The 111,539-nt window shown below is 61.1% G+C and carries 104 protein-coding genes and 1 riboswitch (2 of these 105 only partly in view); of the genes, 48 read left to right on the forward strand and 56 right to left on the reverse strand.

All coding sequences use genetic code 11. From position 1 onward, the window contains the following. Together AB4P94_RS08265 and AB4P94_RS08270 are read right to left on the reverse strand one after the other, a co-directional pair. On the reverse strand, positions 1 to 528 hold the 5' end (the start) of the coding sequence (locus tag AB4P94_RS08265; RefSeq protein WP_395610146.1) for a M16 family metallopeptidase. It extends 963 nt beyond the left edge of the window; only the first 528 of its 1,491 coding nucleotides appear in the window; the start codon lies at positions 526 to 528; its stop codon lies off the left edge, out of view. Next, complete coding sequence (locus AB4P94_RS08270) at positions 521 to 1,876, reverse strand: M16 family metallopeptidase (RefSeq protein ID WP_395610147.1); 1,356 nt, start codon at positions 1,874 to 1,876, stop codon at positions 521 to 523. Before AB4P94_RS08270 ends, AB4P94_RS08265 begins: the two co-directional genes overlap by 8 nt. Positions 1,877 to 2,214: 338 nt before the next feature. Between AB4P94_RS08270 and ftsY the strand changes: the two genes are divergently transcribed. The 4 genes from ftsY to rpoH all read left to right on the forward strand — a co-directional run bounded on the left by ftsY (position 2,215) and on the right by rpoH (position 6,289). Further along, positions 2,215 to 3,615 (forward strand): signal recognition particle-docking protein FtsY, encoded by a 1,401-nt coding sequence (gene ftsY / locus AB4P94_RS08275; RefSeq protein WP_395610148.1) that lies wholly within the window; start codon positions 2,215 to 2,217, stop codon positions 3,613 to 3,615. Beyond that, positions 3,612 to 4,283, forward strand: a complete 672-nt coding sequence (gene ftsE, locus AB4P94_RS08280) for a cell division ATP-binding protein FtsE (RefSeq protein ID WP_003213784.1) — start codon at positions 3,612 to 3,614, stop codon at positions 4,281 to 4,283. The genes ftsY and ftsE overlap by 4 nt, the downstream gene beginning before the upstream one ends. After that, entirely contained in the window at positions 4,280 to 5,305 is a 1,026-nt protein-coding gene (gene ftsX, locus AB4P94_RS08285) for a permease-like cell division protein FtsX (RefSeq protein WP_395610149.1), read from the forward strand. Before ftsE ends, ftsX begins: the two co-directional genes overlap by 4 nt. Before the next feature lie 129 nt (positions 5,306 to 5,434). Continuing rightward, positions 5,435 to 6,289 (forward strand): RNA polymerase sigma factor RpoH, encoded by an 855-nt coding sequence (rpoH, locus tag AB4P94_RS08290; RefSeq protein WP_016972967.1) that lies wholly within the window; start codon positions 5,435 to 5,437, stop codon positions 6,287 to 6,289. Positions 6,290 to 6,424: 135 nt separating this feature from the next. Here the strand turns inward: rpoH and mtgA are convergent, their stop codons facing one another. Next, the gene (mtgA, locus tag AB4P94_RS08295; protein ID WP_395610150.1) at positions 6,425 to 7,147 is read right to left on the reverse strand and encodes a monofunctional biosynthetic peptidoglycan transglycosylase; all 723 of its coding nucleotides are present in this window, start codon (positions 7,145 to 7,147) and stop codon (positions 6,425 to 6,427) included. Between the two features lie 74 nt (positions 7,148 to 7,221). Here mtgA and AB4P94_RS08300 point away from each other — a divergent pair, with 74 nt between their 5' ends. The 4 genes from AB4P94_RS08300 to trmB all read left to right on the forward strand — a co-directional run bounded on the left by AB4P94_RS08300 (position 7,222) and on the right by trmB (position 9,453). Next, entirely contained in the window at positions 7,222 to 7,599 is a 378-nt protein-coding gene (locus AB4P94_RS08300) for a DUF423 domain-containing protein (RefSeq protein WP_395610151.1), read from the forward strand. A 71-nt stretch (positions 7,600 to 7,670) separates the two neighbouring features. Continuing rightward, a complete protein-coding gene (gene thiS, locus AB4P94_RS08305) occupies positions 7,671 to 7,871 on the forward strand; it encodes a sulfur carrier protein ThiS (protein ID WP_031320180.1) in 201 nt (66 codons plus the stop codon). Between the two features lie 52 nt (positions 7,872 to 7,923). Continuing rightward, a complete protein-coding gene (locus tag AB4P94_RS08310) occupies positions 7,924 to 8,718 on the forward strand; it encodes a thiazole synthase (RefSeq protein WP_395610152.1) in 795 nt (264 codons plus the stop codon). A gap of 9 nt (positions 8,719 to 8,727) precedes the next feature. Beyond that, positions 8,728 to 9,453 (forward strand): tRNA (guanosine(46)-N7)-methyltransferase TrmB, encoded by a 726-nt coding sequence (gene trmB, locus AB4P94_RS08315; RefSeq protein ID WP_395610153.1) that lies wholly within the window; start codon positions 8,728 to 8,730, stop codon positions 9,451 to 9,453. Between the two features lie 143 nt (positions 9,454 to 9,596). On the opposite strand, the gene AB4P94_RS08320 is transcribed toward trmB, so the two are convergent. The 9 genes from AB4P94_RS08320 to AB4P94_RS08360 form a co-directional block, all read right to left on the reverse strand. Then, positions 9,597 to 9,920, reverse strand: a complete 324-nt coding sequence (locus AB4P94_RS08320; RefSeq protein WP_395610154.1) for a DUF3392 domain-containing protein — start codon at positions 9,918 to 9,920, stop codon at positions 9,597 to 9,599. Positions 9,921 to 9,938: 18 nt separating this feature from the next. Continuing rightward, entirely contained in the window at positions 9,939 to 11,141 is a 1,203-nt protein-coding gene (gene hemW / locus AB4P94_RS08325; protein WP_395610155.1) for a radical SAM family heme chaperone HemW, read from the reverse strand. Further along, a complete protein-coding gene (rdgB, locus tag AB4P94_RS08330) occupies positions 11,138 to 11,734 on the reverse strand; it encodes an RdgB/HAM1 family non-canonical purine NTP pyrophosphatase (RefSeq protein ID WP_395610156.1) in 597 nt (198 codons plus the stop codon). Before rdgB ends, hemW begins: the two co-directional genes overlap by 4 nt. Beyond that, the gene (locus tag AB4P94_RS08335; RefSeq protein ID WP_395610157.1) at positions 11,731 to 12,165 is read right to left on the reverse strand and encodes a DUF4426 domain-containing protein; all 435 of its coding nucleotides are present in this window, start codon (positions 12,163 to 12,165) and stop codon (positions 11,731 to 11,733) included. The genes rdgB and AB4P94_RS08335 overlap by 4 nt, the downstream gene beginning before the upstream one ends. Positions 12,166 to 12,186: 21 nt before the next feature. Then, positions 12,187 to 12,807, reverse strand: a complete 621-nt coding sequence (metW, locus tag AB4P94_RS08340; RefSeq protein ID WP_016972957.1) for a methionine biosynthesis protein MetW — start codon at positions 12,805 to 12,807, stop codon at positions 12,187 to 12,189. A gap of 7 nt (positions 12,808 to 12,814) precedes the next feature. Next, on the reverse strand, positions 12,815 to 13,954 hold the full coding sequence (locus AB4P94_RS08345) for a homoserine O-acetyltransferase (RefSeq protein ID WP_395610158.1): 1,140 nt from the start codon (positions 13,952 to 13,954) through the stop codon (positions 12,815 to 12,817). 206 nt (positions 13,955 to 14,160) lie between these two features. Beyond that, on the reverse strand, positions 14,161 to 14,748 hold the full coding sequence (locus AB4P94_RS08350) for a YggT family protein (protein WP_078739571.1): 588 nt from the start codon (positions 14,746 to 14,748) through the stop codon (positions 14,161 to 14,163). 24 nt (positions 14,749 to 14,772) lie between these two features. Continuing rightward, entirely contained in the window at positions 14,773 to 15,591 is an 819-nt protein-coding gene (proC, locus tag AB4P94_RS08355) for a pyrroline-5-carboxylate reductase (RefSeq protein ID WP_395610159.1), read from the reverse strand. A 33-nt stretch (positions 15,592 to 15,624) separates the two neighbouring features. After that, positions 15,625 to 16,311, reverse strand: a complete 687-nt coding sequence (locus AB4P94_RS08360) for a YggS family pyridoxal phosphate-dependent enzyme (protein WP_395610160.1) — start codon at positions 16,309 to 16,311, stop codon at positions 15,625 to 15,627. Between the two features lie 57 nt (positions 16,312 to 16,368). On the opposite strand from AB4P94_RS08360, the gene AB4P94_RS08365 reads away from it, so the two are divergent. Then, a complete protein-coding gene (locus AB4P94_RS08365; protein ID WP_395610161.1) occupies positions 16,369 to 17,403 on the forward strand; it encodes a type IV pilus twitching motility protein PilT in 1,035 nt (344 codons plus the stop codon). A gap of 146 nt (positions 17,404 to 17,549) precedes the next feature. Here AB4P94_RS08365 and AB4P94_RS08370 read toward each other — a convergent pair whose 3' ends face one another. Further along, complete coding sequence (locus tag AB4P94_RS08370) at positions 17,550 to 18,188, reverse strand: C40 family peptidase (RefSeq protein WP_016972951.1); 639 nt, start codon at positions 18,186 to 18,188, stop codon at positions 17,550 to 17,552. A 249-nt stretch (positions 18,189 to 18,437) separates the two neighbouring features. Here AB4P94_RS08370 and AB4P94_RS08375 point away from each other — a divergent pair, with 249 nt between their 5' ends. Further along, positions 18,438 to 18,866 carry an NINE protein gene (locus tag AB4P94_RS08375; RefSeq protein WP_395610162.1) on the forward strand — a complete coding sequence of 143 codons (429 nt, stop codon included), beginning with the start codon at positions 18,438 to 18,440 and terminating at the stop codon, positions 18,864 to 18,866. Positions 18,867 to 19,001: 135 nt separating this feature from the next. On the opposite strand, the gene AB4P94_RS08380 is transcribed toward AB4P94_RS08375, so the two are convergent. From AB4P94_RS08380 to gshB, 7 genes are all read right to left on the reverse strand, one after another. Continuing rightward, entirely contained in the window at positions 19,002 to 20,273 is a 1,272-nt protein-coding gene (locus AB4P94_RS08380; protein WP_395610163.1) for a dihydroorotase, read from the reverse strand. After that, on the reverse strand, positions 20,270 to 21,274 hold the full coding sequence (locus tag AB4P94_RS08385; RefSeq protein ID WP_395610164.1) for an aspartate carbamoyltransferase catalytic subunit: 1,005 nt from the start codon (positions 21,272 to 21,274) through the stop codon (positions 20,270 to 20,272). The genes AB4P94_RS08380 and AB4P94_RS08385 overlap by 4 nt, the downstream gene beginning before the upstream one ends. Positions 21,275 to 21,298: 24 nt before the next feature. Continuing rightward, entirely contained in the window at positions 21,299 to 21,805 is a 507-nt protein-coding gene (gene pyrR, locus AB4P94_RS08390) for a bifunctional pyr operon transcriptional regulator/uracil phosphoribosyltransferase PyrR (RefSeq protein WP_395610165.1), read from the reverse strand. A 73-nt stretch (positions 21,806 to 21,878) separates the two neighbouring features. Then, entirely contained in the window at positions 21,879 to 22,316 is a 438-nt protein-coding gene (ruvX, locus tag AB4P94_RS08395; protein WP_003195067.1) for a Holliday junction resolvase RuvX, read from the reverse strand. Continuing rightward, positions 22,316 to 22,885 (reverse strand): YqgE/AlgH family protein, encoded by a 570-nt coding sequence (locus AB4P94_RS08400; protein WP_395611311.1) that lies wholly within the window; start codon positions 22,883 to 22,885, stop codon positions 22,316 to 22,318. Before AB4P94_RS08400 ends, ruvX begins: the two co-directional genes overlap by 1 nt. A gap of 175 nt (positions 22,886 to 23,060) precedes the next feature. Next, positions 23,061 to 23,966: a TonB family protein gene (locus tag AB4P94_RS08405; protein WP_395610166.1), complete on the reverse strand. Its 906-nt coding sequence runs from the start codon at positions 23,964 to 23,966 to the stop codon at positions 23,061 to 23,063. A gap of 77 nt (positions 23,967 to 24,043) precedes the next feature. Then, on the reverse strand, positions 24,044 to 24,997 hold the full coding sequence (gene gshB, locus AB4P94_RS08410) for a glutathione synthase (protein ID WP_395610167.1): 954 nt from the start codon (positions 24,995 to 24,997) through the stop codon (positions 24,044 to 24,046). A 239-nt stretch (positions 24,998 to 25,236) separates the two neighbouring features. Here gshB and pilG point away from each other — a divergent pair, with 239 nt between their 5' ends. The 16 genes from pilG to madM all read left to right on the forward strand — a co-directional run bounded on the left by pilG (position 25,237) and on the right by madM (position 43,231). Next, entirely contained in the window at positions 25,237 to 25,644 is a 408-nt protein-coding gene (gene pilG / locus AB4P94_RS08415; RefSeq protein ID WP_395610168.1) for a twitching motility response regulator PilG, read from the forward strand. A gap of 46 nt (positions 25,645 to 25,690) precedes the next feature. Continuing rightward, on the forward strand, positions 25,691 to 26,056 hold the full coding sequence (pilH, locus tag AB4P94_RS08420; protein WP_014720320.1) for a twitching motility response regulator PilH: 366 nt from the start codon (positions 25,691 to 25,693) through the stop codon (positions 26,054 to 26,056). Between the two features lie 12 nt (positions 26,057 to 26,068). Then, a complete protein-coding gene (locus AB4P94_RS08425) occupies positions 26,069 to 26,593 on the forward strand; it encodes a chemotaxis protein CheW (protein WP_395610169.1) in 525 nt (174 codons plus the stop codon). Beyond that, complete coding sequence (locus tag AB4P94_RS08430) at positions 26,590 to 28,641, forward strand: methyl-accepting chemotaxis protein (protein ID WP_395610170.1); 2,052 nt, start codon at positions 26,590 to 26,592, stop codon at positions 28,639 to 28,641. The genes AB4P94_RS08425 and AB4P94_RS08430 overlap by 4 nt, the downstream gene beginning before the upstream one ends. 168 nt (positions 28,642 to 28,809) lie before the next feature. Beyond that, complete coding sequence (locus AB4P94_RS08435; protein ID WP_395610171.1) at positions 28,810 to 34,629, forward strand: Hpt domain-containing protein; 5,820 nt, start codon at positions 28,810 to 28,812, stop codon at positions 34,627 to 34,629. After that, positions 34,622 to 35,077, forward strand: a complete 456-nt coding sequence (locus AB4P94_RS08440) for a chemotaxis protein CheW (RefSeq protein ID WP_395610172.1) — start codon at positions 34,622 to 34,624, stop codon at positions 35,075 to 35,077. Before AB4P94_RS08435 ends, AB4P94_RS08440 begins: the two co-directional genes overlap by 8 nt. Before the next feature lie 481 nt (positions 35,078 to 35,558). Then, positions 35,559 to 35,819, forward strand: a complete 261-nt coding sequence (locus tag AB4P94_RS08445; RefSeq protein ID WP_395610173.1) for a DUF6124 family protein — start codon at positions 35,559 to 35,561, stop codon at positions 35,817 to 35,819. A gap of 282 nt (positions 35,820 to 36,101) precedes the next feature. Then, complete coding sequence (gene mdcA, locus AB4P94_RS08450) at positions 36,102 to 37,772, forward strand: malonate decarboxylase subunit alpha (RefSeq protein ID WP_395610174.1); 1,671 nt, start codon at positions 36,102 to 36,104, stop codon at positions 37,770 to 37,772. Then, complete coding sequence (locus AB4P94_RS08455; RefSeq protein WP_395610175.1) at positions 37,773 to 38,606, forward strand: triphosphoribosyl-dephospho-CoA synthase; 834 nt, start codon at positions 37,773 to 37,775, stop codon at positions 38,604 to 38,606. Continuing rightward, entirely contained in the window at positions 38,606 to 38,905 is a 300-nt protein-coding gene (locus AB4P94_RS08460; RefSeq protein WP_016972934.1) for a malonate decarboxylase subunit delta, read from the forward strand. The genes AB4P94_RS08455 and AB4P94_RS08460 overlap by 1 nt, the downstream gene beginning before the upstream one ends. Beyond that, positions 38,898 to 39,740, forward strand: a complete 843-nt coding sequence (locus AB4P94_RS08465) for a biotin-independent malonate decarboxylase subunit beta (RefSeq protein ID WP_395610176.1) — start codon at positions 38,898 to 38,900, stop codon at positions 39,738 to 39,740. The genes AB4P94_RS08460 and AB4P94_RS08465 overlap by 8 nt, the downstream gene beginning before the upstream one ends. Next, on the forward strand, positions 39,737 to 40,507 hold the full coding sequence (mdcE, locus tag AB4P94_RS08470; protein WP_395610177.1) for a biotin-independent malonate decarboxylase subunit gamma: 771 nt from the start codon (positions 39,737 to 39,739) through the stop codon (positions 40,505 to 40,507). Before AB4P94_RS08465 ends, mdcE begins: the two co-directional genes overlap by 4 nt. Next, entirely contained in the window at positions 40,501 to 41,097 is a 597-nt protein-coding gene (locus AB4P94_RS08475; protein ID WP_395610178.1) for a malonate decarboxylase holo-ACP synthase, read from the forward strand. The genes mdcE and AB4P94_RS08475 overlap by 7 nt, the downstream gene beginning before the upstream one ends. Continuing rightward, positions 41,094 to 41,993: a malonate decarboxylase subunit epsilon gene (gene mdcH, locus AB4P94_RS08480; protein ID WP_395610179.1), complete on the forward strand. Its 900-nt coding sequence runs from the start codon at positions 41,094 to 41,096 to the stop codon at positions 41,991 to 41,993. Before AB4P94_RS08475 ends, mdcH begins: the two co-directional genes overlap by 4 nt. Positions 41,994 to 42,060: 67 nt before the next feature. Then, the gene (gene madL / locus AB4P94_RS08485; protein ID WP_159960602.1) at positions 42,061 to 42,465 is read left to right on the forward strand and encodes a malonate transporter subunit MadL; all 405 of its coding nucleotides are present in this window, start codon (positions 42,061 to 42,063) and stop codon (positions 42,463 to 42,465) included. Between the two features lies 1 nt (position 42,466). Further along, positions 42,467 to 43,231, forward strand: coding sequence for a malonate transporter subunit MadM (gene madM, locus AB4P94_RS08490; RefSeq protein ID WP_177005680.1), 765 nt, complete (start codon positions 42,467 to 42,469; stop codon positions 43,229 to 43,231). Positions 43,232 to 43,329: 98 nt separating this feature from the next. Here madM and AB4P94_RS08495 read toward each other — a convergent pair whose 3' ends face one another. From AB4P94_RS08495 to AB4P94_RS08505, 3 genes are read right to left on the reverse strand one after another with little or no spacing between them, the layout of a single operon-like run. Beyond that, positions 43,330 to 44,244, reverse strand: coding sequence for a LysR substrate-binding domain-containing protein (locus AB4P94_RS08495; protein WP_159958016.1), 915 nt, complete (start codon positions 44,242 to 44,244; stop codon positions 43,330 to 43,332). Positions 44,245 to 44,281: 37 nt separating this feature from the next. After that, positions 44,282 to 44,824: a chromate transporter gene (locus AB4P94_RS08500; RefSeq protein WP_016972926.1), complete on the reverse strand. Its 543-nt coding sequence runs from the start codon at positions 44,822 to 44,824 to the stop codon at positions 44,282 to 44,284. After that, a complete protein-coding gene (locus AB4P94_RS08505) occupies positions 44,824 to 45,390 on the reverse strand; it encodes a chromate transporter (RefSeq protein ID WP_395610180.1) in 567 nt (188 codons plus the stop codon). Before AB4P94_RS08505 ends, AB4P94_RS08500 begins: the two co-directional genes overlap by 1 nt. 175 nt (positions 45,391 to 45,565) lie before the next feature. Here AB4P94_RS08505 and AB4P94_RS08510 point away from each other — a divergent pair, with 175 nt between their 5' ends. After that, positions 45,566 to 46,183 carry a hemolysin III family protein gene (locus tag AB4P94_RS08510; protein WP_395610181.1) on the forward strand — a complete coding sequence of 206 codons (618 nt, stop codon included), beginning with the start codon at positions 45,566 to 45,568 and terminating at the stop codon, positions 46,181 to 46,183. A 138-nt stretch (positions 46,184 to 46,321) separates the two neighbouring features. On the opposite strand, the gene AB4P94_RS08515 is transcribed toward AB4P94_RS08510, so the two are convergent. Next, positions 46,322 to 47,041: a 16S rRNA (uracil(1498)-N(3))-methyltransferase gene (locus AB4P94_RS08515; protein ID WP_395610182.1), complete on the reverse strand. Its 720-nt coding sequence runs from the start codon at positions 47,039 to 47,041 to the stop codon at positions 46,322 to 46,324. Between the two features lie 59 nt (positions 47,042 to 47,100). Beyond that, positions 47,101 to 48,507, reverse strand: a complete 1,407-nt coding sequence (locus AB4P94_RS08520; RefSeq protein ID WP_395610183.1) for an adenosylmethionine--8-amino-7-oxononanoate transaminase — start codon at positions 48,505 to 48,507, stop codon at positions 47,101 to 47,103. Positions 48,508 to 48,790: 283 nt separating this feature from the next. Here AB4P94_RS08520 and AB4P94_RS08525 point away from each other — a divergent pair, with 283 nt between their 5' ends. After that, on the forward strand, positions 48,791 to 49,342 hold the full coding sequence (locus AB4P94_RS08525) for a cytochrome b (RefSeq protein WP_395610184.1): 552 nt from the start codon (positions 48,791 to 48,793) through the stop codon (positions 49,340 to 49,342). 32 nt (positions 49,343 to 49,374) lie between these two features. Continuing rightward, on the forward strand, positions 49,375 to 49,953 hold the full coding sequence (locus tag AB4P94_RS08530; protein WP_395610185.1) for a YceI family protein: 579 nt from the start codon (positions 49,375 to 49,377) through the stop codon (positions 49,951 to 49,953). A gap of 56 nt (positions 49,954 to 50,009) precedes the next feature. Here AB4P94_RS08530 and AB4P94_RS08535 read toward each other — a convergent pair whose 3' ends face one another. Continuing rightward, positions 50,010 to 50,906, reverse strand: coding sequence for a LysR substrate-binding domain-containing protein (locus AB4P94_RS08535; RefSeq protein ID WP_395610186.1), 897 nt, complete (start codon positions 50,904 to 50,906; stop codon positions 50,010 to 50,012). A 128-nt stretch (positions 50,907 to 51,034) separates the two neighbouring features. On the opposite strand from AB4P94_RS08535, the gene AB4P94_RS08540 reads away from it, so the two are divergent. Continuing rightward, a complete protein-coding gene (locus tag AB4P94_RS08540; RefSeq protein ID WP_395610187.1) occupies positions 51,035 to 51,409 on the forward strand; it encodes a nuclear transport factor 2 family protein in 375 nt (124 codons plus the stop codon). Positions 51,410 to 51,471: 62 nt separating this feature from the next. Here AB4P94_RS08540 and AB4P94_RS08545 read toward each other — a convergent pair whose 3' ends face one another. The 4 genes from AB4P94_RS08545 to ahcY form a co-directional block, all read right to left on the reverse strand. Beyond that, positions 51,472 to 53,370, reverse strand: a complete 1,899-nt coding sequence (locus tag AB4P94_RS08545; protein ID WP_395610188.1) for a DEAD/DEAH box helicase — start codon at positions 53,368 to 53,370, stop codon at positions 51,472 to 51,474. A gap of 221 nt (positions 53,371 to 53,591) precedes the next feature. Further along, on the reverse strand, positions 53,592 to 54,383 hold the full coding sequence (locus tag AB4P94_RS08550) for a substrate-binding periplasmic protein (RefSeq protein ID WP_395610189.1): 792 nt from the start codon (positions 54,381 to 54,383) through the stop codon (positions 53,592 to 53,594). Between the two features lie 120 nt (positions 54,384 to 54,503). Further along, complete coding sequence (gene metF, locus AB4P94_RS08555; RefSeq protein ID WP_395610190.1) at positions 54,504 to 55,349, reverse strand: methylenetetrahydrofolate reductase [NAD(P)H]; 846 nt, start codon at positions 55,347 to 55,349, stop codon at positions 54,504 to 54,506. A 186-nt stretch (positions 55,350 to 55,535) separates the two neighbouring features. Further along, positions 55,536 to 56,945 (reverse strand): adenosylhomocysteinase, encoded by a 1,410-nt coding sequence (gene ahcY / locus AB4P94_RS08560; RefSeq protein WP_395610191.1) that lies wholly within the window; start codon positions 56,943 to 56,945, stop codon positions 55,536 to 55,538. A gap of 21 nt (positions 56,946 to 56,966) precedes the next feature. After that, a riboswitch (S-adenosyl-L-homocysteine riboswitch) is annotated at positions 56,967 to 57,072 on the reverse strand. Between the two features lie 197 nt (positions 57,073 to 57,269). On the opposite strand from ahcY, the gene AB4P94_RS08565 reads away from it, so the two are divergent. The 3 genes from AB4P94_RS08565 to AB4P94_RS08575 all read left to right on the forward strand — a co-directional run bounded on the left by AB4P94_RS08565 (position 57,270) and on the right by AB4P94_RS08575 (position 63,360). Continuing rightward, positions 57,270 to 57,674, forward strand: coding sequence for a hotdog domain-containing protein (locus tag AB4P94_RS08565; protein WP_348061527.1), 405 nt, complete (start codon positions 57,270 to 57,272; stop codon positions 57,672 to 57,674). A gap of 75 nt (positions 57,675 to 57,749) precedes the next feature. Next, entirely contained in the window at positions 57,750 to 58,634 is an 885-nt protein-coding gene (locus AB4P94_RS08570; RefSeq protein WP_395610192.1) for a formate/nitrite transporter family protein, read from the forward strand. A gap of 103 nt (positions 58,635 to 58,737) precedes the next feature. After that, positions 58,738 to 63,360 (forward strand): dermonecrotic toxin domain-containing protein, encoded by a 4,623-nt coding sequence (locus AB4P94_RS08575; protein ID WP_395610193.1) that lies wholly within the window; start codon positions 58,738 to 58,740, stop codon positions 63,358 to 63,360. Here the strand turns inward: AB4P94_RS08575 and AB4P94_RS08580 are convergent. After that, positions 63,354 to 64,619 (reverse strand): cation:proton antiporter, encoded by a 1,266-nt coding sequence (locus tag AB4P94_RS08580; RefSeq protein WP_395610194.1) that lies wholly within the window; start codon positions 64,617 to 64,619, stop codon positions 63,354 to 63,356. The two genes, AB4P94_RS08575 and AB4P94_RS08580, sit on opposite strands and share 7 nt — an antisense overlap. Before the next feature lie 194 nt (positions 64,620 to 64,813). On the opposite strand from AB4P94_RS08580, the gene AB4P94_RS08585 reads away from it, so the two are divergent. Beyond that, positions 64,814 to 65,200, forward strand: a complete 387-nt coding sequence (locus AB4P94_RS08585; RefSeq protein WP_395610195.1) for an MAPEG family protein — start codon at positions 64,814 to 64,816, stop codon at positions 65,198 to 65,200. Between the two features lie 140 nt (positions 65,201 to 65,340). Here the strand turns inward: AB4P94_RS08585 and AB4P94_RS08590 are convergent, their stop codons facing one another. Further along, positions 65,341 to 66,525 (reverse strand): murein transglycosylase A, encoded by a 1,185-nt coding sequence (locus AB4P94_RS08590; RefSeq protein ID WP_395610196.1) that lies wholly within the window; start codon positions 66,523 to 66,525, stop codon positions 65,341 to 65,343. 129 nt (positions 66,526 to 66,654) lie between these two features. Between AB4P94_RS08590 and AB4P94_RS08595 the strand changes: the two genes are divergently transcribed. Beyond that, positions 66,655 to 67,104: a c-type cytochrome gene (locus tag AB4P94_RS08595; protein WP_395610197.1), complete on the forward strand. Its 450-nt coding sequence runs from the start codon at positions 66,655 to 66,657 to the stop codon at positions 67,102 to 67,104. A gap of 6 nt (positions 67,105 to 67,110) precedes the next feature. Here AB4P94_RS08595 and AB4P94_RS08600 read toward each other — a convergent pair whose 3' ends face one another. From AB4P94_RS08600 to AB4P94_RS08615, 4 genes are all read right to left on the reverse strand, one after another. After that, on the reverse strand, positions 67,111 to 67,506 hold the full coding sequence (locus tag AB4P94_RS08600) for a DUF1090 domain-containing protein (RefSeq protein WP_395610198.1): 396 nt from the start codon (positions 67,504 to 67,506) through the stop codon (positions 67,111 to 67,113). 50 nt (positions 67,507 to 67,556) lie between these two features. Next, positions 67,557 to 69,242 (reverse strand): NAD-dependent DNA ligase LigB, encoded by a 1,686-nt coding sequence (ligB, locus tag AB4P94_RS08605; protein WP_395610199.1) that lies wholly within the window; start codon positions 69,240 to 69,242, stop codon positions 67,557 to 67,559. A gap of 155 nt (positions 69,243 to 69,397) precedes the next feature. Further along, positions 69,398 to 70,588 carry a methionine adenosyltransferase gene (gene metK, locus AB4P94_RS08610; RefSeq protein ID WP_395610200.1) on the reverse strand — a complete coding sequence of 397 codons (1,191 nt, stop codon included), beginning with the start codon at positions 70,586 to 70,588 and terminating at the stop codon, positions 69,398 to 69,400. A 19-nt stretch (positions 70,589 to 70,607) separates the two neighbouring features. Further along, positions 70,608 to 71,603 (reverse strand): metalloregulator ArsR/SmtB family transcription factor, encoded by a 996-nt coding sequence (locus AB4P94_RS08615; RefSeq protein WP_078739519.1) that lies wholly within the window; start codon positions 71,601 to 71,603, stop codon positions 70,608 to 70,610. 259 nt (positions 71,604 to 71,862) lie between these two features. On the opposite strand from AB4P94_RS08615, the gene tkt reads away from it, so the two are divergent. The 6 genes from tkt (at position 71,863) to fba (ending at position 78,247) form a co-directional block, all read left to right on the forward strand. Beyond that, complete coding sequence (gene tkt, locus AB4P94_RS08620; RefSeq protein WP_395610201.1) at positions 71,863 to 73,860, forward strand: transketolase; 1,998 nt, start codon at positions 71,863 to 71,865, stop codon at positions 73,858 to 73,860. Positions 73,861 to 73,998: 138 nt separating this feature from the next. Then, positions 73,999 to 75,054, forward strand: a complete 1,056-nt coding sequence (gene epd, locus AB4P94_RS08625; protein ID WP_395610202.1) for an erythrose-4-phosphate dehydrogenase — start codon at positions 73,999 to 74,001, stop codon at positions 75,052 to 75,054. 17 nt (positions 75,055 to 75,071) lie between these two features. Further along, positions 75,072 to 76,235, forward strand: a complete 1,164-nt coding sequence (locus AB4P94_RS08630; RefSeq protein WP_395610203.1) for a phosphoglycerate kinase — start codon at positions 75,072 to 75,074, stop codon at positions 76,233 to 76,235. Positions 76,236 to 76,264: 29 nt separating this feature from the next. Further along, on the forward strand, positions 76,265 to 76,492 hold the full coding sequence (locus AB4P94_RS08635) for a hypothetical protein (RefSeq protein ID WP_017254732.1): 228 nt from the start codon (positions 76,265 to 76,267) through the stop codon (positions 76,490 to 76,492). A 61-nt stretch (positions 76,493 to 76,553) separates the two neighbouring features. Beyond that, on the forward strand, positions 76,554 to 76,889 hold the full coding sequence (locus AB4P94_RS08640; protein WP_395610204.1) for an MliC family protein: 336 nt from the start codon (positions 76,554 to 76,556) through the stop codon (positions 76,887 to 76,889). Between the two features lie 293 nt (positions 76,890 to 77,182). Beyond that, on the forward strand, positions 77,183 to 78,247 hold the full coding sequence (gene fba / locus AB4P94_RS08645; protein WP_003177554.1) for a class II fructose-bisphosphate aldolase: 1,065 nt from the start codon (positions 77,183 to 77,185) through the stop codon (positions 78,245 to 78,247). Between the two features lie 193 nt (positions 78,248 to 78,440). Here the strand turns inward: fba and AB4P94_RS08650 are convergent, their stop codons facing one another. Further along, on the reverse strand, positions 78,441 to 79,106 hold the full coding sequence (locus tag AB4P94_RS08650) for a polysaccharide lyase family 7 protein (RefSeq protein WP_395610205.1): 666 nt from the start codon (positions 79,104 to 79,106) through the stop codon (positions 78,441 to 78,443). 309 nt (positions 79,107 to 79,415) lie between these two features. On the opposite strand from AB4P94_RS08650, the gene AB4P94_RS08655 reads away from it, so the two are divergent. The 3 genes from AB4P94_RS08655 to AB4P94_RS08665 are packed head-to-tail and all read left to right on the forward strand — an operon-like array spanning position 79,416 to position 82,380. Continuing rightward, positions 79,416 to 81,521 carry a putative bifunctional diguanylate cyclase/phosphodiesterase gene (locus tag AB4P94_RS08655; RefSeq protein ID WP_395610206.1) on the forward strand — a complete coding sequence of 702 codons (2,106 nt, stop codon included), beginning with the start codon at positions 79,416 to 79,418 and terminating at the stop codon, positions 81,519 to 81,521. Between the two features lie 42 nt (positions 81,522 to 81,563). Further along, positions 81,564 to 82,064, forward strand: a complete 501-nt coding sequence (locus AB4P94_RS08660) for a M48 family metallopeptidase (RefSeq protein WP_395610207.1) — start codon at positions 81,564 to 81,566, stop codon at positions 82,062 to 82,064. A gap of 19 nt (positions 82,065 to 82,083) precedes the next feature. Further along, a complete protein-coding gene (locus AB4P94_RS08665; RefSeq protein WP_395610208.1) occupies positions 82,084 to 82,380 on the forward strand; it encodes a helix-turn-helix domain-containing protein in 297 nt (98 codons plus the stop codon). A gap of 105 nt (positions 82,381 to 82,485) precedes the next feature. On the opposite strand, the gene AB4P94_RS08670 is transcribed toward AB4P94_RS08665, so the two are convergent. Beyond that, on the reverse strand, positions 82,486 to 82,938 hold the full coding sequence (locus tag AB4P94_RS08670; protein ID WP_395610209.1) for a GNAT family N-acetyltransferase: 453 nt from the start codon (positions 82,936 to 82,938) through the stop codon (positions 82,486 to 82,488). A gap of 200 nt (positions 82,939 to 83,138) precedes the next feature. Between AB4P94_RS08670 and AB4P94_RS08675 the strand changes: the two genes are divergently transcribed. Then, on the forward strand, positions 83,139 to 83,876 hold the full coding sequence (locus tag AB4P94_RS08675; RefSeq protein WP_395610210.1) for a substrate-binding periplasmic protein: 738 nt from the start codon (positions 83,139 to 83,141) through the stop codon (positions 83,874 to 83,876). Between the two features lie 95 nt (positions 83,877 to 83,971). On the opposite strand, the gene yccS is transcribed toward AB4P94_RS08675, so the two are convergent. The 10 genes from yccS to betI all read right to left on the reverse strand — a co-directional run bounded on the left by yccS (position 83,972) and on the right by betI (position 98,887). Further along, entirely contained in the window at positions 83,972 to 86,155 is a 2,184-nt protein-coding gene (yccS, locus tag AB4P94_RS08680; RefSeq protein ID WP_395610211.1) for a YccS family putative transporter, read from the reverse strand. A 206-nt stretch (positions 86,156 to 86,361) separates the two neighbouring features. After that, positions 86,362 to 87,540 (reverse strand): NAD(P)/FAD-dependent oxidoreductase, encoded by a 1,179-nt coding sequence (locus AB4P94_RS08685; protein WP_395610212.1) that lies wholly within the window; start codon positions 87,538 to 87,540, stop codon positions 86,362 to 86,364. 188 nt (positions 87,541 to 87,728) lie between these two features. Continuing rightward, positions 87,729 to 89,066: an ATP-dependent RNA helicase DbpA gene (gene dbpA, locus AB4P94_RS08690; RefSeq protein WP_256681411.1), complete on the reverse strand. Its 1,338-nt coding sequence runs from the start codon at positions 89,064 to 89,066 to the stop codon at positions 87,729 to 87,731. Between the two features lie 130 nt (positions 89,067 to 89,196). Then, entirely contained in the window at positions 89,197 to 90,624 is a 1,428-nt protein-coding gene (mdtD, locus tag AB4P94_RS08695; RefSeq protein ID WP_395610213.1) for a multidrug transporter subunit MdtD, read from the reverse strand. Positions 90,625 to 90,661: 37 nt separating this feature from the next. After that, positions 90,662 to 91,552 carry an alpha/beta fold hydrolase gene (locus AB4P94_RS08700; protein WP_395610214.1) on the reverse strand — a complete coding sequence of 297 codons (891 nt, stop codon included), beginning with the start codon at positions 91,550 to 91,552 and terminating at the stop codon, positions 90,662 to 90,664. A 300-nt stretch (positions 91,553 to 91,852) separates the two neighbouring features. Beyond that, positions 91,853 to 93,169 carry a TldD/PmbA family protein gene (locus AB4P94_RS08705; protein ID WP_395610215.1) on the reverse strand — a complete coding sequence of 439 codons (1,317 nt, stop codon included), beginning with the start codon at positions 93,167 to 93,169 and terminating at the stop codon, positions 91,853 to 91,855. Beyond that, a complete protein-coding gene (locus AB4P94_RS08710; protein WP_395610216.1) occupies positions 93,169 to 94,611 on the reverse strand; it encodes a TldD/PmbA family protein in 1,443 nt (480 codons plus the stop codon). The genes AB4P94_RS08705 and AB4P94_RS08710 overlap by 1 nt, the downstream gene beginning before the upstream one ends. Positions 94,612 to 94,820: 209 nt before the next feature. Then, positions 94,821 to 96,515, reverse strand: a complete 1,695-nt coding sequence (betA, locus tag AB4P94_RS08715) for a choline dehydrogenase (RefSeq protein ID WP_395610217.1) — start codon at positions 96,513 to 96,515, stop codon at positions 94,821 to 94,823. Positions 96,516 to 96,709: 194 nt separating this feature from the next. After that, positions 96,710 to 98,182 (reverse strand): betaine-aldehyde dehydrogenase, encoded by a 1,473-nt coding sequence (betB, locus tag AB4P94_RS08720; RefSeq protein ID WP_395610218.1) that lies wholly within the window; start codon positions 98,180 to 98,182, stop codon positions 96,710 to 96,712. 111 nt (positions 98,183 to 98,293) lie between these two features. Then, the gene (gene betI / locus AB4P94_RS08725) at positions 98,294 to 98,887 is read right to left on the reverse strand and encodes a transcriptional regulator BetI (RefSeq protein ID WP_016972880.1); all 594 of its coding nucleotides are present in this window, start codon (positions 98,885 to 98,887) and stop codon (positions 98,294 to 98,296) included. A gap of 391 nt (positions 98,888 to 99,278) precedes the next feature. On the opposite strand from betI, the gene AB4P94_RS08730 reads away from it, so the two are divergent. Further along, positions 99,279 to 101,213: a BCCT family transporter gene (locus tag AB4P94_RS08730; protein WP_395611312.1), complete on the forward strand. Its 1,935-nt coding sequence runs from the start codon at positions 99,279 to 99,281 to the stop codon at positions 101,211 to 101,213. Positions 101,214 to 101,370: 157 nt separating this feature from the next. Here AB4P94_RS08730 and choV read toward each other — a convergent pair whose 3' ends face one another. The 3 genes from choV to AB4P94_RS08745 all read right to left on the reverse strand — a co-directional run bounded on the left by choV (position 101,371) and on the right by AB4P94_RS08745 (position 104,405). Continuing rightward, positions 101,371 to 102,549, reverse strand: a complete 1,179-nt coding sequence (gene choV, locus AB4P94_RS08735) for a choline ABC transporter ATP-binding protein (RefSeq protein WP_106575606.1) — start codon at positions 102,547 to 102,549, stop codon at positions 101,371 to 101,373. Continuing rightward, positions 102,546 to 103,391: a choline ABC transporter permease subunit gene (choW, locus tag AB4P94_RS08740; protein WP_017139374.1), complete on the reverse strand. Its 846-nt coding sequence runs from the start codon at positions 103,389 to 103,391 to the stop codon at positions 102,546 to 102,548. Before choW ends, choV begins: the two co-directional genes overlap by 4 nt. Before the next feature lie 66 nt (positions 103,392 to 103,457). Next, positions 103,458 to 104,405, reverse strand: coding sequence for a choline ABC transporter substrate-binding protein (locus AB4P94_RS08745; RefSeq protein ID WP_395610219.1), 948 nt, complete (start codon positions 104,403 to 104,405; stop codon positions 103,458 to 103,460). A 414-nt stretch (positions 104,406 to 104,819) separates the two neighbouring features. Between AB4P94_RS08745 and AB4P94_RS08750 the strand changes: the two genes are divergently transcribed. Both AB4P94_RS08750 and AB4P94_RS08755 read left to right on the forward strand, forming a co-directional pair. Then, on the forward strand, positions 104,820 to 106,196 hold the full coding sequence (locus AB4P94_RS08750) for an L-serine ammonia-lyase (protein ID WP_395610220.1): 1,377 nt from the start codon (positions 104,820 to 104,822) through the stop codon (positions 106,194 to 106,196). Positions 106,197 to 106,712: 516 nt separating this feature from the next. Beyond that, positions 106,713 to 107,816 (forward strand): GlxA family transcriptional regulator, encoded by a 1,104-nt coding sequence (locus AB4P94_RS08755; protein ID WP_005792167.1) that lies wholly within the window; start codon positions 106,713 to 106,715, stop codon positions 107,814 to 107,816. Positions 107,817 to 107,922: 106 nt separating this feature from the next. Here AB4P94_RS08755 and AB4P94_RS08760 read toward each other — a convergent pair whose 3' ends face one another. From AB4P94_RS08760 to AB4P94_RS08780, 5 genes are all read right to left on the reverse strand, one after another. Continuing rightward, positions 107,923 to 108,186 carry a hypothetical protein gene (locus tag AB4P94_RS08760; RefSeq protein ID WP_078739492.1) on the reverse strand — a complete coding sequence of 88 codons (264 nt, stop codon included), beginning with the start codon at positions 108,184 to 108,186 and terminating at the stop codon, positions 107,923 to 107,925. 378 nt (positions 108,187 to 108,564) lie between these two features. Further along, the gene (locus tag AB4P94_RS08765; protein ID WP_395610221.1) at positions 108,565 to 109,725 is read right to left on the reverse strand and encodes a gamma-butyrobetaine dioxygenase; all 1,161 of its coding nucleotides are present in this window, start codon (positions 109,723 to 109,725) and stop codon (positions 108,565 to 108,567) included. A 9-nt stretch (positions 109,726 to 109,734) separates the two neighbouring features. Further along, positions 109,735 to 110,214, reverse strand: coding sequence for a thioesterase family protein (locus AB4P94_RS08770; RefSeq protein ID WP_395610222.1), 480 nt, complete (start codon positions 110,212 to 110,214; stop codon positions 109,735 to 109,737). Positions 110,215 to 110,340: 126 nt separating this feature from the next. Then, positions 110,341 to 111,306, reverse strand: a complete 966-nt coding sequence (locus tag AB4P94_RS08775; protein WP_395610223.1) for an L-carnitine dehydrogenase — start codon at positions 111,304 to 111,306, stop codon at positions 110,341 to 110,343. A gap of 170 nt (positions 111,307 to 111,476) precedes the next feature. After that, a protein-coding gene (locus tag AB4P94_RS08780) for a 3-keto-5-aminohexanoate cleavage protein (protein WP_395610224.1) crosses the window boundary here: on the reverse strand, positions 111,477 to 111,539 show its 3' portion. The gene runs 825 nt beyond the window's last position; 63 of the gene's 888 nt are visible here — the last part of the coding sequence; the start codon falls outside the window, past its right edge; it ends in the stop codon at positions 111,477 to 111,479.

Consider the following 111,539-nt stretch of genomic DNA (forward strand, 5'->3'; position numbering starts at 1 on the left):
GAAAGTCGGCTTGCCGATCACCTCGTCGAACAATGCCAGGGCGGCTTCGCGCTTGTCGCTGTCGCTCAGGCTGCGCAGGGATACCAGCGCCATGTCGCGGAAAGCGCCATTGCCAAAGTCTGCGCCCAGGCCTTCAAAACCGCTGGCGATCTGGCTGACGTCTTTGCCTGGCACGCCTTCGTTGAGCATGGCGTTGGTCAGCAGCGCCACGCCCGGCGTGTTGCCGTCCTGGCTGCTGCCGGCGGCGAACAGGATGCGCATGTCGAACATCGGCAGTTCGTGGGCTTCGACAAACAACACCTTGGCACCTTCGGCGGTGGTCCAGGTTTGCACGTCGAGCTTGCGGTTGGTCGGCGCTTTGCCGTCCAGCTCTGCCAGCGATTGCAGCTTGTTGGCCGATTGGGCTTTTTCCAGCGCCGGGCTGGCCACGGAATCACTCGGGCGCAGGAAATACACCGCGCTGGCGGCAATCAGGGTGACGACGATCAGGCCGGGGAAGATCAGGCGGCTGCTTTTGCGATCACTCATGAGCGGTCTCCTCAGGCAAAACATGGGCGACGCTCAGACGTTCGCGGGTGAAATAGGTACGGGCGGCTTTCTGGATATCTTCCGGGGTCACGCTTTGCAGGTCGGCCAGCTCGGTGTCCATCAGCTTCCAGGACAGGCCGACGGTTTCCAGCGAGCCGATGGCCGTGGCCTGGCTGGTGATGGAGTCACGCTGGTAGACGAGGCCGGCAATCACCTGGGCGCGGATGCGTTCCAGCTCTTCAGTGGTTGGCGGTTTGGCTTTCAATTCGTCCAGCAGGCGCCACAGGCCGGCTTCGGCTTGGGCAACGGTCTTTTTCTTTTGCTGGTTCGGCGTGGCGCTCAGGGTGAACAGGCTGTCGCCACGGGTGTAGGCGTCATAGCTGGTGGAAGCGGCGGACACCAGCTCCTCACCACGCTCCAGCTGCTCGGAGATGCGCGCGCTGTAGCCGCCGTCCAACAGGGCCGAGATCAGGCGCAGAGCCTGTACCGAGCGCTTGTCTTCGGCGGTGGCCAGGCCGGGTACGTTAAAGCCGAGGATCACGCTCGGCAGCTGGGTTTGCACATGCAGGGTCAGCAAACGCTCGCCGGGTTCGGCCAGCTCCAGCGGAATCTTGGCCGGTGGTACGTCACGTTTCGGGATCGGGCCGAAGTAACGCTGGGCGAGGTTTTTCACCTCGTCAGGGGTCACGTCGCCGACAACTACCAGCGTGGCGTTGTTCGGCACATACCAGGATTGGTACCAGTGGCGCAGCTCCTCTACCTTCATGCGTTCAAGGTCGGCCATCCAACCGATAGTCGGCGTGTGGTAGCCGCTGGCCGGGTAGGCCATGGCCTTGAAGCGCTCAAAGGCCTTGGACATCGGGTTGTCGTCGGTGCGCAGGCGGCGCTCTTCCTTGATGACCTCGATTTCCCGGCTGAACTCGTCGGCCGGCAGGCGCAGGCTGGCCATGCGGTCGGCTTCCAGCTCGAAGGCAACGCCCAGGCGGTCGCGGGCCAGTACCTGGTAATAGGCGGTGTAGTCGTCACTGGTGAACGCGTTTTCCTCGGCGCCCAGATCGCGCAGGATCAGCGAGGCCTCGCCGGGGCCGACTTTGGCGCTGCCCTTGAACATCATGTGTTCAAGCGCGTGGGACAAACCGGTCTGGCCCGGGGTTTCGTAGCTCGAACCGACCTTGTACCAGACCTGGGAAACCACCACTGGCGCGCGATGGTCTTCGCGCACGACCACTTTGAGGCCGTTATCGAGGGTGAATTCATGGGTGGGTTGTGGGTCGGCAGCCAAAGCTGAAAGGGGCAGACAAACTGTGCTGAGCAGCAGGCCTGCGGCACGGCGGGCTAGAGCATTCATTCGTTTTTTAACCTGTTGGGCTGCCCGCTTGGTCTTAGCGTCGGCGGGCGAGAGGGTGCTAGGATACTGATCCGATTTGGACACGGCCACTGCGGCGGTCATCTTGTACCGGATCCAATCGTAGGAATGTAGGATTTGGCGCAGGGTTTCCCCGACGATGTTCCACTTTTCGACGAATTTATCGCTTCAGTCCTATATTGAAACGATTCGTTAAGGCCTTTATTTACGCCTTACCAAATGTTGCGCATGAACAAGCGAGCCTTAAAGCAGTCTGTTCTGCATCGAATTTATTTACCGAGGCGCCCTGGCGCATCGCTACTTTGAGATAGCCGTCCTCCATGTTTGGTTCCAACGACGACAAGAAGAACCCAGCCGCGGCTGGCGAGAAAAAAGGCCTGTTCGGATGGCTGCGCAAAAAGCCGCAGGAAGCCGTCGTCGAACAGCCGCAGGTTCAACCTGAACCCATTCCTGAACCTTTAGTGGAAGCCGCACCGGTTGTTGAAACCCCGGCGCCTATCGTGTTGCCGATGGCTGAGCCGGTGTTGCAGCCGGTGGCTGAGGTTGAGCCTGAGCACAAACCGTGGCTGGAGCTGCCGGTGGCCGAGGAGCCGGTAGCACTCGTTGAAGATGTTCAGGCCGAGCACGTAGTGCCGCCGATTCCGGCAGTGGTTGAGCCGGTTGCCGTGGTCGTTGAAGCTGCGCGGAGTGTTGAAACCCCTGCGCCGGTTGAGCCATCGCCTGCTCCCGCTGTGGTTGCAGTGCCCGCCGTGGCCGAGCCGGAGCCCGTTGCCGTTGCCGTCGAAACCAGCAAAACCGGATTTTTCGCCCGCCTCAAGCAAGGCCTGAGCAAAACCAGCGCCAGCATTGGCGAGGGCATGGCCAGCCTGTTTCTCGGCAAGAAAGTCATCGATGACGAGCTGCTGGAAGATATTGAAACCCGCCTGCTGACGGCTGACGTGGGCGTTGAAGCCACGGCCGTGATCATCCAGAGCCTGACCCAGAAGGTCGCGCGCAAGCAACTGACCGACGCCGATGCTCTGTACAAATCCTTGCAGGCCGAACTGGCCGCGATGCTCAAGCCTGTGGAAGCCCCGCTGGTGATCACGCCGAACAAGCCGTTCGTGATTCTGGTGGTGGGCGTCAACGGCGCCGGCAAGACCACCACCATCGGCAAGTTGGCCAAGAAGCTGCAGTCGGAAGGCAAGAAAGTCATGCTCGCCGCCGGCGATACCTTCCGTGCCGCCGCTGTCGAACAGCTGCAAGTCTGGGGCGAGCGCAACAAGATCCCGGTCATCGCGCAGCACACGGGCGCGGATTCGGCTTCGGTGATCTTCGACGCTGTGCAGGCCGCCAAGGCTCGTAACATCGATGTGTTGATCGCCGACACTGCCGGCCGCCTGCACACCAAAGACAATTTGATGGAAGAGCTGAAGAAGGTGCGCCGCGTGATCGGCAAGCTTGACGCAGACGCCCCCCATGAGGTGTTGCTGGTGCTCGACGCCGGTACCGGGCAGAACGCTATCAGCCAGGCCAAACAATTCAACCAGACGGTGCAACTGACTGGCCTGGCATTGACTAAGCTCGACGGCACGGCCAAAGGCGGCGTGATTTTCGCCCTGGCCAAACAGTTCGGGTTGCCGATTCGTTATATCGGCGTCGGTGAAGGCATTGACGACCTGCGCACCTTTGAGGCCGAACCCTTTGTACAGGCACTTTTCGCCGAGCGGGAGCGTTCATGATTCGATTCGAGCAGGTCGGTAAACGCTACGCCAACGGGCATGTGGGCTTGCACGAGCTGAGTTTTCGCGTGCGCCGCGGCGAATTCCTGTTTGTGACCGGTCACTCGGGCGCGGGCAAAAGTACGCTGCTGCGTCTGCTGCTGGCCATGGAGCGTCCGACCACCGGCAAGCTGCTGCTGGCGGGCCAGGACCTGGCCACCATCAGCAACGCGCAGATTCCATTCCTGCGCCGCCAGATCGGCGTGGTGTTCCAGAATCACCAGTTACTGTTTGATCGCACGGTGTTCAACAATATTGCCTTGCCGCTGCAAATCCTTGGTCTGTCCAAGGCCGAAATCGTCAAGCGCGTGGATTCGGCCCTGGAGCGTGTGGCGCTGTCGGACAAGACCGACCTGTACCCCGGCGACCTGTCCACCGGCCAGCAGCAACGCGTCGGCATTGCCCGCGCCATCGTTCACCGCCCGGCTTTGTTGCTGGCGGACGAACCTACCGGTAACCTCGACCCGCGCCTGGCGGCCGAAATCATGGGCGTGTTCGAAGACATCAATCGCCTGGGCACCAGTGTGTTGATCGCCAGCCACGACCTGGCGCTGATCGCGCGCATGCGCCACCGCATGCTGACGCTGCAGCGCGGCCGCCTGATCGGTGACGGGGAGGCCGGTGTATGAGTGCCACCCGCAGCCCTAAAGTGTCCGAGCGCGTGGCGCCGAAAGCCGCCGACCCGCAACCGCAGAAAAAGAAAAAACACGACGATGACGATGGCCCGGATTTCGGCACGCTGCTGCGCGCCTGGATCGAAAGCCATCGCGCCAGTTTGCTCGACAGCCTGCGCCGCCTGGGCAAGCAGCCGATCGGCAGCTTTTTTACCTGCCTGGTGATGGCGGTTGCCTTGAGCCTGCCGATGGGTTTGTCATTGCTGCTGAATAATGTGGAGCGCCTCGGCGGTTCCTGGCAGCGTGCGGCGCAGATCTCCCTGTATTTGAACATCGACGCCAGTGCCAAAGACGGCGAGTCCTTGCGTGATGACATCAAGAACCTGCCGGGCGTGGCGGATGCCGAGTACATCAGCCGCGACCAGGCTCTTGAAGAGTTCCAGCAACAATCCGGCCTGGGCGAAGCCCTTAAAGAGCTGCCGCAGAACCCGCTGCCGGGCGTGGTGCTGGTGACGCCGAATGAGGTCGACAAGCCTGCGCTTGAGGCCCTGCGACAAAAACTCGCAGAAATGCCCAAGGTGCAACAGGCACAACTTGATCTAGTCTGGGTAGAGCGCCTGGCGGCGATCCTCAAGCTGGGTGACCGCTTCGTGTTCGGCCTGACGGTGTTGTTGGTGTCTGCATTACTTTTGGTGATAGGTAATACCATTCGTCTTCATATTGAAAACCGTCGCACCGAGATAGAAGTGATTAAACTGGTCGGCGGCACGGACAGCTATGTGCGTCGTCCTTTTCTGTACATGGGCGCGCTTTATGGCTTTGGTGCCGGGATTTTGTCCTGGGGCGTGCTGGCATTTGGCCTGAACTGGCTGAACGACGCGGTAGTCGGGCTTGCCGGACTCTATGGCAGCGATTTTGCCCTGGCCGGGGTGCCGGTCGCCGACGGTCTTAGCCTCTTGCTTGGCGCTGTATTGTTGGGGTATATCGGTGCTTGGATTGCGGTTGCTCGTCACTTACGTGAGTTGGCACCGAAGTAGTTAATGTCAGATTAATGTGGTTTCGTTTGTATTGACCGTATCAGTGGTTTAGGGAACTTGTCCTACGGTTCCCGGTCAATTTTCGCAGTGCTGAACTGCACGAGTTATGTGAGTCGGAGGTTTTTTCGTATGACCACTTCTTTGCAACCTGCTTATGCTCTGGTCCCGGGTGCGAACCTGGAGGCCTATGTGCACACGGTCAACAGCATTCCCTTGCTGACGCCCGAGCAGGAGCGTGAACTGGCCGAGAGTCTCTACTATGAGCAGGATTTGGGGGCGGCTCGGCAGATGGTGCTCGCCCACCTGCGTTTTGTTGTACATATCGCCCGTAGCTATAGCGGCTACGGTCTGGCCCAAGCTGACCTGATCCAGGAAGGCAACGTCGGTTTGATGAAGGCTGTAAAGCGCTTCAACCCTGAGATGGGTGTGCGTTTGGTGTCGTTTGCCGTGCACTGGATCAAGGCGGAAATCCACGAGTTCATCCTGCGCAACTGGCGCATCGTGAAAGTGGCAACCACCAAGGCCCAGCGCAAGCTGTTCTTCAACCTGCGCAGCCAGAAGAAACGCCTGGCGTGGCTGAACAACGAGGAAGTCCACCGCGTGGCCGAAAGCCTCGGTGTAGAGCCCCGTGAAGTGCGCGAGATGGAAAGCCGCCTGACCGGCCATGACATGGCCTTCGACCCGGCCGCCGAAGCGGACGACGACAGCGCCTTCCAATCGCCGGCCAACTACCTGGAAGACCACCGGTACGACCCGGCGCGTCAACTGGAAGACGCCGATTGGAGCGACAACTCCAATCACAACCTGCACGAAGCGCTGGAAGTGCTGGACGACCGCAGCCGTGACATTCTTTACCAGCGCTGGCTGGCAGAAGACAAAGCCACGCTGCACGACCTGGCGCAGAAGTACAACGTGTCGGCCGAGCGGATTCGTCAGCTTGAGAAAAGCGCGATGAACAAGCTGAAGTTGTCGATCGCTGCCTGATACGCGGTTCCGAAAACAACGCGATCGAATGTGGGAGCGGGCTTGCTCGCGAAAGCGGAGTGTCAGTCACCGATATGTTGACTGAACCACCGCATTCGCGAGCAAGCCCGCTCCCACAGTTGTTTTTGTGCTGTGTCAGTCGGACCAGGGCGCTTTTCGGGAATTGTTCAGCTCTACCAGGTAACCATCCCCACCCAACTGACTCATCTGCTGCCGAATCCACGCCGCCCGTCTGGCCACATACGCCGTCGGATGGCTGGCACTCCACACCCGCGGGTTCGGCAAAACAGCCGCCAGATAACTCGCCTGCTGCCGCGAAAGCCCCTTGGCACTCACCCCAAAGTGATGCCGCGCCGCCGCCTCTGCGCCAAACACGCCTTCATCCCATTCCACGCTGTTGAGGTAGACCTCAAGAATGCGCTGCTTGGGCCACAACACTTCGATCAGCCCGGTAAACCACGCTTCCAGCCCTTTGCGCAAATAGCTGCGGCCGGTCCACAGAAACAGGTTTTTCGACACTTGCTGGCTCAAGGTGCTGGCGCCGCGAATCGAGCCGCCGCGCTCGTTGTGCAGGATTGCCGCCTGGATCGCGCCGAAATCAAAGCCCCAATGCTGCGGAAAACGCTGGTCTTCACCGGCCATCACCGCCACCTTGAGGTCATCGGAGATCTCGTCCCACGCCACCCACGTGCGCTGCAGGTCAATCGGTTCGCCGTCGACCCACGACTCGATCTTGCGCTCGACCATCAACGCAGTGAACGGCGGCGGCACGACGCGAAACAGCAGCACCAGCAACACACTGCCGATGGCAAACCATTTCACGACTTTGAGAAAACGCTTGAAGAGGAGACGCAGCATAGAGATGGCTTGGCCGAACCCGTTGAGCGGGCCATTATACAGACCCTGCCCCTTGCGTCTGACTGGAGTTCCTCATGCTGCGTAGCTTTCTGATGCTGGCCGCCTTTTTTGGCTTTACCGGCGTCGCGCTCGGTGCCTTCGCCGCCCATGGCCTGAAAAACCGCCTGAGCGCCGAGTACCTGGCAATCTTCCATACCGGCGTCACCTACCAATTGATACACGCCCTGGCGTTATTCGGCGTAGCACTGTTGGCTGCACATATTCCTGGCCGATTGGTCAACTGGGCGGGTATCTCGTTTACCGTCGGTATCCTGCTGTTCTCCGGCAGCCTGTATGTGTTGACGCTGACAGGTTTCAGCAAGCTGGGCATCATCACGCCCTTTGGCGGTTTGGCCTTTCTGCTGGGCTGGTTCTTCCTCGGTTTGGCGGCGTGGCGTTTGCAGGCCATCTGACCGAGGGGCTTGGGCCTGCTGCGGCAATCGGGCTAGAATGCGGGCCCCTAAAAACGATGGCGGCCCGCGGCATGCGCATTCTGTTGAACGGCGAATCCTTTGAACTGCCCGACGGTGAAACCGTTGCGGCCCTGCTGACCCGCCTCGACCTGACCGGGCGTCGCGTCGCAGTGGAACTCAACCTGGATATCGTCCCGCGTAGCCAACACGCCGAGACCGCGCTCACCGAAGGTGATCAGGTTGAAGTGGTCCACGCCATCGGCGGCGGCTAGTCGCACAGCTTTCTGAATTCTGCAGAACCTCACTCCATTTCGAGGATTTCCCATGAGCATCGTTCGTAGCGACAAGCCCTTCGTCCTGGCCGGTCGTACCTTCCAGTCCCGTCTGCTGGTCGGCACCGGCAAGTACCGCGATATGGAAGAAACCCGCCAGGCCATCGAGGCCTCGGGCGCCGAGATCGTCACCTTCGCCGTGCGCCGCACCAACCTGGGCCAGATCGAAGGCGAGCCGAACCTGCTCGAAGTGCTGTCGCCGGATCGCTACACCTTCCTGCCGAACACCGCCGGTTGCTACGACGCCATCGAAGCCGTGCGCACCTGCCGCCTGGCCCGTGAGCTGCTCGACGGCCACAATCTGGTGAAGCTGGAAGTGCTGGCCGACCAGAAAACCCTGTTTCCCAACGTGATCGAAACCCTTAAGGCCGCCGAAACGCTGGTCAAGGAAGGTTTTGACGTGATGGTCTACACCAGCGATGACCCGATCATCGCGCGCCAACTGGCGGAAATCGGCTGTATCGCCGTGATGCCGCTGGCCGGTCTGATCGGTTCCGGTCTGGGCATCTGCAATCCGTACAACCTGCAGATCATCCTCGAAGAAGCGAAAATCCCGGTGCTGGTGGATGCGGGCGTGGGCACAGCCTCCGACGCGACCATCGCCATGGAACTGGGCTGCGATGCGGTGCTGATGAACTCGGCCATCGCCCACGCCCAGCAACCGATCATGATGGCCGAAGCCATGAACCACGCCATCGTCGCAGGCCGCCTGGCCTACCTCGCCGGGCGCATGCCGAAAAAACTCTACGCCAGCGCCTCCTCGCCGCTGGATGGTCTGATCAAGTAAGAGCCATTGATGACTGAATCAAACGAAACGCCGAACACCGTGGAAGAAGGTGACGAGTCCAAGCACCGCCGCATCAAGAGTTTTGTGATGCGCGCCGGTCGTATGACCGAAGGCCAGCAAAAGGGCCTGGAGCAAGGTACACCGCTGTTCGTGTTGCCATTGGCCGACGCGCCGGTGGACTACGACCAGGTGTTCTGCCGTTCGGCCCCGCGTTCCCTGGAAATCGGTTTCGGCATGGGCCATTCCCTGCTGGAAATGGCTGCAGCCTCGCCGGAACAGGATTTCATCGGCGTTGAAGTGCACCGCCCGGGTGTCGGCGCGCTGCTCAACGGCGTGCTGACTCAAGGCCTGACCAACCTGCGCGTCTACGACTGCGACGCGATTGAAGTGCTCAACCGCTGCATCGCCGACAACAGCCTCGACCGCCTGATGTTGTTCTTCCCGGACCCATGGCACAAATCCCGTCACCACAAGCGTCGCATCGTCCAGGCCTCCTTCGCGGAACTGGTACGCAGCAAGCTGAAAGTGGGCGGTATCCTGCACATGGCCACCGACTGGGAACCGTATGCGGAGTACATGCTGGAAGTGATGGACGTAGCGCCTGGCTACCGCAACCTGGCCGAAGACGGCAAATGCGTGCCACGCCCGGCCGAGCGCCCGATCACCAAGTTCGAACGCCGCGGCGAGCGACTCGGGCATGGGGTTTGGGATTTGAAGTTCGAGAAGGTCGATTGACAAGCCACTGGCTTGAAATGCGATCAAAAATGTGGGAGCGGGCTTGCTCGCGAATGCGATGGTTCAGTCGACATCTTCGGTGACTGACACTACGCCTTCGCGAGCAAGCCCGCTCCCACATTTGTTATGCAGTGTGCTCAGGATTATCGGCGATCCGCGACTACGCCAATCAACACCAGCACCACCACCAACACCGGCGCCAGGCTGTAGTTATTGAACTGGCTCAGCCCTCGCACAATCCACGGCGTGGCGTAGATCAACGCTGCACCGCTGCCGATCATGCACACCAGCGCCATCAACGGTACGCGCAATGCGCCAGCGATGCTGCCCAAGCGGCCTTCGACCCAGCCTTTGATATCGGCGCCAAACAGCACCAGCAAACAGCCGACAAGGGCCAGGGAGATTTCCGACAGGTTGCTACGGCTCCAGCGGGACACGGTGGCGAGCAGGTCGAGTACCAAATCCATGTGATTTCCTTAGAGCGATCAGCTCAAAAACTTCTGCAACAGGTCATTGAGAAAGAGTTGCCCACGGTCGGTGGCCGCCAGGCGTGACGGTTCGACCTGCATTAAGCCACTTTGTTCTGCCTCACGGCGGCCTTCGTCGAGGCTGGCCAGGTCGAGGCCGGTGCGCTCGGCGTACAGCCTGGATTCAACGCCTTCGGTGAGCCGCAAAGCGTTCATCAGGAACTCGAATGGCAGCTCTTCATTAGTCAGCTCTTTCGCACCGGCCTGGAAGCTTTTGGCTGGGTTGAGGTAGTCCTTGGGTGCGCGAGTCTTCCAGGTGCGCACGATGCGCCCGTCCGGGTGGCTGAGCTTGCCGTGGGCACCGGCGCCAATGCCGATAAAGTCGCCAAAGCTCCAGTAATTCAGGTTATGCCGCGCCGGGCGGCCCGGTTGGGCATAGGCCGATACTTCATATTGCGCGTAACCGTGTTCGGCCAGCAGCGCCTGGCCGGCTTCCTGAATGTCCCACAGCGTGTCGTCTTCCGGCAGCGCGGGCGGCTGGTTCCAGAATACGGTGTTGGGTTCCAGCGTCAGCTGATACCAGGACAGGTGCGTAGGCTTGAGTGCGATGGCCTGGCGCAAGTCGCTCAGGGCATCGTCCAGCGACTGATCGGGCAAGCCGTGCATCAGGTCAAGGTTGAAGTTATCGAACCCGGCCTGGCGTGCCATGCCGGCGGCGCGCACGGCTTCATCACCATTATGGATGCGGCCCAGCGCCTCAAGCTTTTGCTGCTGGAAGCTCTGAATGCCGATGGACAGGCGATTGATCCCCAGCTTGCGGTACGCCACGAACTTCTCTTGCTCGAACGTCCCGGGGTTGGCTTCCAGGGTGATTTCGATGTCGTCGGCAAACGGGATACGAGCTTGCACGCCCTTGAGCAGGCGCCCCAGCGCGGCGGCGCTGAACAGGCTGGGCGTGCCGCCACCGAAGAAAATCGAGCTCAGTTCACGGCCGTAAACCGCGTGCAGGTCTTGATCAAGGTCGGCCAGCAATGCGTCCACATACTCTTCTTCCGGCAGCACTTTGCTGGCGGTGTGGGAATTGAAGTCGCAATAAGGGCATTTGCGCACGCACCACGGAATGTGGATGTACAGCGCCAGGGGCGGTAGCACCGGCAAGGCCGCCCGAGGTGTTTGCGCGCCGCCGTGGATCAGCGGCTGCGCAGAAGTGTTCTGGGTCATTTCAGGCCCAGACGCTGGCGCAACAGAGCCATGGCACGGGCGCGATGGCTGATCTGGTTTTTGTCGACCGGGCTCAGCTCGGCGCTGGAGACAGTACGCTCCGGCACCCAAAACAGCGGGTCATAGCCAAAGCCGTGCTCGCCGCTGGCCGCGTGAAGAATGCGCCCGTGCCACAGGCCTTCGCAGAGAATCGGCAGAGGGTCGTCGGCATGGCGAACCAGCGCCAGCACACAGACGAACTGCGCGCCGCGCTCGGCATCCGGCACGTCCTTGAGGGCGTCCAGCAGCTTGGCGTTGTTGGCCGCGTCGCCTTTGCCGTCTGCATAACGCGCCGAGTAGATGCCTGGTGCACCGCCGAGGAAATCCACCGCCAGGCCCGAATCATCCGCCAGCGCCGGCAGGCCGGAGATGCGCGCCGCATTGCGCGCCTTGAGGATGGCGTTCTCGACGAACGACAGGCCGGTTTCTTCCGGCTCCACCTGGCTGAACTCGCCAATCGAGCGCAGTTGAACAGATTCGCCGAGCATGGCCTGCAGTTCTTTGAGTTTGCCGGCGTTGTGGCTGGCCAGTACGAGTTGAGTAAGGTTCATCATTCGGCCGGGAAAAGTTCTTGGACAAAACTGAAACCGTGGGCCTTGCCGCCGGTTTCAACGTTGATGGTGAAGGTCTTGAATTCCTGCTGCGGCACGGAGTAGGGCGCGAGGTAGTTGGTCACGCCTTTTTCGGTGATCTGCTTGAAGGTCAGCACTTCGCTTTTGCCGAGCGAGTCCTTGATGGTGCCGGTCACTTGCGCCACCACGGGCGTCACGCCCTTGAAGACGGAAACGTTGATCAGGCCTTTGTTCTTGCTGCGCACCACGCCTGCGGCCTGGGCGGTTTCCGGCTGCAGGAAGCTGGAAGTGAACGTGTTGTAGCGCACGGTGATGTCGCCAAATTCTTTCGTGCGGTTAGGGTCGATAACGTCGGCGGCCATGGCGTTGGTGCCAAGCAGTGCGGTCAATAAAAAAACAGCCAAACGACTCATGAGCGTCCCTCTTGAAAATGATTAGACGGCAATCTTGTGGTCGGTCAGGCCAGGGCTGCTGACCCGGTAAATCCCGATTTCGCCCAACAGGTTGGGCCATAGCTTACTCGCCCAGCCGTGGCGGTGCTGTTGATCGACGGCAAGGCGGTTGATGACTTTGGCTTCACGCTCGCCGCACAGGGCTTCGAAGTCTTCGAAGGTGCAGAAGTGAATATTGGGCGTGTTGTACCAGGTGTACGGCAGGAAATCCGACACCGGCATGCGGCCCTTGGTGGCCAGGTACCAGCGGCAGCGCCAATGGCCGAAGTTGGGGAAGGTGATGATGCACTGGCGGCCCACGCGCAGCATTTCGTCGAGGATACGGTCCGGGTAGTGCACGGCTTGCAGGGCCTGGGTCATGACTACGATGTCGAAGCTGTTGCTGGCAAAGTTGCCCAGGCCCTTGTCCAGGTCCTGCTCGATCACGTTGATGCCCTTGGCCACGCACTGGGCGATATTGTCCGGGTCGTTTTCCAGGCCGTAGCCGGTGACTTGCTTGTTGTCGCGCAGCCAGCTCAGCAGTTCGCCATCACCGCAGCCAAGGTCGAGCACGCGGCTGCCGGCGGGGATCCAGTCTTGGATGATTTCCAGGTCGGCTCTCATGGCTTTCTCACAATACGATTCGGTTCATGTAATTGCCGAACGCCTGCAAGTAACGCGGGATCGGAATCAGGAAAGCGTCGTGGCCTTGCGGCGCGTCGATCTCCAGGTAGCAGACGTCTTTGCGCGCGGCCATCAACGCGTCCACCAGCTCGCGCGAGCGCGCCGGCGAAAAACGCCAGTCAGTGGTGAACGACATCACGCAGAACTTGGCCGTGGCGTGCTCGAAGGTTTTCGCCAGGTCATCGTCGTGGTTGGCGGCCGGGTCGAAATAGTCCAGCGCCTTGGTCATCAGCAGGTAGGTGTTGGCGTCGAAACGCCCGGAGAACTCCTCGCCCTGATAACGCAGATAGCTTTCCACCTGGAACTCGACGCTGTGGAAGTCGTAGTTGAGCTTTTCGCTCTTGAGTCCACGGCCGAATTTCTCGCCCATGGAATCATCGGACAGGTAGGTGATGTGCCCGACCATCCGCGCCAGCATCAGGCCGCGCTTGGGAATCACGCCGGCTTCCTGGAACGAACCACCGTGGAATTCGGGGTCGGTGAGGATGGCCTGGCGCGCCACTTCGTTGAAGGCGATGTTCTGTGCCGACAGTTTTGGCGCCGAGGCGATGGCCAGGCAATGGCGCACGCGATCCGGATAAGTGATGGTCCATTGCAGCGCCTGCATGCCGCCCAGGCTGCCGCCGATCACTGCCGCCCACTTATGAATGCCCAGCATGTCAGCGAGGTGCGCCTGGCTGTGCACCCAGTCTTCCACGGTCAGTACCGGGAAGTCGGCGCCGAAGGGCTTGCCGGTTTCCGGGTTGATACTGCTCGGGCCGGTAGAACCGTTGCAGCCGCCAAGGTTGTTCAGGCTGACCACAAAGAACTTGTCGGTGTCGATGGGCTTGCCGGGGCCGATACAGCTGTCCCACCAGCCGGGCTTGCGGTCGTCGACGGAGTGGAAACCGGCGGCATGGTGATGGCCGGACAAGGCATGGCAGATCAGCACGGCATTGCTCGCCGTGGCGTTCAGTTGGCCGTAGGTTTCATAGATCAGGTCGTAGGCTGGCAGCGAACGACCGCAGGCCAGGGCCAGCGGTTCGCTGAAGTGCGCCATTTGGGGCACGACCAGTCCAACAGAATCGGGGGGAAAGGCAGCTGGCATCGACCCTGCTCTCGTTTAAATGAGGCGTAAGTCTAAAGAGCGGGGGGCGTAGCGGCAAGCAAAGGCGCAGATACAAAATGTGGCAGTTGGCCTGTGTGGGAGCTGGCTTGCCTGCGATACAGACACCTCGGTGTGTCAGTCACACCGCAGCGATGCAATCGCAGGCAAGCCAGCTCCCACACAAGCCAAGTCCCACTGGGGCCGTGTCAGATCAGGCCGAACAGCTCTTTAGGCATGTAGGCAAAGTACGCCAGCCGCGGAATCACCCAGCTTTGCAGCAACTGGATCGCGATAAACGCGAAGATCGGCGAGATATCCAGGCCGCCCAGGTTTGGGATCAGCCGACGGAAGGGGGCGAGTACCGGCTCGGTGATTTGCGCCACCAGTTCGGCGCCCGGGCTACGGCTGCCCGGAGCGACCCACGAGAGGATCACGCTGATGATCATCGACCAGAAGATGATCTTCAAAAACAGCGAGAAAATACCGATCAGGCCCCATGGCAACAGCAACACCGTGTTGGCCTGGTAGCCGTTGAGCAGCAGGATCACCGCAAACAGCAGGATTTGCAGCAGCAGCGCCAGCACCAGGGACGACATGTCGAGCCCGAACATGCTCGGGATCACCCGGCGCAGGGGTTTGAGCAACGGTTGAGTAGCCTTGACCACGAACTGGCACAGCGGGTTGTAGAAGTTCGCCCGCACCAATTGCAGGATAAAGCGCATCAGCACGATCAGCAGGTACAGGCTGCCGAGGGTCTGGATGATGAAAATGGCAGCGTCATTGATTCCGAGCATGTTTGTTTCCTTGTAGGGGGGCGACTATTTGCCCAGCTGTTCGGCCATTTCAGCCGAACGATGCGCCGCGGCACCCAGTGCTTTTTCCACCAGGGCTTCAAAGCCCCCGGCCTGGAACGATTCGATGGCTGCTTGTGTGGTGCCGCCAGGGGAGGTCACACGGCGGCGCAGTTCAGAGGCGTCCACATCGCTGGTCACGGCCATTTTTGCGGCGCCCAGCGCGGTTTGTTCGGCCAGTTGCTTGGCGATTGCCTGCGGCAGGCCCAGTTTCACGCCGGCGGCGGTCATGGCTTCGATCAGCAGGAAGAAGTACGCAGGGCCACTGCCGGAGACGGCGGTGACCGCATCCAGTTGCTGTTCCTGTTCCAGCCACAGGGCGATGCCCACGGCGGACAGCAACTCCTGGGCCTGGTCACGCTGTTCAGTGGTGACTTCAGATGTTGCATACAAGCCACTCACACCTTGGCGCAGCAGCGACGGGGTGTTGGGCATGCAGCGCACGATGGGTTGGGCGCCGAGCCAGTGGGTCATGCTGGCGCAGGTGATACCGGCGGCGATCGACACCACCAGTTGGTGCGGTTGCAGGCTCGGGCGCAGGCTTTCGCACACGGCCTTCATGGCTTGCGGCTTGACCGCCAGCACGATCACGTCCACGCCCTGAATGGCTTCGGCGTTGTCGGCAAAGGTTTCGATACCGTGCTCGGCGCTGACGCGGGTGCGGGTGTCGGCGCCCGGGTCGCTGGCGCGGATTTGCGCGGCTTCCAGGCCTTTGGCCCGCAGGCCGCCGATCAAGCTGGCGGCCATGTTACCGGCGCCGATAAAGGCAATACGCGTGTCGCTCATGACAGGTCCTTACTCAGATGGAAGTCAGCCATTTCACGGCTGGCCGTAGTCGCGGGCGCCAAACAGCGCGGTACCGATCCGCACCCAGGTGGCGCCTTGGGCGATGGCCGACTCAAGGTCGTGGCTCATGCCCATGGAAAGTGTGTCCAGCGGCAGGTTTAAACGGGCTTGCAGCTCGCGAACGGTGGCGAAGGCTGCGTCTTGCGCAGCGCGATCTTCGGTCGGCTCGGGAATGGCCATCAAGCCACGCAGCTTCAAGCGCGGCAGGGCGCTGATCGCGTCTGCCAGGGCCGGCAAGTCGGCGGGCGTACAGCCGGACTTGCTGGCTTCACCACTGACGTTGACCTGGATGCAGATATTCAGCGGCGGCAGGTCGGCCGGGCGTTGCTCGGAGAGGCGTTGTGCAATTTTCAGGCGTTCCACGGAATGCACCCAAGCGAAGTTCTCGGCGATAGCGCGCGTCTTGTTCGATTGAATGGGGCCGATGAAGTGCCAACTCAAGGGCAGGTCAGTTAATTCGGCCTGTTTGCCCAAGGCTTCCTGCAGGTAATTCTCGCCAAAATCGCGCATCCCGGCGGCATAGGCTTCGCGCACGGCCTGGGCGGGTTTGGTCTTGCTCACGGCCAGCAGGTGGATGCTGCTTTCGTCGCGCTGCACGGCGTGGGCTGCGGCGCGGATCCGCTGGCTAACCAGGCCAATGTTGTCTGCTATCGTCGACATTCAAGTTGCACCCGTGGATATGGAGTCCGCGGCATTCTACTGGAAATGGAAAGCCCTATGGATATCACTGAATTGCTGACGACAGGCGTGCGCCGTGGCGCGTCCGACCTGCATTTGTCGGCTGGCCTGGTACCGATGCTGAGAGTCGATGGCGAGGTCTGGCCACTGGACGGCCCGATACTTTCACCTACGCAAGTTGCGGATTTATTGAGCCCATTGCTCAATCTGCACCAGCAAAAGGATTTCGAAACATCTCTTGAAACGGATTTTGCCTTCGAGCTGCCCGGAGTGGGGCGGTTTCGCGCCAATGTGTTTCAGCAGGATCGTGGCATGGGAGCGGTGTTTCGCACCATACCGGCGCAAGTGCAGAGCCTGGAAAGCCTCGGGCTGGGCGAGGTTTTCCAACGGATCGCCCAGTTGCCGCGCGGGCTGGTATTGGTCACCGGGCCTACCGGCTCCGGCAAGTCCACGACGCTGGCGGCGATGATCGATTTTCTCAATCGGCATCGGCGTTATCACATCCTCACACTGGAAGACCCCATCGAGTTTATCCACAGGCCCAAAACGGCGCTGATCAACCAGCGCCAGGTGCATCGGGATACCCACAGTTTTTCAGCGGCTCTGCGTTCGGCCTTGCGTGAAGATCCGGATGTAATCCTGGTGGGTGAGTTGCGCGACCTGGAAACCATCCGCCTGGCGCTGACGGCGGCTGAGACCGGGCACCTGGTATTTGGCACCCTGCACACCTCGTCGGCCGCAAAGACTGTAGACAGGCTGGTGGACGTCTTCCCGGCCGGGGAAAAAGCCATGGTGCGCTCGATGCTGTCGGAGTCGCTAGAGGCGGTGGTGTCTCAGGTATTGGTGAAGAAGATTGGCGGCGGGCGCGTGGCGGCCCATGAAATCATGCTGAGCACGCCGGCGATTCGGAATTTGATCCGCGAGGACAAGGGCGCGCAGATGGTCTCGGCGATCCAGACCGGTGGGGCGTTGGGGATGAAGACGCTGGATATGAGTTTGAAGGCGCTGGTGGGCGAGGGGCTGATCAGCCGGGAAGATGCGCGGGATAAGGCGAGGGTGCCCGCAGATATCTGAAGGCTGATGAAATCAGTGTGGGAGCTGGCTTGCCTGCGATAGCGGACTGCCAGGCAACACCTTTGTCGGTTGGCACAGCGTCATCGCAGGCAAGCCAGCTCCCACATTTGATTGCATTTCAAAGGGGGAGCCAGCCGCCTTTAGGATCAGCGCTGAACAACCCGCAGGTTGTTGTTCTGCTCTTTCGGCAGAACCCGCTTGGCAATCACGTAGTTCTTGTCCCAAAACGGCTTTTTCAGCGTGTCGATGCTGACGGCCTTGCCACGACGCGGTGCGTGGATGAAACGGTCGTTGCCCAGGTAGATGGCAACGTGGTTGACCTGGCGGCTCTTCAATTTGAAGAACAACAGGTCGCCCGGTTTCAGGTCTTTGCGGTCTACCTTCAGGCCGTGGCCGGCGGCCATGGCGTTGGAGGTACGCGGCAAATCCACGGCTTTTACGTCGTTAAACGCATATTTCACCAAACCGCTGCAGTCGAACCCTTTACTTGGGCTGCTGCCGCCCCAACGATAAGGGGTACCGAGGACGTTAACGGCGCGGCTGAGGACGTTGCTGCTTTGCTTGGTGTTGACGGCCAGTTGGGTGTGAAGTGCTTTACCGTGGGCCTTGCTCACTTGAGTCGGGCGGTTGACGGTCAGCTTTACCGACTTGGCAGTGCTGGGTGTGCTGTGAACTTTAGGGGTGAAACCGTTAACGTTAGGAAGACGTTGCTCACGATTGGTGGCGTGGGCGGCCAGTGGCATTAATAGGCAGATGGTTAGCCATGTCTTGAAAAATGGTCGCATTAGGCGTGGCTCTTTTAGGTTTGCGCGCAACTTTATAACAGCTTTTTATGGCGTTTTCAGGCCGTTTGTCGACTGAACCCTGGGGTCAAATTCAGGAAAAACGCGACTAATTGCCGCAATTGTCCTACAGAAGTCAGGTGGCATAAGGCTTTGCGGGAAGGAAGATACCATTGGCCGTACGTCGGGCGCCCGTAAAAAAGTCACAAAGAAAATGAAAAAATTTATCTATCGAGGCAAAAGAGGTCCTTCATGAACACCTATCGACAGGATTATTCCGGGCAAGACACCCACAGCAAGGTAATCGGTTACCTGCTCTGGATTTTCGGTTTTACCGGGGCGCATCGCTTCTATTACGGCAAACCCGTGACCGGGACGATCTGGTTTTTCACCTTCGGTCTGTTCGGTATTGGCTGGCTGATCGACTTGTTCCTGATCCCGGCCATGGACCGTGAAGCGGACCTGCGGTTTACCGCTGGCCCCATTGAATACAACGTGGCCTGGATCCTGTTGGCGTTTCTCGGGGTATTTGGCGTGCACCGCATGTACCAGGGCAAATGGATCACCGGGCTGATCTATCTGCTGACCGGCGGCTTGTTCCTGGTGGGGGTGCTGTATGACTTCTGGACGTTGAATACGCAGATTTCGATCCGCAATGCCGAGCGCAATGGCGGACGCTAAGTCTCTCAAACCTTATAGAGAACCCAATGTGGGAGCGGGCTTGCTCGCGAAGGCGTAGGGTCAGTCACTGAAGATGTCGACTGATCCACCGCCTTCGCGAGCAAGCCCGCTCCCACATTTTTTACCGTGCCCGCTTTAGGCCTGGTAGCTGATCCGTCCATCTACCAATGTGTAGCGCACCGTCGCCGGCAGGCTATGCCCGATGAACGGGCAGTTTTCACCCTTCGACAGCCACTGCTCCCCGGCAACCGTTGAACTGCCCAAGTCAAACAGCACCAGATCCGCCGCCGAACCCACCGCCAACTTGCCCGCAGGCAGGCGCAGCGCCTGGGCCGGGCCCGCGCTCAGGCGCGTCAGCAGCGTCGGCAAGTCCAGCAAGCCGTCCTCCACCAGCGTCATCGCCAACGGCAGCAACAGCTCGACGCTGCTGATGCCCGGTTCTGTCGCACCAAACGGCGCCAGCTTCGCATCGCGCTCATGAGGCTGGTGATGGCTGGAAATTGCCGACACCACGCCGGACTTCACCGCCGCGCGCAAACCGTCACGGTCGGCGCGGGTGCGCAGTGGCGGTTGCACGTGGTAGAGGCTGGAGAAATCGATCAGCGCCTCATCCGTCAAAATCAGCTGGTACAGCGCCACATCCGCCGTCACCGGCAGGCCGCGAGCCTGGGCCTGGGCGATCAGGGCCACGCCGCGTGCGCTGGTCAGTTGGCTGAAGTGTGCCCTTACGCCGCTTTGCTCGACCAGCAACAGGTCGCGGGCCAACGCCACGGTTTCAGCGGTTTCCGGAATGCCCGGCAAACCCAGGAAACTGGCGACGGCACCTTCATGGGCCAGGCCGCCTTCGGCCAGGTCACGGTCCTGGGAGTGGAAAATCACCGTCAAATCGAAGGTGGCCGCGTATTCCAGGGCGCGCAACAGGGTGCGGGTACTGCGGAAGCTCTCCAGGCCATTGCCGAAAGCCACGCAACCGGCGTCGCGCAAGGCGATCAGTTCGGCGAGTTGCTCGCCTTCCAAGCCTTTGCTCAGCGCGCCGATAGGAAACACTTTGCAATTGCCGGCTTCACGGGCGCGGTCGAGGATCAGCTCGGTCACGGCCGAGGTGTCGAGGATCGGCTTGGTGTGCGGCGGGCAGCACAGGCTGGTCACGCCACCGGCGGCGGCGGCGCGGGTTTCACTGGTGATAGTGCCTTTGCGGCTGTAACCCGGTTCGCGCAGGGCGACGTTCAGGTCGACGAGGCCAGGCGCAGCCACCAGACCCTTGGCGTCGATGGTCTCGCTGGCGCTGAAACCCGCGGGCGCAGCGCCGATGGCAATGATCTTGCCGGCTTCCAGGTGCAGATCGGTAACTTGATCCAGGCCGCTGGCCGGATCGATGACTCGGGCGCCGAGAATGCTGAGCTTCACTGGGCGTTCTCCTGCTCGAATTGACGTTGCGCGGTTTGCCCGCTCATGGCCATGGACATCACCGCCATGCGGATCGCGATGCCGTAGGTCACCTGATTCAGAATCACCGACTGCGGCCCGTCGGCCACTGCCGACTCAATTTCAACGCCGCGGTTGATCGGGCCCGGGTGCATCACGATGGCGTCCGGTTTGGCGCCGGCCAGGCGTGCGGTGGTCAGGCCGAACAAGCGGTAGAACTCACCCTCGCTCGGCAGCAGGCCACCGGCCATGCGCTCGCGTTGCAGGCGCAACATGATCACCACGTCCACATCCTTGAGGCCTTCGGCCATGTCGGTGTAAACCTTGACGCCGTATTGCTCGATGCCGATCGGCAGCAGGGTTTTGGGTGCGATCACACGGATGTCCGGGCAACCCAGGGCTTTAAGGGCCAACATGTTCGAACGGGCGACCCGTGAGTGCAGGATATCGCCGACGATGGCCACCGAAAGGTTTTCAAAGCTGCCCTTGTGCCGACGGATGGTGAGCATGTCGAGCATGCCCTGGGTCGGGTGGGCGTGGCGGCCATCGCCGCCGTTGATGATCGCTACCTGCGGGCACACGTGCTCGGCGATGAAATGCGCGGCGCCGGAGTCGCCGTGGCGTACCACGAACATGTCGGCGGCCATGGCTTCCAGATTGCGCAGGGTGTCGAGCAGGGTTTCGCCCTTGCTCGCGGATGAAGTGGACACGTTCAGCGTGATCACGTCAGCCGACAACCGCTGGGCGGCCAGTTCAAAGGTGGTGCGGGTGCGGGTCGAGTTCTCGAAGAACACATTGCAGATGGTCTTGCCGCGCAGCAGCGGGACCTTCTTCACCGCGCGGCCACCGACTTCGAGGAACGAGTCGGCGGTGTCGAGGATTTCAGTGAGCAGTTCGCGGGGCAAACCGTCGAGGGACAAGAAGTGTTGCAACTGGCCCTGAGCATTGAGCTGCAGCGGGCGCTTGGCATCTAGAGGCGTCATCGCGGGGACTCTGTACAAGGCGGTTTAAAGGGCAAGGTCTTGCAGTTCGAGTTCGAGCGGCGTAGGACCGGACAATTTTACCCGCTGATGGGCTTCCAGCGACAGTGTGGCGCCAACCACGTCCGGGCTGATCGGCAATTCACCGGCGTCCAGATCCAGCAGGCACACCAGGGTCACGCTGGCGGGGCGGCCGTAGTCGAACAGTTCGTTCAGGGCGGCGCGGATGGTACGGCCGCTCATCAGTACGTCGTCGATCAGCACCAGGTGCTGGCCTTCGATCTCGAACGGCAGGGCCGACGGGCGCACTTGCGGGTGCAGGCCGTTCTGGCTGAAGTCGTCACGGTAGAAGGACACATCCAGCGTGCCCAGCGGCGAGTCGCTCCCCAGTTCGTCCAACAGGGCCTGGGCCACCCACACGCCGCCGGTGCGAATGCCGATGAAGCGCGGCTCGCTGATGGCACGTTGTTGCAGATGGGCCGTGAGGCTTGTGGCCATCTGGCTGATCAGTTCGGCGGGGTTCGGCAGGCTCATGCAGGCTCCTTCAGGACCTTGGCGCAGGCAAGGTCCGGGCTCAAACGTAAAAAGACGCGGCAAGCCGCGTCAGTCAGGATTCAAATAAAGCCGTGTTTTCATCCAGCCAACCCTGCAACAGCAGAGCGGCGGCGATGGCGTCCACGGGGTTGTCGCGGTAGCTGCCTTTCTGCCCGCCACGGTCACGGCGCTCACCCTTGGCTTCAAAGGTGGTCAGGCGTTCATCGTGGGTATAGAAGGGCAGGTTGTAGCGGCCATTGAGGCGGCGGGCGAATTTCTCGGCGCGCAGGCACATGTCGCTGGGCGTGCCGTCCATGTTCAACGGCAGGCCGACGACGACGGCGTCAGGCTTCCACTCTTTAATCAGGGCTTCGACCTGGTTCCAGTCCGGCACGCCGTTCTGGGCTTTCAAGGTGCACAGCTCGCGGGCCTGGCCGGTGATGACCTGGCCGACGGCGACGCCGATCTGTTTGGTGCCGTAGTCAAAACCCAGGATCAAGCGCAAGGCCATCAGGCGTGCCCCGCCTGGCTGGTCAGCAGGCTGAGGTTGACGCGCAGCTTGGCGGCGGCCGCTTCCAGGCGCAGTTCACTGGGGGTGTTGAACAGGATGGCCGCGTCGAACGGGCAGGTCAGCCAGGCGTTACTCGCCAGTTCAGCTTCCAGTTGCCCGGCTTCCCAGCCGGCATAGCCGAGGGTGATCACGCTTTGCTCGGGCCCCACGCCGTCGGCAATCGCGAACAGCACGTCCTGCGAGGTGGACAGCGATACGCCTTCAAGGTCGACCGTGGCCTGAAATTTCGGCCCGGTGGGGTGCAGCACAAAACCGCGATCGGTCTGCACCGGCCCGCCGATGTAGATCGGCACGCTTTGGCAACGGGCGGGCGGATCGATCTCCGGTCGCAACTGCTCAAGGATATCCGCCAGGTTCAGCTCCTGCGGGCGGTTGACCACCAATCCCATTGCACCATTGGCCGTGTGCTCGACGATATAGGTCAAGGTTTGCGCAAAGTTCGGGTCGGCCATATGGGGCATGGCGATCAGGAATTGGTGCTTGAGGTAGGTCGGGCTGACATTTTTCATGTCCACTAGTGTGGCGGTGGAGGGGCGAACTGACAAGCCTGATCATCTGTAGGCAGCCGTCTGTGGCGAGGGAGCTTGCTCCCGCTGGACTGCGCAGCAGGCCCAGTTTTTGGGGCCGCTACGCGCCCCAACGGGAGCAAGCTCCCTCGCCACAGGTAAAGCAGCTCTTGAGGCCTCAGTTGCTGGACAGCCGATCCCCCCGGGCAAACTTCCAGGTGCGGATGATTTCCAGGCGATCGATGTCGTTCAGGTCGCCGGTGAAGGGTGCGAAAGGCGCAGCCAGGCGTACGATGCGCTGGGCGGCCTGGTCCAGCAACGGCTGGCCGGATGACTCGAGCACCTGCACTTCATAGAGCGAACCGTCGCGGTTGATCGACACCAAAAGGCGCAAATTGCCGTAAATCTGCTGGCGCCGCGCCTCGTCCGGGTAGTTGAGGTTGCCGATGCGCTCAACCTTCTTGCGCCACTCGTCCTTATACCAGGCGCCTTTGTCACGCATGGTCGAGGCCGCGTTCAGGCGGTAGATGCGCGGGCGCTTGGCGTACAGCTGTTGTTCGTTGGCCAGTTCGGCTTCAAGGCTGGAAATCTGGTCGGACAGCTGCGAGCTGTCGAAGGTCGGCGCCGGCTTGACGGGCTCGGGCGTCGGCTCGGTCTTGGTTTTCTCGCGCTGGGTCGGGGCTTTTTGTGGTTTGGGCGCGACGGTTGTCACCGCAGCCTTGGGCGCGGCCTGCTTCACTTCGGGCTTGGGCGCCGGTGGCGGCGTGACTTTATTGACCTTGTTGTCCTGGAAGGGCGCCACTTCGGTGGTCTTGGGCACCGCCTTTTTGTCCAGCGTGCCGCTGCCCTGCTGATTGTCCTGGGCGAGAAAGTCAGCTTTTTCGGGCTTTTTTTCGCTCTTGAACGTGGCGAGGGTGATTTCCAGGGTTTTGGTGATCTGCTTGGGTTCGGCAAAGGTGAAACCCAGGCCGAGGATCAAGGCAAGGTGGATCAACGCGGCGAGAAACAGGGTAAATCCGAGCCGATCAGCCGGGCGCACGCCGCTGTGGGAGAGTTCGGGGGGCAGTTCGGACGGGAGTGTCATGACAAAAAAACCAACATCGCGCGTTTCACAGGTGGCGCATGATAACGCAATGTTGGTGCGTGTCCGGCTGTTCTATGTCACTTGGCTTGTAGCTTGCGCTCAATGGCCGCCATCAGCATTTCGCCGATGTTCGTGCCAAATGCGTTGTCGATCTCGCGGATACAGGTCGGGCTGGTGACGTTGATTTCAGTGAGGTTCTCACCGATTACGTCCAATCCTACAAATAGCAGGCCTTTTTCCCGCAGGGTCGGGCCGACCTGGGCTGCGATCCAGCGATCCTTGTCTGTCAGCGGGCGGGCTTCACCCCGGCCACCGGCCGCCAGGTTACCGCGCGTCTCGCCCGCTGCCGGAATGCGTGCCAGGCAGTAATCCACCGGCTCGCCGTCGATCATCAAAATGCGCTTGTCGCCGTCCTTGATCGCCGGAATGTACGCCTGGCCCATGATCTGCTGGGTGCCCAGCGCCGTCAGGGTTTCCAGGATCACCGAGAGGTTCGGGTCGCCGGCGCGGTGACGGAAGATCGAGGTGCCGCCCATGCCGTCCAGCGGCTTGAGGATCACGTCGCCGTGTTTGGCGGCGAATTCACGCAGCACGTCGGCGCGGCGGCTGACTACGGTCGGTGGCGTGCACTGCGGGAACAGGGTGGCGAACAGCTTTTCATTGCAGTCGCGCAGGCTCTGCGGCTTGTTGACGATCAGCACGCCAGCGCGTTCGGCCTGCTCCAGCAGGTAGGTGGAATAGACGAACTCCATGTCGAACGGCGGATCCTTGCGCATCAGGATCACATCGAGGTCGGCCAGCGGGCTGTCGATCTCATCTGCAAGTTCGAACCACTTTTCAGGGTTGGCGAACACCTGCAGCGGGCGCATGCGGGCACGGGCCTCGCCGTCGCCCTGGTAAAGGTCGCGCTGCTCCATATAGAACAGGGTCCAGCCGCGAGCCTGAGCGGCCAGGAGCATGGCCAGCGAGCTGTCCTTTTTATAGGAAATGCTGGCGATAGGGTCCATGACAATGCCGACGCGAACGCTCATGGGGGATTTCCTCTAGCAAATAAGGGCGCATAAAAGTGGCGTCAGAGTGGCGCTGCGGCTGTTGCGGGTCAAGGAAAAACCACCGGGCCGGTTGCTCGATAGATTGCGCCCGGAGACTGTGCTAAAAAGACTGCCACAGCGCAGCAGCCCTTGAATTCCAAGGCTTGCGGCGTTCATCCTGTGAGACATCAGGCAGTACACACCGAAAACCGATTCGCTGTGGCGATGGTAGAGCAGATATGGAACAGCATTCCAACGCCTTGAGAGTGATGGTGATCGACGACTCGAAAACGATCCGTCGCACCGCCGAGACACTGTTGAAGAACATGGGGTGCGACGTCATCACCGCCATCGACGGTTTCGATGCGCTGGCCCGGATTGTTGATCATCACCCGCACATTATCTTTGTCGACATTATGATGCCGCGCCTGGATGGCTATCAGACCTGCGCGCTGGTGAAGAACAACCCGGCGTTCAAATCGATCCCGGTGATCATGCTGTCCTCCAAGGATGGCCTGTTCGACAAGGCCAAGGGGCGTATCGTGGGTGTCGATCAGTTTTTGACCAAGCCTTTCAGCAAGGAAGAACTGCTGGGCGCGATCAAGGCCTACGTGCCTGCCTTCGCCGCAGTAGAACAAGCACACTGACGCTGCCTCACAAGGGCTGGCGCCGACCAATGTAGTGGGGAAAACCATGGCACGTGTTCTGATCGTCGACGATTCGCCGACCGAAATGTACAAACTGACCGGCATGCTGGAAAAGCACGGCCATCAGGTTCTGAAAGCCGAAAACGGCGCGGACGGCGTGGCCCTGGCCCGTCAGGAAAAACCCGACGCCGTGCTGATGGACATCGTGATGCCCGGCCTCAACGGCTTCCAGGCCACCCGCCAGTTGTCCAAGGAGCCGGAAACCAACGGTATCCCGATCATCATCATCACCACCAAAGACCAGGAAACCGACAAGATCTGGGGCGCGCGCCAGGGCGCCAAGGATTACCTGACCAAGCCGGTGGACGAAGAAACCCTGATCGCCACCCTGAACAAGGTGCTGGCCGGCTGACGGCACGCCATCATGACCGAGTCGCAAACCGCCTTCGAGCTGCTGCTGGACATCGACCGCCGCTGCCGCCTGCTGGCCGCCGACCTGCCGTCCCAGGAAACCCGCCTGCAACGCTGGAGCGGCATTGGCTTCCGCCTGGGGCCGCATCTGTATGTGGCGCCCATGGGCGAAGTTGCCGAGGTGTTGCACGAGCCGCGTTGCACGTTGATGCCGGGCGTCAAACCCTGGGTCAAAGGCGTGGCCAACCTGCGTGGGCGCTTGCTGCCGGTGATGGATCTGGGTGGTTTTCTTGGCCTGGAACTGTCCCGCGCGCGCAAACAGCGACGGGTGCTGGTGGTGGAGTTCGATGACCTGTTTGTCGGGCTGTTGGTGGACGAGGTGGTGGGTATGCAGCATTTCGCACAAGACGCACTGTTGACGACCGCCGCCCCCGGCACGCCGTTTATTCAGGGGCGCTTCGACGGCGACCCGCTGTGGCAGGTCTTCAGCCCCTTCGCTCTGGCCCAGGCCCCAGGCTTCATGGACGTTGCCGCATGACCACCGTCACCCCGACCAAACCCCAGGCCGCGTCGCGCAGCCGTTCGCAGATCATCGTGCTGTTTATCGCGTTGATCGTGTTCATCATGCTGCTGTTCGCCAACTTCGCCTACCTCAACACCCAGTCCACCTACGACAAGCAGTACATCGGCCATGCCGGTGAATTGCGCGTGCTGTCCCAGCGCATCGCCAAAAACGCCACTGAAGCTGCCGCCGGCAAGGCTGCCGCGTTCAAGCTGCTGGGCGATGCGCGCAACGACTTCGCCCAGCGTTGGGGTTACCTGAAAAAAGGCGACGTCGAAACGGGCCTGCCCGCTGCGCCCAATGCAGTGCGCGCCGAAATGCGCGCGGTGCAGACCGACTGGGAGGCGCTGCTGAAAAACACTGACGCGATTCTCGCCAGCGAACAGACCGTGCTGTCGTTGCACCAAGTGGCCGCAACCCTCGCCGAAACCGTGCCGCAACTGCAGGTGGAGTCGGAGAAGGTCGTCGACATCCTGCTGCAACGCGGCGCCCCGGCCAGCCAGGTGGCACTGGCCCAGCGCCAATCACTGCTGGCCGAGCGGATCCTCGGCGCGGTGAACACTGTGTTGGCCGGCGACGAAACCGCCGTGCAGGCCGCCGACGCCTTTGGTCGCGACGCCAACCGCTTCGGCCAGGTGCTTAACGGCATGCTCCAGGGCAACCCCGGCCTGCGCATCAGCCAAGTCGAAGACCACGACGCGCGCGCGCGGCTGGCGGAAATTGCCGAGCTGTTCGAGTTTGTCTCAGGCTCCGTGGATGAAATTCTCGAAACCTCGCCGCAGCTGTTTCAAGTACGTGCCTCGGCGAGCAACATTTTCAACCTGTCGCAAACCCTGCTCGATGAAGCCTCGCACCTCGCCACCGGCTTTGAAAACCTCGCCAGCGGTCGCAGTTTCGACACCATCGGCGGCTACGTGCTGGGCCTGCTGGCGTTGACCTCAATCATCCTGATCGGCCTGGTGATGGTGCGCGAGACCAACCGCCAACTGCATGAAACCGCCGAGAAGAATGAGCGCAACCAGAACGCGATCATGCGCCTGCTCGATGAAATCGAAGACCTGGCCGACGGCGACCTCACGGTGACGGCTTCGGTGACCGAAGACTTCACCGGCACCATCGCCGATTCCATCAATTATTCCGTGGATCAGCTGCGCGACCTGGTGGCCACCATCAACCTCACCGCCGGGCAAGTCGCCGGTGCGGTACAGGACACCCAGGCCACCGCCATGCACCTGGCCCAGGCTTCGGAGCATCAGGCCCAGCAGATTGCCGAGGCGTCCACCGCGATCAACCAGATGGCCCAGTCCATCGATCAAGTGTCGGCTAACGCGGCGGAATCCTCGGCGGTAGCGGAGCGCTCGGTGGAAATCGCCAACAAGGGCAACGAGGTGGTGCACAACACCATCCACGGCATGGACAACATTCGCGAGCAGATCCAGGACACCGCCAAGCGCATCAAACGCCTGGGCGAGTCATCCCAGGAAATTGGCGATATCGTCAGCCTGATCGACGACATTGCCGACCAGACCAACATCCTCGCCCTCAACGCCGCGATCCAGGCCAGCATGGCCGGGGATGCCGGGCGCGGTTTTGCCGTGGTGGCGGACGAAGTGCAGCGGCTGGCCGAGCGCTCATCGGCGGCCACGCGGCAGATTGAAACCCTGGTGCGGGCGATCCAGACCGACACCAATGAAGCCGTGATTTCCATGGAGCAGACCACCACCGAAGTGGTGCGCGGCGCGCGGCTGGCTCAGGATGCGGGGGTGGCGCTGGAAGAAATTGAAGGCGTCTCGAAAACCCTGGCGGCGTTGATTCAAAGCATTTCGAATGCGGCGCAGCAGCAAACGTCATCGGCGGGGCAGATTTCCTTGACCATGAACGTGATTCAGCAGATCACCACGCAGACGTCTTCTGGCTCGACGGCGACTGCCGAGAGCATCGGCAACCTGGCGAAAATGGCCAGTCAGTTGCGCAGGTCGGTGTCGGGTTTCACCTTGCCGCCGCCCAAGCAAGTCGATGATTGAAATGCAATGCAACTGTGGGAGCTGGCTTGCCTGCGATAGCGATCTCCCAGCTGGCACATGTATAGCTGACCCACCGCTATCGCAGGCAAGCCAGCTCCCACATTAGATCTCCATTCAGTTCGAGATCCATGCAACACCAGCAACCCACGAATTTTAAGCGGAGCAGTTATGGTTGATCGGCACGACTACGTGGCCCTCGAATGGGTCAAGGGCGACATTGCCGAAACCCTGAAACAGGCCCGTTCGGCGCTCGACGCCTATGTCGAAACAAGTGACGGCGACGCCATCAGCGAGTGCCTGGCCGGTGTGCACCAAGTACATGGCGCGCTGTTGATGGTCGAATTCTACGGTGCGGCCCTGCTCGCCGAAGAAATCGAAGAACTGGCGCTGGCCCTGCAAGCCGGGCGCGTCAGCCAGCGCGACGAAGGCATTCGCCTGCTGCAACAAGCCCTCAGCCAACTGCCGTTGTACCTCGACCGCGTACACAGCGCTCGCCGCGACCTGCCGCTGGTGGTGTTGCCGCTGCTCAACGACCTGCGCAGCGCACGCGGTGAAAGCCTGTTGTCCGAGACCAGCCTGTTCAGCCCGCAACTGCTGTCGATTGAGCCGTTGCCCGATGAGGTGCTGGCGCAACGCGGGTCTCCTGGCCTGCACGAACAATTGCGCCAGTGGCACCAGTTGCTGCAACAAGCCTTGGCCGGTTTACTGCGCGAAGACCATGGCCCGAGCAACCTGGAAGACATGGCGCGGGTGTTCGCGCGCCTCGAGGCGCTGTGCCAGGGCGCGCCGTTGCTGCCGTTGTGGCAGGTCACCTCGGCGCTGGTCGAAGGCATGCTCACCGGCGTAATCGCCAACAGCCCGGCGTTGCGCAGCCTGCTCAAGGCCAGCGACAAGCAGCTCAAGCGCTTGCTCGCCCAAGGCATTGGCGGCATCAACCAGCCTGCGCCGGATGAATTGCTCAAAAGCTTGCTGTTCTACGTCGCCAAAGTCACCCGGCCGACGCCGCGCATGCAAAGTTTGAAAGAACGTTACGGCCTGGATGAAGCCTTGCCCGACAGTGCCGTGGTCGACGCCGAACGCGCGCGCCTGGCCGGGCCGGACCGTAACGCCATGGGCTCGGTACTCGGTGCCTTGTGCGAAGAACTGGTGCGGGTCAAAGAGCGCCTCGACCTGTTCGTGCGCAGCGACCGTCAGCACACTCACGACCTCGACGCCTTGCTCGCGCCGCTGCGGCAGATCGCCGATACCTTGGCGGTGCTGGGTTTTGGCCAACCGCGCAAAGTGATCATCGATCAACTTGCCGTGGTGTTGAGCCTGGTGCAGGGGCAGCGCGAACCCAACGATGCGGTGTTGATGGACGTCGCCGGTGCCTTGCTTTACGTCGAGGCCACGCTGGCCGGAATGGTCGGTACCGTCGAGCCGGAGAGCCGCGAAGAAAGCCGCCTGCCTACCACTGACCTGACCCAGATTCACCAACTGGTGATCCGCGAATCCTGCCAATGCCTGCGGCAAGCCAAGGAACTGGTCATCGATTGCGTTGAAGCCGATTGGGACCGCCAGCGCCTGGAATCCCTGCCGGAACTGCTCAGCCAGGTACGCGGCGCCCTGGCGATGATTCCGCTGCCACGGGCGGCGAGCCTGATGCGCGGTTGCACCGATTACGTCGATGAACAGCTGATGGCCAGCGAAGTTGCGCCATCGCAGGTGCAACTGGGCCACTTTGCCGATGTGATCAGCAGCCTGGAATATTATCTGGAGCGCATGCTTCAAGACCCCGACGCTGCGGGTGAAAAAGTCCTGGAACTCGCCACTCAGGGTCTCGCCGCGCTGGGGTATCTGCCGGCCGAGAAACCTTGGCGCCAGGCGTTGGTGGCACCGGAGGGCGTATTGTCCACCGATCTGGCCCCCAATCAGTCGCAGTTCGACGCATTGGCCAGCCCCACCTCGCGCCTCAACCCACCGGCGTTGGTCCGTCCCGGCAGCCTGCTGCCGCCACCGACCGGTGAAGAACCCATCGACGACGAACTGCGCGAAGTCTTCCTCGAAGAAACCGATGAAGTCCTCGACGTGCTGCATCGCAACCTGCCCAACAGCGCTGACAAGACCGCCCAGGGCGAAATGCGCCGCGCCTTTCACACCCTCAAAGGCAGTGGCCGCATGGTGCGTGCGCTGGTGCTGGCCGAACTGGCCTGGGCCGTGGAAAACCTGCTGAACCGTGTGTTGGAGCGCAGTGTGGCCCTCGGCGCCGAAGTGCAGCAGGTGCTGGACGAAGCCGTGGCCTTGCTGCCGGAATTGATTGCCGACTTCGCCATCGACGACCAGCGCCAGCGCGATGAAGTCGACGCCCTGGCCGCCCGCGCCCACGCCTTGGCCAGCGGCACTTATGCCTCGGCTGACGAACCCCACGACCCGATGTTGCTGGAAATTTTCCGCAACGAAGCCCAGAGCCACCTGGAAAGCCTTAACCACTTCCTGCAACAGGCCGCCGAACACGTGCCGCTGCAAGTCAGCGATGAACTGCAACGCGCCCTGCACACGCTCAAGGGCAGCGCCTACATGGCGGGCGTGCTGCCCATCGCCGAGCTGGCGCGGCCGCTGGACCACTTGACCCGTGAGTACAAGGCCCACCGCCTGCCGCTGGACCTGGACGAAGTGGAGTTGCTGCTGGAAGCCGAAAGCCTGTTCCAGAGCGGGCTGCGGGATTTGGACAGCGATCCCCTGGCGCCGATCAAAGGCACCGAGGACTTGATCCTGCGTACCCAAGGCCTGCTCGACAGCCAGCTGCAGGCGTTGCTCGACGCCCCCAACACGGGCTTGCGCATCAAGCGCGACCCGCAGTTGATCGCCAACTTCCTCGCCCAGGGCATGGACATTCTGCTCGACGCCGAAAGCCTGTTACGCCGCTGGCAGCAACACCCCGGCGAGCGCCAGGAACTGACTGCGCTGCTGGATGAGCTGACCACACTGGGGGAGGGCGCGCACGTCGCCGACCTGCACGCCATTGACGAACTGTGCGAAGCCTTGCTCGACCTGTATGGCGCCGTGGAAGAAAGCAGCCTGGCGGTCAGCGAGCGCTTCTTCCATGAGGCCGAACAGGCCCATGAAGCGCTGATCAGCATGCTCGACCAGTTGGCTGCCGGGCAGGAGATCAGCCCGGCGCCGGCGCGGGTTGAAGCCTTGCGTGAACTGTTGGATGAAGCGTTGGACCCGTCCGCGACCGGCCTGATCAAAAGCGATGGCAGCCGCGCGTTGAGCATCGCTGAGCTGGGTGCCGCCACGGCACAGCTGGGCCATGAAACGGCGATGGATGACGAGATCGTCGAGATCTTTCTCGAAGAGGCCGTCGATATCCTCGACAGCGCCGGGCAGTCGCTCAAACGCTGGTTGCTGGACCCCGATAACCCGGCGCCGCTGTCATCGTTGCACCGGGATTTGCACACCCTCAAGGGCGGCGCGCGCATGGCCGAAATCGGCCCGGTTGCCGACCTCGCCCACGAGCTGGAGTGCCTGTACGAAGGCTTGGTGGACCGGCGCTACAGCTACTCCGTCGAGTTGTCCCAAGTGCTGATGGCCAGCCATGAACACCTGGCCTTGCAGTTGGATGAGTTGCAGAATCACCAGCCTTTGAGCGACAGCACCGAATGGGTCGCCAAGGTGCGCGCATTGCGCCAAAGCGGCACCCCGACAACACCGATTGCGGCGCCCGAGACCCAAGGGGCCGACCCTGAGTTGCTGGATATCTTCCTCGAAGAAGCCGCCGATATCCTGGACAGCTCCAGCAGCGCCTTGCAGCGCTGGCAGGCCGAGCCGAACAACCGCCAGGAGGTCGAAACCCTGCTGCGCGACTTGCACACCCTCAAAGGTGGCGCGCGCATGGTCGAAATCGGGCCGATTGGCGACCTGGCCCATGAGCTTGAATTTCTCTACGAAGGGCTGTCCGCCGGCTTGCTCGCGCCGTCGCCCGAGCTATTCGCGTTGCTGCAGGGCTGCCATGACCGCCTCGCGCAGATGATCGACGCGGTGGCGGACGGCTTGCCGGTAGGCTCGGTGGACAAGCTCATCGAACGCATCAAAAGCCTGGTGCATCCGGGCGATGAGCCGGTAACGCCCGTTGCATTACCTGCGAACAAGGCCGAGGCGGCGGTTGACCCCGGCGCCGACATGGTGAAAATCTCCGCCGATCTGCTGGATGATCTGGTCAACCTGGCGGGCGAAACCTCGATTTTCCGTGGCCGCATCGAACAGCAGGTCAACGACGCGCGCATTGCCCTCAACGAGGTGGAAACCACCATCGAGCGCATGCGCGACCAACTGCGGCGCCTCGACACCGAAACCCAGGGCCGCATTCTCAGCCGTCAACAGGCCGAGGCCGAGCGGTTGGGGTATGAAGAATTCGACCCGCTGGAAATGGACCGCCATTCGCAATTGCAGCAGCTGTCCCGCGCGCTGTCCGAATCGGCCTCCGACTTGCTCGACCTCAAGGAAACCCTCGACCGGCGCAATAGCGATGCGCACAACCTGTTGCAGCAGCAGGCGCGGATCAACACCGAGTTGCAGGAAGGCCTGATGCGCACGCGCATGGTGCCGTTCGAGCGCATGTTGCCGCGCCTCAAACGCATCGTGCGCCAGGTGGCGCAAGAGTTGGGCAAGGACGTTGAATTTATCGTCGGCAACGCCGAAGGCGAGATGGACCGCAACGTGCTGGAGCGCATGGTGGCGCCGCTGGAACACATGCTGCGCAATGCCGTCGACCACGGCCTGGAATCGCGCGAGGCGCGTTTGTTGGCCGGCAAGCCGGAGAAGGGGCGGGTCACGCTGGACCTGACCCACGAAGGCGGCGACATCATTTTCGACATGCGCGACGACGGCGCCGGGGTGCCGCTGGAAGCCGTGCGGCGCAAGGCGATCAAGCGCGGTTTGCTCGACCCCAATCAGGAAATCAGCGACCGCGATGTGTTGCAGTTCATCCTGCAACCGGGCTTCTCGACCGCCGAGAAAATCACCCAGATTTCCGGGCGCGGCGTCGGCATGGACGTGGTGCACGAAGAAGTGCGCCAGCTCGGCGGCTCGATGGTGATTGATTCCACGCCCGGCGCCGGTGTGCACTTTCGCATTCGGCTGCCGTTTACCGTGTCGGTCAACCGTGCGCTGATGGTGCAGTGCGCGGACGATCAATACGCGATCCCGCTCAATACCATTGAAGGCCTGGTGCGTGTGCTGCCCCATGAGCTGGCGGGGCACTATCAGCAAGACCCGCCGCGTTATGAGTACGCCGGCCAGCGCTATGAACTGTTCTATCTCGGCGACTTGCTGCACACCGTCAGCCGCCCGAAATTGCTCGGCCAATACCAGCCCGTGCCGGTGTTGCTGGTGCAGTGCAACGAGCGGCGCGTGGCGGTGCATGTGGACGCCATGGCCGGCACGCGGGAGATTGTGGTCAAGGGCCTGGGGCCGCAGTTTGCGGCGGTTCAAGGCTTGTCCGGCGCGACCATTCTGGGCGATGGCCGCGTGGTGCTGATCATCGACCTGCTGGCGCACATCCGCGCCCGCCAACCGGTGCTGCCGGCGGCAACGGTCGATGCGCCGCTGATCCTCAACGACCCGCTGAAAAAGCGCCCGCTGCTGGTGCTGGTGGTAGATGATTCGGTCACCGTGCGCAAAGTCACCAGCCGCCTGCTGGAGCGCAACGGCATGAACGTGCTCACCGCCAAAGACGGCATCGACGCCATCGCCCTGCTCGAAGAACACACCCCGGACTTGATGCTGCTCGACATCGAAATGCCGCGCATGGACGGCTTCGAAGTGGCGATCCAGGTGCGCAACGACCCACGGCTGATGCGCCTGCCGATCATCATGATCACCTCACGCACCGGCCAGAAACACCGCGACCGCGCCATGGCCATCGGCGTCAACGACTACCTTGGCAAGCCGTATCAAGAGTCGGTGCTGCTGGAAAGCATCGCCTACTGGAGCAAGTCCCATGCTTGACCACCGCACCCGTCAGCTCACCGGCCTGCTGCTGCCATTGGCCGACCGCCACCTGGTGCTGCCCAACGTTGCCGTGGCCGAACTGATCGACTACCAACGCGGCGAACCGGCCAGCGACGCGCCGCCCTGGTACTTGCGGCAAGTGACCTGGCGGGATCGGCAGTTGCCGCTGATCAGCTTTGAAGCGGTGTGTGGCGAGGCGATTGTGACGGGTGAGCACTCGCGGATCGTGGTGCTGAACGCGCTGGGTGGACGGCCGACGTTGAAGTTCATTGCGCTGGTGATTCAGGGGATTCCGCGGTCGTACAAACTCGATAGCCAACTGAGTTATGTCGACGTGCCGCTGTGCCCGCTGGAGCTTGCGGCGGTGCAGGTGGGCGAGCATGTGGCGAAAGTGCCAGATTTGATGGGGCTTGAAGCCCTGCTGGTCGAATCCGGCCTGGCCTGACGCTAAGCCTTGTGGAAATCTCATGTGGGAGCTGGCTTGCCTGCGATAGCGATCTGTCAGTTGAAGCTTCCCTGGCTGACCCACCGCCATCGCAGGCAAGCCAGCTCCCACATTGGATTTGCTGATCGATTCCACTTTCTGCTTGGAAACGATCCTGGTGGGGAGCGTCGGATTTTTCCCGCAAGATTCCGCGCTGTGCATGAACTTGTTGTGGGTGGGCGGGGCGACTAGTCTTCGTCTCGTCATCGAAAAACGGTGACACGGACGTGCAAGTCCGACGAAACTGTTTAGGCGTACAAACGCCCAGCCAACCACGGGCGTTTTTTGTGCTCGCTGCTTTATGGCGGCTGCGCGCAGGAGGTCTTCGGACCTGCTGGGTGTCCTAAACAGGCCCGGTCTTGCACACCTGCGCACGGTCGCCACCCTCATTCGCGTGCAAGCGAACGGTGGCGCTCCTTACTGACTGTTTAGGAGCTTCAGCATGATCAAACCTACTCCAAACCCGCCTACCGACCTTTTCACCGTAAACCCCCACCAAGACACTGAAACCCTGCTCGTCAACGCCAGCGAAACCTTTTCTTCGCTGAACGCCATGACCTGCAACCTCGCTTTCGACCTGGAACACTCCCAACGCGCGATGTTATTGGCTATTCAGCAAATGGCAGCCTTGGGGCAGTTGCTGGTGGACAGAGCGCTGGAGCAAGTCAGCCCTTCACCTGAACCCCAAATCGGTCCCGAATAGGGACTTATCGTTCCCTTTTTGGGACTGATAGTTATCAGGCGCCACCGAACAAATGTGGGAGCGGGCTTGCTCGCGAATGCAGTGTGTCAGTCGGTACATCTGCAACTGAACCACCGCTTTCGCGAGCAAGCCCGCTCCCACATTTTTAATCTTCGTTCGGCAAAAGTCCGTGTTTTCTGATGGTCCGTTACTGCAACCGTAACGATCCACCGCCGTGCTTGATTGATGCCCCCCTGATTCACTCCTAAGGTAAGCCCACGACACCAACCCCGTGGAGCCACCATGACAACACCCATCACCCCCGACTCGCGCTGGACGCGGCGGCGCGACGAGAAGCAGCGGCGGCTCGGGCGGGTCAAACACTTCGCAGACGGGGCTGTGCTGCCGGCCGATAAAATAGTCGAGGCGCTGGAGGCCCTGATCCTCCCGGGCGACCGCGTGGTGCTCGAAGGCAACAACCAGAAACAGGCCGATTTCCTCTCGCGCTCCCTCGCCAAGGCCGACCCGGCCAAGCTCCACGATTTGCACATGATCATGCCCAGCGTCGGCCGTTCGGAGCACCTGGACCTGTTTGAAAAGGGCATCGCCCGCAAGCTGGATTTCTCCTTCGCCGGCACCCAATCCCTGCGCATCAGCCAGTTGCTGGAAGATGGCCTGCTGGAAATCGGCGCAATCCACACCTACATCGAACTCTATGCGCGGCTGGTGGTGGACCTGATCCCCAACGTCGTGCTGTCCGCCGGTTTCATGGCCGACCGCGCCGGTAACATCTACACCGGCGCGAGCACCGAGGACACCCCGGCGCTGATCGAGCCCGCGGCCTTCAGCGATGGCATCGTGATCGTGCAGGTCAACCAGTTGGTGGATGACGTATCCGACTTGCCCCGCGTCGATATCCCGGCGAGCTGGGTGGACTTTGTGGTGGTGGCCGACAAGCCGTTCTACATCGAGCCGCTGTTTACCCGCGACCCGCGCCATATCAAGCCGGTGCACGTGCTGATGGCGATGATGGCGATCCGTGGCATCTACGAAAAACACAATGTGCAGTCGCTTAACCACGGCATTGGTTTCAACACCGCCGCCATTGAATTGATCCTGCCGACCTACGGCGAGTCCCTTGGCCTGAAGGGCAAGATCTGCCGCAACTGGACCCTCAACCCGCATCCAACCCTGATCCCCGCCATCGAAAGCGGCTGGGTGGAAAGCGTGCATTGCTTCGGCACCGAACTGGGCATGGAAAACTACATCGCCGCGCGACCGGACGTGTTTTTCACTGGCCGCGACGGCTCGATGCGCTCCAACCGGATGTTCTGCCAACTCGCCGGCCAGTACGCGGTGGACCTGTTTATCGGCGCCACCCTGCAAGTGGACGGTGATGGTCATTCCTCCACTGTCACCCGTGGCCGCCTCGCCGGTTTTGGCGGTGCGCCGAACATGGGCCACGACCCGCGCGGCCGTCGCCATGGCACCCCGGCGTGGCTGGACATGCGCCACGACGACGCGCCGCAAGCCCTGCTCGAACGCGGCAAAAAACTCGTGGTGCAGATGGTCGAAACCTTCCAAGAGGGCGGCAAACCGACATTCGTTGAGACCCTCGACGCGGTGGAAGTCGCGCGCAAAAGCGGCATGCCGCTGGCGCCGATCATGATCTACGGCGACGACGTGACCCACCTGCTCACCGAAGAAGGCATCGCCTACCTCTACAAGGCGCGCTCGCTGGAAGAGCGCCAGGCGATGATCGCCGCCGTCGCCGGCGTGACTGCCATCGGCCTGCGCCACAACCCCAAGGACACCGCGCGCATGCGCCGTGAAGGCTTGATCGCCTTGCCCGAAGACCTCGGCATCCGCCGCACCGACGCCACCCGCGAGCTGCTGGCCGCCAAGAGCGTGGCCGATCTGGTGGACTGGTCCGGTGGCCTGTACAACCCGCCCGCCAAGTTCAGGAGCTGGTAAATGCGCGCTCTCAAACTGCATGAACTCAGCCTCGCGGATCGCCTCGCCGACTTGGCCGTCGATGCGTTGATCGATGAGGCGGACCTGTCGCCCAAACCCGCCCTGGTGGACCGTCGTGGCAGCGGCGCCCACAGCGATTTGCACCTGGGCCTGATGCACGCCTCAGCGCTGTCGCTGTGGCCGATGTTCAAGGAAATGGCCGAAGCGGCGATTGAATTCGGTGAGATCGGCTTGCCCCTGCGCGAAGCTCTCGGGCGGATTGGTCGCGAAGGTGAACAGGCAATGCTCGCCACCACCCACGGCGTGAACACCCATCGCGGCGCCATTTGGGCCCTCGGTTTGCTCACCGCAGCTGCGGCCCTGGAACCTCGCGCGGTCACGCTGAATGCGGCAAAGCTGGCCTTGCTCAACGACCGTTACGCGCCCAAGCCAATGAGCCACGGTGCGCAGGTCGCGCAACGCTACGGTGCACGCGGTGCCCGTGAAGAAGCCCAGCTCGGTTTTCCGTCGGTGGTGCAACGCGGCCTGCCGCAATTGCGCAAAAGCCGTCTGCAAAACAGCGGCGAACAGAACGCCCGGCTGGATGCACTGCTCGCGATCATGACCGAGCTGGCCGACACCTGCGTGCTCTATCGTGCAGGCCCTGAAGGCATCAGCGCGATGCAACAGGGCGCCCAAGCTGTCCTCGACGCCGGCGGCAGCGCCACCCTCGCCGGGCGCCGCCAATTGCACGAACTCGACCAGCAATTACTGGCCCTGAATGCCTCCCCCGGCGGCGCCGCCGACCTGTTGGCCGCCTGCCTGTTTATCGACCGCCTCGACGGAGCGTTTTGATGGAAACCTTATCCTTTGAATTCCCCGCCGGGCAGCCGCCCAAAGGCCGTGCGCTGGTGGGTTGCGTCGGCTCGGGCGACCTTGAAGTACTGCTGGAGCCCGGCACGCCCGGCACGCTGACCATCCAGGTGCAGACTTCAGTCAATGGCGCCGAGCAACGCTGGCAGCACCTGTTCGAACGCATGTTCCTGGAGCAGACACCGCCCGCCCTGAACATTGATATTCACGATTTCGGCGCCACCCCCGGCGTGGTGCGTTTGCGCCTGGAGCAGGGTTTCGAGGAGATCGGCCATGACTGACTTGCTCAGCAAACACAGCTTCGTCGAACTCGGCGCGCGGCAACGGGCCAAGGCGCTGCTGGACGCCGGCTCTTATCGCGAATTGATCGACCCGTTCCAACGCGTCATGTCGCCGTGGCTCAGCCGCCAGGGCGTGGTGCCGCAGGCAGATGACGGTGTAGTGATCGCCAAGGGCAGCATCGACGCAAAACCTGTGGTGATCGCCGCCATCGAAGGCAATTTTCAAGGCGGCAGCCTCGGTGAAGTGGGCGGCGCAAAAATCGCTGGCGCACTGGAGTTGGCGGCTGAAGACAACCGCAAAGGCATCCCCACTCGCGCCGTATTGCTGCTGGAAACCGGCGGCGTACGCCTGCAGGAAGCCAACCTCGGCCTGGCGGCGATTGCCGATATTCACGCGGCGATTGTCGACCTGCGCCAATACCAGCCGGTGATCGGCGTGGTGGCGGGCAGTGTCGGTTGCTTTGGCGGGATGTCCATCGCGGCGGGCTTGTGCAGCTATCTGGTGGTTACCCGCGAAGCGCGCTTGGGCCTGAACGGCCCGCAAGTGATCGAGCAGGAAGCCGGGCTGGACGAGTACGACTCCCGCGACCGGCCCTTCATCTGGAGCCTTACCGGCGGCGAGCAACGCTTCAACAGTGGCCTGGCCGACCGCTATGTGGCAGACGATGTGGCGCAGATTCAACAGACCGTCACCGAATTGCTGCAACAAGGTTTGCCGACTCAACAGCGCAGCCGCGAGGCCGATTTCTACCTCGCACGTTTGGCCGAGCTCGACGCCACGCCACAGATCGACCCGGCCACGGTGCGCGAGCTGTATCAAGGAGAACGCTCATGAGAGGGTTGCAGTGGTTCAACGCATTGAGCGCCGGTGCAACGCCCGTTGAAGGTTTGCCGGCCTCCCTGAAAGTCGCCGATGGCGTATTGGGTGAACAGACGGTGCGCTTCATCGCCGTGGTCGCCGACCCGCAAAACCGCTTCCCCCGCGCCCGCAATGGCGAGGTCGGCTTGCTTGAAGGCTGGGGCCTGGCCAAAGCCGTGGACGAGGCCATCGCCCGTGGCGACAAGCGCCCGATCATCGCCATCGTCGATGTGCCGAGCCAAGCTTATGGGCGTCGCGAAGAAGCCCTCGGCATCCATCAGGCCCTGGCCGCAGCCGCCGACAGCTACGCCCGCGCGCGTCTCGCCGGGCACCCGGTGATTGCGTTGCTGGTGGGCAAGGCCATGTCCGGTGCGTTCCTCGCCCACGGTTACCAGGCCAACCGGCTGATCGCGCTGCGTGACCCCGGCGTGATGGTGCACGCCATGGGCAAGGCCTCGGCCGCGCGGGTGACCTTGCGCAGCGTCGAAGCGCTTGATGCACTGGCTGCCAGCGTGCCGCCCATGGCCTATGACATCGACAGCTACGCCAGCCTCGGCTTGCTGTGGGAAACCTTGTCGGTCAGCAGGATTGAGCAGCCCACGCCGGACGACGTGGCGCGGGTCAGTGATTGCCTATTGAACGCGATCAAGGATATCGATGGCCGCGACTTGAGCAGCCGCCTCGGCGCTGCCAACCGCGCGGCGTCCAGCCATGTGCGCCAGCTGCTGCGGGAGCAGTGGTGAACGCCCACGACTTGCTCTGGGGCATGACCCCGGCGCACCTGCCTGCCGAGGCGCCGGCCTGGGCGGTGGAGGCGATCAGCGCCGGTCAGCCGGTGGTGGTGCGTCGCGCCATCGCCGAGCCGGGCTGTGTGGCGGTTGGCGTGCGCGGGCGCTCGCGTGATCAGCGCTTCGCCGCCGTGATGCCGCAGGCGAGTGTGCTGCGCCGCGTCACGCCGGAAGCTTTGCGCGACATTGTTTCGTTCCGGGATTTGCCTGCCGTGCGCGCGCTTGCCGTGTTGCGGCCCGTGCTGGCGAACAAAAGCTGGGGCGTGGCGGGCAGCGCGGGGTTTGAACTGGCGACGGGCATCGAAGCTTTGCATGAGCAGAGCGACCTGGATTTGATCCTGCGCACCCCCGAGCCGCTGACGCGCGCCGATGCGCAGAATCTGCTGGCCATTCTCGACACCGCGCCCTGCGCCGTGGACCTGCAAGTGCAAACGCCTTTCGGCGCCGTCGCCTTGCGTGAATGGGCCGGTGGCTCGCGGCGGGTGCTGCTGAAAACCGCCAGCGGCGCGCATTTGGTACTCGACCCGTGGCAGGCCGTGGCATGAGCAGCCTTTTGGTGTTTCCGGGGCAGGGCGCGCAACGGCCGGGCATGCTCCAGCAGTTGCCCGCTGATGTGCTGGAGGAAGCCAGTGATGCCTTGGGTGAAGACGTCCGCACACTGGATTCTTCACAGGCGCTGACAAATACCCGCGCGGTTCAGCTTTGCCTGTTGATCACCGGTGTGGCCCACGCCCGCCTGCTGCAACACACGCCGGATTATGTCGCGGGCCTGTCCATCGGGGCTTATCCGGCGGCAGTGATCGCGGGCGCGCTGGACTTTGCGGATGCGGTGAGACTGGTCAGCCTGCGCGGCGAACTGATGCAAAACGCTTATCCACAAGGCTATGGAATGACCGCGCTGATCGGCCCGGAGTTATCCACAGTCGAAAAACTCCTGACTGAAGTCCACAGCCCCGAAACCCCGGTGTACCTGGCCAATATCAACGCCGACAACCAGACCGTTATCGCTGGCAGTGACGAGGCCATGCAGCACGTCGCGGACCGCATCAAAGGCAATGGCGTCGCCAAGCGGCTGGCCGTGAGTGTGCCGTCCCATTGCGCGCTGCTGGAGCAACCGGCGCAGGCATTGGCACAAGCCTTTGTCACGCTCAAGCCGCCGCGTATCACCTACCTGAGCAGCACCCGCGCGCGGCCGATCCACAACCCTGAACAGTTGCGTGACGACCTGGCCTTCAATATGTGCCGCGTCGTCGACTGGCGCGGCACCGTGCAAAGCGCCTACGAGCGCGGCGTGCGCCTGCAAATCGAACTGCCGCCGGGCGCGGTGCTCACCGGCCTGTCACGCCGGGTGTTTGAACAAGGCACCGTGATCGCCTGCGAAGGCGCGCGCCTGGACACCTTGCAGGCCCTGCTGCAAGAGGAGGAGCGCCGCCACCGATAAAGCATCACCCAAGGCTTTCGAAGCACAAAAACAACAATTTCGAACGAGCACTTTGAGGACAACAACCATGATTATTTACGGTGTGGCATTGCTGGCGATCTGCATGTTGGCGGGCGTGATCCTGGGCGACATGCTCGGCGTTTTGCTCGGTGTGAAATCCAATGTGGGCGGGGTGGGGATCGCGATGATCCTGCTGATCTGCGCACGCTTGTGGATGCAAAAGCGCGGCGGCATGACCAAGGATTGCGAAATGGGCGTGGGCTTTTGGGGCGCCATGTACATCCCCGTGGTGGTGGCGATGGCCGCGCAACAAAACGTGGTGACTGCGCTGCACGGCGGCCCGGTTGCGGTGCTGGCAGCGATCGGCTCGGTGGTGGTGTGCGGTTGCACGATTGCCCTGATCAGCCGAACGCACAAGGGCGAGCCGTTACCCGCCGAAGAACCGCTGATTGCTGCAGCGGGAGGGCGCTGATATGTGGGCGCTCATTGATAAGGGGCTGGAAAATAACAGCCTGGTCACCGCCTTTGCTTTTGTCGGCGTGGTGATGTGGATTTCTGTGGTGCTGTCCAAGCGCCTGACGTTCGGGCGCATTCATGGCTCGGCCATCGCTATCGTCATCGGGCTGGTGCTGGCCTGGGTGGGCGGCACGCTCACCGGCGGGCAAAAAGGCCTGGCGGACATGGCACTGTTCTCCGGTATTGGCTTGATGGGCGGCGCGATGCTGCGTGACTTCGCTATCGTCGCCACCGCGTTTGAAGTGCAAGCCACCGAGGCGCGCAAGGCCGGGTTGATTGGGGTGGTGGCGCTGCTGCTGGGCACGGTGCTGCCGTTTATTGTGGGTGCGAGCATGGCCTGGGCCTTTGGTTATCGCGATGCGATCAGCATGACCACCATCGGCGCCGGTGCTGTGACCTACATCGTCGGCCCGGTGACCGGTGCGGCGATTGGGGCGACATCGGATGTGATGGCGCTGTCGATTGCCACCGGGTTGATCAAGGCGATTCTGGTGATGGTCGGCACGCCGGTGGCGGCGCGCTGGATGGGGCTGGATAACCCGCGTTCGGCGATGGTGTTTGGTGGGTTGGCGGGCACTGTCAGCGGCGTGACGGCAGGCTTGGCGGCGACGGATCGGCGGTTGGTGCCGTATGGCGCGTTGACCGCGACGTTTCACACCGGGCTTGGGTGTTTGCTGGGGCCTTCGGTGTTGTATTTCATTGTGCGTGGGTTGGTCGGCTGATTGTTGTTCTTGAGGGCCTCATCGCGGGCAAGCCCGCTCCCACATGTTGATTTGTGAATGCTTCAAGTGTGGGAGCTGGCTTGCCTGCGATGGCGGTCTCAAGCCTGGCGGTTGGCATACATCCGACACTCCGCCAACAACGCCAACAGGTTCGGGTCGCGTTCCTTGGCCTTCAAAAACACCACGCCAATCTGCTGCTGCAACCGGTAACGGGGTTGCAGCGGTATCAGCTTCACGCGGTTCTCATACACCGCCGCAATCCTTCCCGGCAGCAGGGCATAACCGACACCCGAGCTGACCATGCTCAACAAGGTGAAGATGTCATTGACCTGCATCGCCACCTTCGGCTCGAACCCCGCTTGCTTGAACACACGGTTGCCGTCCTGATGGGTGGCGAAGCCCTGGGTGAGGGTGATGAACGTGGCGTCGCGCACGTCGGCGAGGTCGATTTGCTGTTCGCGGTCGAAGGGTGAGTCTGCCGGCGTGGCAAGGAAGATGTCATCGGTGAACAGCGCGATCTGCTCACAGTCCGGATCGTTGGCGCGTTCGTCGAGGGAGATGAGGATCGCGTCGACTTCCATGTTCTTGAGCTTGTAGAGCAGGTCGAAGTTGGAGCCCAGGATCAGGTCGATATTGAGTTCGCTGCGGCGGATCTTCAGGCCCATGATCAGTTGCGGCACGGTCTTGACCGTGAGCGAGTACAGCGAGCCCAGCTTGAAGCGCTCGGCTGAGAAACCGGCGGCTTCGCGGGTCAGGCGTACACTGTCGACCACATCGGCCACCAGTTTCTGCGCGCGCTCTTCCAGCACATAAGCGCTTTCCAATGGGGTGAGGTTGCGACCCTCGTGCTTGAACAGCGGGCAGCGCAGGGCGTTTTCCAGGGAGTGGATGGCGCGGTGCACGCTGACGTTGCTGGTTTGCAACTCGGCGGCGGCGCGGGCCAGGTTGCCGGTGCGCATGAACGCCAGGAAGATTTCCAGTTTCTTGAGGGTGAATTCTTCGTCGATCAGCATGGCCGTGGCTCTGGTTCGAATGCTGTCGATTGTGCCCCTAAAACCAGTTCACTCCCAGCCATGCACTGCCCAGGCCCAGTAGCACGCCGAAGATGATCAGCCAGATCGCGTTCAGCCGCGTGTAATACACCACGGCGGCGCTGGCCAGCGTCAGCACCAGGCTGGTGGTGTTGTTTTCCAGGCTGTTCATCAGGATGTAGGTGGAGGCGAGGATCAGGCCGATGGAAATCGGCAGCAGGCTGCGTTTGACGCGCTGCACCCACGGCGTTTGGGTGTGCTTTTCCAGCCAGCCCGCGCCTAGGTAAGCCAGCACCGAGCAGGGCACCAGTTTGGCCAGCAAGGCCACCAGCGCGCCCGGCAGGCCCGCCGCCTGCTGGCCGATAAATACCAGGAACATGCCATTGGGCCCCGGCAATGCCTGGGACAGGGCGAAGAACGCGACGAATTGGGCGTCGGTGATCCAGTGCATATCCACGACGGTGTAGCGGTGAATGTCGCCAATGGCCACGGTGTTGCCGCCAATCGCCATCAACGACCACAGCGCGCATTGGATCATCAGGTGCAGGAGGACGGTTTGCATCAGCCGGCCACCTTTTTCGGGGCGATGAAACTCAGGGCCAGGGAACTTGGGATGCTGATCAGCAACACCATCCACAGTGGCAACACCAGCACTGCCATCAGCACAAAGGTCAGTACAAAGGCGCTGTAGTTCGCCACGTTTCGCGGCATGGCCTTGAGCAGACGCAACGTGGTGCCGAGCATCAAACCGGTGGCAATCGGCATCACCGCGCCGAAAATCTGCTGCACCACGTCATGGCTCCACCACTTGGCGTAGGCGAAGCCGGCCAGCACGGTGATGATCGAGGGGAACAGGTACAGCCCGCAGACGGTCACAACCGCACCCGGCAAGCCATGCAGGCGCCGGCCGAAGATGATGCCGACGTTGCCGATATTCGGCCCGGGGAAAAACTGGCCGGTGGTCAGCAGTTCATTGAAGCCTTGCTCGGTGACCCAGCGCCTGCGGTCAACCATCATCTGCCGCGCCCAGGGCATGACGCCGCCGAAGCCGAACAGGCCGACCATGGCGAAGTTGTAAAACAACTGCCACAGAGTGGGTTGAGGCTGGTCAGGTTCGAGTTCGGGCATGGAGGGTACCGATGAGGTGCTTTTATGTGGGAGCTGGCTTGCCTGCTCCCACAGGATGAGGCGAATGATCTACGGACGCGTGTATTTGGGCAAATGAAGAAAGGGTGTTACCTGATAGCGAGTGAGTAGCGTCAGAATGCTCCAGGTGATAACGGTTATTCGAGGTGAGTGACACATGTATCACGGGGAACGATTCAACGCCTGGAGCCATTTGCTCGGGGCGGTTGCGGCCTGTATCGGGGCTGTATGGATGCTGGTGGTGGCGAGCCTGGATGGCAGCCCCTGGAAGATCGTCAGCGTAGCTATTTATGGTTTTACGTTGATGGTGCTGTACAGCGCGTCCACCGTGTACCACAGCGTGCGTGGGCGGCGAAAAGCGATCATGCAGAAGGTCGATCACTTTTCGATCTACCTGCTGATTGCCGGTAGCTATACGCCGTTTTGCCTGGTGACGCTGCGCGGGCCCTGGGGCTGGACGTTGTTTGGCATCGTGTGGGGGCTGGCGGTGATTGGCATTTTGCAAGAGATCAAGCCACGCTCCGAGGCGCGGATTCTGTCCATCGTGATCTACGCGGTGATGGGCTGGATCGTGCTGGTGGCGGTCAAGCCGCTGCTCGCGGCGCTGGGCACGGCGGGGTTTGTGTGGCTGGCGTCGGGCGGAGTGTTGTACACCGTGGGCATCATCTTTTTCGCCCTGGAAGATCGGCTGCGGCATTCCCACGGGATCTGGCACTTGTTTGTGATCGGCGGCAGCTTGCTGCACTTTGTGGCGATCATGCATTACGTGCTCTAGCTGCCAACACACATCCAAATGTGGGAGCGGGCTTGCTCGCGAAAGCGGTGGTTCAGTCGATGCATATGCAAGCTGATACACCGCATTCGCGAGCAAGCCCGCTCCCACATTTTTGATTGGGTTTGCAAAGGGATATGTTTAGAAATCGCCCCAGAGTTGTTGGGCCACGGCTAACGCCACCACCGGCGCCGTTTCGGTGCGCAGTACACGCGGGCCGAGTCGGGCGGCGTGGTAGCCGGCGGCTTGGGCGGTTTCGACTTCTGCGTCAGTCAGCCCGCCTTCAGGCCCGATCAGAAATGCCAGGCTCGACGGTTTGGCGTGGCTGATCATCGGTTCGGCCACCGGGTGCAGAACCAGTTTCAAATCCGCTTCGGTTTGCTTCAGCCAGTCGGCGAGCAGCAGTGGCGGGTGAATCACCGGCACCGTGGAGCGACCGCATTGCTCGCAGGCGCTGATCGCCACCTGGCGCCAGTGCAGCAGGCGTTTGTCGGCACGTTCGTCCTTGAGGCGCACTTCGCAGCGGTCGCTGAAAATCGGCGTGATCGCGTTGACCCCAAGCTCGGTGGCTTTCTGAATCGCCCAGTCCATGCGCTCGCCCCGGGACAAGCCCTGGCCGAGGTGGATGTGCAGCGGTGATTCGGTTTGCCCGGCGAAGCTTTCGGTCAGTTGCACGGTGACACGCTTCTTGCCGACTTCCAGCAAGCTGCCCAGAAATTCCTGGCCGGAACCGTCGAACAGTTGCACCGCGTCGCCTTCGGTCATGCGCAGTACACGGCTGATGTAGTGCGCCTGGGCTTCGGGCAATTCATGGTCGCCGATGCTCAGCGGGGTGTCGGTGAAGAAGCGGGACAGTCTCATTTCTGTTCTCTGGAAAATACACAATCTGTGGGTGCAAAGCTGACTGTGGCGCGGTTTGTTTAACCCGGATCGCGGAAGTCGGGGTGGAAGTTTTCCGGGACTGCCACGCTGACCTTGCTGTTGGTCGCGATATCGATGCCTTCGCTGGCCACCTCAGCCAGGAAGTCGATCTGCTCTGGCGTGATCACATAAGGTGGCAGGAAATACACCACGCTGCCCAACGGCCGCAACAACGCACCGCGTTCAAGCGCGTGTTCGAACACCTTCAAACCTCGGCGCTCCTGCCACGGGTAGGCGGTTTTAGTGGCCTTGTCCTGCACCATCTCAATGGCCAGCACCATGCCGGTCTGGCGCACCTCCGACACGTGGGGGTGGTCGACCAGGTGTGCGGTGGCGCTGGCCATGCGCTGGGCCAGGGCCTTGTTGTTTTCGATGACGTTGTCTTCTTCGAAGATATCCAATGTCGCCAATGCTGCCGCGCACGCCAGCGGGTTACCGGTGTAGCTGTGGGAATGCAGGAAGGCGCGCAGGGTCGGGTAGTCGTCGTAGAAGGCGTCGTACACGTCGTCGGTGGTGACCGCGGCGGCCAGTGGCAGGTAGCCACCGGTCAGGGCCTTGGACAGGCACAGGAAGTCCGGGCGAATGCCGGCCTGTTCGCACGCGAACATCGTGCCGGTGCGGCCGAAGCCTACGGCGATTTCGTCGTGGATCAGGTGCACGCCGTAGCGGTCGCAGGCCTCGCGCAGCAACTTCAGGTACACCGGGTGGTACATGCGCATGCCACCGGCGCCCTGAATCAGCGGCTCGATGATCACGGCGGCCACCGTGTCGTGGTTTTCCGCCAGGGTCTGTTCCATGGCCAGGAACATATTGCGCGAGTGTTCTTCCCAGCTCATGCCTTCGGGGCGCAGGTAGCAGTCCGGGCTCGGTACTTTAATGGTATCGAGCAGCAGCGCCTTGTAAGTCTCGGTAAACAGCGGCACATCGCCCACCGACATCGCGGCGATGGTTTCGCCGTGGTAGCTGTTGGTCAGCGTGACGAAACGCTTTTTGTTCGGCAGGCCGCGGTTGAGCCAGTAGTGAAAGCTCATTTTCAGCGCGACTTCAATGCACGATGAACCATTATCGGCGTAGAAGCAGCGGGTCAGGCCTTCCGGGGTCATCTTGACCAGGCGCTCGGACAACTCGATCACCGGCTGGTGGCTGAAGCCGGCGAGAATCACGTGTTCCAGCTGGTCGACCTGGTCCTTGATGCGCTGGTTGATGCGCGGGTTGGCGTGGCCGAAGACGTTGACCCACCAGGAACTGACGGCGTCGAGGTAGCGCTTGCCTTCGAAGTCTTCCAGCCAGATGCCTTCACCGCGCTTGATCGGAATCAACGGCAGTTGCTGGTGGTCTTTCATCTGGGTGCAGGGATGCCACAGCACCGCGAGGTCGCGTTGCATCCACTGGTTATTCAAGCCCATCGTCTTATCTCCTCGAAGCGGTCCTGGCGTGCAGCGCAGGCGAAACAATCGCGCAAGCCTATGCAATGCCAGGCTGTGCCACAACCCATTGCGACCCTGAAGGATGAATTGGCAGTAAACGCAGGACGATCTGTCACGTTTACCAGGAATAGTCCTTAATCGATTGTTAACGTACTGTGCCTACTCTCAAGATCGTATTTCTCGATATTTCAAAGCAAAATTTTCAGCTTTAATTCGATAGTTAAATCGCTAGTCTTGGGCACAGCTCTTACGGGATTGGGACATGCAGCTACGTAATTCAAAGGCCCGCTATGGTTGGGTCAGCATGGTGTTGCACTGGGGCGTTGCCCTGGTGGTGTTTGGTTTGTTCGCGCTGGGCTTGTGGATGGTCGGCCTCGACTACTACGACGTCTGGCGCAAAGATGCACCCGACCTGCACAGAAGCATTGGCATCACGTTGTTCGCCGTCATGCTGGTGCGCATTGTCTGGCGCCTGGTCAGCCCGCCGCCGCCACCGCTGGCCAGTTACAGTCGCTTGACCCGTATCGGCGCTGCATTTGGCCATGCATTCCTTTATCTGGCGCTGTTTGCCGTGATGATTGCCGGTTACCTGATTTCCACCGCAGACGGTGTCGGTATTTCGGTGTTTGGCCTGTTTGAAATTCCTGCCGTGATTTCCGGTCTACCGGATCAGGCAGACAACGCCGGCCTGGTGCATTTGTACCTTGCCTGGGTGCTGGTGGTCTTCGCCGGTTTGCATGGCGTGGCTGCGTTGAAACACCACTTTATCGATCGTGACGCGACCCTGACGCGAATGCTGGGGCGCAAAGCCTGATGTTCAACCTCGACTCACAAGGAATAGAAAGCATGTTGAAAAAGACTCTCGCCGCTCTGGCCATCGGTTCCGCCCTGTTGTCCGCAGGCACCGCGATGGCCGCTGACTACAAGATCGACAAGGAAGGCCAGCACGCCTTCATCGATTGGAAAATCAGCCACCTGGGCTACAGCTTCGTTCACGGTACCTTCAAGGACTGGGACGGTACTTTCAGCTGGGATTCGGCCAAGCCTGAAGACAGCAAGATTTCCGTCGACGTGAAAACCGCCAGCCTGTGGTCCAACCACGCCGAACGCGACAAGCACGTGGCCAGCAAAGACTTCCTGGACGTGGCCAAGTTTGCCGACGCCAAGTTCGTTTCCACCTCGGTTAAATCCACCGGCGCCAAAACCGCTGACGTGACCGGCGACCTGACGTTGCACGGCGTGACCAAGCCGGTGACCTTCAAGGCCACGTTCAACGGTGAAGGCAAGGATCCATGGGGCGGTGAACGTGCTGGCTTCAACGCCACCACCACACTGCAACTGAACGACTTCGGCATCAAAGGCCCGGGCCCGGCTGCCCAGACGGCGGACCTGGACATCTCGCTGGAAGGCGTGAAAGTGAAGTAAATTTCGCTGTTTAATCAAAACGCCGACCTCAGGGTCGGCGTTTTGCTGTCCGGGATTCACCCGCTGATTTGCAGGCTGGCTTGAAACGCCTCGACCTGGCCTTTGAGCCAATCATGCAGCACAGTCAATTGCGCTGAACGTTTACTCCCCGCAGGCCAGACCAGGTAGTAACGTGAAGAGTGTAACGGTTCGATATCGGTCAGTTTGACCAGTTCCCCGCGTTGAATCAGCGAGTGGGCAATGGAGCGTCGGGTCAGCGCAATGCCGTACCCCAGTCTTACTGCTTCCAGCAACAACGTAGAGTCGGTGAACTCCAGCGAGGCCTGCGGGCGTTGCCCCTCCACACCTGCTGCGCTGAGCCAGACCGGCCAGCTTTCACTGGCGTGCAGCAGCGGTTGCTCAAGGATAGCCTGCGCCGTGTCCGGCAGCGCACCCGCGTTAAAGTGAGGGGCTGCAACCACCAGCAACGAATCCCCCATCAATGGCTCGCACTGCACGTCGGCCCACTGGCCGTGGCCGAAGCGAATAGCGCAATCAATCAGGCCTTGCTCGAAGCTGACGAAGTCCATGTTGGATTCCAGCTTCAGCCGAAACCCTGGGTGGGTATTCATGAACCCGTGCAGGCGCGGCAGCAACCAATGCATGGCGTAGGACGGCAGCACCGACAGGGTCAGCTGCGGGTGTTTGGCTTTCGCCAGTAGCTTTTCAGTAACCCCCGCAATCTCGCCCAATGCCTGCCTGATCTGGTAAGCATAAACACGGCCTTCATCCGTCAGCACCAAAGCGCGTTTGTGTCGCGTCACCAGCGCGATGTCCAGATACTCCTCCAGAGAGCGAATCTGATGGCTGACGGCACTGTGGGTGACGTGCAGTTCGAGCGCCGCCAGGTTCACTTTTCCCAGCCGGGCCACTGCTTCAAACGCGCGTAATGCCGCGAGGGGAGGGAGCTTCAATAGGTGAATTCCTTTCACGGAAAAGCCTAATAATAGCCGCTATACGTCAAATGAGCGCACTACCGATAATGAGCGACAGGTTATTTATGCAAATAACGTTGCAGTGAACAGGTTGGGAGTGATGTGCCGTGATTGATGAAATCCAAGCGTTCTTGAAAAACTACTTTAATGTTTTGCAAACTCAGGATTTGAAAGCGTTCGACCAGGTGTTTCATCGTGGTTGCGTACTCTACAGTGCGCAGAATGCCGATGTGGTAGTTCGACCGTTTGACGAGTACCGAACCATGGTCCAGGGGCGTCAGTCGCCGCAGGAAGGCGGGTTTCCACAATTGGATGAAGTGCTGATGATTGATGTAATGTCGCCGCAAATGGCTATCGCCAAAGTGCGTCTACGTTTATTCAATAACGTCATGGTCGATTATTTGAATCTGATGAAAGTCGAAGGGCGCTGGATGATTTTCGCCAAACTCTTTCACAAGGCCGATGAAGTACGCGGACAATGAATTAGCGGCCGCATGCAAAAACGCCCCGAACAATCGGGGCGTTTTTTTTGCAGCCTGAAAACTCAGCGGTTACGCGTTAGCAGCGCTGGTTTCTCACCACGAGGACGGCCTGGCAGTTGGTCCAACTGCTCGGGTGTCGGGAAGCGGTCCGCTTTCGACTCCTTGTGGATGATCTTCGGCGCCGGGCCGCCGCGCGGGTTTTGCACGGCTGGCTCGGACGAGCGTTGTTGGTCGTCACGGGCCGGGCGGCGGTTGTTGCTGTTGCGCGAGTCTTCACGACGCGCCTGACCATCACGGGGTGCACCGTTACGCGGGCCGCTGCGCTTGGCCGGTGGCGTTCCGGTGGTGCCGCCGCTGCTGTTGCGCGGGCCGTTCTGGCGACCGCCCTGTGGCTGGCCGCCACGGGGTGCGCCGCTGCCGGTGCCTGCACCTTGTGCCGGAGCGCCGGGGCGGCGGCCACGGCCTTGAGCCGGTTTGGCTTGTGGCACGTAGTCAACGCGGTTGCCGAAGTTATCCACGTCGTCGTCGAGGAACTCGTCCGGGGCGCGGTCGGCGGCGGCGCGTGGTGGCTGGCTCGGCTGGCGCTGTTCGCGAGCCGGCGTGCCTTCACGGGGCTTCTGCTCGCGGGCCGGGCGTTCGCCACGGCCGCTGTTGGCAGGCGCTTTTTCCTTGCCGCCCTTGTCTTTGCCCTTGTCGCGACGACCACCGCCACCACCGCCGCCGTTCGGGCCATCGCCCTTCGGACCGCGTGGGTTGCGCGGGTTACGCACGTCAGGACGTTCACGCGCCTCAGGCTTTTCAGCCTCCACGGCGCTGGCATCGAAGCCCATCAGGTCGCCGTCGGCGATTTTCTGCTTGGTCATGCGCTCGATGCTTTTCAGCAGTTTTTCTTCGTCTGGTGCAACCAGGGAGATGGCTTCACCCGAACGACCGGCACGGCCGGTACGGCCGATACGGTGCACGTAGTCTTCATCGACGTTTGGCAGCTCGAAGTTGACCACGTGTGGCAACTGGTCGATGTCCAGGCCGCGCGCGGCGATATCGGTGGCTACCAGAATGCGCACGGTGCCGGCCTTGAAGTCGGCCAGGGCTTTGGTGCGTGCGTTCTGGCTCTTGTTGCCGTGGATGGCAACGGCGGTGAGGCCGTGCTTGTCCAGGTACTCGGCCAGGCGGTTGGCGCCGTGCTTGGTGCGGGTGAACACCAGCACCTGTTCCCACGCGCCTGCGGTGATCAAGTGCGCCAGCAGCGAGCGCTTGTGGCTGGCGGCCAGGCGGAAGACGCGTTGCTCGATACGCTCGACCGTGGTGTTCGGCGGCGTGACTTCGATGCGTTCCGGGTTGTGCAGCAGCTTGCCGGCCAGGGCCGTGATGTCCTGGGAGAACGTTGCCGAGAACAGCAGGTTCTGACGTTTGGCCGGCAGGCGGGCGAGGACCTTTTTCACGTCATGGACAAAGCCCATGTCGAGCATGCGGTCGGCTTCGTCCAACACGAGGATTTCCACGTGGGACAAGTCGACGCTGCCTTGGCCGCACAGGTCGAGCAAACGACCCGGGCAGGCTACCAGCACGTCAACACCACGGGACATGGCCTGAACCTGCGGGTTCATGCCGACGCCGCCGAAGATGCAAGCGCTGACGAACTTCAGGTCGCGGGCATACAGCTTGAAGCTGTCGTGCACTTGCGCTGCGAGTTCGCGGGTAGGGGTCAGGACCAGTACGCGCGGTTGGCGCGGGCCGTGACGCTGGGATTTGTCCGGGTGACCGTTGGGGAACAACCGCTCCAGGATCGGGAGGGCGAAACCACCGGTTTTACCAGTACCTGTCTGAGCCGCAACCATCAGGTCGCGACCTTGCAACACGGCGGGAATGGCCCGCTGTTGCACCGGAGTAGGCTCGGTATAGCCCGCTGCCTCGATGGCGCGGACTAAAGCCTCGGAGAGACCGAGGGAAGCAAAGGACATGAGTAATCCTGTTTTAGTTAGGGCTTGGCCCAAAGGGATAATCTTGCCGGGCGTGAATGGCGCTTAGGGGAGCGAAATCCCGTCCGGTCCTGCTGCGTCTGGCGGACACTCCACCGGCTCGCGCGGGCTGAAAGCTGCGCAGTAGCTGGGTTGGGTGCCTTTTTCAAGACCTCAGCGGCCGGGCGTAAGCCTGGCGGAAAGGCCGGAGTATAACAGAGCAATCACGGCGCGCCGCTTTCCTGCTGCTCAACGGTGTGTTCTGACGCTGTAATGGCTTGGATTCCACCATATTTGGCACTCAAGGCCGCGTATGCGGGTTCCTGTTTGAAGCGTTTGAGCTCGGCGGCGAAGCGTTGCACCAGCAAATCCATGCCGGCGCCACGGCGTACGGCGAGAAATTGCTGCTGGCGGCTGACCACCCACGGCGCCTGGCTGACCTTGCCTTCCAGGCCAAGGGTCTTGATCACATGCTGGCCGACGCGGCGGTCCGTGATCACCAGGTCGATGCGACCCCGTGACAATTTGCCGAAGTTGGCTTCGTGGCTGGGCGCCGGCTCGCGGTTGAACAACCGGGATTCGCTGAAAGCGTCGCCGTACAGGTAGCCCGGCGAAGTGCCGACCGTCAGGCCGCGCAGGTCGTCAAGCGCTTCGACGGGATGCGGGCGTTCGTTGGCGTAAAACAGTGCAAACTCGACTTCCGACAGCGGCTCGCTGGGGTACAGCAGCAGCGCGTCGCGGTCATGGCTGTGGAAAATATCCAGCGCGCCATCGGCGTGGCCCTGGTCGAGCATCGCCAGGCAGCGTTTCCAGGGCAGGAATTGCCAGTCCACGTCTATACCCAGGCGCTGGAACACGATCACCGTGGTTTCAAAGTCCAGCCCGTGCATGCTGCCTTTGTCTTCGTAGACATAAGGCGCCCAAGGCTCGGTGACAATGCGCAGTTTCTCGCCGAAAGCACTGAGGCTCAGGAGAGTAAAAAGCACGGCGGTCAACAACTTGAGAATGACGGGCATGCCCTGAGGTTACGATGCTCCTGCTTTAAAGAGAAGCTCTGGCATGCGCATTGGCGGGCAGCAAGCGCTAACAGAAAGGCCCTCGTCATGACGAGGGCCTTGGGCACTGCGGGGAAAACCTCAGCGTGGCAGCTTGAGGTTGTTCCAGATGGCGAGGCTCGGCTCGGCCTGGTTCAGGGTATAGAAGTGCAACCCTGGGGCGCCGCCTTGCAGCAGGCGCTCGCACATTTCGCTGATGACCTGCTCACCGAACGCCTGGATGCTCTTGACGTCGTCGCCATAAGCTTCCAGTTGCTTGCGCACCCAGCGCGGGATTTCAGCGCCGCAGGCGTCGGAGAAACGCGCCAGCTTGCTGTAGTTGGTGATCGGCATGATGCCCGGCACGATCGGGATGTTCACACCCATGGCCCGTACACGCTCGACGAAGTAGAAGTAGCTGTCGGCGTTGAAGAAGTACTGGGTGATCGCGCTGTCGGTGCCGGCGTTGGCCTTGCGCACGAAGTTCTGCAGGTCGTCTTCGAAGCTATGTGCCTGGGGGTGCATCTCCGGATAAGCCGCCACTTCGATGTGGAAGTGATCGCCGGTTTCTTCACGGATGAAGCTCACCAGATCATTGGCGTGGCGTAGCTCGCCGCTGGCCATGCCCATGCCGGACGGCAGGTCGCCGCGCAGGGCGACGATGCGCTTGATGCCGGCTTGCTTGTATTGGGTCAGCAGGCCGCGCAGGTCGGCCTTGCTGTCGCCCACGCACGACAAGTGCGGGGCGGCGGGAACTTTGACCTGGCTTTCCAGCTGCAGCACGGTGTTGATCGTGCGGTCACGGGTCGAGCCGCCGGCGCCGTAGGTGCAGGAAAAGAAGTCGGGGTTGTAGCTGGCCAGCTGTGTGGCCGTGGCCATCAGTTTTTCATGCCCAGCATCGGTCTTGGTCGGGAAGAACTCGAAGCTGTAGCGACGGTCTTGGGACATGGTAATACCCTTTGAAACTCAGAATACCGACGGTGCTCCCCTGTAGAGACGAGCTTAATGTGGCGAGGGAGCTTGCTCCCGCTGGAGTGCGCAGCGCTCCCAAAATCTTGGGGCCGCTGCGCAGCCCAGCGGGAGCAAGCTCCCTCGCCACAACAAGCCCGTCCCCAGCAAGCAGGGGGCGGTTACTTAGTAGCGGTAAGCGTGCGGCTTGAACGGACCTTCAACGGTCACGCCGATGTAGTCGGCCTGGGTCTTGGTCAGTTGAGTCACCACGCCGCCGAAGCCGCGGACCATTTCCAGGGCCACTTCTTCGTCGAGTTTCTTCGGCAGTACTTCCACGGTCAGGCGCTCGGCTTTCTGGGCAGGCGACAGGTCGGCGTACTTCTGGCCGAACAGGAAGATCTGCGCCAGTACCTGGTTGGCGAACGAGCCATCCATGATGCGGCTTGGGTGGCCAGTGGCGTTACCCAGGTTAACCAAGCGGCCTTCAGCCAGCAGGATCAGGTAGTCGTCGTTCTGCGGGTCGAAATCGCCAGCGCCGGTACGGTGAACCTTGTGTACCTGTGGCTTCACTTCTTCCCATGCCCAGTTCTTGCGCATGAAAGCCGTGTCGATTTCGTTGTCAAAGTGGCCGATGTTGCAGACAACAGCGCGCTTTTTCAGGGCCTTGAGCATGTTTGCGTCGCACACATTCACGTTGCCGGTGGTGGTCACGATCAGGTCGATCTTGCCCAGCAGCGCTTTGTCGATGCTCGCTTCGGTGCCGTCGTTCTGGCCGTTGATGAACGGCGAAACCACTTCGAAACCGTCCATGCAGGCTTGCATGGCGCAGATCGGGTCAACTTCGGAAACTTTAACGATCATGCCTTCCTGACGCAGGGACTGGGACGAACCCTTGCCCACGTCACCGTAGCCGATCACCAGGGCTTGCTTGCCCGACAGCAGGTGGTCGGTGCCACGCTTGATGGCATCGTTCAGGCTGTGACGGCAGCCGTACTTGTTGTCGTTCTTGCTCTTGGTCACCGAGTCGTTGACGTTGATGGCCGGGATTTTCAGCTCGCCCTTGGCCAGCATGTCCAGCAGGCGGTGTACGCCGGTGGTGGTTTCTTCGGTCACGCCGTGGACGCGGTCGAGGATCTGCGGGTATTTCTTGTGCAGCAGCTCGGTCAGGTCGCCGCCGTCGTCGAGGATCATGTTGGCATCCCATGGCGCGCCATCTTTCAGGATGGTTTGCTCCAGGCACCACTCGTACTCTTCTTCGGTCTCGCCTTTCCAGGCATAAACCGCGATACCGGCGGCGGCGATAGCGGCAGCGGCCTGGTCTTGAGTCGAGAAAATGTTGCAGGACGACCAACGCACTTCGGCACCCAGGGCAACCAGGGTTTCGATCAGCACGGCAGTCTGGATGGTCATGTGGATGCAGCCGAGGATCTTGGCGCCCTTGAGCGGCTGCTCAGCGGCGTACTTGCGGCGCAGGCCCATCAGGGCAGGCATTTCGGATTCGGCGATAAAGGTTTCGCGACGGCCCCAGGCAGCGAGGGACATGTCGGCGACTTTGTAGTCGTTGAATTCTGCAGGCGTGTTGACAGTGCTCATGAAGAGCCTCCATTCGTAGTGTGCGAATGGGCGCCGTTGTGCGTTTAGTATCCAGCTGGCTAACCAGGCCGGACAACGCCCCATCCGAGCCTGACAGGTTGAACCTGCTGCAGCGCCCCTCGGACAGGTGGCGGGAGAACGGTATCAACTGAAGATGACCGTTTTGAAGCGGGGCGATTATAGCCGTGTGCGCGGTACTTCCCAAGCCTTTCTGTCGGCCAAATCAAGATCGCTCATGGCCTTGATAGGCAATGGCGCATAGAGGTCGGGCGCGGGCTCTGCCATGATGTCTCCCATCATTTCGCAAGACGCTTTGGAGTGACCATGAACTTCCACACCCGCAAATGGGTAAAACCCGAAGACCTCAACCCCAACGGCACCCTGTTCGGCGGCAGCCTGCTGCGCTGGATCGACGAAGAAGCGGCCATCTACGCGATTGTCCAGTTGGGCAACCAGCGCGTGGTGACCAAGTACATCTCCGAAATAAACTTTGTCAGCGCTTCGCGCCAGGGCGACATCATCGAACTGGGCATCACCGCCACCGAGTTTGGCCGTACTTCCATCACCCTGACGTGCGAAGTGCGCAACAAGATCACCCGCAAAAGCATCCTGACCGTGGAAAAAATGGTCTTCGTCAACCTCGGCGAAGACGGTTTGCCAGCCCCGCACGGCCGTACAGAAATCAAGTACGTGAAAGATCAGTTCACCGGTGACGGCATCAGCGAATAATCCTGTGGCCGGCCAGTGAACGCTCTTGACGGGCGATAGGTCGTACCTGAACACAGCCTCCGTTCAGGTAAGACCATGGCCACCCAACAAGACGGCAAAACCCCCAACCTGTCGCAGGAAGAGCAACAGGACGTGGACAAAAATCAGCCGCCCCGTGCGGCTGTACTGCATGAAATCATCCGCACCCAGGGCGACCAGGAGCTGGAGCGCAACGTGGCGGCGCTGTGGTGGTCGGCGCTGGCTGCCGGGCTGACCATGGGCCTTTCGCTGATGGGCATGGGGTTGCTCAACTCACGCTTGCCCGATGGCGAAGGGTTCAAGGTGATCGCCAGCTTCGGCTACTGCGCGGGGTTTCTCGCGGTGATCCTGGCGCGCCAGCAACTGTTCACCGAAAACACCCTGACCGCTGTGTTGCCGGTGATGAGCAAACCGACGCTGACCAATGCCGGGCGCCTGCTACGGCTGTGGACGGTGGTGCTGGTGGGCAACCTGTGCGGCACTTTGCTGGTGGCTTACGTGATGCTGCACCTGCCGATTTTCGACACCAAGACCGACATGGCCTTCCTCGAAATCGGCCGCAAGGTCATGGAAAACGACCCCGGCCAGATGTTCGCCAAGGGCATTATTTCCGGCTGGATGATCGCGACCATGGTGTGGATGATCCCGTCCATGGAAAGCGCCAAGATGTTCATCATCATCCTGATCACCTACCTGATGGCGCTGGGAGACTTTACCCACATCGTCGTCGGCTCGGCGGAAGTGTCTTACCTGGTATTTGCCGGTGAACTGCCGTGGAAGGATTTCTGGCTGGTGTTCGCCGGGCCCACGCTGGCGGGCAATATCATCGGTGGCAGCTTTATCTTCGCGCTGATCAGCCATGCACAGATCCGCAGTGAAAGCCGCCCGGCCGGTAAAAAAAACGGTAGCCCCGAGGCCGCTGCCGCCGATAAAAACCCATAGGCCTTTGAGGGTGGTATCTGCTTGGCGCCCGGGGGGCGTGACGGGTTGGCATGCTGCGGGGGCGGGCTGAGTTCAGGGTCCGCGTCTTCTTAAGGGCGTATTCATGGCCAGCACACTTCACCCGTTTTATCACCTGACGCTTCTGCGGCGAACTGCCCAGGACATTCAGGCGTTGTTCTCAAGCCGATCCCCGCTGCCCGTGATCGCAGCGCAAGACCTGCAGCGTACCTTGCGGGCCTCGTTCCCCTCGGTCGCCATCACCGATGAAATACCGGTCATCCTGACACCGCGTTATCGCTACAGTGGCACAACAATCGAGGCTGAGCAGCCCGCGCGCTGCACATTGGTGGAGGCGTTGGTCAACCGTTTTGTCGATGGTATTTGGGTTGATTACACCCAGGGACAGCAGTTGACTGCGGAGCCGGACAGCGCGCCACTCAAAATTTCCCCGTTGAAAAACCTGGATGCTCAAGATGCTGTCAACCGGCGCGCCCCCCTGCTGCTCAAGCGTTGCCAACAGGCATTGATTGATGACTGGACTGAATTGTCCATCGAGGCGCGCAGTCGTTTCGAGACGCTGTCACTGTTGCTGAAAGATACCTTGCGGCACCTCAGCGCGCCCACGCTGATAGCCGACGCCACCCATCGCCAGATGATCAATGATGTCCTGAAAACGCCCGACAACAACTTGCGCAGCGGTACGACCCGGGCTTATCTGGTGGACCAGTGGGGCGAGTTCGGCAGCGAGCAACTGGAGTTATTGCGGGGCATGCTGATCGTCCGCCAGACGGGCACCGACGAGACGCTGCTGCTCTTTACCTTGAGTGCCGGGATTGAAGCCTTCGCTTCGCGTGACGCGCTTGGAAAAGCGTTGCGTACGCGCCTCGGCGGGCTGGCGCCGGGGCGTGCGATGCAATGGCGGTTGTATGAGCCGCGTTGCAATATTTTCGATGGTTTTGCCCTGAGCTTCCTCGTCAAGCAATTGAGTGACCTTCAATGGGGCGTTGCACTGGCACGTCGCTCCTCATACTGGGACGGCGCCTTGCTGGACAGTGTGCATTGGATCGCCACGGGTGACTTCGATAGTTTGAGCCTCGCCAACAACCCCGCCCTGAGCCGTCTGTATGGTGCTCTGCCACCTTGGATGAAAAGGCTCAGACGTGAACTGCGTGGTGTGTTTTCGCAAAAAATGCACAGCCTGAGCAGGCTGTTCAAGCAACCCAACTGGCGGTTTTTCGACGATGGTGTGCCGTCGCTGTTGGATTTTACCCGGCAAAAACTTATGGCGGCTTACCCCCAGTCTTCCAGGATTGAGCCGGACGACGTGATCATTACGATCCATACGGTCAGGGGCGTATCCGCTGCCGGCGGTTTTCCCGTCAAGATCATCACCACGCTGCTCAAGGTCGCGCTGGAAAACCTGGCCGGCCTGCCTGGGGACGCTATCCAGGTCTCGTTGCGCAACGGCAGCGCACCTCCCAATTGGCTGACACCAAGCGCAATCAAGCGCATGGTGAGCCAGGTCGACATTGGCGAAAACTATCCCAGGCAGGTGGCGCTGGTGCTCAGGGATTCGCCGGCTGAGGTGCTGTGGCGCAGCCGCAGCTTTATCGCGCAACTGCGCCTTGAACTGCCGATGCTGGCGCTGGAGTTCTACAGTCGTGGCCAGTCCGGGTTCAGTCGCAAAGGCTATGAAATGGTGGCGGCGGTCATGCAGGAACAGGCCGTCGATCGGTACGTGGACGACCAGGTCATCGTCCTGAGGCCTTTGGCGTTCAAGGTCAGTGCGTCTGCCGAGGCGGATGTGGCGACGAACATGTTTGTCATAGGGCCGCGGTCGCTCGATGTCGGCCCGGTGGTACTGCTTCACTCTATGGGGCAGCCCAAGCTGATGGAGTTTGTCAGCCGGCAGGATTTGCTCAGTGCGATTGAGCAACCCGGCGTCTTACAGCAACAGGTGCTGGGCTGGATGAGTGCCGATGCTCGAGCCATCTACCGGGACGATGGTTTTGTGGCTCCGCATTTCAACACTATGGATGGTCTGGCGCTGCTGATCGATGCATTGGCCAGCAAGCCGGTGATGCTGGCCGCTGATGAAGTGCAAGGTGATTACGGGCGGCATCTGTATGACAGCCAGGTGCGGGCGGTTCTTGAACAAGCGGATAAGCAGTCGGTGTCCAACAGCGAAAACTCGTGGGCTCGCCGTATGGAGGGGCTGTCGCTGGGCTTGAACAGTGTTATGCCGCTGGTCTCCGGTCCGTTGGCAGTGGTTGGATGGTTGCAGGTTGCCTGGGCGGTGCATGAGCAAATTGCCCAAGTGAGCCAGAGTGACACGGATGATCAGGGTAGTACTCTGGTCGGTTTTTTTCTGAGCATGGCGTTGGTGCTCATGCATTACTCCAGCGATGTATCCGCCACCGTCAGGCGTGAAGATGAGGTGCAAGAGGAGCGCCTCAGCGACCCCCTTTCGGAGCGGGTAGGTGAGGCTGAAACCTACACGCCGAAGGCAGAGGCCCCGCCAGTCCAGTTACCTGATATGGATGCCGGGCAGGATGTCAGCGCCGCGCGCGGCCCGATCGAATATGGCTGGCTGCCGACGCTTGGCCGGTTGACGCCTTCTCAGGTGATGGATTTGCAGACCTTCAGCATGACCAAGCCAGCAGGGGCGACTCAGGCAGGCAGTGGTGTGACATCCGGGCTTTGGCTCAGCGAAGGTCAGTGGTACGCAGATGTTGATACCTACTGTTTCAAGGTCAGCGTTGAGCGCGACAACGTGCGGGTAGTAGCCGCCAACGGGCGTCGCGGGCCATGGCTCAAGTCGGCAGGCAACGGGCGTTGGGTCCTGGACCTGCGCTTGCGGTTGCAGGGCGGTGCCGGCGGTGAAGAGGCAAATGCCGCCCCCTCAAATGCGGAGCTGATGACGCAGTTCAACACCCTGTATGGGGAGTTTTCCGGGGCCCGGATCCCCGAGCGCACGGTGGTGGAGGTACTGCGTACTGAAGGGGACCTGAACAGGCGCCTACAGGCAATCGAGCGCAGAAATGACAGTGTTGCCTTAATGCAGCAGCGAGCAAAGCTGCTGGTGGAACTCCTGCAGCAACGCCGCCTGGCGGGCGTCGTGCAGAATTACTCACGGTTACTTCATCAGTTTCTCGAGGCTCAGGTGCGTTGCCTGCGTTTTCAGATTGGGTTGATGGATATACGACGCCTCACGCTGTATGAGCAATTAACCAACGATACGGGCTTCAAGCCGCTCACGCTGCGTGAGGTGGCCAAGCGGACTCCCCCTGAATCGATGCGCATCGGCCTTGACCTGCTTGTAAAGCTCCATGAGCAGACAGTGGCGCTGTGTCGCGAGCAGCGTATTGCCTATGAGCGCATTCTCGATACCGTCAGTCCGGCAGATACGCAGGTCAGCACATTGGATATCGCTGAATGGAATGACAAAGCGCCGATTCTGGCCTGGTGGGAAGCCGGGTTGCGCCCATTGGTGTTGCGTTGCTTGAAAGCAAAGGTCGAATCACCCGGGATGGAGGCATTTAACCTGCTGGAGGAAGTCAACCTGCGATGCCGGCTGAAGCTGTCCAGCTACCGGCAGCTTTGTTTAGAGCCTAGTTACAGCTTGGCGCAACGCAGGCTGTTGGTGAATGACGCCGTCGATGAGCTGGCGTGGCTGGACGATCGGTTGGCACGGGTTGGCGACATCAGCAACAGTTTTATCGAACCCGGGGCACTGGGCGACTATCGCAATTACATCCGTGCTATCCGTGAGGAAATGGTGCGGGACCTGCTGGGTATCTACGAGGACTACTACGACAGCCAAGCCGTGCTGCCGCTGTTTGAGGAGGGACCGTTGGAGCGAGTTATCCAGAGTCGTCATTACGGCAGGCTGATCGCCGCCCCGCAACCGCCTTCAGGCATTGGCGACGCGATGGATTTTATCGATCCCTATACCCGTATTGTTTATGCGAGCTTCGCCAAAAAAGTTGAAACGAACGGTGATACCGATTGGGTGTTGCGTCCCGTCAGCGATGTTCAATCCATCAAGAAAGAGCCTCAGGGCTATTTCGGCAGCTTGTTGCTGACCCGCCGTGGCTCGGACGCAATTGAGGCGTTGGCCTCCCAGGAGCAGAACATGCTGGTTGCACCGCGTGCGGTGCGGGCAAACCTGGAGTTGCTGGCTGAAGAACTGCTTTTGGAAGTACAGCGCACCAGTGAGCGTCGTAATCAGAACCAGCAACGTGACCCGGCGCAAGCGTTGCTGGATAAAACGCTGACCAATAAAGCCAATGAATTGATCAGGGCTGGCCGAGAATCCTATCAGCGCATGGTGCTGAGCCGCGAACCGACGACGGCCGGGATCGCAGATTTGCTGGCTGAGGGCGTGATAGAAATCAAGGCGGTGGGAGAATCCAGGCCAAACCGCGGGACTGATTTGTCACCGGTGTTTCGCAGTTTTTACGTACAGAAGGTTGCGCCGAGCCAGGGACCAGCTGAAATACTGTGGTTTGCCCACTTTCATTACCCCCCCGGACATACTAGAGGGGCATTGGGTTTCTACTTTGCTCATCTCAAGGCCGTTCGCGGGCCTCTCGCCAATTTTGAGCAGCAACTGCGTGCAGCGCAGGGGAACAATGAGCAAGTACTGAGCATCTACCGCACCATCATCGAACGGAAGGCTGCTCTGGCGCTGTTCTTCAACAATGAGTTGCCCTCGGCTCAGTGAGCCGAGGTGCCCTGCGCGGGGGTGGGCTCATCGCGGGTCACGCGCTTGACCAGCTTGCCGATGCTCAACCCCTGCAACAGGATCGACGACAACACCACGATGTAGGTGATGCTCAGCAGCAAGTCGCGTTCCGGGCCCAATGGCAGGGCCAGCGCCAATGCCACCGACACACCGCCGCGCAAACCGCCCCAGGTGAGAATACGGATAGTGCCGCGCGGCACCGTGCGCCAGCGACGCAACAGCAAGATCGCAGGCGCCACCGTGAGCAGGCGTGACAGCAGGATCGCCACGGCGAGCAAGCTGGCGGCAAACACGTGCAGCCAGTTGAATGGCAACAGCAGCAGCTCCATGCCGATCAGCGCAAACAGCAGGGCGTTGAGCATGTCATCGAGCAGCTCCCAGAAACCGTCCAGGTAGCGCCGCGTCATGTCGTTCATCGCCAGCTTGCGGCCCAGGTTGCCGATGATCAGCCCGGCGACCACCATCGCAATCGGTGCAGAAACGTGGAGTTCGGTGGCCATCGCCGAGCCGCCGATCACCAGTGCGAGGGTCAGCATCACTTCGATCTGATGCTGCTCGATGCTCTTGATCATCAGGTACACCAGGTAGCCGATCAGGCCGCCGAACACCACGCCGCCCACCGCCTCGTGAACGAACAGCATCGCGGTGGCACCCACGGTCGGCGTCTCGCCCAGCTGCGCGATGCCGAGCAACACGGTAAACACCACCACGGCGGTGCCGTCGTTGAACAGCGATTCACCGACGATGGTGGTTTTCAACGGTTTCGAGGCATTGGCGGTGCGCAGCACACCGAGTACGGCAATCGGGTCAGTGGGCGAAATCAGCGCACCGAACAGCAGGCAGTAGAGGAAGCTTACGTGCCAGCCAAACAAGGCAAAGATGTAGTACGCCAGGCTGCCGATCACCACGGTGGCGATCAATACGCCGAAGGTCGCCAGCAAACCGATGGGCCAGCGATAACTGCGCAGGTCGCTGAGGTTGACGTGCAAGGCGCCGGCGAACAGCAGGAACGAGAGCATCCAGTTCATCAGCAAGTCGCCGAAGTCGATCTGGCCGATCAGTTGCTGGATGCGCTCTTCCAGGCCCGGGTAGCCGATAAAGCTCAGGCCTTGCAGGATCAGCGAAAACAGCAGGGCGGTGACCATCACGCCGATGGTCGGCGGCAGGCCGATGAAACGGAAGTTCACATAGGTGAGCAGGGTGGTGAGGCAAATGAAGGCGGCGACAAGTTCAAGCATCCGGGGTCCTTGGAAGTTGGGGTGAAACGGTCAATATTGGGGGATGGACCGCAATAGCGGCCTGATGTTGCAAGGTTTGCGCAAAAGCCTGATAGAACCTTTCGGTATGCCGTCGCTCATAGCGGTTGAGTGCGGCGTGACGTTATTAGTGCTAAAACTCTAACTTCTGACTAAAACGACAAAAGGAATCAGTGATGACGGTCGCTTTCTGGTGTGTGTTGATCGCAATTTTTCTGCCTTATCTGTGCACAGGGGTGGCCAAGTTCAGCGGCGGCAAGTTCGGGCCACGGCAGAACCACGACCCGCGGGCGTTCCTCGATACCGTCGAAGGCGTCGCCAAACGCGCCCACAACGCGCAACTCAACAGCTTTGAAGTGACGCCGGCGTTTGCAGCGGCGGTGATCATTGCGCACCTCGCCGGTACGGCTTCGCTGGTGACCATCAATGTGCTGGCGGTGCTGTTTATCACCAGCCGCCTGCTGTACATCATTTGCTACCTGGCGGACTGGGCGATGTTCCGCTCGCTGGTGTGGGCGGTGGGAATGGCGCTGATTGCGAGCTTCTTTTTTGTCTCGATCTGACAGTAGACACAGGTCCCCTGTGGGAACTGGCTCGTGTGGGAGCTGGCTTGCCTGCGATAGAATCACCTCGGTACATCAGAAATACCTAGGTGTCTGCATCGCAGGCAAGCCAGCTCCCACATTTTGAGCTTCAGCGTTTCTCAGGACCCGGTGGGTGCATCCGGCACGTGCGGCAACGCCGCGCCTTTGGGCCACAACATCCAGATTTGCCCCTGCTGCTTCATATTCCCCGCCAGTTCCCCGGCCGCTTGGCCGGTGCCCCAGAACAAGTCCGCACGCACTTCACCGGTGATCGCGCCGCCGGTGTCTTGCGCGGCGACAGGTCTAGCGATCGGCGAACCGTCCGGCTTGGTCGTCGACAACCACAACAGGCTGCCCAGCGGAATCACTTTGCGATCCACCGCCACACTGTAGCCGGCAGTCAGCGGCACATTCAGCGAACCACGCGGGCCTTCGTTGCTGTCCGGGCGGGCGCTGAAAAATACATAGCTGGGGTTGCTCGCCAACAGTTCAGGAATGCGTTGCGGGTTGGCCTTGGCCCAGGCGCTGATGGCACCCATGGTCACGTCTTCTTTCTTCAACGCACCTTGTTCGACCAGCCAGCGGCCAATCGGGCGATAGGGATAGCCGTTCTGGTCGCCATACCCGATTCGCAGTTGGCGACCGCCTGCCAGTTGAATCCGGCCCGAACCCTGGATCTGCAGAAACTGCAGGTCCATCGGGTCGGTCAGCCAGGCAATCGGTTTGGCGCTGGAGCCCTGGCCGTTGATGGTGCTGGCGTCGTCGTAGGGTTTAAGCACGCGGCCTTCCAGGCGGCCACGCAGGCGCTTGCCCTTGAGTTCGGGGTAGATGCTTTCCAGGTTGACGATGATCAGGTCATCCGGCACGCCGTACACCGGCACATGGGCAGTGGCGGTTTCGGTCAGGCTGCCGGGGTAGACCGGCTCGTAATAGCCGGTGATCAGGCCGTTTGGCGTGTTGTCGGCCGAGCGCAGGCCGAATACGTCGAGGCGCTCCTTGAGAAAACCGCGCACCGCTGCGGCGTTGCTCGGCACGGTGGCGGCTGCGGCACACGTCGCACCCCATACCGGGTCGGCCTTGAGGCGTTGGCAGGCGCTGCGCCAGGATTCAAAACCGGCCAGCAAATCGCTGTCGGAGACCGCTGGCAACGCTTCCCAAGGCGCACTCACATAGGTGGCGACAGCATGGGGTTTTACCGTTTCATCTTTGCCGGCGTCTTTGCCGCCATCGCAGCCGGCCAGCAGCGCGAACATCGGCAGAGCCCACGCCAGGCGGCGGCTCCAGGGTTTCAACGTGACTTTCATACAAACCATTCCTGAAGCGATTGCCCGTGTGCTGACGCTCTCGGGCAACCCTTATTATTAATAGGGCTATTGGTCTTTGCGGGCGGGGCGAGGATACTGGCCGCCGTTTCCCGTGACCTTGAAGCCACCATGACTTTTAAAAGACTGACCGCTGTATTGCTGGCCTGCCTGACACTGTCCGCCTGTGGCGGCGTCGATCCGAATTCGCCTCTGGGCCAGCGCAAGGCGATCTTCAAGCAGATGCTCAAGACCGGCGAAGACCTGGGTGGCATGTTGCGTGGGCGCATTGCGTTCGACGGCGCCAGGTTCGCCGAAGGCGCGGTCAAGCTCGATGCGTTGTCCCATGAACCATGGAAACATTTCCCGAGCGTGCGTGAAGAAGACCATACCAGCGCCAAAGACAACGTATGGCAGCAGCAGGCACGCTTCCAGGAACTGGCGCGCAACCTTGAAGCGGCCACCGGTGAATTGGTGATCGCCAGCCAGGTCCAGCCTTACAAGGCCAGCAACCTGGGGCCTGCCGTGCAGAAAGTAGAAGATGCCTGTACTGCCTGCCACAAACAGTTTCGCGACCACTGACCGGTTTTACTGGTCGAGTTCTTCGACGGCGTCTTGCAGTTCTTTACGGGACTGCGCGAGTTTGTCTTTACGCTTGTTGATCTTGTCCGCGTCGCCTTTTTTCATCGCCTTGTCGAGGTCGGCCTGACGGCGGCTGACTTCATGCTTGGCGTCCAGCACCTTGTTTTCGCGCTCTTTGCGCAAGGAGGCGTCGGTGCAGTTGGCGGTGACTTCGCTCAGGGCTTTTTCCAGGCCAGCTTGCTGCTCGCTGTTGCCGTGGGCCTTGGCTTGTTCGATCTGGGTGCTGATGGCCTGGCGCTTGGCGGCGCAGCCGGTGAGTTGAGGGGCTTCTTCGGCCGCCAGCAACGGCGTGGCCATGAAGCTTGCGACGGTCAACAAGGCAAGCGGGGCGAGAAATTTCATGTGGGGCTCCAAAGTCGAAATCGAAAAGCAGGGTGAATTCTGCCAAGGGTTTACTGTTCATCAGGCCGGGCTTGAAAGCCGTCTATACCGGCCACGCGTAATGTTTCAGCCAAGGCCTGTACGTGTGGGTCGCGAAAAAAAGCGCTCAGTTGCGCTGCGCGACCCGGGCCGATGCCGTCAGTGGCCAGCCAGGCTTGGGTGTCTTTGGCGACCAGCGTCTGCCAGTCGCCTTCCAGGTTGTTGCGGGCCACGGGCGGTACGCCCAGGGCTTTGAGCCATTGTGCAAAGGGACGTTGTCGCGCGCTTTGAATGCTGTCGAGCAATCGGGTGCGGCTGCGTTCGCCGAAGCCATCAATGTTAGCAAGCTCTGCCGCATCCAGGGTTAACCAATCGAGAAAGCCTGCGATCAGGCCGGCCTGGATCAATACGTTCCAGGTCTCGCGCCCCATATGCGGCAAGGCCAGGCCTTGGTTTCCGCTGAGCCAGGTCAGGCGCGACAGCATTTGTTCTTCGCAGCCCGGGTCCAGTTGCCAGCAGCTCAGGGCGTGATAGGCGTGGGCGTCGGGCTCTTGCACCTCAACCCGTGTGGGGTTGCGCAGGATGACCTGATCCAGCCTTGGAATCACCTGCCCGGCAAGGCTGATGGACACTTGGTCGCCGGGGCGGATATCCAGCGCCTGCCAGCGTTTGAGCGAGCCGACGCTGACGCGGCTGATCTGCCGGTCGTCCAGCTGCACCGGCTCCAGCTCCAGAATCGGGGTGATGCGTCCGGTGCGGCCGATCTTGAAATTTACCTTGCGCACCAGCGCCAGTGCTTTGGCGGCCGGGTACTTCCAGGCGACCGCCCAGTAAGGCGCACTGACTTGCCAGCGCTTGGCGGGTGCCCGCTTGGCCTGATGCAGTACCACGCCATCGCTGGCGAAAGGCAGGGGGTGGTTGTACCAGTAAGTTCGCCAGTGTGCGGCTTCGCTGATGTTCTGGATGGAGCGACTGTAGCGTTGGCTGTCAGTGAAGCCCAGGCGCGAGAGGGCGGCGAGGCGCTCGGTGAAGTCGCCAGGGCCGTTGGGCCAGGCCCAGACGAACAAGCCAATCCCGGCAGCCTCGGCGTCGCTCAACTGCCGTCGGTTCATCAGCCCGGCAACCTTGCTGCGGGCATTGAGCCCACCACTTTCAGATTGCACATGTTCATTGAGACGCCAATAGAGTTCGCCCTGCAGCGTCAGGTCGATGGGCTCTGGCAGTTGCTGAACGATGCCGGGGATCTTGCGCGCTGCGTCAGACCAGTCCTGGCCGAGCATTCCGTCGCCCCGGCTGACAACCTGACTCAACCGGCCCTGGCGATAGATCAAGGTCACCGCAACCCCGTCGACTTTGGGCTGCACCCATACGTCTTGCCGTGTGCCAAGCCAGCCGGCAACGGCCGATTCGTCCAGGAGTTTTTCCAGGCCCGTGTGCGCGACCGGATGCGCCAGCGTGCCCCGTGAACTCGCCAGTGGCTTGTCTGCCGCGCGGGCCGCGAGAGGAAAACACTTGCGCCAGCGGGCGAGCTGCTGGCGAGCCTGGTCGTAGAGTTCGTCGCTGACGGGGGATTGGCCGAGCCGGTGATAGCTGTCATCCCACCGACTGATCTGTTCTGCCAGGCTGGCCACTTGAGACCGTTCGGCTTCGGGACATTCCTGCGCCCATGCCAGCAACGGCAGTGCACTGAGTAAAAGAACCACCAATAAACGCATCATGAGCATCCTTGCTCGAAAGGGGCGTTCAGCCTAAGTGATCCAGGCCCTCACAAAACAGTCTGGTGGCCCGGCGAATTTGTTAGCGGGTTTCTGTAACTGGCCATGAAAAAAGCCCCGCCAGGCGAGCCGGGCGGGGCTTTGTATACCGTGTGCGTTTACAGGCCGGCGGCAGTGCGCAGGTCGTTGGCGCGGTCGGTTTTTTCCCAGGTGAATGTGGTGAAGGTGTCGTCGCCGACGGTCTTCTGCGCAGGGGTACGGCCGAAGTGGCCGTAGGCTGCGGTTTCCTGGTACATCGGGTGCAGCAGGTCGAGCATGGTGGTGATGGCGTACGGGCGCAGGTCGAAGATCTCACGCACCAGCTTGACGATCTTGTCGTCGCTGATCTTGCCGGTGCCGAAGGTGTTCAGCGAGATCGATGTCGGCTGAGCCACGCCGATGGCGTAGGAAACCTGAATCTCGCAACGCTCGGCCAGGCCGGCAGCCACGATGTTCTTGGCCACGTAACGACCGGCATAAGCCGCCGAACGGTCAACCTTGGACGGGTCTTTACCCGAGAACGCGCCGCCGCCGTGACGGGCCATGCCGCCGTAGCTGTCGACGATGATCTTGCGACCGGTCAGGCCGCAGTCGCCCACCGGGCCGCCAATGATGAACTGGCCGGTCGGGTTGATGTGGAACTGGGTGTCTTTGGTCAGCAGTTCGGCAGGCAGCACGTGCTTGACGATCAACTCCATCACACCTTCACGCAGGTCGGCGTAGGAAACGTCCGGGTTGTGCTGGGTCGACAGTACAACGGCGTCGATGCCCACAACTTTGCCGCCTTCGTAACGGCAGGTCACCTGGGACTTGGCGTCCGGGCGCAGCCATGGCAGCAGGCCGGTTTTGCGGGCTTCGGCTTGCCGTTGCACAAGCTGGTGCGAGAAGGTGATCGGTGCCGGCATCAGCACGTCGGTTTCGTTGCTGGCGTAGCCGAACATCAGGCCCTGGTCGCCGGCGCCCTGATCTTCAGGCTTGGCGCGGTCCACACCCTGGTTGATGTCGGGGGACTGCTTGCCGATGATGTTCATCACGCCGCAGGTCGCGCCGTCGAAGCCCACGTCGGAGCTGTTGTAGCCGATGTCGGTGATCACATCACGGACGATCTGCTCCAGGTCGACCCAGGCCGAAGTGGTCACTTCGCCAGCGATGATCGCTACACCGGTTTTCACCAGAGTCTCGCACGCCACACGGGCGAACTTGTCTTGAGCAATGATGGCGTCCAGCACCGCGTCGGAAATCTGGTCGGCGATTTTGTCCGGATGCCCTTCAGACACGGACTCGGAGGTGAAAAGGGAGTATTCGCTCATCTCGATGTTTTCCTGATATTTACCGATGGTGAGTGTCGCCAGCCGGTCGCTGAAAGTGGCGGACCTGAATCTGGAAACCATTACGTAAACCTACATAGAGGCTTTCCCCGGGAACGAGTCCCGCAGCGGTGGCCCAACGGGCCAGATCGTCCTGTTCAAAACCCAACCAGAGATCACCGCAGGCCTCCTTGGCCCAATTCTGGTTGTGGCTGCATAAATCCGTAACCAGCAGGCTACCGCCGGGGTGCAGCAACCCGGCCATTTGCTTGAGGGCGTCGGCGGGGGCGGCAAAATGGTGCAAGACCATGTTCAGCACCACGCAATCGGCCCGCAGGCTGGTGTCATTCAGGGCGTCGGCCAGCTGCAGGCTGACGTTGCCCAGTGCTTCGCGCTCGCACAGCTGGCGCGCCAGTTCGAGCATGGCGGGGCTGTTGTCCAGCGCGGTGACTTGCTGAAAGCGGCGCGCCAGTTCCGGCAGGAACCCGCCGTCGCCGGGGCCGACTTCCAGTGCGGTCGCTTCATCACTGAAGCTCAGCTTGTCCAACAGTGCCAGTACGCTTTCGCGGTATTGGGCCAGGCCGGCGATCAGGTCCTGCTGGGCGCGAAACTTCTCGGCGACCCGTGAGAAAAAGTCCTGGCTGGCGGCAGCGCGTTGCCCGTGAACCTGTGCGATGCGCGATTGCACGTCACTCGGCAGGCTCAGGCTGTCCACTTCTTCAAGCAGGGCAGCGTGCAACTTGCCGCCGAGCAGCTCCGTGTGGGGCAGGGCGCGGCGGTAAAAAATCGCATTGCCTTCGCGGCGGGTGGCCACCAGGTCGGCCTGGGCCAAGACCTTCAAGTGGTGGCTCATGCCGGACTGGCCAATGGCGAAGATCTGCGCCAGTTCCAGTACGCCAAACGAGTCGTTGGCCAGTGCGCGCAACACGTTCAAGCGCAACGGATCACCAGCGGCCTTGCACAAGGCTGCCAGTTCATCGCCGTCGTCGGGACGCAGGGAGGGCACGGGTAGGTTCATAAGGCCAGCAGTCTAGTGACGGGGGGAAATCCCTGCAAGGCCAATATCAAAAAGTTTTGATATTGATCGATAAGTGGCGGTTATAAGCCGTCGCTATAACCTTTAGACGAAGCGGTCAGCCCTTTCTGCAAGGGATTGCTGTGCAAACGGCAGGAAAAACGCCCTCAAGTGACTATCTGTCATTGCCCGCAGGCGGTGGCTGAGGGAAAATGCCGGTCCTTTTTTCCGTTTCTTTTATTCAACCTCCAGGAGATCAGCGATGCCCAGCCGTCGTGAGCGTGCCAACGCCATTCGTGCCCTCAGCATGGATGCCGTGCAAAAAGCCAACAGCGGCCATCCCGGTGCCCCGATGGGCATGGCGGATATCGCCGAGGTACTTTGGCGTGACTACCTGAAACACAACCCGAGCAACCCGTCGTTCGCCGACCGTGACCGCTTCGTGCTGTCCAACGGCCACGGCTCGATGCTCATCTACTCGCTGCTGCACCTGACCGGCTACGACGTCACCATCGACGACCTGAAAAGCTTCCGTCAGCTGCACAGCCGCACCCCGGGTCACCCGGAATTCGGCTACACCCCAGGCGTCGAGACCACCACCGGGCCCCTGGGCCAAGGCCTGGCCAACGCCGTTGGCTTCGCGCTGGCTGAAAAAGTCCTGGGCGCGCAGTTCAACCGCCCTGGCCACGACATCGTCGACCACCACACCTATGTGTTCCTGGGTGATGGCTGCATGATGGAAGGCATTTCCCACGAAGTTGCGTCCCTGGCCGGTACCTTGGGCCTGGGCAAGCTGATTGCTTTCTATGACGATAACGGCATCTCCATCGACGGCGAAGTCGAAGGCTGGTTCACCGACGACACCCCGAAGCGTTTCGAAGCCTACAACTGGCAGGTGATCCGCAACGTCGACGGCCACGATCCGGAAGAAATCAAGACCGCCATCGACACCGCGCGCAAAAGCGAGCAGCCGACCCTGATCTGCTGCAAGACCACCATCGGTTTCGGTTCGCCGAACAAGCAAGGTAAAGAAGACTGCCACGGCGCCCCATTGGGTGACGCGGAAATCGCCCTGACCCGCGAAGCGTTGAAGTGGAACTACGGCCCGTTCGAAATTCCGGCTGATATTGCAGCCGAATGGGATGCCAAGGAAAAAGGCCTGGCGACCGAAGCCGAGTGGGACCAGCGTTTTGCTGCCTACTCCGCCGAATTCCCTGAGTTGGCCAATGAGCTGGTACGCCGCCTCGCCGGTGACCTGCCTGCTGACTTCTCGGAAAAAGCCTCGGCCTACATCGCCGAAGTCGCGGCCAAGGGCGAGACCATCGCCAGCCGTAAAGCCAGCCAGAACACCCTGAACGCTTTTGGCCCTTTGCTGCCGGAAATCCTTGGCGGTTCGGCTGACCTGGCCGGTTCCAACCTGACCCTGTGGAAAGGCTGCAAAGGCGTATCGGCTGAAGACGCCAGCGGCAATTACATGTACTACGGCGTACGTGAATTCGGCATGAGCGCCATCATGAACGGCGTGTCCCTGCATGGCGGCCTGGTGCCTTACGGCGCGACCTTCCTGATGTTCATGGAATACGCCCGTAACGCCGTGCGCATGGCCGCGCTGATGAAGAAGCGTGTGATCCATGTGTACACCCACGACTCCATCGGCCTGGGCGAAGACGGCCCGACGCACCAGCCGGTCGAGCAATTGACCAGCCTGCGTACCACGCCGAACCTGGATTGCTGGCGCCCAGCCGACGCGGTGGAATCCGCGGTGGCCTGGAAGCACGCCATTGAGCGCAAGGACGGCCCTTCGGCGCTGATCTTCTCGCGTCAGAACCTGCAACACCAGGTGCGTACCGACGCGCAGATCGCTGATATCAGCCGTGGTGGTTACGTGCTGAAAGATTGCATCGGCGAGCCGGAGTTGATCCTGATCTCCACTGGTTCCGAAGTGGGCCTGACTGTTCAGGCGTACGACAAGCTGACCGCCCAGGGCCGCAACGTGCGCGTTGTGTCCATGCCGTGCACCAGCGTGTTCGAAGCCCAGGACGCCGGCTACAAGCAATCGGTTCTGCCGTTGCAGGTCAGCGCGCGCATTGCCATCGAAGCGGCTCACGCCGACTACTGGTACAAGTACGTGGGCCTGGAAGGCCGTGTGATCGGCATGACCACCTACGGTGAGTCGGCGCCCGCACCAGCCTTGTTCGAAGAATTCGGTTTCACCCTGGAAAACATCCTGGGTCAGGCTGAAGAGCTGCTGGAAGACTAAGTCAGTCTGCGTTGTTTGTACTGGCGCTATCGCGGGCAAGCCCGCTCCCACATTTGGATCGCGGTCTAATGTGGGAGCGGGCTTGCCCGCGATAGCGTCAGAACATTCAACACCGAACTAACCTTGATCGAGAACCCCATGCCTCAACCGCGTCCCTACAAAGTTGCACTCAACGGCTACGGCCGCATTGGTCGTTGCGTCTTGCGTGCTCTGTTCGAGCGAGGGGCGGCGGCCGGGTTTGAAATTGTTGCAATCAACGATCTGGCTGACATGGCCAGCATCGAATACCTGACACGCTTTGACTCCACCCACGGCCGCTTTCCCGGCGAAGTGCGGGTCGAGGGCGATAGTCTGCATATTAATGGCAACTGCGTGCAGATCTTGCGCAGTGCCACCCCCGAAGGCATCGACTGGAAGGCACTGGGCGTCGACCTGGTGCTGGAATGTTCCGGTGTCTACCACACCCGTGCCGATGGCCAGCGTTTTCTCGACGCCGGTGCGCCGCGCGTGCTGTTTTCCCAGCCGATGGCCAGCGAAGCGGATGTCGACGCCACCATCGTCTACGGCATCAACCAGGATTGCCTGACTGGTGACGAACTGCTGGTGTCCAACGCTTCCTGCACCACCAACTGCAGCGTGCCGTTGTTGCGCCTGCTGGATCAGGCGATTGGCCTCGACTATGTGTCGATCACCACGATCCACTCGGCCATGAACGACCAGCCGGTGATCGATGCTTATCATCACGAAGACCTGCGCCGTACGCGTTCGGCGTTTCAGTCAGTGATTCCGGTGTCCACCGGCCTGGCGCGCGGCATCGAACGGCTTTTGCCGGAACTTGCCGGGCGAATCCAGGCCAAAGCCGTACGGGTGCCGACGGTGAACGTGTCTTGCCTGGATATCACCATGCAGACCGTCAGCGACACTGATGCGGCGGAGGTCAACCGGATTCTGCGTGACGCCGCCACCAGCGGCCCGCTCAAAGGCCTTTTGGCCTACACCGAGTTGCCCCACGCCAGTTGTGATTTCAACCACGACCCGCATTCGGCGATTGTCGATGCCAGCCAGACCCGCGTTTCCGGCCCCCGGTTGGTGAACATCCTGGCCTGGTTCGACAACGAATGGGGTTTTGCCAACCGCATGCTGGATGTTGCGGAACATTATCTGCACATCGCCTCCAAACAACCTCAACAGTAATTCAGGAACTGCGACCCATGACCGTGTTGAAGATGACCGACCTCGATCTGCAAGGTAAGCGCGTACTGATCCGCGAAGACCTCAACGTCCCAGTCAAGGACGGTGTTGTCACCAGCGATGCGCGAATCCTGGCCTCGCTGCCGACCATCAAGCTGGCCCTGGAAAAAGGTGCGGCCGTGATGGTCTGCTCCCACCTGGGTCGCCCGACCGAAGGTGAGTTCTCCGCTGAAAACAGCCTCAAGCCTGTCGCCGACTACCTGAGCAAAGCCCTGGGCCGCGACGTGCCGCTGGTGGCTGACTACCTGGGCGGCGTTGACGTGAAAGCCGGCGACATCGTGCTGTTCGAAAACGTGCGCTTCAACAAAGGCGAGAAAAAGAACAGCGACGAACTGGCCCAGCAATACGCGGCGCTGTGCGACGTATTCGTGATGGACGCCTTCGGCACCGCGCACCGCGCCGAAGGTTCGACCCACGGCGTGGCCAAGTTCGCCAAGGTTGCAGCGGCTGGCCCGTTGCTGGCGGCTGAACTGGATGCTCTCGGCAAGGCGCTGGGCGCTCCGGCCCAACCGATGGCCGCCATCGTGGCCGGCTCCAAAGTCTCCACCAAGCTGGACGTGCTCAACAGCCTGAGCCAGATCTGCAACCAGTTGATCGTCGGCGGCGGCATTGCCAACACCTTCCTGGCCGCAGCCGGCCACCCGGTGGGCAAGTCCCTCTACGAACCGGACCTGCTCGACACCGCTCGCGCCATCGCTGCCAAAGTCAGCGTGCCGCTGCCGGTCGACGTGGTGGTTGCCAAGGAATTTGCCGAAAGCGCCGAAGCCACCGTCAAGCTGATCGCTGACGTGGCGGCCGACGACATGATTCTGGACATCGGCCCGCAAACCGCAGCCAATTTCGCCGAACTGCTGAAGGCCTCCCGGACCATCCTGTGGAACGGCCCGGTCGGTGTGTTCGAATTCGACCAGTTCGGCAACGGCACCAAAGTATTGGCCAAGGCCATTGCAGAAAGCTCGGCATTTTCCATCGCCGGCGGCGGCGACACCCTGGCCGCTATCGATAAATATGGCGTTGCTGACCAGATCTCCTACATTTCTACCGGTGGCGGCGCATTCCTGGAATTCGTCGAAGGTAAAGTCCTGCCAGCCGTTGAAGTCCTGGAAAGCCGGGCCAAGGGCTGAGGCTCGCGATCAGGAAAAGGAGCATTCCCATGATCAAGTCGTTGGCACTGGTGATCGCAGCGGGCCTGTTGGCCGGCTGCGGCAGCACGCCAAGCGCTGTGCCTGAGGCTGAAAAGCCTGGGCCTGCGCAGAAAAAAGGCTGCTACCAGGCTGACTGGCAAGCCGAGACCATGCCGGTGATCAACAAGCGTATCGGCAACGAGCGCCTGGAGAAATACGACGCCGCGCCCAACGGTCAGGAACAGGGTTGCCCCTGACGGGTCTGATCAACTAACCGACAGCAGTGGCGGCCCTTGGGTCGTCGTTCGAGGATTGGCAATGAAAGGCGTTTTCGCCCTGGCAGCTCTGGCTCTATTGGCCGGTTGCAGCAGCATGAACATGTTCAACAAGGCAGAGCCGTCCGCCGACAAATGGACCACCTGGACCTGCGACAGCAAGGCCGAGGTCAACTGGCGCTTTGCCAATGCGGCCCGCAATGAGGTGGATGTACGCCTCGGCGGTTCCGACCAGGTTTACCGCCTTAAACAGGAGGTTGCCGCCTCGGGCGTGCTGTACAGCGACGGCCAGTTGGCGTTTCACACAAAAGGTGAGGAAGGCCTGGTTTACTGGGTCGCCACTGATGATTTGATCGGGCGTGGCTGCAAGGCTCAATAGTGAGCCCAATGAAGGTCAAGTGTGGGAACGAGCTTGTGTGGCGAGGGAGCTTGCTCCCGCTGGGCTGCGCAGCGGCCCTAAAATCTTGGGAGCGCTTCGCACTCCAGCGGGAGCAAGCTCCCTCGCCACAGTAAGCCAGCTTCCACATGATTCGGTTCCAAACAGGGATCTGAATCAGCAATAACGATTCAGCAGGCCAAGCCTTAACCCCTTGATCTGCAATAACTTGAATAGCAGCCGCCGCTACGGCAGGCTTGCACGATTAACGACCCTCGACCGGGAGAGACAACACAATGGCACTTATCAGCATGCGTCAAATGCTGGACCACGCAGCCGAGTTCGGCTACGGCGTCCCAGCCTTTAACGTCAACAACCTTGAGCAGATGCGCGCCATCATGGAAGCCGCTGACAAGACCGACTCCCCAGTGATCGTCCAGGCTTCGGCCGGTGCCCGCAAATACGCCGGTGCCCCGTTCCTGCGTCACCTGATCCTCGCGGCCATCGAAGAATTCCCGCACATCCCGGTGTGCATGCACCAGGACCACGGCACCAGCCCTGACGTGTGCCAGCGTTCCATCCAGCTGGGCTTCAGCTCGGTGATGATGGACGGCTCCCTCGGCGAAGACGGCAAGACCCCGACCGATTACGAGTACAACGTACGCGTGACCCAACAAACCGTGGCCATGGCTCACGCCTGTGGCGTATCGGTGGAAGGCGAGCTGGGCTGCCTGGGTTCCCTGGAAACCGGCATGGCCGGTGAAGAAGACGGCATCGGCGCTGAAGGCGTGCTGGATCACAGCCAAATGCTGACCGACCCGGAAGAAGCCGCTGACTTCGTGAAGAAGACCCAGGTTGATGCCCTGGCCATCGCCATCGGCACCAGCCACGGCGCCTACAAGTTCACCAAGCCACCTACCGGCGACGTGCTGGCCATCGACCGTATCAAGGAAATCCACAAACGCATCCCCAACACCCACCTGGTGATGCACGGTTCTTCCTCGGTGCCGCAAGAGTGGCTGGCGATCATCAACCAGTACGGCGGCGACATCAAAGAAACCTACGGCGTGCCGGTTGAAGAAATCGTTGAAGGCATCAAATACGGCGTGCGCAAGGTCAACATCGACACTGACCTGCGCCTGGCATCCACCGGTGCGATGCGTCGCCTGATGGCCACCAACCCGAGCGAATTCGACCCACGTAAATTCTTCGGCGCCACCGTAACGGCGATGCGCGATGTATGTATCGCCCGTTACGAAGCCTTCGGCACCGCCGGCAACGCTTCGAAGATCAAGCCGATCTCGCTGGAAGCGATGTACCAGCGTTACCTGAAAGGTGAGTTGAACGCCAAGGTGAACTAAGCCTCAGCGTTTAAAAAGAAGCCCGCAGCGATGCGGGCTTTTTTGTGGGCGATGCCTCGAACACGCCAAACCTCTGTGGGAGCCGGGCCTGCCCGCGATGACGGTGTATCAGTCACCGAATGTATTGACTGACAGTCCGCCATCGCGGGCAAGCCCGGCTCCCACAGGTTACAGTGTCGTTTGGGCGAGCCGCTTACTCATGATCAATATCGAGCTTGGCAAACGTCACCCTCGCGCCTTCCTTGCTGTTGCCGCTGTTGTCCTGCACATACACCCCCGCCTTGAAATACAGCTGCTTGGCGCCCCACGCCGCGCCAATGCGCTCGTTCCACTCGCCATCGGCGGCATACACGCTGAGCAGCCCGGCCTTGTTGAGGTTGATTACGTAGGTAAAGCTTTTTTCCAGCGGCACATTGGACGCCACGGTGATCACACGGCCTTCGCCGTCATCCGGGCGCATGCGCACTTTAGCGACGATGTTGCCGGTCTGGGTTTTCTCTTTGAACTGATATTCGAGTTTGATCAGCGGCTTCTGGCTGTCGTAGGCATGAATCTGCCCGATCACCACCTTGCCGCTGGAGGGCACTTGGTTGACGGTAAGGGTCGCACGCAAAAAGTTGTCGGCGTCGGGGTAGGCCCAGTTGCGCAGGCGCCCGTCGGCGTAGGTTTCACGCAACTCGCTGCGTGGGTAGATGGCGTTTTCTGTGCGGGTGCCGGTGACGGGGGTCCAGAATTGCACGTTGCTGCCTTCGGCCTGGAAGTACTGGTCCTTGAAGCCGCTCATCAGCTTTGGCGTGTTGATGGTCGCGGGCGGCGAGCCGACGGGAATGCTCAGGTTCCAGGTGGAAAGGTCGATCATGGCGTTGGCCTTTTACAGAGGGTGAAAGCTTTAGCCCGGGGGCCTACAGGTTCTTTATAGGCCGTGCTCGTCCGGTTGTTAAACAATGGCTGGCAATTTATTGGCGTCAGAGGAATGCCAAAAAGCCATGTTTCCCATGGTACGTGGCCTGTAGGGCCTGACCGTTAGTCGGCTTCCTCGGCTTTGGCGCAATGATGGCACCCACGTCACTTCTGCTTTTTTGGAACCGGGGCTAGAGTGAGGCCTCAGTGTTTGTCCGGTCTTTTTATCAGAAGTGACCGGTGCAGTTTCTTAAGGAAGAGACGTAGCATGGATTGCGCTCCACACCACGGCGATGGCAGCTCGGTTCTTTTGGTGGTCGATGACTACCCGGAAAACCTCATCAGCATGCGCGCGCTTCTGCAGCGGGAAGACTGGCGGGTGATCACCGCCGCTTCCGGGCTGGAAGCCCTGGAATTACTACTGGCCCATGAAGTTGACCTGGTATTGCTGGACGTGCGTATGCCCGGCATGGACGGCTTTGAAGTCGCACGCCTGATGCGCGGCAGCCAGCGCACGCGTATGACCCCGATTATTTTCCTCACGGCCAATGCTCAATCACCCGCTGCGGTGCTGGAAGGTTATGCCAGTGGCGCCGTCGATTACCTGTTCAAACCCTTTGACCCCAACATTCTCAAGCCCAAGGTGCAGGCGCTGCTGGAACACCAGCGCAATCGTCGCGCCCTGCAGCGCCTGAGCCATGACCTGGAGTCTGCGCGGGCCTTCAATGCCTCCGTGCTGGACAACGCCGCCGAAGGCATCCTGGTGGTGGGTGAGGGCAGTGTGATCGAGTACGCCAACCCGGCTATTTCGCGGCTGCTCAACGCCACGATGGCCGAATTGCAAGGCGAGAGCTTCTTGAGCTTCCTGCAAAAACCCCATGTGCCGGCGTGGCTGAGTTTCCCGATGTACGAGGCCTATCGCAAAGGCGAGACGTGGCGCCAGCACGACGCCATTTTGCGCACCGGCCGTGGCCAGCAAGTGCCGGTGGCCTTGTCCAGCGCGCCGTTGCCCGCCGAGCAGAAGGCCATGGTCGTGACGGTGCTGGACATGTCCGAGGTGCGTCATCTGCACCAGCAGCTGGAATTCCAGGCAGTCACCGATCCGTTGACCGGCCTGCTGAACCGGCGCGGCTTCCATCAGGCGGTGGAAAATACCTTGTTGCGCAGCGAGCGAAACGAGCAATCGCTGGTGCTGCTGTACCTGGACCTCGACGGCTTCAAACGGGTTAACGACTCGCTGGGCCATGATGCGGGTGACCGGGTGCTGCGCTGGGTGTCGGAGCAAATGCAGGCGTGTTTGCGCTCCTACGACATTCTGGGGCGCATGGGCGGCGACGAATTCACCGCGTTGCTGGAGCTGGAGTTCCCGGAGCAGGCGGCGAAGATTTCGGAAAAACTGATCGAACGCGTGTCGGTGTGCCAGCAAGTCGACGGCCTGGATGTGATGCTCGGTGTCAGCATTGGCATTGCGACGTTCCCGGACTGCGGCTCGGACCTCAATGGCCTGCTGCGCGCCGCGGACATCGCCATGTACGAAGCCAAGCGCGCGGGGCGTCAGCAGTATCGCTATTACGATCAGGAAATGAACGGCCGTGCCCGTTCGCGGCTGATGCTTGAAGACAGCGTGCGCACCGCCATCCAGAACAAGGATTTCACGCTGGTTTATCAGCCTCAGGTTTCCCTTGAAGACGGGCGCTTGCGCGGAGTCGAGGCCTTGTTGCGCTGGCAGCACCCGAGCGTCGGCGATGTGCCGCCGGGGTTGTTTTTACCCCTGTTGGAAGAGGCGCGGCTGATCAGCCAGTTGAGCACGTGGATCTACCAGCAGGTCGCGGCGCAGCGCCAAGCTTGGCAGGCCACCTTCGATGAAGACCTGGTGCTGAGCGTGAGCCTGAGCAGCAGCCAGTTCAATATGCCCAACCTGGCGACTCAACTGCAGCAGGTCCTTGAGCGACATGGGCTGCACGGGCGGCAATTGGAGGTGGAAATCGGTGAAGACTGCCTGATGAGTAACCTTGAAGAGTCGGCCAAGCAGCTCAAGCTGCTGCGTCAGATCGGTGTACGCATTGCTCTGGACGACTTCGGTTGCGGCCAGTGTTCCCTGGCCCATTTGCGTGACCTGGAGTTCGACACGCTCAAGCTGGACCCGCAATTGGTGGCGCGCCTGCCAGGCTCGACGCGGGACGCCGCGATGGCGTGCAGCATCATTCAGTTATGCGGGCATTTTGATGTGCTGGTGATCGCCGAGGGCGTGGAAACCCAGGAACAAGCGCGCTGGCTCAAGGCCAATGGTTGTTCATTTATCCAGGGGGCGTGGGCGGCGCAGCCGTTGATGGCAGAGGAAATGCTCGCCTGGTCGCACCCCCGTCTGCTTTGAATTCGCTACACTGGCGGCCAATCGAACCCTGTTGCAGGCCCCATGACCACGCTGAAATACCTCCAGGCTTATCCCGCTGCGCTTCAGGAGCAAGTGCGTCAACTGATCGCCAAGGACCAGTTGGCCGCCTACCTGGAACAACGTTACCCCGAGCGCCATGGGGTGCAGAGCGACAAGGCGTTATACAGCTACGCCCTGGCGTTGAAGCAGGAACACCTGCGCAACGCGCCGGCCATCGACAAAGTGCTGTTCGATAACCGCCTGGACCTCACCCACCGCGCCCTTGGCCTGCACACCACGATTTCCCGGGTGCAGGGCGGCAACCTCAAGTCCAAGAAAGAGATTCGCATCGCCTCGCTGTTCAAGGAGGCGGCGCCGGAGTTTCTGCGCATGATCGTGGTTCACGAACTGGCGCACTTCAAGGAATCGGACCACAACAAGGCCTTCTACAAACTCTGCGAATACATGATGCCGGGCTACCATCAGGTGGAATTCGACCTGCGGGTATACCTCACGTATCGCGACTTGCAGGGCAAGCCCTAACCTCAGCAGGCAACCCACCATGGACGTGAGCAAGACCAAAAGCAGCTTTTACCGCCGCCTGTATGTGGCGTATTTGATCGACAGCCAGCAAGCCAGCAGCGTTCCGGCGTTGACCGACGTCACCGGCATGCCACGACGCACGGCGCAGGACACGATTGCGGCGTTGGCTGATCTGGATATTGTGTGTGAGTTCGAGCAGGAAGATGGCGCTCGTAACCACGCGGGGCGCTATCGGATTCGCAGTTGGGGGGCGATCGATAAGGCCTGGATTGAGGCGAATCTGGCGGTGATCAAGCAGGTGCTGGGGTATCCGTAATTCTTGGGGTGGCCGGGCTGACGCTATCGCAGGCAAGCCAGCTCCCACATTGGATCGGGTTCACACGGTCACCATGTGGGAGCTGGCTTGCCTGCGATGAGGCCCTCAAACCCGCCGCATACCAATATGTGGAATATCTTCCTCCAGGTATTCCTCACCCGCGACCACAAATCCATACCGCCCGTAATACCCCTGCAAATGCGCCTGGGCTGACAGGAAAATCGGCGTCTCGGGCCAGATATCGCCAATCTGCTTGAGCGCCTCTTCCATCATCTGATGCCCCAACCCGGTACCGCGCGCCACCGGCGCTACGATGACCCGGCCAATCACCACGTCGCCGCCCTGGGTTTCCGGGTCCAGCAGACGCAGGTAAGCCACCAGTTCATCATTGTGCCAAGCCATCAGGTGGTGGGTGTCGCTCGAGAGGTCCTGCCCGTCGAGGTCCTGATAAACGCATTTTTGCTCGACGACGAAGACCTCGTTGCGCAGGCGCAAAATGGCGTAGAGCTGCTCTTTGCCCAAGTCATCGTGATGTTTGCAGACCCAATCGACCGTCATGGTGTTTTTCTCTTGTTCAATGTCTGTGCCGGATAGTAAGCGCGGCAGGCGGCGCTGTCTAAATTGAGCATTTTTGTGAATGGCGTCAATTAGCCATCATTCAGTGCGGGCACCGCTGTCTTGTTTGTGTAATCTGCAATACAGGCTCATTGATGAGCTACTGTTATCAGGCCATCGCCTGCCCGCCAAGGACCTTGAGCATGCCGCGATTTTCTCGTGCCGTTGCTTTGATCGCCGTGTTGTTGCTGGCGCAACCCGCGCTGGCACAACGCCTGCGCCTGGTCGCGGATGCCTGGCCACCTTTTACCGACTCCACCTTGGTCAATGGCGGTTTGGCCACCGATATCGTCACCACGGCCCTGAGCCGCGCGGGCTATGCCAGCGATTTTGAGCAAGTACCTTGGGCGCGTGCGTTGATGGGGGTCGGGGATGGGCGCTATGACGTGCTGGTCAATGCCTGGTACGACGACGCCCGTACTCAACTGGGCCAGTTTTCCGGCGAATACCTGCTCAACCGCGTGCGCTTTATCAAGCGCCGCGACGACACCATCGACTATCTGAACCTGGAACAGCTGCACAACGAGTCCATCGCTGTGGTGCGCGGTTATGCCTATTCGGCACCCTTCGACCAGGACAGCCAGTTGAAAAAAGTGCCGGTGCATAACTTCGCCATGGCCGTGCGCATGCTGGCGGCGCAGCGTGTGCGGCTGACCCTGGAAGATGAGTATGTCGCCCGCTATTACCTGGCGCGCGAGTCGCCCCGGGTGCGCAATGCGGTGGAGTTTCTGGATAAGCCGTTGAGTGAAAACAGCCTGCATATTTTGGTCAGCCTGAAGAACCCCGAGCATGCGCAGATTGTCGCCAGCTTTGATCGGGAGATTGCCAGGATGAAGGCGGATGGCAGTTATGCGCGGTTGATGAAGGCGCATGGGATGTAGGGCGCTTCAGGGCCCTATCGCAGGCAAGCCAGCTCCCACACTTGAAAGTGTTCACAAATCAAAAGTGTGGGAGCTGGCTTGCCTGCGATGGCGGCCTAAGCCGCGCTGGTATCTTTGATCAAATGTGCCGCCAACGTACGCAACGGCCCCAACTGCCGGCAAATCAACGCCAACTGCGTCTGCACCAGCCGCTGCCCTTCGTCGATCTCATCCGGCATCTGCTCAAGGTCCGCCGCCAGGGCTTCCTCGGCATCACTTTGGATCGCAATCGGCTGCTTGTTCGCCAGCCCCGTGGCGATTTCATCAATGCTCACCGCCAGGGAGTTACCGGCGCCATCAATCAAATGCTCACGCACTTCGGCCGGCAGCTGCGTCTCACGGTGCGCGCCCAGCCCTGACAAATAACTGAGCAAGGTGTGCGACAGCACCAGGAAGCGGAAGCCCACGTCGGCTTCCTTACGGAAATGCCCCGGCTCCATCAGCATGTTCGCCAGGGTGGTCGACAGCGCCGCATCCGCGTTGTGCGCGTTGCGCCGGGCCAGGCGGTAGGCCAGGTCGTCGCTCTTGCCGGCGGCGTATTGCTGCATGATTTGCCGCAGGTAGATGCTGTTGCAGGTCAGCGTGTTGGCCAGCACCTTGTTCAGCCGGCGACCTTGCCAGTCCGGCAGGAACAGGAACACCGCCAGGCCCGCAATCAAACTGCCAAGCAAGGTATCGAGCAGGCGGGGCAGAAACAGCCCGTAACCGTCGCCCACCTGGTTGAAGCAGAACAACACCATCAACGTGATCGCGGCCGTAGCCAGGGTGTAGCGCGTGGTGCGGTTGATAAAGAACACCAGGCCGGCAGCGATGGCGAACATCGATTGGACCAGCGGGTTGGGGAACAGGTCGAACAACGCCCAGGCGATAGTCAGGCCGATGGCCGTGCCGATGATCCGCTGGCCGAGCTTGCGCCGGGTGGCGCCGTAGTTCGGCTGGCAGACGAACAGGGTGGTGAGGATGATCCAGTAGCCTTGGGACGGGTGAATCAGGTGCACCATCCAATAGCCGATCATCAGTGCCAGCGGCAGGCGCAGGGCGTGGCGGAACAACAAGGAGGTCGGCGTCAGTTGTGTGCGCAGGCGCGTCCACATCTCGCTGAGGTTGCGCGGTGCGCGGTCCAGCAGGCTGCTGTCGGTGGCATCGGCGAGGGAGTCGGGGTTGCTCGCGTCGCCCAGCAGGCGGTCGAGGGTGGACAGGTTGGCCGCCAAGGCGCGCAACGAACGCAGCAAACCGCGCCACGCCGGGTTGCTCTGGATGCGCAGGTGTTCCAGCGAGGCATTCAGGTCGCCCAGGGCTTCGGCGAAGCTGTCGTCATAGATGAACGGCTGGCGCAGCTGGATCGACTCGGCCAGTGCCTGACAGGCCTTGCCTTGCTGGCGCAACAGGCGCTGGCAGCGGAACAGCACGTCGCTGTGGAAGAAGGCTTCGGCCAGGGCGTTATACGGATAGTGCGACGAGCTGGCGCGTTCGTGGATGTCCTGGGCGAGGAAGTACAGCTTCAGGTAGCGGCTGACCTTCGAGCCCGGCCGGCCATTACCCACGCGGTGCAGGATGATTTCCTTCGCCGCGTTGAGCGCTGCGACGACGCGGCCATTTTGCTGGGCCAGCTCCAGGCGGCGTGCTTCCACATCCAGCTGACGGATCGGTTCGAACAGCGACGATTTGAGCTTGAGGTAACGCCCCAGCTCGCGAAACAACCGCGCCAGGCTCTGTTGCACCGGCTGGTTGGAAAACAGCGCCTGCCACAGCACCGACAGCACGCCGTACCAGGCGGCCCCGGCGACCAGCAGCAGCGGTTCATGCCAGAAATCGGTGACGGCGCCACCGCGCTGGTCCACGCCGATCATGGTGTACACCGACAGGATCAGCGTCGCTGACGCAATTGCGCCATAGCGCTCGCCCAGCGCGCCGAGCATGGTCAGGCAGAAACTGGCCAGGGCCAGGGCAATCGCGAAAATCCACGGGTAAGGGAACAGCAGCTCCACCGACAGCGCGGCAACGCTGAAACACACCAGCGTCACCGCCAAGGCATTGAGACGGCCTTGCCAGCTGTCATCGGTTTCGGCCAGGGCGCTGGCGATAATCCCCAGGAACAACGGGATCAGCAGCGTCATTTCATCCTGATACCAGCACAGCGCCATGCTGCCGGTGAGGGCGATGAATACCCGTACGCTGTAACTGAATTTATCCAGCGCCCACAGGCGCCGCATGGACTGCTTGAACGAGGTCGATGACATGAAGTCTGGAGTCTTCCGGGACGATGCCGCTAAATTGAGCTATCAAGGACGCTGCGGCAAGCGTGGCGATCACATCTCATTGGATATTTTTAAGCGTCACCCTAAAACGAATGTGGGAGCTGGCTTGCCTGCGATAGCGGCGGTGAATTCACCACGGCTATCGCAGGCAAGCCAGCTCCCACATTTTGACCGAGTACAGCCTTTTGTCAGGCGTATTGCGCCGCCGCGTAGCCCGAAGCCCACGCCCACTGAAAGTTGAACCCGCCTAGGTGACCGGTCACATCCAGCACTTCGCCGATGAAGTACAACCCCGGGCTTTTCAGCGATTCCATGGTCTTGGACGACACTTCCCGCGTATCCACGCCACCCAGCGTCACTTCGGCGGTGCGATAGCCTTCAGTGCCCGCAGGCACCAACTGCCAACTGCCCAGTTTCTGCGCGATGTCGGCGATTTCAGCGTGGGTGTACTGCTTCATCGGCTTGGACGCGAACCAGGTGTCGGCCAGCAGGTTGGCCATCTTCTTGGTGAAGATCTCGCCCAGCAGGGTTTTCAGCTCACTGTTCGGGCGCTCGGCCTGCTGCTGTTGCAGCCAGGTGTGGGCGTCGTGGTCGGGCAGCAGGTTGATTTCCACGGTGTCGCCGGTTTCCCAGTACGAGGAAATCTGCAGGATCGCCGGGCCGCTGAGGCCTCGGTGAGTAAACAGAATGTTCTCGCGAAAGCTCTGGTCGTTGCAGCTGACCAGGCTATCCACGGAGGTGCCGGACAACTCACCGCACATATCCTTGAGCTGGTCAGTGATGGTAAACGGCACCAATCCTGCGCGGGTCGGCAGCAGTTCATGACCGAACTGCCTGGCCACTTGATAACCAAAACCCGTGGCGCCCAGGGTCGGGATCGACAGGCCGCCGGTGGCGATCACCAGGGATTCGCAGCGAAGCTCACCCAAGGTGGTTTGCAGCTGATAGCCACCGTCGACCTTGGCGATTGCTTCGATTGAAGTATCCAGGTGAAGGCTTACGCCGGTCTGGATGCACTCGTCGAGTAGCATGCCGAGGATGTCGCTGGACTTGTTGTCGCAGAACAGCTGGCCGAGCTTCTTCTCGTGGTAGGGCACGCCGTGCTTGGCCACCAGCGCGATAAAGTCCCACTGGGTGTAGCGCGCCAACGCAGATTTGCAGAAGTGCGCGTTGTGCGAGAGGAAGTTGGCGGGTTCGGTGTACATATTGGTGAAATTGCAGCGGCCACCGCCCGACATCAGGATCTTCTTGCCGGCCTTGTTGGCGTGGTCGATCAACATCACCTTGCGCCCACGCCCGGCGGCGGTCAGTGCGCACATCAAGCCTGCGGCGCCGGCGCCAATGATCACAACTTCGGTCGAGCGCACAGCAAAGTCCTCACAAAAACTTAATATGAAATGCAATCAAATGTGGGAGCTGGCTTGTTGTGGCGAGGGAGCTTGCTCCCGCTGGGCTGCGTAGCGGCCCCAAAAATCCTGGGAGCGCTCCGCACTCCAGCGCGAGCAAGCTCGCTCGCCACAAAAAGCCCGGCTCCTACAGGGGAGCGGTGGGGTTGTTACAGGATGCGAACGCGCAACGAACGGCCCTTGATCTTGCCGTCGTTCAAGCGCTGCAACGCCTGCTTGGCGATCCCGCGTTCCACGGCCACAAACGCCTGGAAATCGAAGATCGCAATCTTGCCCACCTGGGCCCCTGGAATGCCGGCGTCACCGGTCAGCGCGCCGAGGATGTCGCCCGGGCGAACCTTGTCTTTACGGCCGGCAGCGATGCACAGGGTGCTCATCTGCGGCAGCAGCGGGCCACCGCTTTGCGGCTTGAGGTTGTCCAGTTGGTCCCAGTTCAGTGGCGACTTCTGCAGTTGCTCGATGGCTTGGGCGCGATGCGCTTCGGACGGCGCCACCAGGCTGATGGCGATGCCGGTCTCACCGGCGCGGCCCGTACGGCCCACACGGTGGATGTGGATTTCCGAGTCGCGGGCCAGTTCGACGTTGATCACCATGTCCAGCGCGTCAATATCCAGGCCGCGTGCCGCAACGTCAGTGGCTACCAGCACCGAGGTGCTGCGGTTGGCGAACATCGCCAGCACCTGGTCACGGTCGCGCTGTTCCAGGTCGCCATGCAGGCCGACGGCGGAAATGCCCTTGGCCGTCAGGTGATCCACGGTTTCCTGCACTTGCTGCTTGGTGAAGCAGAACGCCACGCAAGAAGCCGGGCGGAAGTGCGCCAGAACCTTGGTCACGGCGTCCATGCGTTCTTCCGGCGAGATTTCGTAGAAACGCTGCTCGATCTGGTCGTCGGAGTGGAACGCTTCGGCTTTCACCTGTTGCGGTGCGCGCATGAACTTGGACGCCAGCTGCTTGATGCTCACCGGGTAGGTGGCCGAAAACAGCAGGGTCTGGCGGCGCGGCGGGGTCTTGCTGATGATGTCTTCGATGGCGTCGTAGAAGCCCATGTCGAGCATGCGGTCGGCTTCGTCGAGGATCAGCGTGTTCAGGCCGTCGAGTACCAGCGAACCCTTGCGCAGGTGCTGCTGGATGCGGCCGGGGGTGCCAACAATGACGTGGGCGCCGTGTTCCAGCGAGGCGATCTGCGGGCCGAGGGACACGCCGCCGCACAGGGTCAGCACCTTGATGTTGTCTTCGGCACGGGCCAGGCGGCGGATTTCCTTGGCGACCTGGTCGGCCAGCTCACGGGTCGGGCACATCACCAGCGCCTGGCAACCGAAGTAGCGCGGGTTGATCGGGTTCAACAGGCCGATGCCGAAGGCGGCGGTCTTGCCGCTGCCGGTCTTGGCCTGGGCAATCAGGTCCAGCCCCTTGAGGATCACCGGCAAGCTTTGCGCCTGGATCTGCGTCATCTCGACGTAACCCAGCGAGTCGAGGTTAGCCAGCATGGCGGCGGACAGGGGCAAAGTATTAAAAGCGGTGGCGATGGTAGTCACGGGACTGGCTCTGCAAAACAAAATGTTGCGCAGTGTACCAGCCCCGCAGGATTTTCCCCGCAAGTTCTAGACGGGAAGCCGGTTAATGCTCGAGATCGTGCTCGCGGCTGATCACCCGTTTGCCGTCGGTGGGCGACAGTTGCAAGAAAATCGCCGCCGCCAGCATTGCCATGATGCCCACGGTGAGGAAGGTCAGCTGGAAGGCGCCGAGCACGCTTTCTACACCGTCATTGCCGGTCTCGGCGGTAAACCCGCCGAGCAGTGCACCGGCGCACGCTACGCCCAGGCTGAGGGACAATTGCGCCACTACCGAGAGCAAACTGTTGCCGCTGCTGGCCTGGGCGTCGTCCAGGTCGATCAGGGTGACGGTGTTCATTGCGGTGAATTGCAGGGAGTTGATCGCCCCCAGAATCGCTAGCATGCACAGCAAGAGCGGGTAGGGCGTGTGTTCACTGACCAGGCCCATGCTGGCGAGCATGATGCCCAGGAACAGGGTGTTGCCGGTCAGTACGATACGGTAGCCCAAGCGCTCAATCAGCGTACGCGCGATGGACTTGGCAAACATCGCCGCCGCCGCCAGCGGCAACATGCTCATCCCCGCTTCGGACGGCGAATAGCCCAGCGCCACCTGCAACAGCAGGGGCACCAGAAACGGCAGGGCGCCGCTGCCCAGCCGAGCGAACAGGTTGCCAAGGATGCCCACGGCAAAGGTGCGTGTCTTGAACAGCACCGGCGAAAACAGCGGGTTGTCGATATGCCCGGCGCGCAGCCAGTACGCGGCGAGGCACGCTAGCCCGCCGAAGAGCAGCAACATCACCCGCAGGTGCGGCAAGTGCAGTTCGCCCAGGCCTTCCATGGCGATAGTGATCAGCACCATCGCCGCGCCAAACAGCATGAAACCCACGCTGTCGAAACGCGTGCGCTCGCTGCCGCGCAGGTCGGGGATGAGTTTCCACACGGCGTAGCAGCCGATCATGCCCACGGGCAGGTTGATCAGGAAGATCCAGTGCCAGGTCAGGTATTGCACCATCCAGCCGCCCATAGTCGGGCCGAGCAGGGGGCCGAGCAGGCCGGGAATGGTGATGAAGCCCATGATGCGCACCAGTTCGGAGCGCGGGTAAGCCCGTAGCACGACAAGCCGCCCGACCGGCAGCATCAACGCGCCGCCCAGGCCCTGGATCACCCGCGCGCCGACCAGCATGGTCAAGCTGCTGGACAGGGCACATAACAGTGAGCCGATGGTGAACAGCATGATCGCGCCAAAAAAGATTTTCTTGGTACCGAAGCGGTCGGCGACCCAGCCCGAGGCCGGGATCAGCAAGGCGACGGTGAGCATGTAGGCGATCACCACCCCTTGCATGCGCAGCGGGTTTTCCGCGAGGTCCCGGGCCATGGCCGGCAATGCTGTGTTCAGAATCGTCCCATCCAGCGATTGCATGAAGAAGGCAATCGCCACCACCCAGGGCAGCCAGCGGGCGGTCTTGGCATCGAGCGGGACGCGATTCGGCATGAGGAACCTTTTTTGTTAGCAGGCTATGTGTCGGCGATTATGCGCCATCCATCGCTCCTTTTCCCACAGGCGGTTCGTCTAAATCTGACAACTTTGCGTGCTTGCCCACCAGAAAATCCAGCAGCGCCCGGTGCACCGACAGCGCCGCTTCGCGGGACTCCAGATCGAGCAGGTGACCCGTATGTTCGGCGACGGCAAACGTGCTGCGGCCCACGTAGTCTTTGAACCGCTGAGCGTCGGCGGCGGGGGTGTATTCGTCGAGCGTGCCGTTGAGGAAATGCACCGGCGTTTCGATCTGCTTGAGCGCCGGCAGGTAGTTGCCATCGCCCAGGCCCAGCACCTGATGGATATGAAAACGCGCCTGGCGGTACTCGGTGGTGGCCATGTTCGACAGGTGGCGGTGGTTGTTGCGCTTGAGGCGCGGCGACAGGTATTTGCCGACCGTCTCGTTGAGTAAGTGCCCGACGGCGGATTTGTCGTCGGCCTCGATCAGCACGCGTACCCGCTCCACGTAATCGAGCATGGCTTGGTTAAGGTTGGGCGCCAGGGCCATCACCACCGAGCTTTCGATGGAAGGCGGGTTGTGGGCGAGGGTCAGCAGGGTGGAGATGCCGCCCCAGGAGGCCGACACCAGGTGGTTGACCTGGAAGCGCTCCACCAGTGCGCGGAGGATTTGTACCTCGTCGTCCTTGGTCACCAGGTCGAGGTCGGTATTGTGCTCGCGCGAGTAGCCGGAGAACGGCAGGTCGAACAGCAAAACATTGAAATGCTCGGCCAGGCACTTGCTGGTACGGGCAAATGAGCGAGTGGTAGACAGCGCCCCGTTGACCAACAGGACGGTCTTTTTATTCGGGTCGTTGCCCAGCCTCTCGATGTGAACGTTGTAGTGCTTGAACAGCTTTTCAATGACAAAACTTCCATGGTTCATGTCAACGCTCCAGCTTGCCCTATCCTGGGCAAGGTCGTGCACACGCGCATGCACGTGGGTGGTATGGCGGGATGCCACTAACCCTTATAACGAGGTTTTTTACAGGCGACAACTGGCCGTGTGCGCAGGCAGAGAAGAAGAGAAAGGGTGGTAGGACTGGGAGGGACAACGATGTATGAATGCGGCGAGAACCCCTGTGGGAGCGGGCTTGCTCGCGAAGGCGGTGTGTCAGTTAACAGATCCATTGACTGACACACCGCCTTCGCGAGCAAGCCCGCTCCCACAGGGGATTTGAGGTGGTTACAAGGTTAGCGTAAGGCGTTTTACCAATGCGCCCGGCAGCAAGTTTGACGCGGTATTACGCTGGCTGTACGTACTCGCCGACAGCAACAACTCCCGCTCAGCCGTCAACGCTTCGAGCTGCGAACCTAGCAGGCTGTAAACGCTGTCATCAAACCGCATGGTGCTGACCGGTGCCTTGATCTCGCCGTCTTCCACCCAGAACGTGGCAAAGCGTGTCATGCCGGTCAGGCGGGCGGCGGGCAGGTCGGAGTAGTTCAGGTACCACAGGTTGCTGATGTACAGTCCGGTGCCCAGTGCCTTGAGGATATCCGCCTGGGCCAAAGTGCCGGCCGCCACTTGCAAGGCGCTGGGGGATTCATCACTGCTGGCGCCGTTGGTGCTCAGGCCATATTCGGCGGCGCTGCGTGAGTTGATCAACTGCCCCTCGGCCTTGCCGTCCTTGATCAGCGTGACATCACCGCGCGGGTAGCCCTCGGTGGAAAACGCCTGGCTGAGGGAGCCGCTGATCTGCTCGCTGACGGTGACCAGCGGGCTTAACGACTGCTCATCGGCGTAGAGCTTTTGCAAGGAACTGCCTTTGCTGGCGATGGCCTGGGCGGAAAAACCGCCCCAGGTAATGATGCTGAAAATTTCTTCCAGCGCCGCCGGGGCAAGGTAGGCGCGGTATTGCCCCGGCGCCAGGGTGTGCAGCGGGCGGCCGAGGAATTCCAGTTGCTCGCGGGCCAACTGGAAGCGTGCGGCGAACTCGGTGCTGTTCCAGGTGTGCCCGGCGTAGCTGGCTTTGACGGCCTCGCCATTGGCGTGGAACAGGCTGAAATCAAAGTTGAAGCTATTGGCGCGGTGCCAGCCGAATGCGCCGTCGGAGCTGGCAAAGCCACGGGTGATCGGACCTGCGGCGTAGAAACCGACGAGATCGACGCCTTCTGCCGCTTGGCTGATGTCTTCCAGCACCTGAGCCAGTTCCGGCAGGGGCCGGGTCTGTTCATTGTTGCTTTGCCAGGCCGTGTGATTGAGCAGCAGATACGGGTCCTGCGGCAGCAACGGCAAGGTTTCGCGCAGTTGTTGCAGGCCATCGGCGAGGCGTTGGCGATCCAGTTCCGGCTCGCCGGACAGGGTGATGCCCAGGTCGGCGTGGCGGCCGTCGTCGATCAGTTTCAGATTCAGGCTGGCCTGTTGCACTTGTCCGGCCTGGCGCACCTGCGCGTGGTTGAAGCGCACGAATTCGGACGCCTCATCGGCGTAGCCCAGGTGAAATTGTTCCTTGTCGGTGACAGCCTCTTTGAGCCAGTCCACCAGTGCCTTGAAATGATTCATCAGGCCTCTCCCCCAAATACGTCGACATGGCTGAACACACAGGCCGGCGAGGCGTGGCCCACGCGGATCACCTGGTTCGGCTCGCCCTTGCCGCAGTTCGGCGTGCCCAGCACCTTGAAGGTGCTGGCATCCCCGACGGCGCTGAGGTTGCGCCAGAACTGCGCGGAAATCGCCCGGTAGTTGGGGTTTTTCACCACGCCCTTGAGTTCACCGTTTTCGATCAACTGGCCCCATTCGCAGCCAAACTGGAATTTATTGCGGGCATCGTCGATGGACCACGAACGGTTGGTCGACATCAGGATGCCGTTTTCGATGCCGCCAATCAGTTGCGCAAGGCTCTGATCGCCGGCTTCGATATTCAGGTTGGCCATGCGATCGATCGGCGGGCGGTTCCAGCTGCTGGCACGGCTGTTGGCGACGCCGCTCATGCCCGAACGGAATTGCGACAGCGCGCCGCCCAGCGGTTTGAGCAACAAGCCTTCGCGAATCAGGAATTGTTTGCTGGCCGGGGTGCCTTCGTCGTCATGGCCGTAGCTGGCCAACTGTTCGGGAATGTCCGGGTCGAAGGTCACGTTGAGCAAGGGCGAGCCATATTGCAGGTGGCCGAAGTCGCTGGCTTTCACAAAGCTGGTGCCGGCGTAATTACGCTCGTCACCGAGGATACGGTCGAGTTCCAACGGGTGGCCGATGGATTCGTGGATCTGCAGGATCATCTGGTCGGGCATCAACAGCAAGTCGCGCGGGCCGTTGGGGGTGTTCGGCGCGAGCAGCAGCTGCAAGGCTTCGTCGGCGATACGCGGCGCGGCGCCGATCAGGCCGAAGCGGCTGATCACGTCAAAGCCGCCTTGCTGGCCGAAGTTGCTGCCGCCCAGGGTGCGGGTCTGGCTGTCATTGCCGTCGTAGGCGGTGACGTTGACGCCGGGAAAGACAAAACGCTGGGCCTGGCGCAATTCGGCGCCGGCACTGTTGAGGTAAATCTGCTCGACGTGGGTCAGCCCCAGGCTGACTTCCCAGCTCACCAAACGCTCGTCCTTGGGCACGGCGGCGGACTCGCTGCCGAGCAATTGGTAGCAGTCGCTCAAGGACGGGAAGGGCTGGTCGAGGTCGGGCGACAGGTAGTCGGCGACGTCGCTGGACACGTGCTGCGTCTGCAAGTCGAGCAGCGCGTGAGGCTTGATCAGCCGGGCCTGGGCTTCGGCACGTTCGAGGGCGGCTTGCAGGCCGGCCAGGGAAATGTCGTTGGTCGCGGCGTACACTTCCACGCCGTTGAGACGCACGGTGAGCATGGCGCCTTCGTCGTGGTTCAGGTGGGGGGGCGCGGCGACGTTTTTACGGACTGACAGGTATTGGCCGGATTCGCGTACGTAGCGTAACGAGAAGAATTCGGCGGCGGTGCGCAGGGCACCGAAATGCTGTTTGAGTGTGGCGTGTTTGTCGAACATGGGGCCTTCCTTGTGGGCGGCTCGTCGCGGGCAGGCAGACAGAGTAGGCCTGGGCTGGGAGCTGATCAAGGCAAGGCAACCATTTGTGGCAGGTGAACTATTGTGGCGAGCGGGCTTGCCCCGCGTTGGGCTGCGCAGCGGCCCCAAAAATCTTGGGAGCGCTACGCACTCCAACGCGGGGCAAGCCCGCTCGCCACAGGGTGTTTCAGTTACTGCGCGATTTCACGCAGCGGCTTGCCACGTACCGGCGCATCGCCGGCCACGTAGTAGTCGGCGGTGCTGCGCGGCAGTGGCTGGCGGCCACGGATCTTGTCGGCGATTTTCTCGGCGATCATGATCGTTGGCGCATTCAGGTTGCCGGTGGTGATGATCGGCATGATCGACGCATCCACAACGCGCAGCCCCTGCATGCCATGCACGCGGCCTTCGCCATCCACGACGGCCATGTCGTCGGTGCCCATCTTGCACGAGCAGGACGGGTGGAACGCAGTCTCGGCGTGCTCACGGATGAACTTGTCCAACTGTTCATCGGTTTGCACGTCAATGCCCGGGCTGATTTCACGGCCACGGTACTGGTCGAGTGCCGGCTGTTGCATGATTTCACGGGTCAGGCGGATGCCGTCGCGGAATTCCTGCCAGTCCTGCTCGGTGGCCATGTAGTTGAAGAGGATGCTCGGGTAGTCCCGTGGGTTCTTCGACTTCAGCTGGATGCGACCACGGCTCGGCGAACGCATGGAACCCATGTGCGCCTGGAAGCCGTGCTCTTTCACACCGTTGCTGCCGTTGTAGTTAATCGCCACCGGCAGGAAGTGATACTGGATGTTCGGCCAATCGAATTCTTCGCGGGTGCGGATAAAACCGCCCGCTTCGAACTGGTTGCTCGCGCCGATGCCGGTGCCGTTGAACAGCCACTCGGCGCCGATGGCTGGCTGGTTGTACCAGAGCAGCGACGGGTACAGCGACACCGGTTGGGTGCACGCGTATTGCAGGTACAGCTCAAGGTGGTCCTGCAGGTTTTCGCCGACGCCCGGAAGGTCGTGGACCACCGGGATGTCGAGGCTTTCCAGCAATTTGGCCGGGCCAACGCCGGAGCGTTGCAGCAGTTGCGGCGAAGCGATTGCGCCGCTGCACACCAATACTTCTTTGCGGGCGCGGGCTTCAACGCGCTCTTCGGCGGCGCCGATCAGGTAACGCACGCCAACGGCACGCTTGCCTTCGAACAGTACTTTGTCGGTGAGGGCGTGGGTGACGATGGTCAGTGTCGAGCGCTTTTTAGCCGTGTCCAGATAACCGCGCGCAGTGCTGGCGCGACGGCCTTTGGGCGTGACGGTACGGTCCATCGGGCCGAAGCCTTCTTGCTGGTAACCGTTCAAGTCGTCGGTGCGCGGGTAGCCGGCCTGAACGCCCGCTTCAACCATCGCGTGGAACAGCGGGTTGTTGCCGGCTTTAGGCGTGGTCACGCTGACCGGGCCTTCGCCACCGTGGTAGTCGTTAGGGCCGATGTCGCGGGTTTCGGCCTTGCGGAAATACGGCAGGCAGTCCAGGTAGGTCCAGTTTTCCAGGCCTGGCAGTTTCGACCAGTTGTCGTAGTCCATGGCGTTGCCACGGATGTAGCACATGCCGTTGATCAAGGACGAGCCACCCAGGCCCTTGCCGCGACCACATTCCATGCGGCGGCCGTCCATGTGTGGCTCAGGGTCGGTTTCGTAGGCCCAGTTGTAGCGGCGGCCTTGCAGCGGGAACGCCAGGGCGGCGGGCATTTGCGTGCGGAAGTCAAAGCGGTAATCCGGGCCGCCGGCTTCCAGCAGCAGGACGGTGACGCCTTCGTCTTCGGTCAGACGGGTCGCCAGGGTGTTACCGGCGGAGCCGGCACCCACAATGATGTAGTCGTATTCTTGGGACATAAATGCACCCTCTTTGGAGATGACTCAGGTCGCTGTTGTGGCGAGGGGGCTTGTCCCCCGTTCGACTGCGCAGCAGTCGTAAAATCAGCGATCGAGATTTATCTGAAAGCTTGCGGTGTCTGGAGTGGGGCTGCTTCGCAGCCCAACGCGGGGCAAGCCCGCTCGCCACATTGGCCATTCCAGACTTCAGGGTCTTAGAACACCGAGGCGTAGTCGCCCAGCTCAACCTGTACCGATTTGATGCGGGTGAAGTTGTTCAGCGAGCTGATGCCGTTCTCACGGCCCACACCGGATTGCTTGTAGCCACCGACCGGCATCTTCGCGTCGGACTCGCCCCAGGCGTTGATCCAGCAGATACCCGCTTCCAGCTGATGAATCACGCGGTGGGCGCGGTTCAGGTCTTTGGTCACAAGACCTGCGGCCAGGCCGAAGTCGGTGTCGTTGGCGCGGCGGATCACTTCTTCTTCGGTTTCATAGGTGAGGATGCTCATCACCGGGCCGAAGATTTCTTCACGCACGATGGTCATCTCGTCGGTGCAGTCGGTGAACACGGTCGGGGCCACGAACGCGCCTTTGGCGAATTCGCCGTCGGTCAGGCGGTCGCCGCCGCACAGGACGCGGGCGCCTTCTTCCTTACCTTTGGCGATGTAACCCAGCACGCTTTCCATGTGGGCAAAGCTGACCAGTGGGCCGAAGTTGGTGTTTTCGTCTTGCGGGTTGCCAACGCGGATGCGTGCAACGCGCTCGGCAATCTTGGCTTCGAACGCCGCTTGCAGGTGCTTGGGCACAAACACACGCGTGCCGTTGGTGCAGACCTGGCCGGAGCTGTAGAAGTTGGCCATCATCGCGATGTCGGCGGCGCGGTCGAGGTCGGCGTCGTCGAAAATGATCAACGGGGACTTGCCGCCCAGTTCCATGGTCACTTCCTTGAGCGAGGAGCTCGACGCGCTGGCCATGACTTTCTTGCCGGTGTCGGTGCCGCCGGTGAACGAGACTTTCTCGATGCGCGGGTGCTCGGTCAGCCACGTGCCGACTTCACGGCCGCTGCCGGTCAGTACGTTGAACACGCCCGCTGGAACGCCGGCTTCGGTGTAGATCTCGGCCAGTTTCAGGGTGGTCAGCGAGGTGACTTCGCTTGGCTTGAAGATCATCGCGTTACCGGCGGCCAGGGCCGGTGCGGATTTCCACAGGGCGATCTGGATCGGGTAGTTCCACGCGCCGATACCGGCAACCACGCCCAGCGGCTCGCGACGGGTGTAGACGAAGGAGGTGTCGCGCAGCGGGATCTGCTCGCCTTCGATGGCGGGCACCAGGCCTGCGTAGTATTCCAGCACGTCAGCGCCGGTCACGATGTCGACGTATTGGGTTTCGGAGAAGGCTTTACCGGTGTCCAGGGTTTCCAGCGCGGCCAGTTCATCGTTGCGCTCGCGCAGGATGTCGACGGCACGGCGCAGGATGCGCGAACGCTCCATGGCGGTCATGGCGGCCCAGATTTTCTGGCCTTTTTCGGCGCTGACCACGGCACGTTCAACGTCGTCTTTCGTAGCGCGTTGCACTTGGGCGAGAACTTCACCGTTAGCCGGGTTGATGGCTTCGAAGGTGGCATCGCTGCCAGCGTCGCTGTAGCCGCCGTCAATGTAGAGTTTTTGCAGTTCGAAACGGGCCATAAAGTCCTCGCAAGTGCATAAGTGGTTGGCGTTAACCGCCGAAAAGTGGGGCCATAAGGGTCTGGCAACACTGAGCGACAGCAGTTCAGGGGCTGAGCGGTTATGTGTGCTCTAACTCACCTGCTTGGCCAATTGGAAATCCATGTATTCGTAAGCGATCCGTTGCGCCTGCTCCGTGTCGAAAGCGTCTCCCGACAGGGCGCCGCGCAACCACAAACCGTCGATCAACGCCGCCAGGCCCCGGGCTGCGCTGCGTGCATCTTCCAGCGGCAGCACACGGCGGAACTGGCAGCACAGGTTGGAATACAGACGGTGATCGTTGATCCGCTGCAACCTGTGCAAAGACGGGTGGTGCATGCTGGTGGCCCAGAAGGCCAACCAGGTTTTCATTGCCGGGCCGTTGACCTGGCTGGCGTCGAAGTTGCCGCCGATGATCACCTGCAGGTGGGCACGGGGGCTGTCATCCGTAAGCGCAAGCCTGCGTTCGTGGACGTTCTCGATCAGCACATTCATCAAGTACCGCATCGTCGCGGCGATCAGGCCGTTCTTGTCCTGAAAGTAGTGACTGATGATGCCGTTCGAAACGCCGGCCAAACGGGCGATCAGCGCAATGCTGGCATCCCCCATTCCGACCTGATCGATGGCCGTCAAGGTGGCTTCGATCAACTGCTGGCGGCGTATGGGTTGCATACCGACCTTGGGCATGTAGCACCTCTCCTTAGGCCTGCCGATGGGCGATAAACGTCCGTCGGCTTGAGGGCCAGTCTATTTTGTTTTGATTGAACGTTCAATCAACAAAGAATAAGATCTGCGACAAATGGTCGCTGCCTACAGATATTTCCTATCTGAGAGCGGCGCCAGATGGCACCTGCAAAAACCCTTGAAACAGGCCGTATCAGGGCCTGGCCACCGCTTCGGCGGGGTTCGAGAATTTTCGGGGTGTCTTTATAACACCCGTCCGTCGACTGCCGAAAAATCGATGTCCCGGGATAACCGTTGCCTTGTGTTTCTCTCTCGCACTGCCCGGAGCATCTGCGCCATGAGTTCTGCCTCTCTTATAAAGACCCCGCCGGAAAAGGTCCGGGTCAACGGTTGGGTGTTCTACACCTCCACCGCGCTCATTCTGTTGTTGACCGCCATTCTGATCATCGCCCCGCAGGAGGCCGGGCGCATGCTTGGCGTAGCACAGGCCTGGCTTTCGAAAAGCTTTGGCTGGTACTACATGGTGGTCATCGCCGCTTACCTGGTGTTTGTGGTTGGCCTGGCGTTTTCGTCCTACGGCAAGTTGAAACTGGGCAGCAAGGACGACACCCCGGACTTCAGCTACGGCGCCTGGGCCGGCATGTTGTTCTCGTCCGGCATCGGCATTTCGCTGCTGTACTTCGGCGCTTCCGAGCCGCTGGACCACTACTTCAACCCGCCCGAAGGCGCGGCCGCCAGCAATGGTGCCGCCCGCCAGGCGTTGCAACTGACGTTCCTGCACTGGGGCCTGCACGGCTGGGCGATTTATGCGCTGGTCGGCCTGGCTGTGGCGTATTTCGCCTACCGTCACAACCAGCCGCTGGCCTTGCGCTCGGCACTCTACCCGCTGGTGGGCGAGCGTTGGGTGAAAGGTGCGGCCGGCCACGCGGTGGACGGTTTCGGCATGTTCGTGACGCTGCTCGGTCTGGTGACGAACCTGGGGATTGGTTCGATGCAAGTGTCGTCGGGCCTTGAAAACCTGTTCGGCATGCAGCACAGCAACACCAACCTGCTGATCGTGATTATCGTGATGAGCACCGTGGCGACCATCGCCGCCGTGTCGGGTGTGGAGAACGGCATTCGCCGCCTGTCCAACCTCAACATCGTGCTGTTCAGCGGTTTGCTGATCTTTGTGCTGTTGTTCGGCCCGACCCTGCATTTGCTCAACGGCTTTGTGCAGAACATCGGCGACTACATGAATGGCCTCGTGCTGAAAACCTTCGACCTGTATGTGTACGAAGGCGACGCCGACAAGACCGAACGCTGGATGGGCCTGTGGACCCTGTTCTACTGGGCCTGGTGGATTTCCTGGGCGCCATTCGTGGGCATGTTCATCGCGCGTATTTCCCGTGGTCGCACGGTGCGTGAGCTGGTGGCTGGCGTGCTGCTGATCCCGCTGGGCTTTACCCTCGCGTGGTTGTCGATTTTCGGTAACTCGGCCTTGGACCTGGTGCTGAACCACGGTGCCGTGGAGTTGGGCAAGACGGCGCTGGAACAACCGTCGATGGCCATCTACCAACTGCTTGAGCATTACCCGGCGTCGAAAATCGTCATCGGTGTGTCGATCTTTGTGGGCTTCGTGCTGTTCCTGACCCCGGCGGATTCCGGCGCGGTGATGATGGCCAACCTTTCCTGCAAAGGTGGCAACGTGGACGAAGATGCACCGCACTGGCTGCGGATCTTCTGGTCGGCGGTGATCACTCTGGTGACCATCGGTCTGTTGTTTGCCGGCAACTTCGAAGCCATGCAAACCATGGTGGTGCTGGCGGGGCTGCCGTTCTCGGTGGTGCTGATTTTCTTCATGTTCGGTTTGCACAAGGCCATGCGCCAAGACGTCGCAATCGAACAGGAGCAGGCGCAATTGGCCGAGCGTGGCCGTCGGGGTTTCAGCGAGCGTTTGACTGCGCTGGACCTGCAACCAAGCCAAGGGACGGTGCAACGCTTTATGGACAAACACGTGACGCCGGCGCTGGAAGAGGCGGCGACCGCGTTGCGTGATCAGGGGCTGGAAGTGCAGACCTTGCTCGGTAAGTCCAAGCGCTGCATTGGTGTGCGCATCGAGATGGAAGAGGGCAACCCGTTTGTCTACGAAGTGAGCCTGGATGCTTACTCGTCGGCGCCCAGTGACGTGCCTGAAGAAGAGCGCACCCGCTACTACCGTGCCGAGGTGTACCTGCACAACGGGCCTCAGGAATATGACCTGATGGGCTTTGCCCAGGAACAGATCACCCGGGACGTGCTCGATCAGTTTGAAAGCCATCGGCAGCTCCTTGGCCGTGTCTATAGCTGATGGTTGAGCTTGGCGGCGCCGTCACTGGCGCCGCTGTTTCCTGATTGGAATGCGGTCAACTGTGGGAGCTGGCTTGCCTGCGATAGCTCTAGTGAATTCACTGAAGCTATCGCAGGCAAGCCAGCTCCCACATTGATCGCATTCCTTCAGTTGGACCTCAGCCCAGGTTTTTGCCGAGCAGTGCGTGGTACAGCTCGCTATCCCCCAGAATCCCCACCACCTGGTTGTTGTTGTGCAACACCAGCTTGTTCCCCGTGTGGTACCGAATCTGCAGCGCATCGCGCATGCCGATATTCGAATCCACCAGTGTCGGTACCCGGCCCAAACCTTCCACGGCTTGCCCCGGCGCCCAGTTCTGCAGGTTCATCACCGCGCCATTCTGGCGGGCGCCCTGGATCGTGTTGCCTTCGGCCAGGTCCAGCCAGGAATCGCCGCCCGGATCGAGGCACACTGAGCCGTTAACCCGCGTGCAGTTGTCCAACGTGCGCATCAGGCTGCGGCCGCACAACACGTTCAGCGGGTTGGTATGGGCGACGAAGGTACGCACATAGTCATCCGCCGGGTTCAGCACGATCTCTTCCGGCACGCTGTACTGGATGATCTTGCCGTCTTTCATGATCGCGATACGGCTGCCCAGTTTCAGCGCCTCATCGAGGTCGTGGCTCACAAACACGATGGTCTTGCTCAGCTTGCGCTGAAGCTCCAGCAATTCGTCTTGCAGGCCTTGGCGAATCAACGGGTCGAGGGCCGAGAAGGGTTCGTCCATCAGCAGGATGTCGGCGTCCATCGCCAAGGCGCGGGCCAGGCCGACGCGCTGCTGCATACCGCCGGACAGCTCATCCGGCTTCTTGTTGCGCCACTGGGCCAGGCCCACCAGTTCGAGCTTTTCATCCACCAGCGCGCGCCGTTCTTTCTCCGGGCGGCCCTGCATTTCCAGGCCGAAGCTGATGTTCTCGCGCACCGTCAGCCAAGGCATCAGGGCGAACTTCTGGAACACCATGGCGATGCGCTTGGTGCGCATCATTTTCAGTTCGGCGGGGGTGCACGAGGCGATGTCGATCTGACGGCCTTCATGCTCCACAAACAGCTGGCCACGGCTCACGGTGTTGAGGCCGTTGATGCAGCGCAGCAAGCTGGATTTGCCGGAGCCCGACAGGCCCATCAGCACGCAGATCTCGCCTTTTTCGATGTCCAGGCTGGCTTTTTCAACGCCAACAATCTGCCCGGTCTTTTTCAGGATTTCGTTGCGGTGCATCCCCTGGTCCAGCAGCTTCAAGGCTTCGCGCGGGTCTTTGGAGAAGATCACATCGACATTGTCGAATCGGATAATGCTCATGCATCACCCCCTACTTTGGCGTCGGGTTGTTTGCAGATGCGGTCGAGCATGATGGCCAGCAACACGATTGCCAGGCCGGCTTCAAAGCCCAGGGCAATGTCGGCGGTGTTGAGTGCGTTGACCACCGGCTTGCCGAGGCCGTCGGCGCCCACCAGGGCCGCGATCACCACCATCGACAACGACAGCATGATGCATTGGGTAATGCCGGCGGCAATGCTCGGCATGGCGTGGGGCAGTTCAATGCGCGAGAGCAACTGACGGCGCGAGCAGCCAAAGGCCTTGCCGGCGTCCATCAACTCTTGCGGTACATCGCGGATACCCAGGTAGGTCAGGCGGATCGGCGCGGCAATCGCGAACACCACCGTGGAAATCAGGCCGGGCACCACACCCAGCCCGAAGAGGGTCAGGGTTGGGATGAGGTAGACGAAGGTCGGTACGGTCTGCATCAGATCGAGCACCGGCCGCATCATGGTGTAGAACAGCGGTTTGTGCGCGGCAACAATGCCCAGCGGCACACCGATGACCACGCAGACCAGGGTGGCGAACAACACCTGGGCGAGGGTTTCCATGGTTTCCTGCCAGTACCCCAGGTTGAGGATCAGCAGGAAGGAGGCGATGACAAAGACAGTCAGGCCCCATTTACGTTGAATAAAGTGAGCCAGCAGCGCAATCAGACCGATCAATGCCAGCGGATTGAACCAGGTCAGCGCAAACGTCACGCCGTGGATCATCGTTTCCAGGGTCGATGCGATAGCGTCGAAGTAGTTGGCACCATGTTTGGTCAACCATTCGACGAAGGCAGCGATGTACTGGCCTAGTGGGATTTTCTGTTCAGTCAGCATGGTAGTGAATGTCCACATGCGAAGGGGAAAACATCCCGGGGCAGCGCACCGCCCCGGGGTCAGCGATTACTTGGCGAGATAAGCTTTGACGGCCTCCAGACCCGGTTTGCCATCAACGGTTGTCACACCGGCGAGCCAGGTGTCGAGCACTTGCGGGTTTTTCTGCAGCCAGGCTTTCGCGGCGGCATCGGGCTTCATCTTGTCGTCCAGGACATTGCCCATCAGCGAGCTTTCCATGTTCAGCGTGAACACCAGGTTTTTCAGCAGCTGGCCAACGTTGCTGCATTCCTGGGTGTAGCCCTTGCGGGTGTTGGTATAGATGGTGGCCTGGCCGTAGTTGGGGCCGAACGAATCGTCACCGCCGGTCAGGTACTTCATCTTGAAGCGGGTGTTCATTGGGTGCGGTTCCCAGCCGAGGAACACGATGGCCTGGCCGCGTTTGGTGGCGCGTTCCACCTGCGAGAGCATTCCGGCTTCGCTGGATTCCACGACCTTGAAGCCCGCGTCTTTCAAACCAAACTGGTTCTTGTCGATCACGGTCTGAATGGTGCGGTTGCCGTCGTTACCCGGCTCGATCCCGTAGATCTTGCCGCCCAGCTCATCCTTGAATTTGACGATGTCGGCGAAGTCTTTCAGGCCCTTGTTGTACAGCTCCTCGGGCACGGCCAGGGTGTATTTGGCGTTCTCAAGGTTGGCGCGAACGGTTTCCACGGTGCCGGCATCACGGTACTGCTTGATGTCGTTTTCCATGGTCGGCATCCAGTTGCCGAGGAAGATGTCCATGTTCTTGCCATCAGCCAGCGACTTGTAAGTCACCGGCACCGAAATCATCGTGGTGCGCGGTTTGTAGCCCAGACCCTTGAGGATTTCACTGGTGGTGGCGGTGGTCACGGTGATGTCGGTCCAGCCGACATCGGAGAAGTTGACGGTCTGACATTGTGCCGGTTCTGCAGCGTGCGCCAGGACTGGCAGACTCAACATGGCGGCCAACAACAACTGGGGTGAACCTTTCATGGGGCTAGACTCCTGTGTTTTTTCTGGCGGCCTGCGCCGCGCTTTATAAGGGTTGCGGTTGGTGCGTGCGGTGAAGCGACGGCACGGTGCCTTGCAAACGAGTCGAGACTGATCATGTACCAGTGAAAATCTGACGCCTACAGGGGGCGTCGTATCCAGTACAGGGATGGTCGTATCCAGTGTCGGTGACGTCGCTTACAGATTTTTCCAACGGCAAAACTGCAGTTTTTGCCGATCTGCACCGCTAAAAACGGCCAAAACGCCTTATCGCCCGCGAGCGACGTTAGTGAGCATGGTCACGTCGGTGTGAGACGCCGTGATGACGGATAAAAGCTTGATGATGCCGCCATCTGGGCGATCTGAGCGTAGCAGCTCCGTGGTGCCAGGCCTGTTCACCCGAGGAGTTGCACGGCAATGGCTATCAGCGTTTTCGACCTGTTCAAGATCGGCATCGGGCCTTCGAGTTCTCACACCGTCGGCCCCATGCGCGCCGCGGCGTTGTTCGTTCAAGGGTTGCGTGAACGTGATGTGTTGGAACAAGTGCGGCGTGTCGAAGTTCAGCTGTATGGCTCGCTGTCCGCCACCGGCATCGGCCACGGCAGCGACACCGCTACCATCATGGGCTTGATGGGCGAGTGGCCGGACGCAATCGACCCGTCGCAAATCGGCCTGCGCATTCACACCCTGCGTGAAACCGACACCCTGCTGCTCGACGGCTACCTGCCGGTGCCTTTCATCTGGGCGCGTGACATGCGCTTGCTCGACGAAAACCTGCCGTTCCATCCCAACGCCATGACCCTGGTGGTCTTCGGCGATAGCGGCGAATTGCACCGCGACACCTACTACTCCGTCGGCGGTGGTTTTGTGGTGGATGAGGCCCAGGCCCAAAGCGGCGTGGCCGACATGGACCGCACCGAATTGCCTTACGACTTTTCCAGCGCGGTGGAGCTGTTGCAACTGTGCAAGACCCACAACCTGCGCGTCGCGGAGTTGATGCTCGCCAACGAGAAAACCTGGCGCTCCGAAGAAGAAATCCGCAGCGGTTTAATGAAGCTCTGGCGCGCCATGCAGGACTGCGTGGAGCAGGGCCTCAAACACGAAGGCATCCTGCCCGGCGGCCTCAACGTGCGCCGCCGTGCTGCCAAGCTGCACCGCAGCTTGCAGGAGCTGAACAAGCCCAATGTGATTGGCTCGACCCTGAGCGCCATGGAATGGGTCAACCTGTTCGCCCTGGCGGTGAACGAGGAAAACGCAGCGGGCGGGCGCATGGTCACGGCGCCGACCAATGGCGCGGCGGGGATCATCCCGGCGGTGTTGCACTACTTTATGAAGTTCAGTGAAGAGGTCACAGAAGCCAACGTGGTTGACTACCTGCTCGGCGCGGCGGCGGTGGGGATTCTGTGTAAAAAGAACGCCTCGATCTCCGGCGCCGAAGTCGGTTGCCAGGGTGAGGTCGGTTCGGCGTGTGCGATGGCGGCGGCTGGGCTGGCGGAGATCCTCGGCGCCACGCCGGAGCAGTTGTGCAACGCGGCGGAAATCGGCCTGGAACATAACCTCGGCCTGACCTGCGACCCGGTGGGCGGCTTGGTGCAAGTGCCGTGCATCGAGCGCAATGCGATTGCAGCGGTCAAGGCGATCAACGCGGCGCAGATGGCCTTGCGTGGTGACGGCCAGCACTTTATCTCCCTGGACCGGGTGATCCGCACCATGCGCGATACCGGGGCGGACATGCATGACAAGTACAAAGAGACATCGCGGGGTGGGTTGGCGGTGAGTGCCGTCGAATGCTGACCTGCTTTTGTGGCGAGGGAGCTTGCTCCCGCTGGGCTGCGTAGCGGCCCCAAAATCTGGGGAGCGCTTCGCACTCCAGCGCGAGCAAGCTCGCTCGCCACAAGGGAGCACCACTGCGCAGAAAGTGAACACCCGGATCCAAAAGCGCCACCTTTTAGCGCGTCGCAAACAGATAAGTAGCTTCCGAACGATTCTGCGCCTGACCACCTGTCATCCGTGCGAGCGGTGACAGACTTCTCCCATGCCCGCAAAGCGCCTTCCCACAAGTGCTACCGATCTGCTCACACCCCGTGGGCGGGGCCGGTCTGACGTCCATTTCGAGCCCTATCCCGTACTCCCCGCGCGGGCTTATATAGACGCGTCATCAGGTCGTTTTCAGGAGTTATTGGATGGCCATTCAACTTTAGGCATGGCATTTGCTCTATCAATTCAAAGCCTCGCTCCTCGCAGGAGACGAGCGCAATAACAAGAGCCTCGCCTGAGGCCATCACCCGCTTTGTGTGAGGAGATACCGCGATGACGTCGTTCAACTCCGGGGCCCAACCCCAGAACCGTGCGCCTCAATCCATCGGCTTTTTGCTGCTGGACAATTTCACGCTGATTTCCCTGGCGTCCGCCGTGGAACCGCTGCGCATGGCCAACCAGCTGTCCGGCCGCGAGCTGTACCGCTGGACGACTTTGAGTGTCGACGGTAACCAGGTGTGGGCCAGCGACGGCCTGCAAATCACCCCCGATGCCTCCATGCACAAAGCCCCGGCCCTGGACACTGTGATTGTGTGCGGCGGCGTGGGTATCCAACGCACCGTTACCCGTGAGCATGTGTCGTGGCTGCAAAGCCAGGCGCGCCAGTCCCGTCGCCTTGGCGCGGTGTGCACCGGCAGTTGGGCCCTGGCCTGCGCGGGTTTGCTGGATGGTTTTGATTGCAGCGTGCACTGGGAATGCCTGGCGTCGATGCAGGAGGCGTTCCCGCGCGTGGCCATGAGCACACGCCTGTTCACCCTCGACCGTAACCGCTTCACCAGCTCGGGCGGCACTGCGCCGCTGGACATGATGCTGCACCTGATCAGCCGTGACCACGGCCGTGAACTGTCGGCGGCCATCTCGGAAATGTTCGTGTACGAGCGCATCCGCAACGAACAGGATCACCAACGCGTGCCGCTCAAGCACATGCTTGGCACCAACCAGCCGAAGCTGCAGGAAATCGTCGCGCTGATGGAAGCCAACCTGGAAGAGCCGATCGACCTGGACGAACTGGCGGTGTACGTCGCCGTATCGCGGCGTCAGCTGGAGCGCCTGTTCCAGAAATACCTGCATTGCTCTCCCTCGCGTTATTACCTGAAGTTGCGCCTGATCCGTGCGCGGCAGTTGCTCAAGCAGACGCCGATGTCGATCATCGAAGTGGCGTCGGTGTGCGGGTTTGTGTCCACGCCGCACTTCTCCAAGTGCTACCGCGAATACTTCGGCATTCCGCCACGGGATGAGCGTGTAGGTTCCAATACGACCCAGCAAGTGGCGATGATGCCGATTCCGCAGGCGCTGGTGTTGTCACCGTTGTCGGGGCCGATGTCAGCGCTGAGCCAGGCGCGTAATGAGTCGACGTTTGCCAGTGTAAGGCTCTAGACCGAGTCGCCTGCATTCGCGAGCAAGCCCGCTCCCACATTTGACCGAGTTCCAACGTTGGAATGCAGTCGAATGTGGGAGCGGGCTTGCTCGCGAAAGCGGTCTATCAGGCGCCAGAGCTCTGCTTGAACTGCACAAGAGCCGGCAACAACTGCTTGTCAATCGCCTGCCTCACCGCCGGCAAGATCGTCGCACTGCCGGTGTACATCTGCTCCACCATGCCCTTGAGGGCTTTGGCCCGGGCCGCGCTCAAACCGCGCACTGCGCACTCGCAAGCCTGTTCGGCAGTGGCGCCACTGGACACTTCAAAACCCAGCGAGCGCAGGTGGCCCAGCAGGTCATCCTGGTCAATCAAATCCGCGTGCATCATGACGTTTATCCTGGTGTAGGGAGCGGGGTCTGAATTGGATTCTGGTAGGCCATCAGCCGGTGGGCAAGGGCAGAATCAGTGAATGGCTCTGATGGCTATGAACAGGTCGTTTTCGGGTCATTTACCGACAGAAGTAAAAGGCACACTGAATGCCTGCAAGCAGCTTGAAGGTTTGGTCACCCTCGGGATGTCACGCTCACACCCAGCGCTCTGCCCCGATCCTGTCACGGCTTGATCGGGGCTTTTTTTGCCCTGAGATTTGTGGTGCTGCTGCCGGCCTCTTCGCGAGCAAGCCCGCTCCCACATTTGACTGCATTTCAAAGGTGAAACTCGGTCAAAATGTGGGAGCGGGCTTGCTCGCGAAGGCCGCGCCTCGGTCTACCGCTGTAACACTAAAATACGCGAGAGCAACTCATCCCGGTCGATGTAACACCCCTGAAAATGCCGGGCCCCCGACGCCGGATCAAACGCATTGCGCGCGTGCAACGTCCGCCGATTATCAAAGCACCACAGCTCACCCGGATTCAAACGTTTGACGAGACGAAAACGCGCCTCCCGCGTCATCGCAATAAACCGCCGATAAGCCCGATACAACAACGGCATCTGCTCCACACTGGCTTCAAATGGCCCACGCAGAAAGTTGGCCATGCGAATCTCCGCCACATCGCCCAAAGCATCCAGCGCAATGATCGGCGCCAGTCGCCGGTAGTCGCTGTGACGGTCTTTATTGCGAAACTCCACCGGGATTTCACACAACGCGCGAAACGCCTCGGGGTCTTCCGCGCGCAAGGCTTGGGCGATGGCAAACCCGTCGACAAAAATACTCTCGCCACCGTCGGCATCGTTCACCAGGCAATGCAGAAATTGCAGCCCCGGTTGCAGCTCTCGTGTCGGCAAATCGCTGTGCAGGGGCAGGTTGAAAGCGGTGTAGGCATTACTGTCCGCGTCGGCTTTGGATTGCACGTTGAACAGCACGCCGAAGTTGCTCTCGCGGATAAACGAAATGCGCTTGGCGATCAGCGCCAGCGAGCCGGGTTCGGTGGGCACACCACGGATTTGCGTCAGGCCACTGTCGCGCACGGCCAGCAGCCATTGCAACAACGCCTTGGGGTCTTCCATCACGGCGGCATAGTCGAAAACCGGTAGCGAGAAAGTATGGTCCCACAGCCGGGATTTGGGCTTTGCCGCGCGGCGCTCGGCGCGTGATTCATCGTCGTAGGCGTGGGCGCGCAGCCAGCCAGGGTCGTAACGGCTGTGATGACCGCCGCTCCATTGCACACTGAGAAAACCCTGATCAATGTGCGCGCTGACGGCGCTGAGGTGTTCGTCCACATCGACGATTTCCAGCACCTGTTCACGGGTCACGCTGTACACGCATTGCGTACACGGGCAGTTGTCGCGCAGCCACTGGTGATGAAACGGGCTGGCCCTTCCATCCGCCCACTGCACAAGGATCTGATCCTCCAGCACTCGCGCATCCGCGAGGTCGCTGATTTTTGGGTAAGTACGAAAATCGGCAACAGCGGCGGCGGTTTGCATGGTGGCTCCTTATTGTTTTTTGGGTGGCAATCCAATTACCCGGCCGAGCAGGGCAGGGCGCGCAAGGCCGGCCTGTTCAGCGCTGATGGCAGCTAGTTTTTCCAGCGTGGCCTCGGTGAACGGCGCCGAGTGCGGGCCGGCGAGGTCGACGTGCAGCAGCATCTGTTCATTGCCCGCCAATTCCTTCTCGTCGCCCACCAGGTGCAGGCTGTGATAGAGGTGCAGGCGCTTGGCGTCATGGGCGATCAGTTGGGTATGCACCTGCACCTCGGCGCCGAGTTTCACTTCGTGCAGGTAGTTCAGGTGCAGCTCCAGAGTGAACAGCGAATGGCCGCTGGCTTCGCGGTTTTCACTGGTAAGCCCGAGCGTGTCCATCAGCGCGTCGGTGGCGTAGCTGAAGATCAGCAGGTAGAACGCATCGCGCAAGTGGCCGTTGTAGTCCACCCAGTCGGGCTGGATGTGGGTGGTGTAGGTGGTCAGTGCAGGCATGGCATAAATCCCAGAAATGTACTCGATCTAAAATGTGGGAGCGGGCTTGCTCGCGAATACGGTGTGTCAGTTGGAGCATTCGTGACTGATCCACCGCATTCGCGAGCAAGCCCGCTCCCACATTAGTTACTCAGCGAAGCTCATGCCGTGTTTTTCTTTGGTGGTTTTCACCGCCTCCAGCACCGCCAGCAGGCAATCATCACGATAGCGCTCCAGCGCCGAAATGCTGTGTTTGCCCAGCTGATCGCTGGTGCCGTCCACCACATCGTCGATCAACTTGTCGGTCAGTTCCGGTGCTGGCAGGTAAGTCCAGGGCAACTGCAACGCCGGGCCAAATTGCGCCATGAAGTGCCGCATGCCTGCGTCGCCACCCGCCAGGGTGTAGGTCAGGAAAGTACCCATGAACGACCAGCGCAGGCCCGCGCCAAAGCGAATCGCGTCGTCGATTTCGCCGGTGGTGGCCACGCCGTCGTTCACCAAATGCAGCGCCTCGCGCCACAGCGCTTCAAGCAGGCGGTCGGCGATAAAGCCTGGCACTTCCTTACGCACATGTAGCGGGCGCATGCCGAGGGATTCATAGACTTTGATTGCCGCTTGAATAGCCTCCGGCGCGGTGTTCTTGCCGCCGACGACTTCCACCAGCGGCAGCAGGTAAACCGGGTTGAACGGGTGGCCGACCACGCAGCGTTCCGGGTGGGTCGAACCCTCGTAGAACTCGCTCGGCAACAGGCCCGACGTGCTCGAACCAATCAATGCATTCGGCTTGGCGGCGGCGCTGATCTTGCTGTGCAGTTCCAGCTTCAGTTCCAGGCGTTCCGGGGCGCTTTCCTGGATGAAGTCGGCGTCCTTCACGCATTCTTCGATGGTGGCCACAAAACGCAGGCGGCCCTGAGACGCGCCGGGTGCCAGGCCTTGTTTCTCCAGGGCGCCCCAGGCGTTGGCGACACGTTTGCGCAACGCGGCTTCAGCGCCGGGCGCCGGGTCCCAGGCCACTACATCCAGGCCGTGGGCGAGGGCGCGGGATACCCAGCCGCTGCCGATGACACCGCTGCCGAGGGCGGCGAAGGTTTTGATTTCGGTGATAAAGCTCATGGCGACAGTCCTGAAAAGTTCGGTGATTCATTGTGGGAGCTGGCTTGCTGTGGCGAGGGAGCTTGCTCCCGCTGGAGTGCGAAGCGCTCCCAAGATCTTGGGGCCGCTGCGCAGCCCAGCGGGAGCAAGCTCCCTCGCCACAAAGCCCGCTCCCACAGGGGGGGTGTGGGTTAGCCGCGCTTGGTCAGGCCCATCTTCACGCGGCCTTCGGCCGGGGTCATGACCCGTGCGCC

It is taken from the genome of Pseudomonas sp. B22129 (assembly GCF_044218875.1).
In the GTDB taxonomy this organism is placed as follows: domain Bacteria; phylum Pseudomonadota; class Gammaproteobacteria; order Pseudomonadales; family Pseudomonadaceae; genus Aquipseudomonas.

What these genes read in the sequence shown, in the direction of transcription:
- AB4P94_RS08770 (WP_395610222.1), bottom strand. Translation starts at nt 110,214, where the DNA reads ATGCCTGCACTGACCACCTACACCACCCACATCCAGCCCGACTGGGTG.
- thiS (WP_031320180.1), top strand. Translation starts at nt 7,671, where the DNA reads ATGCGCATTCTGTTGAACGGCGAATCCTTTGAACTGCCCGACGGTGAA.
- AB4P94_RS08370 (WP_016972951.1), bottom strand. Translation starts at nt 18,188, where the DNA reads ATGCGACCATTTTTCAAGACATGGCTAACCATCTGCCTATTAATGCCA.
- AB4P94_RS08530 (WP_395610185.1), top strand. Translation starts at nt 49,375, where the DNA reads ATGTTGAAAAAGACTCTCGCCGCTCTGGCCATCGGTTCCGCCCTGTTG.
- mdtD (WP_395610213.1), bottom strand. Translation starts at nt 90,624, where the DNA reads ATGCCGAATCGCGTCCCGCTCGATGCCAAGACCGCCCGCTGGCTGCCC.
- proC (WP_395610159.1), bottom strand. Translation starts at nt 15,591, where the DNA reads ATGAGCGACACGCGTATTGCCTTTATCGGCGCCGGTAACATGGCCGCC.
- yccS (WP_395610211.1), bottom strand. Translation starts at nt 86,155, where the DNA reads ATGTCATCGACCTCGTTCAAGCAGTCCATGCGGCGCCTGTGGGCGCTG.
- mtgA (WP_395610150.1), bottom strand. Translation starts at nt 7,147, where the DNA reads ATGCTGCGTCTCCTCTTCAAGCGTTTTCTCAAAGTCGTGAAATGGTTT.
- AB4P94_RS08405 (WP_395610166.1), bottom strand. Translation starts at nt 23,966, where the DNA reads ATGACACTCCCGTCCGAACTGCCCCCCGAACTCTCCCACAGCGGCGTG.
- AB4P94_RS08495 (WP_159958016.1), bottom strand. Translation starts at nt 44,244, where the DNA reads ATGCTGATCGACGAAGAATTCACCCTCAAGAAACTGGAAATCTTCCTG.
- AB4P94_RS08310 (WP_395610152.1), top strand. Translation starts at nt 7,924, where the DNA reads ATGAGCATCGTTCGTAGCGACAAGCCCTTCGTCCTGGCCGGTCGTACC.
- AB4P94_RS08570 (WP_395610192.1), top strand. Translation starts at nt 57,750, where the DNA reads ATGGCCACCCAACAAGACGGCAAAACCCCCAACCTGTCGCAGGAAGAG.
- AB4P94_RS08595 (WP_395610197.1), top strand. Translation starts at nt 66,655, where the DNA reads ATGACTTTTAAAAGACTGACCGCTGTATTGCTGGCCTGCCTGACACTG.
- AB4P94_RS08630 (WP_395610203.1), top strand. Translation starts at nt 75,072, where the DNA reads ATGACCGTGTTGAAGATGACCGACCTCGATCTGCAAGGTAAGCGCGTA.
- AB4P94_RS08650 (WP_395610205.1), bottom strand. Translation starts at nt 79,106, where the DNA reads ATGATCGACCTTTCCACCTGGAACCTGAGCATTCCCGTCGGCTCGCCG.
- AB4P94_RS08400 (WP_395611311.1), bottom strand. Translation starts at nt 22,885, where the DNA reads ATGAAAAATGTCAGCCCGACCTACCTCAAGCACCAATTCCTGATCGCC.
- ruvX (WP_003195067.1), bottom strand. Translation starts at nt 22,316, where the DNA reads ATGGCCTTGCGCTTGATCCTGGGTTTTGACTACGGCACCAAACAGATC.
- AB4P94_RS08745 (WP_395610219.1), bottom strand. Translation starts at nt 104,405, where the DNA reads ATGAAAGGTTCACCCCAGTTGTTGTTGGCCGCCATGTTGAGTCTGCCA.
- ligB (WP_395610199.1), bottom strand. Translation starts at nt 69,242, where the DNA reads ATGATGCGTTTATTGGTGGTTCTTTTACTCAGTGCACTGCCGTTGCTG.
- epd (WP_395610202.1), top strand. Translation starts at nt 73,999, where the DNA reads ATGCCTCAACCGCGTCCCTACAAAGTTGCACTCAACGGCTACGGCCGC.
- betI (WP_016972880.1), bottom strand. Translation starts at nt 98,887, where the DNA reads ATGCCCAAGGTCGGTATGCAACCCATACGCCGCCAGCAGTTGATCGAA.
- AB4P94_RS08600 (WP_395610198.1), bottom strand. Translation starts at nt 67,506, where the DNA reads ATGAAATTTCTCGCCCCGCTTGCCTTGTTGACCGTCGCAAGCTTCATG.
- AB4P94_RS08525 (WP_395610184.1), top strand. Translation starts at nt 48,791, where the DNA reads ATGCAGCTACGTAATTCAAAGGCCCGCTATGGTTGGGTCAGCATGGTG.
- AB4P94_RS08515 (WP_395610182.1), bottom strand. Translation starts at nt 47,041, where the DNA reads ATGAGACTGTCCCGCTTCTTCACCGACACCCCGCTGAGCATCGGCGAC.
- ftsY (WP_395610148.1), top strand. Translation starts at nt 2,215, where the DNA reads ATGTTTGGTTCCAACGACGACAAGAAGAACCCAGCCGCGGCTGGCGAG.
- AB4P94_RS08750 (WP_395610220.1), top strand. Translation starts at nt 104,820, where the DNA reads ATGGCTATCAGCGTTTTCGACCTGTTCAAGATCGGCATCGGGCCTTCG.
- AB4P94_RS08430 (WP_395610170.1), top strand. Translation starts at nt 26,590, where the DNA reads ATGACCACCGTCACCCCGACCAAACCCCAGGCCGCGTCGCGCAGCCGT.
- AB4P94_RS08660 (WP_395610207.1), top strand. Translation starts at nt 81,564, where the DNA reads ATGACCACGCTGAAATACCTCCAGGCTTATCCCGCTGCGCTTCAGGAG.
- AB4P94_RS08550 (WP_395610189.1), bottom strand. Translation starts at nt 54,383, where the DNA reads ATGCCCGTCATTCTCAAGTTGTTGACCGCCGTGCTTTTTACTCTCCTG.
- AB4P94_RS08300 (WP_395610151.1), top strand. Translation starts at nt 7,222, where the DNA reads ATGCTGCGTAGCTTTCTGATGCTGGCCGCCTTTTTTGGCTTTACCGGC.
- AB4P94_RS08545 (WP_395610188.1), bottom strand. Translation starts at nt 53,370, where the DNA reads ATGTCCTTTGCTTCCCTCGGTCTCTCCGAGGCTTTAGTCCGCGCCATC.
- AB4P94_RS08335 (WP_395610157.1), bottom strand. Translation starts at nt 12,165, where the DNA reads ATGAGTCGTTTGGCTGTTTTTTTATTGACCGCACTGCTTGGCACCAAC.
- AB4P94_RS08755 (WP_005792167.1), top strand. Translation starts at nt 106,713, where the DNA reads ATGACGTCGTTCAACTCCGGGGCCCAACCCCAGAACCGTGCGCCTCAA.
- hemW (WP_395610155.1), bottom strand. Translation starts at nt 11,141, where the DNA reads ATGACCCAGAACACTTCTGCGCAGCCGCTGATCCACGGCGGCGCGCAA.
- AB4P94_RS08385 (WP_395610164.1), bottom strand. Translation starts at nt 21,274, where the DNA reads ATGACGCCTCTAGATGCCAAGCGCCCGCTGCAGCTCAATGCTCAGGGC.
- fba (WP_003177554.1), top strand. Translation starts at nt 77,183, where the DNA reads ATGGCACTTATCAGCATGCGTCAAATGCTGGACCACGCAGCCGAGTTC.
- AB4P94_RS08615 (WP_078739519.1), bottom strand. Translation starts at nt 71,603, where the DNA reads ATGAACCTACCCGTGCCCTCCCTGCGTCCCGACGACGGCGATGAACTG.
- dbpA (WP_256681411.1), bottom strand. Translation starts at nt 89,066, where the DNA reads ATGCTGGCTAACCTCGACTCGCTGGGTTACGTCGAGATGACGCAGATC.
- betA (WP_395610217.1), bottom strand. Translation starts at nt 96,515, where the DNA reads ATGTCCCAAGAATACGACTACATCATTGTGGGTGCCGGCTCCGCCGGT.
- metF (WP_395610190.1), bottom strand. Translation starts at nt 55,349, where the DNA reads ATGTCCCAAGACCGTCGCTACAGCTTCGAGTTCTTCCCGACCAAGACC.
- AB4P94_RS08705 (WP_395610215.1), bottom strand. Translation starts at nt 93,169, where the DNA reads ATGAATCATTTCAAGGCACTGGTGGACTGGCTCAAAGAGGCTGTCACC.
- metK (WP_395610200.1), bottom strand. Translation starts at nt 70,588, where the DNA reads ATGAGCGAATACTCCCTTTTCACCTCCGAGTCCGTGTCTGAAGGGCAT.
- AB4P94_RS08585 (WP_395610195.1), top strand. Translation starts at nt 64,814, where the DNA reads ATGACGGTCGCTTTCTGGTGTGTGTTGATCGCAATTTTTCTGCCTTAT.
- trmB (WP_395610153.1), top strand. Translation starts at nt 8,728, where the DNA reads ATGACTGAATCAAACGAAACGCCGAACACCGTGGAAGAAGGTGACGAG.
- AB4P94_RS08445 (WP_395610173.1), top strand. Translation starts at nt 35,559, where the DNA reads ATGATCAAACCTACTCCAAACCCGCCTACCGACCTTTTCACCGTAAAC.
- AB4P94_RS08520 (WP_395610183.1), bottom strand. Translation starts at nt 48,507, where the DNA reads ATGGGCTTGAATAACCAGTGGATGCAACGCGACCTCGCGGTGCTGTGG.
- mdcE (WP_395610177.1), top strand. Translation starts at nt 39,737, where the DNA reads ATGAGAGGGTTGCAGTGGTTCAACGCATTGAGCGCCGGTGCAACGCCC.
- AB4P94_RS08440 (WP_395610172.1), top strand. Translation starts at nt 34,622, where the DNA reads ATGCTTGACCACCGCACCCGTCAGCTCACCGGCCTGCTGCTGCCATTG.
- AB4P94_RS08350 (WP_078739571.1), bottom strand. Translation starts at nt 14,748, where the DNA reads ATGCTCGGAATCAATGACGCTGCCATTTTCATCATCCAGACCCTCGGC.
- choV (WP_106575606.1), bottom strand. Translation starts at nt 102,549, where the DNA reads ATGAGCATTATCCGATTCGACAATGTCGATGTGATCTTCTCCAAAGAC.
- AB4P94_RS08765 (WP_395610221.1), bottom strand. Translation starts at nt 109,725, where the DNA reads ATGCAAACCGCCGCCGCTGTTGCCGATTTTCGTACTTACCCAAAAATC.
- AB4P94_RS08655 (WP_395610206.1), top strand. Translation starts at nt 79,416, where the DNA reads ATGGATTGCGCTCCACACCACGGCGATGGCAGCTCGGTTCTTTTGGTG.
- AB4P94_RS08500 (WP_016972926.1), bottom strand. Translation starts at nt 44,824, where the DNA reads ATGCAAACCGTCCTCCTGCACCTGATGATCCAATGCGCGCTGTGGTCG.
- mdcH (WP_395610179.1), top strand. Translation starts at nt 41,094, where the DNA reads ATGAGCAGCCTTTTGGTGTTTCCGGGGCAGGGCGCGCAACGGCCGGGC.
- rdgB (WP_395610156.1), bottom strand. Translation starts at nt 11,734, where the DNA reads ATGATGAACCTTACTCAACTCGTACTGGCCAGCCACAACGCCGGCAAA.
- tkt (WP_395610201.1), top strand. Translation starts at nt 71,863, where the DNA reads ATGCCCAGCCGTCGTGAGCGTGCCAACGCCATTCGTGCCCTCAGCATG.
- AB4P94_RS08700 (WP_395610214.1), bottom strand. Translation starts at nt 91,552, where the DNA reads ATGAACCATGGAAGTTTTGTCATTGAAAAGCTGTTCAAGCACTACAAC.
- AB4P94_RS08465 (WP_395610176.1), top strand. Translation starts at nt 38,898, where the DNA reads ATGACTGACTTGCTCAGCAAACACAGCTTCGTCGAACTCGGCGCGCGG.
- AB4P94_RS08425 (WP_395610169.1), top strand. Translation starts at nt 26,069, where the DNA reads ATGACCGAGTCGCAAACCGCCTTCGAGCTGCTGCTGGACATCGACCGC.
- ftsX (WP_395610149.1), top strand. Translation starts at nt 4,280, where the DNA reads ATGAGTGCCACCCGCAGCCCTAAAGTGTCCGAGCGCGTGGCGCCGAAA.
- pyrR (WP_395610165.1), bottom strand. Translation starts at nt 21,805, where the DNA reads ATGAGCCTGCCGAACCCCGCCGAACTGATCAGCCAGATGGCCACAAGC.
- AB4P94_RS08510 (WP_395610181.1), top strand. Translation starts at nt 45,566, where the DNA reads ATGTATCACGGGGAACGATTCAACGCCTGGAGCCATTTGCTCGGGGCG.
- AB4P94_RS08460 (WP_016972934.1), top strand. Translation starts at nt 38,606, where the DNA reads ATGGAAACCTTATCCTTTGAATTCCCCGCCGGGCAGCCGCCCAAAGGC.
- AB4P94_RS08375 (WP_395610162.1), top strand. Translation starts at nt 18,438, where the DNA reads ATGAACACCTATCGACAGGATTATTCCGGGCAAGACACCCACAGCAAG.
- AB4P94_RS08320 (WP_395610154.1), bottom strand. Translation starts at nt 9,920, where the DNA reads ATGGATTTGGTACTCGACCTGCTCGCCACCGTGTCCCGCTGGAGCCGT.
- AB4P94_RS08670 (WP_395610209.1), bottom strand. Translation starts at nt 82,938, where the DNA reads ATGACGGTCGATTGGGTCTGCAAACATCACGATGACTTGGGCAAAGAG.
- AB4P94_RS08665 (WP_395610208.1), top strand. Translation starts at nt 82,084, where the DNA reads ATGGACGTGAGCAAGACCAAAAGCAGCTTTTACCGCCGCCTGTATGTG.
- mdcA (WP_395610174.1), top strand. Translation starts at nt 36,102, where the DNA reads ATGACAACACCCATCACCCCCGACTCGCGCTGGACGCGGCGGCGCGAC.
- AB4P94_RS08675 (WP_395610210.1), top strand. Translation starts at nt 83,139, where the DNA reads ATGCCGCGATTTTCTCGTGCCGTTGCTTTGATCGCCGTGTTGTTGCTG.
- metW (WP_016972957.1), bottom strand. Translation starts at nt 12,807, where the DNA reads ATGAGAGCCGACCTGGAAATCATCCAAGACTGGATCCCCGCCGGCAGC.
- ahcY (WP_395610191.1), bottom strand. Translation starts at nt 56,945, where the DNA reads ATGAGCACTGTCAACACGCCTGCAGAATTCAACGACTACAAAGTCGCC.
- gshB (WP_395610167.1), bottom strand. Translation starts at nt 24,997, where the DNA reads ATGAGCGTTCGCGTCGGCATTGTCATGGACCCTATCGCCAGCATTTCC.
- ftsE (WP_003213784.1), top strand. Translation starts at nt 3,612, where the DNA reads ATGATTCGATTCGAGCAGGTCGGTAAACGCTACGCCAACGGGCATGTG.
- AB4P94_RS08775 (WP_395610223.1), bottom strand. Translation starts at nt 111,306, where the DNA reads ATGAGCTTTATCACCGAAATCAAAACCTTCGCCGCCCTCGGCAGCGGT.
- AB4P94_RS08345 (WP_395610158.1), bottom strand. Translation starts at nt 13,954, where the DNA reads ATGCCAGCTGCCTTTCCCCCCGATTCTGTTGGACTGGTCGTGCCCCAA.
- AB4P94_RS08505 (WP_395610180.1), bottom strand. Translation starts at nt 45,390, where the DNA reads ATGCCCGAACTCGAACCTGACCAGCCTCAACCCACTCTGTGGCAGTTG.
- AB4P94_RS08360 (WP_395610160.1), bottom strand. Translation starts at nt 16,311, where the DNA reads ATGTCGACGATAGCAGACAACATTGGCCTGGTTAGCCAGCGGATCCGC.
- AB4P94_RS08640 (WP_395610204.1), top strand. Translation starts at nt 76,554, where the DNA reads ATGAAAGGCGTTTTCGCCCTGGCAGCTCTGGCTCTATTGGCCGGTTGC.
- AB4P94_RS08580 (WP_395610194.1), bottom strand. Translation starts at nt 64,619, where the DNA reads ATGCTTGAACTTGTCGCCGCCTTCATTTGCCTCACCACCCTGCTCACC.
- choW (WP_017139374.1), bottom strand. Translation starts at nt 103,391, where the DNA reads ATGCTGACTGAACAGAAAATCCCACTAGGCCAGTACATCGCTGCCTTC.
- AB4P94_RS08565 (WP_348061527.1), top strand. Translation starts at nt 57,270, where the DNA reads ATGAACTTCCACACCCGCAAATGGGTAAAACCCGAAGACCTCAACCCC.
- AB4P94_RS08635 (WP_017254732.1), top strand. Translation starts at nt 76,265, where the DNA reads ATGATCAAGTCGTTGGCACTGGTGATCGCAGCGGGCCTGTTGGCCGGC.
- AB4P94_RS08365 (WP_395610161.1), top strand. Translation starts at nt 16,369, where the DNA reads ATGGATATCACTGAATTGCTGACGACAGGCGTGCGCCGTGGCGCGTCC.
- AB4P94_RS08575 (WP_395610193.1), top strand. Translation starts at nt 58,738, where the DNA reads ATGGCCAGCACACTTCACCCGTTTTATCACCTGACGCTTCTGCGGCGA.
- rpoH (WP_016972967.1), top strand. Translation starts at nt 5,435, where the DNA reads ATGACCACTTCTTTGCAACCTGCTTATGCTCTGGTCCCGGGTGCGAAC.
- pilH (WP_014720320.1), top strand. Translation starts at nt 25,691, where the DNA reads ATGGCACGTGTTCTGATCGTCGACGATTCGCCGACCGAAATGTACAAA.
- madL (WP_159960602.1), top strand. Translation starts at nt 42,061, where the DNA reads ATGATTATTTACGGTGTGGCATTGCTGGCGATCTGCATGTTGGCGGGC.
- AB4P94_RS08590 (WP_395610196.1), bottom strand. Translation starts at nt 66,525, where the DNA reads ATGAAAGTCACGTTGAAACCCTGGAGCCGCCGCCTGGCGTGGGCTCTG.
- AB4P94_RS08710 (WP_395610216.1), bottom strand. Translation starts at nt 94,611, where the DNA reads ATGTTCGACAAACACGCCACACTCAAACAGCATTTCGGTGCCCTGCGC.
- AB4P94_RS08760 (WP_078739492.1), bottom strand. Translation starts at nt 108,186, where the DNA reads ATGATGCACGCGGATTTGATTGACCAGGATGACCTGCTGGGCCACCTG.
- AB4P94_RS08270 (WP_395610147.1), bottom strand. Translation starts at nt 1,876, where the DNA reads ATGAATGCTCTAGCCCGCCGTGCCGCAGGCCTGCTGCTCAGCACAGTT.
- madM (WP_177005680.1), top strand. Translation starts at nt 42,467, where the DNA reads ATGTGGGCGCTCATTGATAAGGGGCTGGAAAATAACAGCCTGGTCACC.
- AB4P94_RS08435 (WP_395610171.1), top strand. Translation starts at nt 28,810, where the DNA reads ATGGTTGATCGGCACGACTACGTGGCCCTCGAATGGGTCAAGGGCGAC.
- AB4P94_RS08455 (WP_395610175.1), top strand. Translation starts at nt 37,773, where the DNA reads ATGCGCGCTCTCAAACTGCATGAACTCAGCCTCGCGGATCGCCTCGCC.
- betB (WP_395610218.1), bottom strand. Translation starts at nt 98,182, where the DNA reads ATGGCCCGTTTCGAACTGCAAAAACTCTACATTGACGGCGGCTACAGC.
- pilG (WP_395610168.1), top strand. Translation starts at nt 25,237, where the DNA reads ATGGAACAGCATTCCAACGCCTTGAGAGTGATGGTGATCGACGACTCG.